Genomic DNA, 111,328 nt, shown 5'->3' with positions numbered 1-111,328 from the left:
CGCAAACCGTGACAGACAGGCCGGACGCCCGGTCGCTGGTCGTCAAGGATGGCGCGGTTCACTTCGACAATGTCAGTTTTCACTATGGCAAGGGCGAGGGCGTGATCGGCCATCTCGATCTCTCCATCCGGCCGGGTGAGAAGATCGGTCTTGTCGGCCGCTCCGGTGCCGGCAAATCCACCCTCGTCAACCTGCTGCTGCGCTTTCACGATGTGGAGGACGGTCGCATCACAATCGACGGCACGGACATCGCCTCGGTCAGTCAGGACAGTCTGCGCGCGCATATCGGCGTCGTGACGCAGGATACGGCGCTGCTGCATCGCTCCGTGCGGGACAATATTCAATATTCGCGCCCCGATGCCGGGATGCATGAAATCGAACGGGCAGCGCGCGAGGCCAAGGCGATCGACTTTATCGGCGATCTCAGCGATCCGACCGGACGGGTCGGATTCGACGCGCATGTCGGCGAGCGCGGCGTCAAGCTCTCCGGCGGCCAGCGGCAACGCATCGCCATTGCCCGCGTCATGTTGAAGGATGCTCCTATCCTCGTGCTGGACGAGGCTACATCGGCGCTCGACTCCGAAGTGGAGGCCGCCATTCAGGATAGTCTCGACCAGTTGATGAAGGGCAAGACCGTCATCGCCATTGCGCACCGCCTTTCCACCATCTCTCAGATGGACCGGCTTGTTGTGATGGATCGCGGCGCCATCGTCGAAGAAGGGACCCATGACGATCTGATCGCGCAAAATGGTCTCTATGCTAGGCTTTGGGCGCGGCAGTCGGGCGGCTTTTTGCGCGTGGACGAACCAGTCGATGGGCAGGAGGTCGCCGCGCAGTGAAGCAGGCTGGACAGTCACCCGATCTTCCGACGCAAGCCGACGATCTGCGCACCGACTATAACCGGCGCGAGACCGTTTCCGATCACGTGTTTGGATTGACCGAGGATGTCATCGACCCCTTCGAAAGGGACGATGACGATCTGCTTCCGGGCGATGCGATGGCCTTCATCCTGCATTTTGCAAGGCAGGCGAAAGGTCCGTTTGCCGCGATGCTGATCGTCGGCGGCCTGTCCGGCGCGGTGGATGCGGCGCTTTACTGGTCTGTCGGCTGGCTGGTCGATCTGATGGAGCGTGAAGGCCCGGCGGATTTTCTTGCGGAGAACTGGCTGCCGCTTGTCGGTCTGCTTGTTCTCATCCTTATTGTCCGCGCAGCGGTCATGATCGGGCAGACCATGCTGGAGCAGCAGGTCATCTCGCCGCGGTTCATCGCCATGATCCGCTGGCAGGCGTTTAGGCGGGTGATCGAGCAGCCGCTCTCCTTCTACCAGAACGATTTCGCGGGCCGGATCGCTCAGAAAATCATTCAGGCGGGGGAGAGCACCACCGATCTGATTACATCGGTCATCGGCACGTTCTGGTCTTTCGCAACCTTCGTCGTCCTGACCGGCTCGATCCTCGTCGCGATGGACCCGATTCTCGGTGTGGTGGTCGCGGTCTGGGTGGTCTGTTATCTCGCCGTGGCGCGATTCCTCTTGCCGCGCGTGCGGAAGACTTCGCGCCGCAGGGCCAATGCGCGCTCGATTTTAAGCGGTCGCCTCGTCGATGCTTTCACCAATATTCTCGCGGTCAAACTGTTCGACGATGGCCGTCGCGAACATGCTTTCGTGCGTGAGGGCGTCGAGCATCTGCTCTACGCAACGGCTCATGCGGCGCGCGCCATCACCACTGTCCGTGCTTCGGTTGCGATCCTTAACGGCTTCATGATGGCGGCAGTCGGCATCGTCGCAGTGCGAGGCTGGCTGGCCGGAGATGTCACGACGGGCGCGATCGCCGCTGCGATGGGACTGGTCTTCCGCCTTAATCAGATGAGCGGCTGGGTGATGTTCAACATCAACGGTATCGTTCGCAATTTCGCGACCGTGCAGGACGCCACCGCCACGATCTCAGTTCGCCCAGCCTTGCAGGATGCGCCGGACGCTGTCGATATCGACCGCGCCGAGGGCGCCATAGCGTTCGAGAATGTCTCGTTCAGCTATGGCCGGGAGGATATGCCCGTTATTTCAGGCCTGTCGTTCCGGATCGAGCCGGGCGAGCGGGTGGCCATTGTCGGACCGTCGGGCGGTGGCAAGACGACCATTCTTTCGCTTCTGCTGCGGCTGTTCGACGTGGATTCGGGTCGGATCACACTGGACGGCCGCGATATTCGCCATCTGACGCAAAGTTCCCTGCGCCGCCAGTTCGGTATGGTCAGCCAGGAGCCCATGCTGATGCACCGTTCGATTCGGGACAACATCGCCTATGGCCGTCCGGAAGCGAGCGACGCGAATATCAGGGATGCTGCGCGCCGAGCGGCAGCCGATGGCTTCATCCAGACCGTTTGCGACCACCGTGGTCGCAAAGGTTACGACGCCCATGTCGGCGAGCGGGGCGTCAAATTGTCCGGCGGTCAGCGTCAGCGCATTGCAGTGGCGCGCATGGTGCTGAAAGATGCGCCGATCCTGGTTCTCGATGAAGCGACGTCCGCGCTCGATTCGGAAATCGAGGCGGCTATTCAGGACTCACTGGAAACGCTGATGGAAGGCCGCACGGTCATCGCCGTCGCGCACCGCCTCTCGACCATCGCTCGCCTCGACAGGATAATCGTCGTCGATGACGGCCGGATCGTCGAGCAGGGCAGTCATGACGATCTTCTGGCGCAGGAGGGCCTTTATGCGCGGCTCTGGAAGCGGCAGACCGGCGGCTTTCTGCCGCGCAATCTCGCCGCCGAGTAGAACGAATGGCGCTTCGCCCTCCATCCCGCTATCGCGAGCGTCTTTCGGTCATCGAAGAAAGCTGCGACGCGCTTGGCTACGAAATCGCTGCTGAAAAGGCCAGCAGTCTGGGCCGCGCCGGTAAGGCGGTTGGGCAGGCCATCGCCGCGCTCGATGTCTTCGAAGAGCGATACGGGACCGATTCATCGCGTCTCGACGATCTGCGACAGCGCGAGCGTCGCGAACTTCTCAGGACAGCTGCCGTAGCGACACATGCCTATTTCATTCAGCGAGAATTATGCGGTCTTCGCCGGCACCACGATGTCATTGCGTTTTATCGCATTCCGCAGGCCGTGCTGGCCCGGCTCGGCGCGGGATAAACGATCTTCCTTCACTCCACCGGTTTTGGACGAAAGTAATGCCCGGGTCACTGGACAAGGGTGCGTCTGGACAATAGAAGGGCGCGAAAAGACCGGGCAGTGGGGTGTTCCGGCGGCTTTAGCAGTCTTTCGTTGCATGAAGGCCGTCTGGTCCAGCGGGGCTCTTCCGGAGGCCGGTCTTCCAGCAGAGGATGGTGAACGTGAGCGGAAACGACACGATCGTACATACCGGCGAGGATGAAGCGACCCGCCGTGATTTTCTCTACATAGCAACGGGTATGGCGGCCGTGGTCGGCGCTGCCGGCGCGGTCTGGCCGTTTATCGACCAGATGCGCCCGGACGCCTCTACTCTGGCGCTCGCATCGATTGACGTCGATGTCTCAGCGATCGAGCCCGGCATGAGCCTGACCGCCAAATGGCGCGGTAAGCCGGTCTTCATTCGCAACCGGACCGAACAGGAAGTCGAGGAGGCCAATCAGGTGCCCCTCGACGATCTGAAAGATCCTGTCGCCCGCAACGAAAACATCGCCGGCGAAGCCGAGGCGACCGACCTCAACCGCTCCGCGGGAGAGGGCAAGGAGAACTGGATCGTGATGATCGGTTCGTGCACCCATCTCGGCTGCGTGCCGCTGGGCCAGGCCGGTGACTTCGACGGCTGGTTCTGCCCCTGCCATGGCAGCCACTACGATACGGCTGGCCGCATTCGCAAAGGTCCGGCGCCGGAAAATCTCGCCATCCCGACCTTCGCCTTCACCTCCGATACGACCATTCGTATCGGCTGATAATCAGGAGAGGGGGTCAAAGAGATGAGCGGACATTCCACCTATAATCCCAATACCGGTGTCGAAAAATGGATCGACGCCCGCATGCCGTTGCCGCGGATGATGTATGACAGTTTCGTCTCCTATCCGGTGCCGCGCAATCTGAATTACGCTTACACGTTTGGCGGCATTCTGATGGTCATGCTGGTGGTGCAGATCCTGTCGGGCGTGGTGCTCGCTATGCACTACGCAGCCGAAACGGGTGTCGCCTTCGCTTCCGTCGAGAAGATCATGCGCGACGTCAATTCCGGCTGGCTGCTACGCTACATGCACGCCAACGGCGCGTCCTTTTTCTTCATCGCGGTCTATCTGCATATCGCTCGCGGCCTTTATTACGGCTCCTACAAGGCGCCGCGCGAACTGCTCTGGATTCTCGGCGTTCTGATCCTCTTCCTCATGATGGCGACGGGCTTTATGGGATACGTCCTGCCATGGGGGCAGATGTCCTTCTGGGGCGCGACGGTGATCACCGGCTTCTTCTCGGCCATCCCGGTTATCGGCGACTGGCTGCAGACGTTCCTTCTGGGCGGTTTCGCAGTCGATAACCCGACGCTCAACCGGTTCTTCTCGCTGCATTACCTTCTGCCGTTCATCATCGCCGCCGTCGTGATCCTCCACGTCTGGGCGCTGCATGTTGTCGGTCAGACGAACCCGACCGGTATCGAGGTCAAGAGCAATACCGACACGCTGGCCTTCACGCCTTATGCAACCGTCAAGGACGGTTTGGCCATGGTCGTGTTCCTGCTCGTCTTCGCCTATTTCATCTTCTATATGCCGAATTATCTCGGCCATCCGGACAACTACATTCCGGCCAACCCACTGGTCACGCCGGCGCATATCGTGCCGGAGTGGTATTACCTGCCGTTTTACGCGATCCTGCGCGCCATCACCTTCAATATCGGGCCGATCGACTCCAAGCTCGGTGGCGTCATCGCCATGTTCGCTTCGATCGCGATCCTGTTCGTGGTGCCATGGCTGGATACTTCGCGTGTGCGCTCGGCTGCCTATCGGCCTTGGTACAAGCTCTTCTTCTGGATCTTCGTGGCCGATTGCATATTCCTCGGCTGGCTTGGCTCGCGTCCGGCGGAAGGTTGGTATGTCATCGCATCGCAGCTCGCTACGCTGTTCTATTTCGCCTTCTTCTTGGTCGTCATGCCATTGCTCGGTCTTATCGAGACGCCGAGGCCGTTGCCGAATTCGATTACGGAAGCGGTTCTGAAGAAGAACGACGATGCAGTTGCCGCGCAACCTGCAGAATGAGTGGCTTGGACCAGCGACAGGGAATGAAACTATGAATATGCTTCTGAAAGGCCTGGTCGGCATCGGTCTCGGTCTCGGTTTGGCCACCGTCTCTCTCGCACAGGATCAGGCCCAGGACCCGGCTGCGACCGAACAGTCCGCGCCTGCTGCCCAATCGACTGAAGACGAGGCCGCGCCAGCCGATGATACGGCGGAAGAGCCTGCGTCCGAAGAGGGAGAGCCTGCCGCGGAAACTGACGAAGCGGAAGAAGTCTCGCCATCTGGTGACGAGGCCGCCGAAGCCGACGCTGAAGGCGAGGGCGCTGAAAGTGAGGAGGGCGATGAGGCCGCTCATGACGGCGAAGAGGGCCATGACGGTGAAGAAGCGTCTCACACCCCGCATTACCCCCTTAGAAAGCCGATGCATGTCGACTGGAGCTTCGCCGGACCGTTCGGCCATTACGATATCGGCCAGCTGCAGCGCGGCCTGAAGGTCTACAAGGAAGTCTGCTCGGCCTGTCACGGGATGACTCGCGTCGCTTTCCGCGACCTGGAAGAACTCGGTTATTCCGAAGAGCAGGTGAAGGCCTTCGCCGCCGATTATGAGGTGGAGGACGGACCCGACGCCGATGGCGAGATGTTCACCCGTACGGCCATCGGCTCTGACTATTTTCCCTCACCATTCCCGAACGAGGCTGCCGCCGCGGCTTCCAACAATGGTGCTGCACCGCCTGACTTCTCCCTGCTCGCCAAGGCGCGGGCCGTGGAACGAGGCTTTCCGTGGTTCATCTTCGATATCTTCACCGGCTATGCCGAGAATGGCCCGGATTACATTTACAGCCTGCTTCACGGTTACGATGAGGAGCAGCCCGAGCACATCGAGCTGCCGGACGGCGTGAACTATAATCCCTACTTCATCTCGGCCGCGGGTCTGGCGATGGCGAAGCCTATCGATGACGACATGGTCGAATATGATGACGGATCGCCCCAGACTCTGGAGCAGTATTCCCGCGATATCTCTGCGTTCATGATGTGGGCTGCTGAGCCGAAGCTTGAACAGCGCAAGAAGATCGGCCTTCGGGTCATGCTGTTCCTCGTGCTGTTCGGCGCGCTGCTGTGGCTGACAAAGCGCAAAGTCTGGCACGGCGTTAAGCATTAGGCCCGAGCCAGCATCGCTAATCACGGGGGCGTCACCTACCGGGTGACGCCCCTTTCCTTTGCCTGAGCGGCTTGTCAGCCATGGCCCGGCACGGCACAACGTACCGGTCAGCTTGTGAGGGACATTTCATATGCCATCGACGATTGCCGATCCGGCCCTGGCGGAGCGTTTGCGTGCCGCTATTCGAACCATTCCGGATTATCCCAAGCCGGGCATTCTGTTTCGCGATATCACGACGCTTCTGTCCAACGGCCCAGCCTTTCGCGATGCCGTAAACGCCATTGCCGAGCGCTTCGCCGATGAGCGCATCGACAGCGTTGCCGGTATCGAGGCGCGTGGGTTCGTTCTTGGTGGCGCCGTTGCCCATGCGATGGGCGTTGGTTTCGTGCCGATCCGCAAGAGCGGCAAACTGCCGCACCGGACGATCAGCCGCGAATATGCGTTGGAATATGGCACCGACCGGCTGGAAGTGCATGTCGACGCGCTGCCGGAAAACGCGCGCGTCCTTGTGATCGACGATCTGATCGCCACGGGTGGAACCGCCCTGGCGGGTGTCGAATTGGTGGAAGAGCTTGGCGGCCATGTCGTCGCGGCCGCCTTTATCATCGATTTGCCGGATCTCGGCGGCGCGGAGCGGCTTGCCGCGCGAGGCGTCCATGTCGAAATTCTACTCAGTTTCGATGGGCACTGAGCGCCCGATCAGTCGGTTCGGATAAACACCGTCGAAATGAAGCGCATGACGATTTCGCTATCCTGGTTCGTCGCTTCGATGTCCGATTGCAGCAGACCCCAGCCCGGACGCGATTGCGACTCTCGCGCTTCCTTCAAGGTCATTGAGTAAGACAGCGTATCGCCGGCGTAAGTCGGCCGCCGCCATTTGAGATCGCGAAGGCCGGGAGAGGGCCCGCGTTCGGGGAGTGGGCCACTCCATCCGGTTGCGTTGCGAAGCGCGGCGTCGCCGTTTGCGACATTGAGCTTCATAAAGATTGCGCAGCAGTGCCAACCCGAAGCGCAGAGCTTGCCGAAATGGCTTCGCTCGGCGGCGTCCTCATCGAGATGGAAGGGTTGCGGGTCGAACTTCCGGGCAAATTCTTTGATCGCTTCGGCCTCGAACGTATAGCTGCCGAGATCGAGGCGTAGACCGGGTTTCAGGCGCGAAAACAATGTCTCCATCATGATGCCGCGTCGTCACTGAAATTTTCAGGATTACGCAACCGCACCATGGCGGGATAGCGAAGCGACGCGATTGTTTCCCCGCTCTGATTGGTCAGGTTCGTTTCGAACTGGACGAAGCCTCGGCTCGGACGCGAACGCGACACACGCCGTTCACCGACCGTGACCACACCGGACAGCGTGTCTCGGGGCCGCAGCGGCTTCATCCACCGAACCTCCTCTACGCCGGGCGCGCCGTCCGAGAGGCTATTATTGATAAAGGCCTCACAGGCCATGGCCATGAAAAGCCCGCAAATGTGCCAGCCCGACGCGATAAGACCGCCGGTCTGCCGCGCCTGCTCGCTATCGCCATCGAGGTGAAACGGTTGCGGATCGAACTCTTCGGCAAAAGCAATGATTTCCTCGGTCGTTACCCTCCGAGGACCAAGCTGGAATTGCCGGCCCACCGTGAAATCCTCATAGGCCAGCATATGGCTCAAATTTTCCGCTCCCAATGTCCAGCCGCGGTGCTCATCAGGTGTTGAAGCGGAAGAGCAGCACGTCGCCGTCCTGAACGACGTATTCTTTGCCTTCGTCGCGGGCCTTGCCGGCTTCCTTGGCGCCCTGCTCGCCTTTCAATGCGACGTAATCCGGATAGGCAATGGTTTGGGCGCGGATAAAGCCCCGTTCGAAATCGGTATGGATGACGCCCGCCGCGCCCGGCGCCTTGGTGCCACGCGTAATGGTCCAGGCGCGCGTTTCTTTCGGCCCGGCGGTGAAATAGGTGATGAGATCGAGCAGCTCGTAGCCGGCGCGGATCAGCCGGTCGAGACCTGGTTCGTCCAGCCCCATCGTCTCCATATATTCGGCGGCCTCTTCGTCATCGAGTTGGGCGATCTCCGCTTCGATGGCAGCGGAGATGACCACCGTGGATGCGCCCTGTTCGTCGGCCATAGCCTTGACGGCGGCGCTGTGATCGTTGCCCTCGGCAGCGTCTTCTTCGGCGACGTTGCAAACATAGAGGACAGGCTTGCTGGTCAGGAGGTTCAGACCGCGCAGAATTTTCAGGTCTTCCGCCGCGATCCCGTCCAGCATCAGGCGGACGGGCTTGCCCTCCTGCAAAAGCGTCAGGGCCTTTTCCATCACCGGCAGAATGGTGATGGATTCCTTGTCCTTGCCAGTCGCCTTCTTGCGGGTGTTGAGAATACGCTTTTCCAGGCTCTCCAGATCGGCCAGCATCAATTCGGTCTCGACCGTGTTGGCGTCGGCGACGGGGTCGATCCGCCCTTCCACATGGGTGATGTCGCCATCTTCGAAGCAGCGCAGCACATGGACGATGGCGTCCACCTCACGGATATTGGCGAGGAACTGGTTGCCGAGTCCTTCGCCTTTGGACGCGCCGCGCACAAGGCCGGCAATATCGACGAAGGAAATGCGAGTCGGGATGACCTCCTTGCTGCCCGCAATGCCGGCGATCGCCTTCATCCGGCTATCGGGCACGGCCACCTCGCCGGTGTTCGGCTCAATGGTGCAGAAAGGGTAGTTGGCGGCCTGCGCCGCGGCGGTTTTGGTCAGGGCGTTGAAGAGGGTCGACTTGCCGACATTGGGCAGTCCGACGATGCCGCATTTGAAACCCATGGGCGGAATGGTCCTCGGATCGATGCATTGGAAATTTGCCGGCAGGCTATGGGCGAGGGGAGGGCAGGCGTCAAGCGCCGCCCTAATATCATTGCAAAGATGCGTTCGCTTGGAGCTCCGATGAGCGAGACCACAACCATGCTAGACGATGCGCCGGAGACCGAGCGCACCACCGCAACGAAGCCGAAAGTGGAGAAGCCGCGGCTTTATAAGGTGATCCTTCTCAATGACGATTATACGCCGCGCGATTTCGTCACCATGGTTCTGCGCGCGATCTTCCGAATTCCGACTGACACCGCGCATCGACTCATGATGACCGCGCACCGTATGGGAAGCTGCGTCATCACGGTCGCCACGCGCGAGATCGCCGAAGAGAAGGCGAAGGAGGGCACCGACCTCGCCAAGAGCGAAGGCTATCCACTGATGTTCACAGCAGAGCCGGAGGAGTGAGGCGTTATAGACGAAGGTCGTCCCGATAGAGTTGGAGCGCCCAGCGAGGCAAATGCGGACTGACGAAGCTGATGCGACCGGCACGGAAACTGATGATGCGCTGGGGTGGGGTGTTGAGAGCGGAGTTGTCGAAAACGTGGCCGGCATCGCAGGCGAGCATCGCTATGCGGATCAAAGGACTGTTTCGGTCGTATCGCTGGCGTATCTTTTCTTCCGGCACGGCATGTCCGCCTTCATCGACCCGGCTTCTGACGCGTCCGACGGCCAAGTCGGCTCTTTCCAGACCCACATGCATCAGCAGGATGGTGTATCCGGCAGCTCTGGCCTGTTCGATCAGATCAAGTTTCGCGATGTGCGAAAAGACTGTCTCCGTAGCGAAGCTGCACTGCATCGCAATCAGTTCGGCGCGACGTTTCGCCGCGATGCCTGCCGCCCTGTAAGCTGCTTCGGGTGAAGTATCCCTTAATTCATCACGCTGGATGATGTCGGCATTGACGAAGGGGCCGGCGAATTTTGGCCCGACGCGATAGCGATAAAGCGTCGATTTGCCGGCGCCGTTCGGCCCAACAATAAGGACCATGGCAGGCTTCACGCCGTGGGCTCAGCCTTCACGATCTCGCCGCCATCCGATAGTCCGACACCAAGCCCCAATCGCTGGCGTTCGCTGAAGAAAGACCGCTCTTCGTCTGTCGGCGCAGCCAGTTCGCTCATGAGAGTGTCCGCCCAGACATCGTGTTCTTCATCGCTGAGATCTTCGGCAGGTAGAGATGCGTCGAGCGCCGCCGCAATGCGCAGATAGTCGAAGTTGCCCGACCGCTCGATCGCACGGCCGATCCGTACCCAATGGGCGATCTGCCCGGCAAGGGAGCGGCTTTGCCGAGCGGATTCGGCTCGCACGAAGGCCATGGTTTCTTCCGGCAATTTGACCGACTGAGCCATCATGTTCTCCTTACCAGATTTGATATAGGTAGCATTTTGCTACTTATTGGTCTAGGCCAATGCCGCCTCATCCCTTCCCCAACAGCTTCTTCAGCATCTCGGCCATGGGGCCGGTGGTCGGCGGAGCGATGGAAGGGCCGTTCTGGCGGGCCTGATGGATATGGCTCTTGCCCTTTGCAGCGGGCTTCTTGGTCGGGGCTGCGCCGCCGGATTTGGAGGCTGCGGGTTTCGCCGAAGCCGGCTTTTCCTTCTGGGCCGGCACCTTGCCCTGCATTGTCAGCGAGACCTTGTTCATGAAGTCGCTGTCCTTTCCCTCCGCCAGCATCGGCATGGCGTTGGCAATGGCGTCCAGCAGCGGCTCCAGCCACTCACCATCCGCCTTGGCGAAGTCGCCGAGCACATGGCCGGTGACGCGGCTCTTGTCGCCTGGATGGCCGATGCCAATGCGCACCCGCCGGTAGTCCTTGCCGCAATGGGCGTCGATGGAGCGGATGCCGTTATGGCCGCCCGCGCCGCCGCCGGTCTTCACGCGCACCTTGCCAGGGACGAGGTCCAATTCGTCATAGAGAACGAGCAAATCGGCTGGAGTAAGCTTATAAAAGCGCATCGCTTCGCCAACGGCGCGGCCGCTTTCGTTCATATAAGTCTGCGGTTTCAGGATCAGGGCCTTATCGCCGCCAAGTCGGCCCTCCGCCACTTCGCCCTGAAACTTCTTTGAGAAGGGGCCGAAATTGTGCCGCCGGGCGATCGCATCGGCCGCCATGAAGCCGACATTGTGCCGGTTGTCGGCATATTTGCCGCCCGGATTGCCGAGACCGACGATCAAAAGCATGGCATCACCTTTCGTGTTTTCATTGTCGGACTTGGCAAAGGCTAGCCCAAAAGAAAAGGGGCGGATTGCTCCGCCCCTCGCATCTCGTCTGGAAAAAGCGTTCGCCTTATTCGGCGTCCGGCTTGTCCGTGCCTTCTTCCTCGGTGGCGGACTCTTCGCCCTCGACCGTCTCGGCATTCTGTTCGATGACTTCGGTCTCGACCACTTCCTCTTCTTCTTCGCTCTGCGAAGCGAGGGCGTCGGCCGCAGCGATGGTCGCGATGGTGAAGTCGCGGTCCGTGATGGACGGCTCCACGCCTTCCGGCAGCTTCACACCGGAGATATGCAGCGAAGCGCCCATCTCGGCGCCGGCCAGATCGACTTCGATGAAGTCGGGGATCGAGGTCGCGGCGCAGACGACTTCCACTTCGTGGCGAACGACGTTCAGCACGCCCGGCACGATCGGCTCGCCATCCTCATCGACCGTTTCGGTCGGGTGCAGACCCGGCGACTGCTCTTCATTGATGAAGTGAACCGGAATGGCGACCGTCACCTGGGTATTCTTGCCGACGCGCAGAAAGTCGACATGCATGGTGAAGTCCTTCACCACATCGACCTGAAAATCCTTCGGCAGGACCTGGATTTTCTCGCCATCCACATTGATCGTTGCAATCGTGGTCAGGAAGCCCGGGGCCGTCGCCTTCAGATGCACGTCCTTATAAGGCAGGGCGATAGACAGGGGATCTTTCTTGTCGCCGTAAATCACGGCAGGGATCTTGTTTTCACGGCGCAGTGCGCGGGCGGACCCCTTACCAACCCGTTCGCGACGCTCGGCCGCGAGCTCGTAGCTCTCGCTCATAGCGTAGTTCCTTTCAAATTATGGAGTGACGTTCCGCTTTGCAGAAACGCCAGAGGGCGAACCGACGGCCTGACCGTCCTTCGCCCCGACCACGTTGCCTCCAAGGGTGTCTGCGTGGCTGGCAGGGGCATTATCGCATCGCGGCAATAAGGGCAAGCGTCATGAAAATTCCCTCAAATCGCCACGGAACGGAGTTGGTAGGGGTCGCGTTGTTTAGCTGAACGACAATCGCGCAGAAGTTGCGCGGCTCGTTAAACTCCTTAGGAGGACTATTATGAATAAGTTCATTCTTTCTACTGCCGCAGTTATGGCCCTTGGTATTTCGGGCGCCTACGCACAGGAAGCATCCGATCAGCCGGCCGATATGGCCACCATGATCGGTGTCGACAACGCCAAGGTCGAAGACGGAAAAATCACCGGCATCAGTGTGGACGTCAATAAGGCTGGCTATCTTGTCGTTCATGATGACGCTGCCGGCGCGCCGCCTGCAAGCCTCGGCCACATCGCCGTCCAGCCGGGTAGCACGGAGAACGTCTCCATCGATCTCACCGGTGAGCCGGGCTCCGGTCTTTCGCTGATGCTCCATGAGGAGACCAATGGCAACACGACCTATGATTTCGGTCCGGGCTCGACGGATGTCGACACGCCGATGACCGTCAATGGTGAGCCGGTCGTGAAGGCTGTCGGCGGCATGTGATCCCAAGGATCATATATTTGGAAGAAAAGGGCGCCGAGAGGCGCCCTTTTTGCGTCTGCGATTTAAGAAACAGGTATCCTAGTCGAAAAGCGAGGACACAGATTCCTCGAGAGCGGTTCGATTGATGGCTTCGCCAATGAGCTGGTCGATCGAAAGAACACGAATTTTTTTGGCATTCTTGACCGCCTCGGTCGGCTGGATGGAATCGGTGATGACCAACTCCTTCAGCTTGGACGTCTCAATCCGCTCGACCGCCTTGCCCGACAGGACGCCATGGGTGATGTAAGCCGTAACGGATTTCGCACCGCGATCCATAATGGTCGCCGCAGCATTACAAAGCGTGCCGCCGGAATCGATAATATCGTCGATCAGAATACAGTCTTTGCCTTGTACCTCACCGATGACGTTCATGACCTCGGATTCGCCGGGGCGGTCACGACGCTTGTCGACAATGGCAAGCAGGGCGTCCAGGCGCTTGGCCAACGCCCGGGCGCGCACAACGCCGCCCACATCGGGAGAGACGACCATCGTGTTGGATAGGTCATATTTTGCTTTGACGTCACGAGAGATGACCGGCACAGCGTAGAGATTGTCGGTCGGAATGTCGAAAAAACCCTGGATCTGTCCAGCGTGGAGATCCAGGGTCAGAACACGGTCGGCGCCCGCTTCGGTAATGAGATTGGCGACGAGCTTGGCCGAGATGGGCGTGCGGGCAGCCGGTTTGCGATCCTGCCTTGCATAGCCGAAATAAGGAATGACCGCCGTGATGCGCCTTGCCGACGAGCGACGAAACGCGTCGATCATGATCAGCAGTTCCATGAGATGGTCGTTGGTCGGAAACGAGGTGGATTGCAGAACGAAGACATCTTCGCCGCGCACATTCTCGTTGATTTCGACGAATATTTCCTGGTCTGCGAAGCGGCGGACCGAGGCCTTGCCGAGCGGCATGTCTAGATAACTGGCGACCGCGTCGGCCAGATGCGAATTGCTGTTACCCGCGAAGAGCTTCATGGAAAGACGTTCCGGCCGATATCCTGCCGCTGCCATAAGGGGCAGGCCCGCGCAATGCAACCCGCGATAGGGTGGCGAAGTGTGGAGAAGTGTAGGGTCCTGGCCCTAATGGTCCAGCATGATCGCGCTGATCTGGCGTCCGTAATCCGGCTCACCGCGATGGGTTGTCCGGCGATATGAGAAGAAGCGCTGCTCGTCCTGATAGGTGCACAGACCGAGTGTATCGGCTTGAACGCCGAGCGCTTTCAGTCTCGCGAGCGTGTAGCCGGCGAGATCGAAGAGCGCATGACCTGACTTCTGTGAAGAGGCGAACCAGCGATGGTTCGCTTCGTCCGCCATGACGAACCGTTCGACGAATTCGGGGCCGACCTCGTAAGATGGCTGGCTGATCGAAGGGCCGAGCACGGCGACAATCCGCTTGCGCTTTGCACCGAGCGCTTCCATCGCGTGCACAGTGTTTTCCAGTATGCCGCTGAATGCGCCGCGCCAGCCGGCGTGTGCCGCTCCAATCACCCCAGCCTCTGCGTCGGCGAACAGGACCGGCCCGCAATCGGCCGTCACCACGCCGATCGCAACACCCGGCGTTCCGGTTACCAGCGCGTCGGACTTTGGACGCTCGCCCGATAGCGGCGCATCGATTGTAATGGCGTCCGGCGAATGGATTTGCCAAGGCGTCGAGACCAACGCTTCGCTGCCGAGACTATCGGCAACCCGCCGGCGGTTTTCCTCGATGCTGGCTGGGTCGTCTTCACTGCCCACACCGATATTGAGCGATTGATAGATGCCTTCCGATACGCCGCCCTGCCGGGTGAAGAAGCCATGCCGCACCCCGTTCAGCGTCTCTAGCGACTCGTGGCGAATGGAAAGAGGCGCTTCGGACTGCGCGGCGTTGTTGTTGGTGTCGTTCACGTGGTCCGATGCCTTTCAACGGTTTCGTGATCGTTTTGCCGACCTACATAAAGAAAGGAAAGCGCCAAAATACGGCGCGCGGAAACCATCTGGATCATGACAGCGCAATCCCCGACATTCCACAATAGCTATACGCAACTACCCGATCGCTTCTTCGCCCATGTGGCGCCAGCGCGACCTCACGCGCCAGCCCTTCTTGCGCTGAATGAAGAACTTGCGGAAGCGCTCGGACTGGATGTCGAATGGCTTCGCAGCAAAGAGGGCCTCGCCATGCTTTCAGGGGAGCGCTTGCCCAATGGGGCGGCCTCCATTGCCATGGCCTATGCCGGCCACCAGTTCGGAGGGTGGGTGCCTCAGCTCGGAGACGGGCGGGCGATCCTTGTCGGTGAAGTGACCGGACGCGATGGATTCCGCCGCGATTTGCAGTTGAAGGGCGCGGGGCCAACCCCATTCAGCCGCGGCGGCGACGGGCTTGCATGGCTCGGCCCTGTTCTTCGTGAATACGTCGTCTCCGAAGCGATGGCGAAGCTCGGTGTGGCGACGACACGTGCGCTGGCCGCCGTGTCGACCGGCGGCGATGTCATCCGCGAAACAGTCTTGCCGGGAGCCGTGCTCACACGCGTCGCCCGCTCACACATCCGGGTCGGCACATTCCAGTATTTCTCCGCGCGGCGCGATGTGGAGGGCCTCAAGGCGTTGGCCTATCATGTCATCGAGCGGCACTACCCGCAGGCGCGCCAAGCCGAAAATCCTTATCTCGCCTTGCTGGAAAACGTGATCGATGCACAGGTCGATCTCGTCAGCCACTGGCAGTCTATCGGCTTCATTCATGGCGTCATGAACACGGACAATATGACGTTGTCCGGCGAGACTATCGATTACGGTCCTTGCGCCTTTATGGACGACTATCATCCCGAAACCGTCTTTTCGTCGATCGACCGCGGCGGTCGCTACGCCTATTCCAATCAGCCGCCGGTTGCGCAGTGGAATCTCGCCATTCTGGCATCGGCCCTTTTGCCGATTCTGAACGATGACAAGGATCTGGCCGTGGCCGATGCGCAGGCGCTTATCGATAGCGTTTCACCACGTTTCGATGCGGCTATCGTCGAACGGTTTCGCCGGAAGATCGGGCTTGACGACGAGCGTGCCGAGGACGATTCGGCGCTGATTGCCGATCTTCTGTCGCGCATGGCGGCCAATATGGTGGACTTCACCAATCTGTTCCGCGCGCTCGGCAAGCTGCCGGACGAGGGTGGCCCGCATACGGATGCGCCCGCCCGTGACCTTTTTGTCGATCCAACGGCTTTCGACCAATGGGCGGAGAGCTGGCGACGGCGTCTCGGTCGTCAGGGCCGTGCTGAGGCGGATCGCAAGTCGGCGATGGATGCGGTCAACCCGGCCTTCATCCCCCGTAACCACCGTGTCGAGGCCATGATCGCAGCCGCCCTCAACAACGACCTTGAGCCGATGCAAGAACTCATGGATGTGCTGTCGCGGCCCTATCGCGACCAGCCAGACAAGGCGAACTATGCCGATCCGCCGACCGAGCAGGAACACGTTACGGCGACGTTCTGTGGAACCTAACTTTTCGGCTCTGATGGCGCACTCTCCGGCCAGAGGCAGCCAATATGCGGCCCACCAGCCAGCACCTTGAAGAGCCGACCCATATCGTTCGGCCCATCGCCCGCGAGACGCTGTACCGCCGTACGAATATGCTCCTGGGTAGCGACATCCTTGCCTGCGCCGAGCGCGCCAGCCCGCTCCAGCAGGCCCATCTGTTGAAGAAACCAGCCCTGTTCGCGCAGACCGTATCGCAAGCCGGCACTGCCGGCGATCTGGCCCAACTCGTGAAAGTCGACATGGGAGGTGAGGTCCGCGTTGCCGGGCTCGGCCAGCGGGTCGGCGAAGGCGTGTCGTGAAACCGCCTGCAGCGTATCGCCGAAACCCGGTTGAAGGTGGCCGTAATCGAAGAGCAGCAGCGAGCCGGCGCGAGGGCCGATCTTGCGCATGATCGATGCCATCATGGCGCGGCGTGCGTTCGACGTTTCGAAGATCGCCCCAACCGGCTGATCCATAGCGCCGTCTGGCAGGGCGTCGTCGGGAATGCTGGCAGCGCCTGCGCCAAAAATCAGCTCGCCGTCATCACCGAGGCCTACGACCCTCTCTCGCCAACCATCCGCCGTCTTTACAAACTGCCGGATCGGCAACGCATCCATGATTTCGTTGCCGATGACGATCAGCAGTCCGTCGCCGCGGTCGAGCGCATCGATAGTCGCGGCATGATCGATTCTCAGCGCTGCATTCGCCAGGGTTCGGCGCTGCATTCCGACGAGGCGCGGGCTGGTTTCGATCAGCCAACATTGCGCGAACTGGACCAGATCGGGCGCGATGCGCCGCAGCGTACGATCGATATCGGCGAAAAGTGTTCCGCGTCCGGGACCGATCTCGGCGATGACCAGACCCCTCGCGAGCGCTTCGGGGCAGGAATGGCACTGATGAATGATCCAGAGCGCCACCAGTTCGCCGAACATCTGGCTGACTTCCGGTGCGGTGGTGAAATCGCCGTCCACGCCGAAGGGTTCTTTCGTCGTGTAGTAACCGTCCGCCGGGTCGAACAGGCAGAGCGTCATATAATCGCTGATCCGCATCGGCCCGTCAGCGGCAATCTGCGCTTTGATGCGCGCCTTCAGACTCATGGGGCGGGTGCCGTCTCGCGCTCCGGCCGTTTCGCCGTCACCATCGCCCATGTGCCGGCGAGCACCATGGGTAGCGACAGCACCATTCCCATCGTCAGCCAGCCGCCGAGCAGATAGCCAAGCTGAGCGTCCGGCACGCGGACAAATTCCACCAGGATGCGGCAAACGCCATAGCCCGCGACAAATGCGCCGCCTACGAATTTGGGTCGTTTCAGCATCAGGCGGCTGTGCGTCAGCCAGCGGAGAACGAGAAACAGCACGACACCTTCCAGCATCGCTTCGTAGAGCTGGCTGGGGTGGCGCGGCAGTCCTTCCGGGTCGGTCGGGAAAATCATAGCCCAGGGCAGATCGGTCGGTGCGCCCCATAATTCGGCGTTGATGAAGTTTGCGATGCGCCCGAAGAACAAGCCGATCGGCACGGCGGCAGCGACGGTATCGAGCATCGACCAGGTCGGAATGCCATGTCGGCGGCTATAAAGGATCATGGCGAGGATGGTACCAAGCGCGCCGCCATGAAAGCTCATACCGCCAGACCAAATCTGCAGAATGGCGCTTGGGTCGGTAAGGTAGCGCATCGGCTCGTAGAAGAGGACATAGCCGAGCCGGCCGCCGAGCACCACGCCGATAACGGCCCAGAGCAGAAAGTCGTCTGCCTGCTGTGCGCTCATGGGCGGCTTGCCAAAGGCCCATAGCCTCTCATTGCTCAGCAGTCGCTTGACGTAGAACCATCCCAACAAAAGGCTGACGATGTAGGCCAGCCCATACCAGCGGACAGCGAGCGGTCCGACCGAAAAGATGATCGGCTCAATGTCGGGATAGGAGATCAGAGCAAAGGGGCGCAGGGCGTCCAGCACGAAAAGGATTCCTTCTAGCCGTCGAGCGGGAATGGCGCGGACCATGCGCGGGGCGTTGCTCGCGGGTCAAGATGTGTCTTGCAACGCCGCACAGTCACGTTACATCGACAGTCAGATGAATTTTGGAGCGCGCCATGCAGAACGACGACCGCAACCTTTTCGGCCAGGATGACTTCGCCGGCGCTGGGCGTAGCGACCCATATGGCGCAGATCCCTATGGTACAGACCCGTTTGGCCGGCCCCGTCAAAGCGGGCGGGGTGGAGCAGCCGGGCCGGGCCGGCTCCTCGATGAACTGGCCCGTCTTGTTACGGACGCGGCCGGTGTAGCGCAGGGCGCGCGCCGCGAGGTGGAAACGGCCGTCCGGTCGCAGGCCGAGCGGTTCACGGGATCGCTGGACCTCGTCAGCCGCGAAGAGTTCGAGGCCATGCGCGATGTCGCGTTACGCGCTCGCGCCGAGGCAAAGGCGCTAGGCGACCGCGTGGCCGCGCTCGAAGCGAAGCTGGGCGACGTCGATGACGAGGCTGCGACGGACGCTGAATAGGCCGGCCTTCATGCCGCGCCCATTATTTTCGTTCGTGCGTTTTCACAAAAAGTTTTCAACAAATGCGTCGGTTCGAAAAAGGCAGATGTAGGAGTCACTTATCGGTGATCTCTGAATCAATTGATTCAACCGGAAGTGTCGTTGTTCACTGTTCAAATCGCCTTGGGGCTTTCGCCAGGATTCCGGATCAATAGACTGAATCTACAAGATGATTCGAGCCCAAGCCTTTTCCGGCCAAGCGAGGATCGGGGCAGGGAGGCCTCATGCGCGGCGGCATGGGGTCTCGAAAAGGCGACGAGGAACAGCTTACATGGCGCTCCATTCCATTTTCGATCCGCGTGACGTTCATCCGGTGGATGTCATCGAATCGGTGGCCAACGACAATCGCTGGAGCTTCGAGCGTACGACCGATGATGAGATCGCAATCTCGGTGGCGGGGCAGTGGGCCGATTACCATGTCAGCTATTCATGGCTCGATGAGCACGAAGCCCTTCATTTGGCTTGCGCCTTTGACATGACGGTGACGCGCCAGCGCCAGAGCGAGATCACCCGGCTTCTCTCCATCATCAACGAACAGTTGCTCTTCGGGCACTTCGACCTCTGGGAAAGCGAAGGGGCGGTCATGTTTCGCCATTCGCTGATCCTTCCGGGCGGGCTGGAGCCGACGGCGCTGCAGGTCGAGCGCCTTCTCGCCGCATCGCTGGAAAGCTGCGAAGCCTATTTCCAGGCGTTTCATTTCGTTATCGAAGGCGCGCGTTCGGAAGACGCCATGGCGGCGGCGATCTTCGAAACATTCGGCACGGCTTGATTGTCATGGACAAGGGCGGGGCGCCGGCATCCGAAACCGATTTCGAGACCTTTCTAAAGATCGATATCAGGGTCGGGGTGATCGTTGCCGCTGAACCGTTTCCTGAAGCGCGCAAACCGGCCATCAAGCTGCGGATCGATTTTGGCGACCCAATTGGCGAAAAGAAAAGCAGCGCGCAGATCACCAAATATTATCAGCCCGACAAGCTGATAGGCCGACAGGTGTTGGCGGTGGTAAACTTTCCGAAACGCCAGATCGGCCCGTTCATGAGCGAGGTACTGACCCTCGGCGTGCCGGATGATGATGGCGAAGTCGTGCTGCTCGCTCCAGATCACAACGTGCCGATAGGCGGCCGGCTCTTCTGACCCGTTCCGCCGTCAGAGCGGTAGCCTGATCGTGACTTCGAGACCGCCCATTCGGGACTCGTCCAGATGGATGTCCCCGCCATGACTGCGGGCGATATCGCGAGCGATGGACAGACCGAGTCCGGTTCCCGACTGATCCAGATTGCGGGCGTCGTCCAACCGCGTGAAGGGTCGGAAGATCATCTCGTATTTGTCTGGCGAGACGCCGGGGCCGTCATCGTCGATGCGGATCGTAACGGTTTTGTCGGAATGGGTTGCCGATAGAGCGATACGTTCGCCGTGCCGCATCGCATTGGCGACGACATTGTGCAGCATTCGCCCGAATGCGATCGGTCTGACGATCAATTGCGGATCGCCTTCGATATGCCAGACGGCATCGCAGCCTTTCAGCTTGGCCTCGTTTGCCATGGTCTGGAAGAAGGCGGCCAAATCGAACGGCGCAACGGCTTCCTCGCTGTCGCCTCGTGCGAAGTCGAGATAGGCCTCCAGCATGGTCTGCATGTCCGCCACATCGCGTTCCAGAGCCTCGGTATCCGTATCCTCTGCGGCTAGCGCCAATTGCAGCTTGAAACGCGTCAGAATGGTGCGCAGATCGTGGCTGACGCCCGCCAGCATGGCCGTACGCTGTTCGATCTGGCGCTCGATACGATTGCGCATCTGGATGAAAGCCAGGCTTGCCCTGCGGACTTCCTCAGCCCCGCGCGGTCGAAATTCCGGTGGCATGGGCTGGCCCTTGCCGAAACTTTCCGCCGCGGCGGCGAGTTGCTGAATCGGTCGTATCTGCTGGCGTAGAAAGATGACGGCCACGGCGATCAAAACGATGGATGCGCCGACCATCCAGAAGATGAAAATCTCGCTATTATTGGCGTAGGCCTGGTTGCGGTTCGTGACCACTCGAAGCACTGCGTCATCGAGTGCGATGCGGATTTCGACGAAGCGGGACTGGCCGACCGTATCGATCCAGAACGGCAAACCGATATTGTCTTCGATACGCTCCGAGAGAACACTGTCGAGCAGCGAGAAAAAAGGCTTGCTGGTCGTGCTGGGTAGCGGTGTTGCCGGCAGCAACTCGACTTGCAGATTGAACCGCTCGCGGGCGATTTGCGAGATTCGCTCCATATCGGCGGTGTTCGGTTGCGCCTCGATCAGATCGATGATGGCGGCGATCTCCTGCGAGACGCTGTCGGAGAGCATCTCGGTGACGCGGCTCCAGTGACGCTCCATGAAGACAAGCGCCACAACCGACTGCAGGATCAGCATGGGCGCGATCACGATAATCAGCGACCGGGCATAGAGTCGTTTGGGCAGACGGTGAAAAATCGGCTGCCAGAACCTGCGCCAGCCCTCGCGTATCGCGATCAGCACGGACAGGATCAATCGACCCGGCGAACGTCCGATCGGCGGGTCTGATGTCTCTTGCCTTGTGCCGGGTTCGACGCTCATCCGATAGCGGGGTTCAGCCGATATCCGATGCCGCGAACGGTCTGCAGCCAAAGCGGATTGGCGGAGTCGGTTTCGAGCTTGCGCCGCAGGCGATTGATCTGGACATCGATGGTTCTCTCACCGACCTCCACGCCGTCGGCCACCAGTTCATGCCTGGGCACCGTCTCTCCCAATCGCGCGACGAAGATGCCCATCATGTCCTGCTCGCGATCCGTTAGATGGACTGGCTCGCCGGCATGCTTCAACTCGCGCGCTGCGGTTGCCCAGGTAAAGGGACCGAAGGTCACAATGGCCGGTTCGTCTTCACGAGGCGGCGAGACGCGACGAAGGATCGATTCGATCCGAAGGAGCAATTCGCGAGGATCAAACGGTTTGGGCAGATAATCGTCGACGCCGGCTTCCAGACCGTCGATCCGGCTGTCGGTCTCCGCCTTGGCTGTCAGCATCAGGATCGGAACGTTCAACGTCTCCCGGAGTGACTTGGTGAGCGACACACCGTCTTCGCCTGGCATCATCCAGTCCAGAATTATGAGATCGAACGTAAGGCCCTGCAATGCCCGCCGCGCTGTGGCGGCGTCTTCGGCCACAGTGACGCGAAATCCTCTTCGGATCAGAAAGGTCTGGAGCAGTTCGCGGATACGGCTGTCATCGTCGACGATGAGGAGATGCATCTTCTCGTCGTCGGGGTGCGGCATGCCTGCGGGCGATCGCATCTCTTCCAGTAGGGACATGGCACTCAATCTCCTTCGGAGCGTCTGCGATGATCTTCCAGCGCACCCATGGCGAGGCGGCCGTCCTCATCGATCATACGGCGTAAAAAGGCGACAATTGCGTCATAATGTTCTGTGCCGGCCGCGTGCAACGCCTGTTCGATCAGCCGCCATTGCGGCGCCGACAGCGCGGCTGCGAGATTTTCGCCCTCATCCGTCAGGTACAGTTCACGCTGGCGGCGGTCCCGCACATTGGTTTTCTGCTCGATATGGCCGGCATCGATCAGTTGTTTCAGCACCCGTGCGAGGGATTGTTTGGTGATACCGAGAATTTCCAGCAGATCGGCGACTGTCAGGCCGGGCCAGCGATGCACAAAATGCAGAACGCGATGATGCGCGCGCCCGAAACCGTACTCGCTGAGAATGGCGTCCGGTCCCGCCGTAAAATCCCGATAGGCGAAAAAAAGCAATTCCTGCATGTTGGCGTAACGCGCCGTCCGCACCGTCGCCACTCTCGTGCCGGCCGATCCGCTATCGGTTGCAGATGGTGCTTGTGCCATGCAGCAATCGGTCTCCGGGCCGAACAAGTCAGTCATGCTGACATATCATAGGCAAGCCGTGCTCCGCGCACAAGAACCGGCCATTGTTGCCTGTTCTTCGCCGGCGGGTCTGACTAAGGTCCGCAGCCGTCCACAACGGAGAATTTTATGGGTAAGCTATCATTCGGCGTCGTACCGGTTACGGCCTTCCAGCAGAACTGCACCCTTCTGTTCGATGAAGAGAGCCGCGCCGGCGTTGTCGTCGATCCCGGCGGGGATGTACCCACAATCATGCGTGTGATCGAAAGCAACGATCTGACGATCGAGGCGATCTGGCTGACGCATGGCCATATCGATCATGCCGGCGGCGCGATGGACCTGAAACAGAAACTGGGCGGTGTACCAATTGTCGGGCCGCATCTGGACGACAAGCCACTTCTCGAACAGCTTGAGCAACAGGCCAGAATGTTCGGCTCGCCGGACCCGGCAACAAATTGCACGCCCGATCAATGGCTCAGCGAGGGCGACACCGTTTCCTTTGGAGATCATCGGTTCGATGTCTATCACACGCCCGGCCACGCTCCCGGCCATGTGATCTTTCATAATTCTGCGAATAAATTCGCGCAGGTCGGTGACACGCTGTTTCGTGGCTCGGTCGGCCGCACCGATTTATGGGGTGGCGATACGCAGACGCTGATCGACTCGATCCGGACGAAGATCCTGCCGCTTGGTGATGATGTTTCGTTTATCTGTGGTCATGGTCCGGGCGGAACGCTTGGCGAGGAACGTCGGACCAATCCATTCATCGCGCCTGGCTCTTAAAATAAAAAGCCCGGCGGAAGCCGCCGGGCGATTGTTGTTTCTACCATCAACTGCCGTCAGGGCCGGCAGAAATAGGTTCTGCCGTCATAACCGCGCCAGAAACCGGTCGAGGGGTTGAAAGAGCGGTAGCGGTCGCTGCACCAACGGCGCCATTCCGGTGTCCACGGCTCCAGGCTGCCGATGCGGGTCGGGGCGGGCGCAGTCCGATAGACTGGCCGGGAGTCGTTTCGGGTCGCGCCGGAGATGATGGCTGCCGTTGCCAATCCGACAACCGCTCCGGCAATGAATTTCTTTGCATCGTCATCGTCCCGGTCGCGGCGGCGCTCTGCCCGACGTCGCTCGACCCGCCGTTCGGCGCGGCGCTGCTCGGCACGGCGTTCAGCCCGGCGCTCCGCACGGCGGCGTTCTTCTATTCTGATATGACGGCGATCCCAATCCCGGTCACGGTCCCAGCCATCGTCATAGCTCTCGTAATATTCGTAGTAGCTGTGGCGTGGGCCAGCCTGAGCCGCCGAGGGCAGGGCGATGCCGGCAATCATGGATGCGCAAAGTGTAGCGTGAAAAAAGCGACGGAACATGAGTTTACTCCGAATTAGGATCGGCGGTCCTCACCGCCTGTATTTCGAAGATTGCTCCTGTCTGCCTGAACGGCGCCTGAACGGCATATTCAGACTCATATGAATATAAAAAAAGAAAGGCCGCCCAAGGGCGACCTTTCGAATGTCACGATCGGCAAAGACCGTCAGAGCGTGGTGAGGTTGACCGCCTTCGGCCCCTTGCCACGGCGATCCGGCTCGGTTTCGAAGCTGACTTTCTGTCCCTCGGACAGCGTGTCCAGCCCCGAGGCCTGAACGGCGGAAATATGCACGAACACGTCCGTGCTGCCTTCCTCGGGAGTGATGAAGCCGAAGCCTTTTTCAGTATTGAAGAATTTGACGGTGCCGGTCTGGCTCATTCGAAGTCGTCCCTCCCCCTCTGCGAAAGTCTGTCGAGCCATGGCGGGGGAGGTCATGGCCCGACGGGAGTGGAAACGGCTGCTGCCAACCGTCATACGAGTGTGAGATCGGGGAACAGTCGTCGCGGCGCGAAGGGTCTATCCACCGAGCCCATCGCCCGTATCGACTTGATTATTGCCCGAACATTGCGGTCCGGCAAGTAAAACTTGGAATAAAACCCGTTGTCAGCCGCCTGTCGGCACCGCGGTCGGCCGGCCTTCCGCGTCCAGCGCCACCATGATGAATTCTGCACGTGTGACGCGCACGCTTTCGCGTGTGAGGTGGCGCTGGGCCCATGCTTCGACGCTCAACAGAATTGAGGTTCGGCCGACCGAGATGATATCGGTATAGACTGCCACCGTATCGCCGATCTTGACGGGAAGTTCGAAAGCCATCTCCCGCACGGCCTTGGTCACTACACGTCCGCCCGCCCGCTCGGCGGCGTGGATGCCCGCCGCCAAGTCCATCTGGGACATCACCCAACCGCCGAAAATATCGCCGGCTGAATTGGCATTTGCGGGCATGGCGGGAACGCGCATCGTCGAGCGGCCCGCTGGCAGTTCCGGGTTCATAAACGTCTCCCTGTCCATCATGCTGGACCTAATCTGCGGTTCCCGGCAGGCAGGGGTCAACGGCGCTGGGTCCTCCATCCAATGAAATCATCGGAGTTTCATTGCGTTTTGCAACTCGCTCTGTGCCGATTTTGTCACGGTCATTTTCAAACCGGCGGCCGCCACCGCCAGCCAGTCGCGGTTTTCGGATGTCCTCGACGTAAAGGCGCTTATTTAGCGGATCTGAAGATAACCTCGTTTGAAGGACGGGCATCATGAAAAAATATCTTATTGCCACTACAGCGACTCTTGCTCTTGTCGGGTCGATCCCGGTGGCAGTGGCCGCAGACGCTGTCGTTTATGAGCCGGTTCCCGAGACCGTGGCTTACGTGCCGACCCACAATTTTTATGCCTCCATTTTCGGTGGCGCGGCCTTTCCTCACGATATGGAATTCGATGCGACCACGGGTGATGTCGATCTGGATCTCGACACCGGTTTCGTCGTCGGCGCGACGGCAGGTTATCGGTTCGGCAGGGTCCGCGGCGAACTCGAAGTCAGCTATCAGCGCTTCGACGCCGATGACATTTCCGTCGGGCCGGTCGACGCGGACGTCGATGGCGACGTCAATGCGGTCTATATTCTCGGCAATGCCTGGGTCGATCTCTTTGCGTATCGCGGTGTGGGCGTCTATGCCGGCGGCGGCGTCGGCGCTGCCTATATCGACGTCGATTTCGACGTGCCGGGCTTCGGTGTGGGCACAGATGACAGCGACTGGACTGTAGCGGGTCAGCTTGGCGCCGGCCTTACTTATGATGTCAACGAGCGCGTCTCAATCGATCTCGGCTATCGCTTCAAGGCGACCGGTGACGTCGACTTTGTCGACTCCGATGGCGATACGGCGGAGAACGGCAATCTCTATACCCATAATGTCCAGCTCGGAATTGCCGTCAAATTCTGATCGCCAAAAAGTTTCAAGCGCTAACGGCCGGGCTTTTGCCCGGCCCTTGTTCGTTTCGTGGGTCGTTTAAGAGCCAATCAGGCGTCCTCTCGATCCCATTTGGTGGGCGACGAATGGACTGTCAGTAGTCCGCGGACTGGCTCTTCCCATCGCGCCTTGGCAGAACCATATTCCAGCAATGGGAAAACGATATCCGCCACACCGAAAAACCGAACCGTCCAATGGCTTCGGCGAAGCGCCGCAATCCACGTTCGAGGGTGCGCCCTATGAGGGCGGCTCGATAACGGACTGGGCGAAGGATCTCGCGCGCGAAGCCGAGGAGGCCGAGGCGAAGGCGGCTCGCAAGGAAGAGAACCGCCGACGGGCTTCCGAAGCCGGCAAACACCGCAAGAAGGTCGAACTTTCCGAGGCCGAGGATGTCCTTGCCGAGAAGAAGAAACGCGCCGCCGAGGCCAAGAAGAAGCGCGATGCCAAGAAGGCGGCCGCCAACACAGTCGGCGACAAGCGCACCGGCGGCGGTATTCTGATCGGCGGCACCTCCGATCCGAAGGAGCGCGCCGCGGCGGGCCTGAACCCGGTCGCCGGCCTCGATGTCAGCCTGGAAGACGCTTCCAAGCTCGCCGCAACCGGAGCGGTGACGGCCACGGTCGATGCGCTCTCCAAATTGATCGAGCATGGCCGGCCGGAAATGAAGGACGGCACCTGGACGCCTCACCGGCCCGCGCGGCCCGCCAAATCCGAAGGCGGCATCAAGCTGGACATGGTGACGGAGTTTGCGCCGTCCGGCGACCAGCCCACCGCCATTGCCGACCTTGTGGAGGCCGCCAACCAGAATGAGCGGACGCAGGTGCTGCTCGGCGTGACCGGTTCGGGCAAGACCTACACAATGGCCAAAGTGATCGAGGAAACGCAGCGCCCCGCCGTGATCCTCGCGCCGAACAAGACGCTCGCCGCGCAGCTCTATGGCGAGTTCAAGAAGTTCTTCCCGAACAATGCGGTGGAGTATTTCGTTTCCTATTACGATTACTACCAGCCGGAAGCCTACGTCCCGCGCACCGACACCTATATCGAGAAGGATTCGTCGATCAACGAGCAGATCGACCGGATGCGCCACAGCGCCACGCGCTCGCTGCTGGAGAAGGACGACGTCATCATCGTCGCCTCGGTCTCCTGCATCTACGGCATTGGCTCCGTCGAGACCTATACCGCGATGACGTTCCAGATCGCCATCGGCGACCGCATCGATCAGCGCCAGCTTCTCGCCGATCTCGTCGCGCAGCAATATAAGCGGCAGGACATCAATTTTGTGCGCGGCTCGTTCCGCGTGCGTGGCGACACGATCGAAATTTTCCCCGCTCACCTTGAGGATCAGGCCTGGCGCATCAGCCTGTTCGGCGACGAGGTCGAGACGATCACCGAGTTCGACCCGCTGACCGGCAAAAAGACCGCCGATCTGAAGAGCGTCAAGATCTACGCCAACAGCCACTACGTCACCCCGAAGCCGACGCTTAACCAGGCGATGGAGAGCATCAAGGCCGAGCTGAAATGGCGGCTGGAGGAGCTGGAAAAGGCCGGGCGTCTGCTCGAAGCGCAGCGCCTCGAACAGCGCACCCGTTTCGATCTGGAAATGATGGCCGCGACCGGCGCGTGCCCCGGCATCGAGAACTATTCGCGATATCTGACGGGCAGGAAACCCGGCGAGCCGCCGCCGACGCTCTTCGAATACATTCCCGACAATGCCCTCCTCTTCATCGATGAGAGCCACGTCACCGTGCCGCAGATCGGCGCCATGTATCGCGGCGACTTCCGGCGCAAGGCGACGCTCGCCGAATACGGCTTCCGCCTGCCGTCCTGCATGGACAACCGGCCGCTGCGCTTCGAGGAGTGGGATGCGATGCGCCCCGGCACCGTCGCCGTGTCGGCCACGCCCGGCGACTGGGAGATGAACGAGAGCGGCGGCGTCTTCGCCGAGCAGGTGATCCGCCCGACCGGCCTGATCGATCCGCCCGTCGAGGTGCGGCCCGCCAGCAGCCAGGTCGACGATGTGCTCGGCGAAATCCGCGCCACGGCGGAGGCCGGCTACCGCACGCTCTGCACCGTGCTGACCAAGCGCATGGCGGAGGACCTCACCGAATATCTGCACGAGCAGGGCGTCCGCGTCCGCTACATGCACAGCGACATCGACACGGTGGAGCGCATCGAGATCATCCGCGACCTGCGGCTCGGCGCGTTCGACGTGCTCGTCGGCATCAACCTGCTGCGCGAGGGGCTCGACATCCCCGAATGCGGCTTCGTCGCCATTCTCGACGCCGACAAGGAAGGTTTCCTGCGTTCCGAAACCTCGCTGATCCAGACCATCGGCCGCGCCGCGCGCAATGTGGACGGCAAGGTCATCCTCTATGCCGACAATGTCACCGGCTCCATGCGGCGCGCCATGGACGAGACCGCGCGCCGCCGCGAAAAGCAGAAGGCGTGGAACGAGGAGCAGGGCATCACGCCGGAAAGCGTCAAGAGCCAGATCGCCGACATTCTGGAAAGCGTCTATGAGGGCGACCATGTGCGCGCCGATATCGGCGGCGGCAAGGGCCGCAAGGGCGTGGCGAAAGACGAGGGCGCGCTCGTCGGCAACAATCTCAAGGCCCATCTCGACGCGCTGGAAAAGCAGATGCGCGACGCCGCCGCCGATCTGGACTTCGAGACCGCCGCGCGCCTGCGCGACGAGATCAGGCGCCTGCAGCAGACGGAACTGGAGGTTCTCGCCGACCCGCTGGAACGCGACACCGGCATCGAGAACACGCGCGACAGCCGCAAGCGCGCCGCCCAGGGCAAGCCGCCCAGGGAGAGTTATTTTCGGAAGCCGGACCTCGATGAGATGACAGTTGGCCGCACCGAGAAGATTGTGGGCACTGGCAAGAAACCGGAAAAGCCGAAGGCGAAATAGATCGCATCCCTCGCCCCGCACGGGAGAGGGGTAGGCAGGCAAGGCGAGGCACCGCCGAGCCGATGCCGCACTTGGGTGAGGGGGTGAGAACCGGCTGCTACGCGCCACCCCTCATCCAACTTCGCCATCGATCCGCTCGATAGACGAGCCGCCTCACCTCCCCCTCCGATGGGGGAGGTCGCGGCGTAGCCGCGGGTGGGGGTGACGATGCGGTCCTCTCCATCCCCCACCCCGGACCTATGGTCCGACCCTCCCCACAATGGGGGAGGGTGTGTGCCGCGCCACTCTCGCCCCTTGGGGAGAGATGTCGGTGCAGCCGACAGAGAGGGGCATGAGGGCGCCAAAACCCCTCTCTGCCCCTGACGGGGCATCTCTCCCCGAGGGGGAGAGAGTGACCGCCTATCGTATGGCCCCCTAATTCCGGCCCAGCATCAGCGTCTCATTGAAGCGCTCGTCCTGTCGCAGCGGGCGGGGCGAGCGTCCGGCGATCTCGCCATCCCGCCAGCGCAGATCGGCCAGAGCCGCCTCCAGCAGCTGCTCCCGTTCGGCATGGCGGTCGTCGCGTTCCATCGCATCGAGCCGTTCATGGCGGCGGGCGGCGCGGCGATGATGCAGCAGCACCATGAGCAAGCCGAGCGCAAAGGCCAGCGGCAGGATCAGCATCAGCGCCTTGATCCCATCCGGCGCGGACTGGAACGTGTCGAGCAGATCGGCGCGGAAATTGTAGTCGTCCATCGGCAACTCCCCGTTTCACGCTTGCCCAGATAAAGGCAAGCCAATGAAATCATTGGTGGAAAGCGGCCACCAGGCTTTGGGCTCTGGTGACCGGGGAGTTAGAAAACCGCGTACACGGCCACCCCGACCTTTAGGCTTGCGCCTTGGACATACGTCGAGGCCTCCCCGGCCATAGCTGTCCGAGAAGGATATCGGCCGGCGCGATACCGGCCAAGTACGCGGGGTTTCTAAGCCCCAGACCGGAATATTTTCCGGCCCGTGATGCTTATAGGGGAAGAGATGGAATGAGGGAAGGGGGAATGGCATTCTCGAAAAGCCTGTCCATACCAGTCCAGTCGTTCATCCCAAGCCGGAAAAGATGTCGGGTCTGTTAGGGCGGATCATGGTGAGGAACAGTCCGCGAAGCGGAGCAATAGATCCAGTGAATCGATTGCAGAGACGAACGCCCGAAGCTCAAGCGAAGGGCAAAGCGTGAAGCCGTTGAAACTCGGCAAGATCGGCCTCGGCTCCTAATAAGGATGCGGGGCGCGCGCGGCGAAAGACACGTCCTACGAAGAGTGGGAAGCCGGGGAGGTAGGGCTCCCCTCCAAGACGGTCGTTATCCTCGGTCGAGCCCGAGGATATTTGCAGGTCTGTAGGAGCTCAGGAATCATTGCGCACAGCTTATTTCAGAAGTTCCGTATTACTGTAATATTGAAGATTCACATCGATAATTATATTAAATAAAACCAATTTTTATAAATCATTCATTGGCTTCATCGGATTTTTTGTTTTGGCGAGGAACAACAGATTCTTTCAAAACTGGAAGGGGGGGGAGTTCGACATTTGCCGACCAGTTCAAATTCGCGAAAAGTGACCTGAAGTAAGGGTAGCAGGCGAAGGTTCCAACGCGAGACAAGAAATGCTTAACTTCCTTGGCATTGCACTGAGAAAATCCACCGTAGATAACCGCGTATCGAGCCTTGCAGACCAAATTCTGCTTTCGTCCTTCTCTTGATGAAACTTTAAATTCTACAAAAGAAACCCCAATGTCTTCGCCCTCCTCGTGCAGAGGTTCTGATTGTTCAATGTTGGATACCAATTTTTGCTTCTCCAAATCTTGAGAGAAGAAATCTGGCTTAACGTTGAACGATACGTCGGTAAGCATAATTGATTTAAGCTCGGAGCTTGCAACGGCTGCGTTGTATTTATCAACCGCGCGAGCGGCTTCCGTTTTATCGTTTGATTTGACGACCTCGCTTCTCGAGCTTTTGACTTTTTTCGCCATTATCTAGGCGGCCTCTCTAGTTTTAGTGCCAGCATAGTTATCGTTTTTAGAGTCCCACGAGAGGGAGCGCATTGAGGCAGCGGCTACCGCGTTCCACCCAATTCGAGAAGGGGGTGGAAAGCGTTCAACGTATTCACAGTCAAAGTGCCAATAATTTTTCGATTTCTTGCGTCTACATTCGAACGTGTTTTTAACGTCAAGAGCAGCGCAAACACGCGCAGCCAGTTTGAGCGTAGGGTTCGCCGTAGACGAAAAAAGCTGACTAACGCGAGATTTGGAAACTCCGATCAAGTCAGCGAGTTCCGTCTTCGTCATTCCACGCATCTCAAGTGCGTCCAAAAGCGCAAACTGAAAATCAATGAGCGCGTCTTCCTCCGCCCTGACGAAATCCGCGTTCGTTCTCTTTTCGCTCTCGCTCATTCTCTATCTCCACAAACTTCTCGGCGGCTCGTTTCAGCCGACGTGGGTCAGCTTTATCTTTCTTTTTTTTCGGATCACAACTCGTTCCGACGAAACAGCGATGTCCTGCTCTCGCAGTTTCGCAGCCGTAAATCCGAAACTGATAAGCTTTGAATTCATAGACCTGAACTTTCGCACCTGATGATGTCGAAATGCGGGTCTGCGGCTTGAACATTTTCTCATCAAGTGAGGTCCTTCCAAGTTCTGCGTAGCGATTGAAATATCTTCGCAACGCCCGTTCCTCGCGCACGCTCGTAGTGTCTGCATTAGAGGTGGCTCTTTCGACCAACTGTCTCCACTCCGTCGCAGCCTCGCCGAGTAGAATCACGCTCGCGTACTGGCCGCTCGCTACCGTTTCTTCATCGTTTTCTTCATCGCTGTCTTTGGCGTCTTTAGGCGTCATATTCCGCAGTCCGAGTTAAGGTTTAACTAAACACAGTTTGCGCGATTGCCAAGAGCCGCATGTCAAATTTTTATCCAATATAGGCGCGAGTGGTTCGGGGTGGATAGTGAGGCTTGCGCTTCTGAGACAGTCTACTGACGATGGACATTAGGTAAAAGAATACGAGAGTACCTGCCGACAGTTCGACCATAAATCAACGAACAGGGTAGGTTATGCGTTTCTATCCGTAGCACTAGAACCATCCCCGGCCCTCCTCATCAGCCGAATTCTTTAGGGTACACAGCACGGATCACGAACCAGAAATGTCGTGAGAGCGGTTTCCCCTTCTCTTTCGCTTCATGCGTTCGTAGTTTCCATCGACAAATCGTTGTCCATTGATTGGCCGTGCCGACCAGTCCCCACCAAACACGTGGGCGACAGACCCCTCATCCAACTGCGCCATCGCCGCGCCGCACGCGGCGTGGCTTCGTATCCTTCTCCCCAATGGGGCGAAGGAAGGCCGGCGCGAATTGCGATTGAGGCTTTCAAAATCTTCTTATCCACCCACTCCAAACCTCCCTTATCCTCCCGGCACTGCCTTCCTTGAGCGACGGGGTCGCGAACCGGAGATTTCGATGGGGGCGGGGGCGAGCGTAGCGCGCCGGTGACGATCCGTGGTCATCGGCGGTGGGTGGAGAGATCCCTTTGGCTACGGACTTTCGGTATGCCAAGACCGTTCGAGCCTGCGGGCGAGGTTGCGGAGGCGGTGGTATTCACGGGCGGGTCTCCGCCGGGAAGAATGCTGCCGTCGCAGAGACGTTCAGTCGATAATCGTCAGGCGGTGGCCGGAAGGTCGCACCCACACACCCAAGGACAAGCGCCTTTCCGGCCGCCGTCTTTGCTCATTTCCTTTCCCACCCGCCGGCTGCCTGACGCGCACGGCCCGCGGGCCTTTCGGCATGTCCGCCTCACGCGTTCGCCGCGCGGCCATTCCCCGGCCCTGTGCGAAACCGGACGGGCGTTTGGCCCGCTGCGCCCGGTCGGCTAATTTGCCGTCATCGCGCGGCGCTGGCCGCGCCTTTGCATCGGATTGGAGGATTTTCCATGCGCCGCGTTTTCGTGTCTTGCCTTTCCGCCTCTGTCTTCGCCGCCATGCTGGCGGGCGCGCCCTCCGCCGCCGATGCCCGTCCGCTCACCGCCGCCGAGATCGAGGCGCAGATGGCGGGCAAGACCATCAAGGCGCGGCGCTTCGGCATGAACATCACCCTCAATTACCGCCCGGACGGCACGGTGACGGCGCGCGCCTTTCTCGGCTCGGTGGACGGCACCTGGCGCGCCCGCGGCAATCAGGTCTGCACCACCTTTCCGCGCGGGCCGGCCAAGGGCACCGAATGCGTCACCTTCGAGAAGATCGGGCCGAACCGCTATCGCAATTCCAAAGGGGTCGAATTCACCGTGCAGTGATGCGGCGGGGTGACCGAAAGTCCAATAGGGCGAATTGACCTCGATCAAGCGCGGGGAGTGGTGGACGGCCTCTAATCGGTGCGGCGCCGGCCCTCCCGCCAACGGGATCTGAGGGCCGGCCAGTCGCACTATGGAGGGTTCGATGATCCAAACGTCTCATTTCGTCCGCTCGGCTGTGGCCGCCTGTCTTCTCGCCATCGGCCTGCCGGCCGGGCCTGCTTTCGCCGGGGAGCCGGACGCCGCGCTGATTGCCGAGGGCGAAGCGCTGTTCGACCGCATCTGCCGCCGCTGCCACGCCGGCGCTGCCGATGCCGAAGAGCGGGTCGGCTACGGGCCGTCGCTGATCGGGGTGGTCGGGCGCGAAGCCGGCTCGGTCGAGGGGTTCGCCTATTCGGAGGCGCTGTCGAATTCCGGCATCGTCTGGACCGAGGCGGCTTTGGCGGCGTGGATGGCCGACAACGATCACATGCTGCCCGGCACGCGGATGCGCCATGTCGGGGTGGAGGATATGGCGGAGCAGAAGGCGATCGTCGCCTATCTGAAATCGACCGAGTAGGCGGGCGCTTTCGCGGGTCGCCTATTTGCAGACGCGGTGGCCGCTCGCCCGGTGCATCAGGTCGAAGTGGAAATGGTCGGCATGGGCGCGGTTGTAGCCGGGGCCGAGCACGGTGTTGAAATAGGGGCAGGCGTCCTCGCGCACCGCGTTCAGCAGGCCCTTCTGGCGGAAGGAGAAGAAGCCGGGCTTCCTGACGTCGACGCTCTTGCCGTTCTTCAGGACGATCTCCATGATGTCGAGCGCGTTGCCCGACGCATGGGCGCTCCATTTGCCATTGCCGTTGATGCGGCGGCAGCTATAGCTCGATCCGTTGCGGATGCGGTCGACGCCTGAGAAGAAGCGCCAGCGTGCGGAGGGGTTCAGCTCCTCCTTGGCCCAGATTGCCGTGGCGAGCGCCATCTGGCACGTCACCGTCGCGGCGGGTTGGACCTCCACCTTGCCGGGAAGGCGGGTGAGCTTGACCGGCCATTCGATGCCGCAATTGGGCCCGTCATGGATGGGCGCGATGTCGGTGAATTGCACCTTCATGCGCTTCAGCCGTTTGCGGCACTCCGCTTCCTCGCGCGGGATATAGGCCGGGGCGCTCCGGCCATCGATGGTCCGTCCGAACCCTCCCGCAAAGCCGTATGTTCGGCTCTTGCCATATTGACCGCTATCGCCTCCGCAGGCGGAAAGGATCAATAGCGCGCCGGCAAGCGCCAGCGTGGATGGCAGGAAAGACGGACGGACCATGATACGCAACCCGTGATACAGAAACGCGAACGCGCCGGCCAATATGCAACCGGCCCGCGCATTTTAGCTACGACAAATGAATCCAAAGTTATCTTAGATTTTAAGAGTTCCGGCGCTTCTGCGGCCATTGCGCGATGAGAATGGCGGCGAGGATCAGGCCGCAGCCGATCAGAGCGATCGGGGCAAGGCGTTCGCCGAGGAGGATCGCGCCGAACAGGGCCGCGAACAGTGCTTCGGAAGACAGGAGGATCGCTGCCGGTCCCGGCTTGACGTAGCGCTGACCACGCGCCTGAAGCGAAAAGGCAAGACCGCCCGCGAACAGGCCCGTATAGAGAATCTCTGGTAGCGCAACTTTCAGTTGCCAAACCTCGGTGGTTTCGAAGACGAGCGTAATCGGCAGCGCGACAAGACAGGCCATCGCCATTTGCACTGCCGTCAGCGTGATTGGAAGGCCGGTTCGCTCGGCCAAGCGCCCGGTCAACGCGACCTGCAGACCCCAGAAGCCGGCGCAGGCAATGGTCCACCAATCGCCTTCGCTCAGTTGTCCGCCCATCCCGCCGGAGAGCAGGAAAATTCCTGTCAACGCCATAAAGCTCGCCGGTATGATGACGAGACGGGGCATTTCGCGGAAGAGAATGAAGGCGATGAAGGGCGTGAAGACAACATAGAGGCTGGTCAGGAAGCCGGAATTGCTGACCGATGTTGTCACCAGCCCGATCTGCTGTGTCGCCATGCCCGCGAAGAAGGCAAGGCCGGCAAGGGTGTAGCCGCCCCATTCCGGCACCAGCGTCGCTTCGGTGACTTCGCTGGTCAGATCGGTAATACGCGCGCGTCTTACTTCTATAAGGGCGAATGGAAGGAGGCCGAAGAAGGCGACGGCAAACCGGGCAGCGATAAAGGCGAACGGGCCGAGCGAATCCATCGCCGTGGATTGCGCCACGAAGCCGCCGCCCCAGATCGCGCCGGCGGCCAGCAGCGTCAGGCCGGCCAGGAACCGCCGTCGCACCGGAACCTGTTTGTGTGAGATCGACGCGTCGGTCATGAGGTCACGCCGAACCAACGCCGAAGACGCTTTTCATTGCCGCCGAAATCGCTTCGGCCGATCAGGGATCGGCTCATTGCGCGCCATCCTTCCGGCGACCAGCGTATATCGACCGTATCGGGAAATCGCATCAATTGGGTTCTTACGACATAACGGCGATAGAACGGATCGCTCTTGTCGTCGACCCGCTCTACCTTGTCACTGTCCGCGGCGATGTTACGCTCCAATGCGGCAAAGGCCTTTTCCGGACCGGCCGAGGGAACAGGCAGGACGATGTCGGTCTCGTCGCACAGCCCTTCCGAGCAAGCCAGCGCATCGTTATCGGTTGCGGACCGACGACCGGCCGCAAAATCGTAAATGTCCTGGTCGGCCTTGCGGGACTTCGTCTCCCAACCGGTTGTCCTGCCATAAAGGACGAGGAATAAGAACGCGGCCAGAACGAACGCAACCAAACTGGCGATGATGATGAGCGCAATTTTCACGAGGCCCCGCAGAAGGCTTAGAATAGTCAAAGTGCCCGTCGCGCGCCGGCGGCGATAAGTCAAGGCAAGCTGCGGTATATCGCCGGTTCTTGGCAGGCGTTCCGGCTTCCGTTAAGCTTCACACTGATTTGACGCCCGGTTGCCCGAAACGGCGACTGGGGGTCTTCTTTTTTGGCCAGACGACAATGAGTCTGTTGTCGGTCGACGCGGACGAGACAAAACGGGAAGACACAATGCAGAAAGTCCCCATGACCGTTTCCGGTCACGCCAAATTGAAGGAAGAGCTTCGCTGGCGCCAGCAGGAAGAGCGGCCGCGTATTATCGATGCTATTTCTGAGGCTCGTGCCCACGGAGATCTGTCCGAGAATGCCGAATATCACGCTGCCAAGGAGGCGCAAAGCCTGAATGAAGGGCGGATCAAGGAACTCGAAGATCTGACGACGCGAGCGGAAATCATCGATGTTTCGAAAATGAGTGGCGATACGATCAAGTTCGGCGCAACGGTCAAACTCGTCGACGAGGACACGGAAGAAGAGAAAACCTATCAGATCGTCGGCGACCAGGAGGCCGATCCGAAGCAGGGACGCATCTCGATCTCGTCCCCCATTTCCCGTGCTTTGATCGGCAAGACGGTCGGCGATTCTATCGAGGTCAAAGCGCCCGGCGGTAGCAAATATTACGAAATTCTCGATGTGAAGTGGAAGTGAAGCCTGTTGGCAAATTCCACCGAAAGCTGCGTCGACTTCTCGGTGATTTACAAAGGATATGCGGTATCAAGACGGTCCGGGTTGACGGCGTTAAGATCTGCGCCGCCAAAGGAGAGCTTCCTTTTGAAGTGCGTCGGCTACTTTTTCGCGGAATATATGAAAACAAAGAGCGCGAATTCGTACAAAAGGCTGTGAAAGCTGGCGACTGCGTTCTAGAGCTTGGGTGCGGTATCGGCGTTGTCAGTCTTGTCCTGACGCGTGTTGCAGGCGAAGGCCAAGTCTGGTCGCTGGAGGCCAACCCGACGCTGGAGCCAATCATACGACGTAACTATGCGATCAATGGCTGGCAGCCGAATCTACGTATCGGCGCCGTTTCGAAGACGTCGGGTCGAGTATCCTTCGAGGTTGACGAAAACATCATTTCCTCATCGCTAGCAGCGCGCGAAGGAAACAGGCGGACGATCGAAGTCGATGCGGTGCCGATTTCCGAATTGATTGCCGATATCCGCCCCAATGTTATCATTGCAGATATTGAGGGCGCCGAAATTGATATTTTCGACAATGATGCGCCATTAGAGAACATCAGAACGATCGTTCTCGAACTCCATCCAAAAATCATCGGCGCTGAATCGACGGACGATCTTATTGATAGCTTGTGCCTGCGTGGTTTCAATCTAATCGCCCGTCGCGGCAAGGTGGTATGGTTTGATCGTACAGTCGATGACGCTACACCCGCTTAATAATACCGCCGGGTTCATATCTCGCTGGCGATCGGTTGAGACCAAGTCCGAGACTTCCAGCCAGGCTAGAATGATCGAGATGGCTGAATAATGAAGCGATATTTCTCCTATCCATTCGACGAAACCAGACCCACGACGAACAATTCGCATCGCTCGGGCCTGCGTGATTACACATCAGCATTCTGGCGTCGCCGCAAAAATACTTTTCGCGCCAGATTATCGCTCGCGTCCGGCGCTGGACCTGGCGGTGTCAACAAAGACGATTTGATCTGCATGCTTGTCTGCCGCAACGAGCGCCGGTTCATGCCGTCTCTGCTCAAACACTATCGTGAACTGGGAGTCGATCGCTTCGTGATCGTCGACGATCAGTCCGATGACGGAACGGTGGAATTTCTGAAAAGCGAGAGCGATGTCGATCTCTGGTCATCGGAAAAACGCTTCGCCGAAAGCGCACGAGGAAAAATATGGCGAGAACGGTTGATGGCTCTCTACGGGTTCGATCGCTGGTACATCAATATCGATAGCGATGAATATCTGATCTTTCCCCTCGAAGGGGCCATGCCATTGAAGGACTATCTGGCTGCCCTAACGGAAAAAGCTATTCGACGCGTCGCAGCGCCAATGATCGATTTCTATCCGGATGGACCGCTTTCAGATGCTATATTTGATGGAAGCGATGCGCGTATGCCTTGGGATGTGGCGCCGTTGTTCGATGAAAGTGGCTATTCCGGTGTATTTGAAGATAGCGGCGCCATCCTGAGAGGCGGCGTGCGCCAGCGTGTCTTCGGCACCGATATGCATCTGATGAAATATCCGATCATCTATTGGGATCGAAGTTGTACGCTCGGCGCTTCGATCCACTGGCCGACGCCTACGGCTCGGAATGTGACCAGCGAATGGGGCGTCCTGTTACACTTTAAAATCTTTTCCGATGTGGACGAGCGAGCGGCGACGATCATTGAGAATGGGCAGCACATGAACGATGCGGCGGTCTACAAGACAATCCGCCAGCACCTTCAGAAGGAAGAAGAGCCCTCGCTTCGATATGAAGGCTCGGTCCACTTTTCCAGCGCGGCCGATCTTCGCCAACGTGGCTTTCTGCAAAGCGTTGTGACAAAGAACTGACGATGCATGACGATCCTACTCTACCGCTGTCAGCCTTTATCATTTGCAAGGATGAAGCCGACTATCTGGGCGGCTGTATCGAGAGCCTGGCCTGCTGCGCTGAGATCGTCATCGTGGATTCCGGATCGACCGACGGGACGCTCGATCTGATCGAAAGCTACACCGCGCAAGGCTACCCAATTCGTCTTCATGAGAGGGGGTGGCCGGGTTACGCCGCGCAGAAGCAATTCGCGCTTGAGCAATGCACCCAGCAATGGTGTCTCAATATCGACGCCGACGAGCGACTCGACCGCGCGCTCGTCGCGGCGCTTCCGGAATTGCTCAATGCACCGAAGCATGTCGTGGGATGGAAGATCGCTCGGCGGCCTTTCCTGATCGGATATGGTTATACGCCTGAACGCGCCCATGAGCGGCGCAATCTGCGTTTGATCCGAAGAGGGCAGGGAGCTTACGATCTTTCGCTGAAAGTGCATGAGGGCATCGTGCCGGAAGGCGATGTGAAACCGTCGCAAAAAGGCAGCCTTCTGCATTTTCGGCCACTTCCGCTCGACGAGCAGATTTTAAAGGAAAACACCTATTCGTCGCTAAAGGCTGACATGCAGATGGAGAAGGGTCGCCAGCCTAGCCTCATCAAGCTCCTCTTTAGCCCGGCAACCTATTTTCTTCGCCTTTATTTTCGCACCGGCTTATGGCGATGCGGCGTGCCTGGCCTGATACAGGCGATGACCGGCGCGGCCTATTCTTTCATGACGGAAGCGAAGAAGTTCGAGCGAAAGGCGCTTCGCGATGGGCCGCCCGTCGAACAGGGTGCAGAAGTCTGGTGGCGTCAGACGCAGACGGTCTCCGCAAGAGAAGTAGAGGAAGAGGCGTGAAGGTCTTTCATTTTCATTTCGGAAAAGATGGCGGAGCAGAGCGGTTCTTCACCCATCTTGTCGGTGGTCTGTCTGAGCGCGGCGTCGAGCAGACGGCGGTGATCCGGCCGAAGCGGCTGTGGAAACCTTCCATCGCGCCCCATGCGACAATTATCGAAAGCCATTTCCGCGATCTATCCATCGACAAAGTGCTGTTGCCGATCCGCATGAAATATCGTGTCGCGCGAGAGAAGCCGGACGCCGTGCTGGCATGGATGCCGAAGGGCGCCAAACTGATGCCGAACGATCTGAATACTCATAAGATCGCGCGTCTTGGCGACTATCCGTTGCGCCTGAAATATTTTGACCGGATCGACACGTTGGTTTGCAATGCGCCCGGCATCGCCGAGCGCGTTCGGGATCTTGGCTGGACGCGAAATGTCGAAGTCATTACGAACTTTACACCGGCAGAGCGGGTCGAGCCCGTTGATCGCTCGGCCTACGGCGCGGGGCCGGATGATTTCGTCGTCTCGACGATGGGGCGGTTCGTACCGCGAAAAGGGTTCGATGTATTGATCGATGCCGCGGCCATGACGCCATCTATGCATCTGTGGATCATGGGCGATGGCGAGTTGGCTGACGATCTGAAGGCGCAGGCGAGGGAACGCTGTGTAGAGGATCGGGTCCGGTTTCTCGGCTGGCAGGCCGATACACGTCCCTTCGTCGCCGCCAGTGACGTCTTCGCCATGGCCTCAAGTCACGAACCGCTCGGCAATGTGGCGCTCGAAGCCTGGGCGCAAGGCAAGCCGGTCGTCTCTACCCGCTCCGAGGGGCCATCGTGGTTCATGACTGACGAAAGCGATGCGCTTATGGTCGATATCGGCGATGCGGAAGGGTTTGCGAAGGCCTTTCAGCGGCTACAGGACGATCAGGAATTGTCCGCCTCCATAGCAGCGGGTGGCGTGGCGACGCTTGCAGAGCGGTTCTCGAAAGACGCGATTTGCGATCAGTATATCCGGCTGTTCCAAGAGAAGCCCTGATGGCGACTATCGTTCCGGAGACGGTCGTTCCAGACGAGCCACTGCTGGCGGTTGCACCCAATCTGAAGAAGCGCCTTTCAGGCGTCACTGCTACCATCGCCAGGCTCGTACCGCTCCAGGCAATTCGTGCACCGGTCGCGGCCTATGGGCCTGGTCTTCCGGCCGATGTCCCCATCATCGGTACGACGCGGCTATTGCTGGAGGGATATCGCCAACGGTCGGGGCAGCCGGTATTTCATGCGCGGCGAAATACGGAAATGCTGCTTGGCGTTATCCTTCGCGATTTGTTGCGTGGCCGTTGGAAGCTGCTGTTCACTTCCGCATCGCAGAGACAGCATACGGCCTATAGCCGATTTCTGATCAGTCGGATGGATCATATCATCGCGACGTCTGCTGCGGGCCAAGCCTATCTGAAGGTACCCTCCGAGGTCGTTCATCATGGTATCGATATCGGCGAATTTTCGCCGCCGGAAGCCCGCTCATCGATACGCGGTTCGCTTGGCCTTCCCGACCGCCCGACGATAGGCTGTTTCGGTCGTATTCGACGCCAAAAAGGCACCGATGTTTTTGTCGATGCGATGATCGCGCTTCTTGCCGACCGCCCGACATGGCAGGCGATCGTGCTTGGCCGCGCGACAGATGCTCACGAGAAATTCCTCAATGAGTTGAAAGAGAAAGTAGGAGCTGCCGGCCTCGCCGATCGTATTCTGTTTCCACCGGAGGTGCCGGTCGACCAGATCCCGCGATGGTACAAGGCTCTCGATATTTTCGTGGCCCCGCAGCGCTGGGAGGGTTTTGGACTAACCGTTCTTGAAGCGCTTGCTACCGGCGTTCCCACAGTCGCTACTCGCGTTGGCGCATTTCCTGAATTGATCGCAGAAGGCGAAACAGGATTTCTGATCGAACCGGCAGATGAGAACGCTATGATTGGCGCTCTCGCTCCGTTGATGGACAATGACGAGATGCGTGAAGCAATGGCGGCTTGCGCCCGGACCTATGCCAAACGGCATTTTTCTATTGAGAGTGAGGTTGAAACCCTGCTGGCCATCTACCGCAGGCTGAGCAATGAATCGGGGGTTTCTGCCGACTGACCTTGCGGCGAGGCCGGCCCATTGCTTATCTGCCAACAGCACACCGAACCGCAGATAATTTTGTGGGGCGGTCTCGTCGTATCAGGAGACAGAAATGTCAGCGTCCACCAAACATACCAGCGTTCTGGTTATCGGGTCAGGCCCCGCCGGTTACACCGCTGCCATCTATGCCGCACGCGCTCTGCTGAAGCCCGTACTGATCGCTGGGCTGGAGCAAGGTGGCCAATTGATGATCACGACCGATGTGGAGAACTATCCGGGATTTGCCGACCCGATCATGGGGCCTCAACTGATGGAACAGATGCGGGCGCAGGCGGAAAATGTCGGGGCTGATCTGGTGTCCGACATCGTGACCGACGTCAATCTCGATGTCCGCCCGTTTCGTATCACCTGCGATAGCGGCGCCATCTGGACGGCCGATTCGGTGATCGTCGCGACCGGTGCGCAGGCGAAATGGCTCGGCCTTCCGAGCGAGGAGACGTTCAAGGGATTCGGCATTTCGGCGTGCGCAACCTGTGACGGTTTCTTCTACCGCGGCAAGCATGTGATGGTCGTTGGCGGCGGCAACTCGGCTGTCGAGGAGGCGCTCTATCTCTCAAACATAGCCGACAAGGTGACGGTCGTTCACCGGCGCGACGAGTTTCGCGCGGAGCGAATCTTGCAGGATCGCCTGTTCAAGAAAGACAATGTCGAAATCCTTTGGGACATGGCTGTCGACGAGTTCCTCGGCACGCCGGCCAAACCGCCGCTTCCCGCATCGGTTAATAGCGTACGCCTTAAAAATACAAAATCCGGCGAAACGCGCGAAATGGCAATCGATGGCGTTTTCGTTGCTATCGGTCACGCCCCGGAAGCGTCGCTTTTCGAAGGCAAGCTGAAGCAGAAGCCGAACGGTTATCTTTGGACCGAGGCAGATTCGACCAGAACGTCCATACCGGGTGTCTTTGCTGCTGGCGATGTGGCCGACGATATCTATCGTCAGGCGGTCACCGCTGCGGGTCTCGGATGCATGGCTGCGTTGGAAGCTGAGCGTTATTTGGCGGGCATCGCATCTGAAACCGAAGTACAGGCTGCCGAATAGGCCGTCGCAGGGTCCAAGGACCGGCTAAGGAGGAGAAGAAATGCCGGTCGATTGGGACAAGTTACGGGTGTTTCACGCAGCGGCGCAGGCTGGCTCGTTCACTCATGCCGCCGATACCCTTAATCTGTCGCAATCTGCGATCAGCCGACAGGTCAGCGCTTTGGAGCACGAGATCGGCGTTTCGCTGTTCCACCGCCATGCGCGTGGCCTCGTCCTCACCGAAGCCGGCGAAATTCTTTTCAAGACGGCGCAAGAGGTCCTTCTGAAACTGGAGACCGTCCGTTCCAGCCTGACGGAATCGAAGGACAAGCCGAGCGGTACGCTTCGCGTTACCACCACGGTCGGACTCGGAACCGGTTGGCTTGCCAAACGGGTCGACGAGTTCATGAACCAATATCCCGATGTTCAGCTCCAACTCCTCTTTTCAAATGAGGAACTGGATCTAACGATGCGCGAGGCCGATTGCGCTATCCGTCTGCGCCAGCCGCAGCAACCCGATCTCATTCAGCGCAAGCTTTTCACTGTGCATTTCCACTTGTGGGCCAGTGAGGACTATATCCGGCGAAACGGCCAGCCGCAGACACTGGAGGCGCTTCAGGATCATACGCTGATCACGTTCGGCGAGCCGGTGATCGCTTACCTTCGAAATCTGAATTGGCTGGAAACGGTCGAACTGTCCAATGGCGAGCATCTGCAGGCCAGTCTTCAGATGAACGATCTGAACTCAATCCGCAGCGCCGTCAAACGCGGTCTCGGCATCGCCATGCTGCCCGACTACATTATCGACCGCGATTCCGGCTTCGTGCATATCCTCCCGGAGATCGAAGTTCCGACCTTCGACACGTTCTTCGTCTATGCCGAGGCCATGCGAAGCCAAGCCAAGCTGGAAGCGTTTCGTGATTTCATGTTCGCCAAGGCGCGCCGCTGGAACTTCTGAGCAGCCTCTTACCGTCTGCAGCCGATCTCGGCCATGATCCGTTCGACCTGCTCGCGACTTGAGCATACGTTTTCGCAAGGAATTCCATCGTTGTCGCCGTCAGCGCGCGGATGAAGACCGGCGCACCAGTTCTCTACCGCCTGACGGCAATTGGCATAATCCTTACAGCGGACCGCCATGGCGAGATCCGGTGCAACGGAGCCGGTTCCCGCCATAATCAGCATCAAATATATCGATAGTTTCATTCCCGCTCCTCTATCCAGACTGGCGAGGAGGAGAATGCCCGTTATCTGCAGTTGCCGCAAAAACGCTGGATGCGGATGCAGGCTTCTTTAAGCGCCGCCTCACTGGTCGCATAACTGATGCGAAAATTTGGACCGAGCCCGAATGCAGAGCCGTGCACCACGGCGACGCCTTCTTCCTGAAGCAGTTCGGTGACGAAATCCTCATCCGTTTCGATCACTTTTCCTGAAGGAGCCGTCTTGCCGATCAGACCGGCACAGGACGGATAGACATAAAACGCTCCTTCTGGTGCCGGGCAGGTCAGACCGTTCGCCTGGTTCAGCATGGAAACGACCAGATCGCGCCGATGCTGGAAGATTGCCTTGTTCTTTTCGATAAAGTCCTGCGGGCCGGTCAGCGCCTCCAATGCAGCCCACTGGCTGATCGAGGCCGTGCCCGATGTCTGTTGGCTCTGGATCGTCTCCATCGCCTTGATGAGATCTTTCGGGCCCGCTGCGTAGCCGATCCGCCAGCCGGTCATCGCGTAGGCCTTCGATACCCCATTCATGGTAAGCGTCCGGTCCTTCAGGCCCGGTTCTACCTGCACCGGCGTATGGTAGGTAAAATCGCCATAGACGAGATGCTCGTACATATCGTCGGTTAGCACCCAGATATTAGGATGGCGCATCAGGACATCGGTCAGAGCCTTGATCTCGTCTTTGGTGTAAGCCGCGCCGGAGGGATTGGACGGCGAGTTGAAAACCAGCCATTTCGTCCGCTCCGTAATCGCTGCCTCCAGAGCTTCGGGGCGGAGCTTGAAATTGTCTTCAAGATGGGTTTTGGGACAAACGGACTCGCCACCGCAAATAGCGACCATCTCCGGGTAAGACACCCAATAGGGCGCCGGAATGATTACCTCGTCGCCCGGATTCAGCGTCGCCATGAAGGCGTTGAACAGGATCTGCTTGCCACCCGTGCCGACGATCACCTGCTGCCAGTCGTAGTCCACGCCGTTTTCGCGGCTGAACTTTTCGGCAATTGCTTTGCGTAGCTCCGGAATACCAGCGACGGGCGTATATTTCGTTTCACCCCGATCAATCGCCGCCTTGGCCGCAGCTTTGATATTATCCGGCGTGTCGAAATCGGGCTCGCCTGCCCCGAGGCTGATTACGTCACGCCCTTGCGCTCTCAGCTCACGTGCTTTTTGCACGACTGCGATGGTCGCTGAGGGCTGCACGCGTGAAAGAATGTCGGCGAGAAATGCCATGGCGAAACAGGCTCCCTGAACTCTTGTCGGTTTGTAGACTGACCGCTAAGCGCAGGTCCCGGCACCCATAGCCCCGCTGGCATTTGCGAGCAAGACGGATGCGAAAGGTAGGCATGTATGGGTGACAGCAAAGGCGTTGACCCCAGTCGCCTATGCCGGTCGAATTATGTGCGACCATCAAAAAGGAAGATGTTTTCGTGCTCACGCTTTATTCGATGCCGAGTTCCGGCAATTCTCATAAGGTGCGGCTGCTGTTTCACAAGCTCGGCATCGAATACCGTCATATCGCCGCTGAATATGGGAGTGGGATCACACGCCACCCCGACTTTTTGAGCAAGAACCCGCACGGCCGCGTTCCTCTGGTCGAATGGGAAGACGGCCGCGTGCTCTCGGAGAGCAACGCTATTCTTTGTCATTTCGGCGAAAGGACACGGTTCGTGCCTCCAGACCCGTTTCAACGTTCTAAAGTGTTGGAATGGATGTTCTGGGAACAGAATTCACACGAGGCTACGGTCGCTGTCCGCGCCGCCATTCTCAATTATTCGCATCGCGAAGCGGAGCGTCGCTCCGAGGTGCTCGATCCGCTTTTCGATGCCGGGCAGCGCAATCTTCGGCGCATGAATTTACAGCTCGAGGCGACGCCATTTCTCGCCGGAGACCAGATCACGCTCGCCGATCTTTGCCTTTACCCCTACACGGCTACCGCGGAAAGTCGGGGCGGCTTCGATCTGTCGGAGATGCCAGCTTTAAGCGCATGGCTAAGCAGGGTCGAAAACGACCCGGACCATATCACGCTCGATTGGCTACCAAGTTAGCAGGATGGCAGACCTATCCCTCTAATATTTGTTGAGCGAGGGTTGATCGCCTCACGCACGACCCGAAATATCTTGGCGTGAAGAAGGGATGGCCCGGTTACCTTTTCGCCGGCGAGACTGGCAAAGGGTTCCAGAAGCTGAGGGAAAGCCTCATGAGAACGTTTTCGATCGCTATTCTGTCTTTCGTTTTATTTGCAGCAGGGTCGCAGGCCGCATTTGCGGCACCGCGCATTAACATCGATGGTGCAAGCTGTCGGGACGCGCGACGGATCGTGGCGCAGAACGGCGCTGCAATTCTTCGCTACTCATCCCGCCAATCCAATCGCCTCCTATACGACCGTTTCGTCGCAGACAGTTATTTCTGTCAGTCGGACGAGGTGGCGTTGCCGAAAACGATCTTTCGGCGGGAAGGCACCTGCCGGTTGCTGACATGCCAGATCCCCGATTACGAAGACCGTTTCCGCCGTCCCTGGATATTCCGCTAGGATATTCTCTAGTTGACGTAGTCCTGTAGCGGTCTCACCTCCAGATTGCCCGCACGCAACGCTGCAATGGCCAGTGAGGCCGCTTCGGCGCCGGCCAAGGTCGTATAATAGGGCGTTTTCTGGAGAAGCGCGGCCCGACGCAACGATTTTGAATCACTGACCGCCTTGGCGCCGTCGGTGGTGTTGATCACAAGCTGAACCTGCCGGTTTCGGATCGCGTCCTCGATATGGGGCCGCCCTTCAAGCACCTTGTTGATCTTGCTTGCCTCGACGCCGTTCTCGTTGAGAAAGCGTGCTGTCCCACCGGTGGCGATGACACTGAAACCGCTCTCACTGAGGCGGCGGATGGCAGAAAGAATCCGCTGCTTGTCTTCGTCCCGGACAGAAACGAAAACCGTGCCGCCACGCGGTAGATCGACGCCGGCCCCAAGCTGGCTTTTGGCGAAAGCCAAGGCATAATCGCGATCCAAGCCCATGACCTCGCCAGTCGAGCGCATTTCCGGCCCGAGCAGTGTGTCGACGCCGGGGAAGCGAGCGAAGGGGAAGACCGCTTCCTTAACGGCAATGTGATCCAGCGCTTTCAGATCCGGTTTGTCGCCGTAATCGGCGAAGGCTTCATCCAATTTTTCGCCTGCCATGATGCGCGCCGCGATCTTGGCGATGGGGCGGCCGATTGTCTTGGCGACGAACGGAACGGTGCGCGATGCACGCGGGTTCACTTCGAGAATGAAGACCGTGCCGTCTTTGATGGCGTATTGAACATTCATCAGCCCACCGACTTTCAGCGCGCGGGCAAGGGCTGTCGTCTGTTTTTCCATTTCCGCAACGATCTCGTCGCTAAGCGAATGGACGGGCAGGGAGCATGCGCTATCGCCGGAGTGAATGCCGGCCTCCTCGATATGCTCGAGAATGCCTGAAACATAGACATTTTCGCCATCGCAGAGGCAGTCGACATCGACCTCGATAGCGCCAGCGAGATAGGTGTCGAACAATAGCGGGTTCTTGCCGAGCAGTGTGTTGATCTGACCGGTCTTGTCGTTCGGATAGCGGGCCTTGATGTCTTCCGGCACAAGCTCGGGCACAGTATCCAGAAGATAATTTTGCAGACTGCCTTCATCGCGAATGATCTGCATGGCGCGTCCGCCGAGCACGTAGGAAGGCCGCACGACGAGCGGGTAGCCGAGATCGCTGGCGACGAGACGAGCCTGTTCAACCGAATAGGCGATACCGTTCTTCGGCTGGCTGAGGCCAAGCTTGACGAGCAGTTTCTGGAACCGGTCGCGGTCTTCCGCCAAATCGATCGCATCAGGGCTGGTGCCGAGGATGGGTATGCCAGCCCGCTCCAATGCGTCCGCCAGTTTCAGAGGCGTTTGACCGCCGAACTGCACGATTACACCGTGAAGGGTTCCCGCCTCCTGCTCCGTGCGTAGAATTTCAAGCACATCCTCAGCGGTGAGCGGTTCGAAATAGAGCCTGTCAGAGGTGTCGTAATCGGTCGATACCGTCTCGGGGTTGCAGTTGACCATGATGGTCTCATAGCCTGCATCCGCCAGAGCGAATGCCGCATGACAGCAGCAATAATCGAATTCGATTCCCTGGCCGATCCGGTTCGGTCCGCCGCCAAGAATGACGACTTTCTTGCGTTCGGAAACCTGCGCTTCATTTGCCGGCTGACCGGCAAACGGCTTCTCGTATGTCGAGTACATATAGGCGGTGGGTGAAGCAAACTCGGCTGCGCAGGTATCGATCCGCTTGAAGACCGGATGAACGTCGAGGCTTTCGCGAAGTTGCTTAACCGCGCCTTCATCCTGTTTGGTCAGGCTGGCGAGGCGCGCATCCGAGAAGCCCATCGCTTTCAGCATATGAAGGTTTTCGGCATCGTCCGGCAGGCCGTGCTCGCGAACCTTCGCCTCCATATCGATGATCGCCTTCATCTGGCGAAGGAACCAGGGGTCGATGCCCGACGCTTCATAAATGGCTTCGAGGGTCATACCATGACGCATGGCCTGGGCGACATGGCGCAAGCGGTCCGGCGTTGCTTTGCGGACAGCCGCGACAAGGGCATTTTTGTCGTCATCATCGCCGACCATGCCCGGTATCTCGATTTCATCGAGTCCGGTCAGACCGGTTTCAAGACCGCGCAGCGCCTTCTGTAGCGATTCCTGGAAGCTACGGCCGATGGCCATGACTTCGCCGACGCTTTTCATGGCCGTGGTCAGGTTTGGCTTGGCGCCGGGAAACTTCTCGAATGCGAAGCGCGGGATCTTCGTTACGACGTAATCGATGGATGGCTCGAAGCTCGCCGGCGTCGCGCCGTCCGTAATATCGTTTTCCAACTCATCCAGCGTGTAGCCGACGGCAAGGCGCGCCGCGACCTTGGCAATCGGGAAGCCGGTGGCTTTGGACGCCAGAGCCGAAGAGCGTGAAACGCGGGGGTTCATCTCGACCACGACAAGCCGACCATTTTGTGGGTTCACAGCGAACTGGACGTTCGATCCGCCTGTTTCCACCCCGATCTCGCGCAGAACCGCGATCGAGGCGTTGCGCATGATCTGGTATTCCTTGTCGGTCAACGTCAGAGCCGGTGCGACGGTGATCGAGTCGCCTGTATGCACACCCATTGGATCGACGTTTTCAATCGAGCAGATGATGATGCAGTTGTCCGCTTTGTCGCGGACGACCTCCATCTCGTATTCTTTCCAACCGAGGACGCTCTCGTCGATCAGCACCTCTGTGGTCGGGGAGGCGTCGAGCCCCTGAAACACGATCTGGTTGAACTCGTCTTCATTATAGGCAATGCCGCCGCCGGTGCCGCCAAGTGTAAAGGACGGGCGGATAATGGCGGGAAGACCGACATTCTCCAGCGCCAAGGCCGATTGCGCCATGGCGTGGCGGAGATAGCGCTGCTTGCGGTCGCCTTCGCCGCGGTTCCATTCCGCTTCCAGTTCGTCCAAGGCTTGATCGAGTTCGTCGCCGGACAGGGTGTTCCGCAACTCAGAGCGCCGCTGTTCATGCCGCTCACGGTCGGCATCCTTGACCTCAGTCGCGTTGACCAGCATGGAACGAGGTGTTTCCAAGCCGATCCGGTCCATCGCCTCGCGGAAGAGCTTGCGGTCCTCAGCCTTGTCGATTGCCTCGGCGTTTGCGCCGATCATCTCTACGCCATACCGCTCCAGAACGCCCATACGCTTGAGTGACAGCGCCGTGTTCAGAGCGGTCTGACCGCCCATGGTCGGCAGAACAGCATCTGGGCGCTCACGGGCGATGATCTTGGCGACGACTTCCGGCGTGATCGGCTCGATATAGGTCGCGTCGGCCAGTTCCGGATCGGTCATGATCGTCGCCGGGTTGGAGTTGACCAGAATGACCCGATAGCCCTCGTCCTTCAACGCCTTGCAAGCTTGCGTACCGGAATAGTCGAATTCACAAGCCTGGCCGATGATGATAGGCCCCGCGCCGATCACGAGAATGGACTTCAGGTCTGTACGTTTCGGCATAATCGGTTCCGTTTGTCTGCGCACGAAAGCGCGGGCGGGATGTCCCGTCCGGCAGCGAGGTCATATTGAAGGCTAGGTGGGGCTTATAGGCACAATGGATCGCTTCGAACACCCCCGAAATAGGGTTCCCGTACGGAATTCACATGCGTCAGTCATGTGCAGGGACAGATGACAAAGTGCCTCCGATCATTGGCTGTGAGGAGGCTGCCGATCAGCCGAAGTCGTAGCGGTAATGGAGATACTTGCCGGACGGCGGCGGCGATTGATCTCTAGAAGCCATTCACGATCCGCCTATAACCTTTCGGGAAGATCAAACGGATCATACCGGAGAACGGATTATGCGCTGGAGAGGCCGCCGAGGCAGTAGCAATATTGAGGACCGCCGCGGAAGCGGCGGCGGATTTGGCGGCGGCATCGGGCGAGGCGGCCGCATGCGCATTCCCGGCGGCATACCGATTGGCGGCCGCGGGGGACTGTCGATCGGCACGATCGTCATGCTTGTCGTAATCTTTTTTGTCCTACAGATGTGCGGCGTTCCGATTGGCGACATTCTGTCCGGCGGCTCTGGCGGTTCGGTCGGTGTGCCGCAAAACCAGACACAGAGCCAAACTGAGTCCGCGGATGACGGCGCCAGCGACGAGATGCGGCAGTTCGTCTCGGTTGTGCTTGCCGAAACCGAAGACGTCTGGAACGGCATTTTCGAACAGCAGGGAAACAACTATCGCGAGCCGACGCTTGTACTGTTCTCCGGTGCGACACGTGCCGCCTGCGGGTTCGCCAGTTCGGCCACCGGGCCTTTCTACTGCCCGGCGGATCAGAAGGTTTACCTCGACACGACCTTCTTCCAGACCCTGTCACAGCGGTTCAATGCAGCCGGAGACTTTGCTGCTGCTTACGTGATTGCTCATGAAGTCGGTCATCATGTGCAGAATCTCATTGGCGTGCTGCCGAAATTCAACGAAGCGCGTCAGAGAATGAATGAGCGGGAAGCCAATGCAATGAGTGTGCGTGTCGAACTCATGGCGGATTGTTTCGCAGGTGTTTGGGCTTACTACACGGAGCAGAAAGGTCTTCTGGAACAGGGCGATGTTCAGGAAGCGCTGAATGCGGCGGAACAGATCGGTGACGACACCCTCCAGAAGCGAACCCAGGGTTACGTCGTGCCAGAGAGCTTTAATCACGGCACCAGCGAACAGCGCCGAACCTGGTTTGCAAAAGGCTTCGAAAGCGGTCGCATGAATAGCTGCGATACGATGAACAATCCGATCTGAGCACCGTCTTGCACAAAGCGATGAACGGAGGGCGCATCGTTTCGTCCGGCGAGGGGCCTGTGACGTTACGGCTCTAGCCGCTAACCCTGTCGGCTTTACCCGATAGCAGCGATCTCTGCGCCGGTGGCTTTCTGAAGAGCCTTCGGTGCAATCGCGAAGACGTGATAAGGGGTGCCCGCCGCGGCCCATACTGTTTCGAAACGGAAGAGCGTTTCGTCCATCAGGCAGCGGATCGAGCTGCTGCTGCCGAATGGTGAAACGCCGCCGATGGCAAAGCCGGTGGCTTGGCGAACGAACTCCGCATCGGGCCGCCGGATCTTTTCGCCGATGAGCCTGGCGACCGCTTTTTCATCGACCCGCCTGTCACCGGCCGTCAGCACCATTAGCGGCTCGCCGCTCTGCTTTCCCTGAAACACGAGTGTCTTGACGATCTGGCCGACATCGGCGCCGACGGCCTCTGCGGCTTCCTCCGCCGAACGGGCCGATTTCTCAGTTCTAACGATTTCAATGGCGATGCCGCGCTTATCCGCGTCGTCCAAAACGATGCGTGCAGGCTTCGGTAGCGTCTGGGTTTCGTCCATCGTTTCTCATCCTGTTGTTTGCGCGCCAATTCGTCGCAACTCGTACTTTGAAAAGAAAGACTTTTTTCGGCGTGCGAAAGCGCTAAAGTCGGCGCGGTTCGCCAAAGGGAGGGGCCGATGCTCTACCGCAGTTTCTGGTTGGCGGCCGCGGTCGCTGCCGGTGTGACAGCCTCGCAGGCGCCGGAATACGCACAGCAATATCGGCAGCGTCTTGGAGGCGCGCTCGAAGAATTGCGCGCGGTGATCGCCGATTTCGACCGCGATGCGCAGGACAATGGTTTGTCCAGAGACGAGGCGCTCTCGTCATATGACCGTGCGGATGAGCGTTTTCTCAACGATCGCGGCAACTCCATGCGGGACAGCCTGGCCCGTCTGGAGCGGCTTCAAACCCAGTCGACCGCGTTTGCCGAGCAGCCGCCCATTGCCTGGCCCCTGATCGTCGCCCGCAATCCCGATCCTCGCTTGTCGGAGGGAGCGGCTCGAGACTTTCGACCAGCCGTGCCGGTCACGGCAGATGGGTTCGTCTATGCCGCTGCAGGTGGGTTGATCGTGGCGTTTCTGGTGTCGCTCCTGCACCGGCTCAGCCGGCCTTTAAGGGGCAAGCCCGTGTTCGGTAGCCGGAGAGCAGCGACGGCTCACCGCCGCCGCTGAAGAGATCCAGATCTAGTCGCTGTTCAGGCCGGGATGCGAGCCTTGTGTTCCCTGATCCGATCGGCAAAGCGCTGAAACAGGTAATAGCTGTCCTGCGGTCCCGGAGACGCCTCCGGGTGATGCTGGACCGAGAAGATCGGCCGATCCTTGAGCGCAAGGCCGCAATTGGTGCCATCGAACAGCGAGACATGTGTCGCTTCGACCGCGTCAGGCAGCGAATCGCTGTCGACCGCGAAGCCATGATTCATTGAAACGATCTCGACTTTGCCCGTCGTGTGGTCCTTGACCGGGTGGTTCGCACCATGATGGCCCTGATGCATCTTCACGGTCTTCGCTCCCAGAGCGAGCGCCAGCATCTGATGCCCGAGGCAGATCCCAAAGATCGGAAGGCCGCTATCGATCAGGGCGCGGATCATCGGAACGGAGTAGTTGCCAGTCGCGGCGGGGTCGCCCGGGCCATTGGAGAGGAAGACGCCATCGGGCCGTAGCGCCATGATATCGTCTGCGCTCATACTTGCCGGCACGACCGTAACCTTGGCGCCGAGACCAGCCAGAAGCCGCAGAATATTACGTTTGATGCCGAAATCGACCGCCACGATGTGCATGTCGCCCTCGTCAGCCCCGCCGAAGCCGTCACTCCAAACCCACGGGCCCTCGGACCATTCGCGGCTTTCCGTTGTGGTGGCGTCCTTTGCCATGTCGGCACCGACAATTCCGGACCAGTCGGCCGCTTGCTTCTTCAGGGCGTCAAGATCGAACCGACCGTCCGGATCATGCGCGATCACGGCGTTCGGCATGCCTTTTTCACGGATCATCGCTGTCAGCGCGCGGGTGTCGATGCCGGAAAGTCCGATAATGCCACGATCTTTCAACCAGACGTCAAAATGTTCGCTCGAGCGATAGTTGGACGGATCGGTAATGCCCGTGCGCAGAATTGCACCTACGGCACGCTGCGGTTTCTGCGGGTCGAGATCTTCTATGTCCTCATTATTTGCGCCGACATTGCCAATATGCGGGAAGGTGAATGTCACGATCTGTCCCGCATAGGATGGGTCGGTCAGAATCTCTTCGTAACCGGTCAGCGCGGTATTGAAGCAAACTTCTCCTTCGATAGCGCCGGTTGCTCCGCAACCCTGACCTTCAATCACGGTGCCATCCGCCAGAACAAGAATCGCGGTCGGCTTCGATGCTTTCCATGCGGCGGACATGACATTCTCCATTGATGCGTGGCAGCGATGCGGCTGCGACGGTCGGACGTGCATTCGCGGCAGTGCGTAACCATATATAGAGCACTGAAACAAGATCAGGCCGGCTCTACGGTGCGAGTATTCCGCCGATACTGCCATTCGATGCTTTGTCGGCTAGAAAATTGAAACCCGGTGCAGGTCTGAGGCGTTTTGAGAACGATTCAAACAATCGACACGCTTGCGTGTGGAGTAGAAAAAATGACACCATTGGTACGGACCGGCGGGACAATGGCTGCGAAGAACGGACAGGAATTGCCCGTCGAGCAGCCGCAGTCTAAAACGCGCCGAGGATCAACGGGGCATATCATATCCATGCGGGACCAGATCAGCGCAGCACTAAATGAAGCTGTGCAGTCGGACAAACGAAGCCGCGCTTGTATGTTGCGGCTTATTCAGACGGCGATCAACGATCGTGATGTCGCAAATCGCGCAGACGGCAAAGATCCTATCTCCGAAGCGGAGATCGGAGATATGCTGATGAAGATGATTCATCAGCGCGAGGCTTCCGCAGCCGAATACGAAGCGCGAGGCCGTCTCTCGGAAGCGGAGGAAGAGCGCGAAGAAATCCAGATCGTTCGCGATCTTCTTCCCCGGCAACTCGATGAAAGCGATACGCGACGCGCCTGTGCCCAGGTCATCGAGGAGGTCGATGCAGGCGGTTTGCGCGATGTGGGCCGATGTATGAACGCTCTGAAAGAAAAATTTCCCGGGCAGATGGATTTCGGCCAAGCATCTGGGATCGTGAAAGGCATGCTGCGTTAGCCGAGAGCTTTTCGATCAGCTTAGTAGCAGCCAGATCAATGGAACGAGCAACGTCGTCGCCAGCGCGTTGAGCCCCATGGCCAGGCCTGAAAACGCTCCCTGAATATCGCTACCCGCCATCGCCCGTGCCGTTCCAATGCCGTGTGATGCCGTACCCAGTGCAACACCCCGCGCAGCTTCGTCCGTCACTCGCATAAGTGAGAGGAGGGGTGGGCCGAGTGTCGCTCCCACAATGCCGGTGAGAATCACCATGACAGCCGTGAGGGACGGAAGTCCGCCGATTCCTTCGGCAATCGCCATTGCAACAGGTGTCGTCGCGGACTTGGGCGTGACGGTCGCGATGATTGGGAGGTCTGCGCCCGCTACCCACGTCAATACCAGGGCGCTTGCAATTGCCGTGGTCGAACCGGCGCAAATAGCGGCGACAAGCGGTAGAGCCGACTTTCTGACACGCTCTATCTGCCGATAGAGGGGAATGGCGAGCGCGACAGTGGCTGGCCCCAGCAGAAAATGAACGAACTGCGCTCCTTCGAAATAGGCTGCATAGCTCGTATCGGTCGCGATCAGCAGTCCCGCCAATGCTATGACCGCTAGCAGGACCGGATTTAAGATCGGCAATCGTCCCAATCGCTCATAAAGCGTTTCGCCAATGCTGTAGGCGACAAGCGTCAATGTCAGATGCAGGAGCGGGGTGGTGGCCAGATAGACCCAGATATCCTCAATCGGCTTCATCTGAGCCGCCAGTCATATCGGTCGCGGTAGGTTCCGCCTGTCCCGCTCGCCATCGTTCAAGCCAGAGCATTGTGAAGCCCGTTACAGCAATCGTGAGCAATGTCGGTACGACCAGTGCCATTCCGAGAGGCAGTGCATCGGCTTGCAGGGCCGCCAGATGGGTGACGACACCAACGCCTGCCGGGACGAACAGAAGCGATAGATGAGACAGAAGAGCGCCGCCGACCCGTTCGATTTGCGCATTCATCGACCCACGCACCAGAAATATGCCGAGAAGCAGAATCATCCCGATGACGGGGCCGGGAAAGGGCAGGCCTGTAAACGCCACCAAAATCTCGCCAGCGAGTTGGCATAGAAGTATGATCGTCAGCGCATGCAGCATTGGCTATCTCCGGTTCTGGCGGGACGCTTGCCATAATTCGATGCCTCCTGCACTTGGTTGCACGAATATTTGTGGATCATGGGTATGGTCTAACTCTGGCTTTGCCTTGGCCTTGGCAAGATTGTACGCCTTTGTGCCAAAGCTCGTCCGTCGCTCTCAGAAAACGGGATTTCCATGCGCTTTTCGCAAAGTTTTCTGGATGAGATTCGCGATCGTGTACCGATCTCTTCGGTTGTCGGCCAGCGTGTGAGTTTTGACAGGAAGAAGAGCAATCCTGCCAAGGGCGATCATTGGGCGTGCTGTCCCTTTCACGGGGAGAAAACGCCTAGTTTTCATTGTGAAGACCGTAAGGGTCGGTATCACTGTTTTGGTTGCGGTGTGTCGGGCGATCATTTCCGTTTTCTGACCGAGCTGGACGGGCTGCCCTTTCCAGAAGCGGTGGAGCGGATCGCCGAGATGGCTGGCGTGCCCATGCCGGCACCCGATCCGCAGGCGGCTGCCCGCGAAGAAAAACGCGCGACGCTTTCCGATGTCATGGCGTTGGCGGCAGCGTTTTTCCAGCAGCAGCTACAGGGCGCGCAAGGGGCTCACGCGCGGGCCTATCTGCGCGAGCGTGGCCTCGGTTCCGCGGTGCAGGCCCGATTCGGTATGGGTTATGCGCCCGACAGTCGAAATGCGCTGAAGTCCTATCTGGCGGATAAAGGGATCGACCAGAAAGCCATGGAGGCTTGCGGCGTTCTTGTTTCCGGAGAGGGTATCGCTGTCTCCTATGACCGGTTTCGTGACCGGATCATGTTCCCGATCGAGGACACCAGGGGGCGCGTCATCGCTTTTGGCGGACGCGCAATGAATCCCGAAGCGCCGGCGAAATATCTGAACTCGCCTGAAACGGAGCTGTTTCACAAAAGTCGTGTTCTCTTCAATCACGGCCCGGCTCGCAGAGCTGCCCAAAGTGCTGAGACGCTGGTCGCTGTGGAAGGGTATGTCGATGTGATCGCTCTCTCGCAGGCTGGCATTGAACATGCCGTAGCGCCGCTCGGCACAGCTCTTACCGAAGAGCAACTCGATATGATGTGGCGGATAACTGCGGAGCCGATACTCTGCTTCGATGGGGACGAGGCAGGACGGAAAGCGGCTTATCGCGCGGCCGATCTCGCTTTACCGAAGATCGCTGCGGGCCGCTCGCTGCGGTTTGCACTTTTACCCGACGGCAAAGACCCCGACGATCTGATCCGTAGCGATGGGGCCGATGCTCTGAAGTCGGAACTTACGCGCGCTCTTCCATTGGCAGATATTCTCTTCATGCGTGAGACAGCTGGAGGCGCGTTCAATACGCCAGAACGCCGCGCCGAATTGGAACGCGGGCTGTTTGCACAGGTCGGACGTATCGGCGATGAAACGGTCCGGCGGTTTTATGGTCAGGATATGCGCCGGCGGCTCAATAGCCTGTTCGGAGGCGCGAACCGTCAGTCAAATGCGGGGCAGGGCGGCGATCGCCGATTCGGCTCGCGCCGTGACGATGCTGTAAAGGGGACCGGCCGCCTGACCGTTTCCGATAGCCTTGCCCGCTCGCGGCTTCTTGCCCGCCAAGGCGCATCGATGGGTGTGCGGGAAGCTGCGCTCGTTATGATACTTGTGACACACCCGGCTCTAGTCGGCGAGCATTTCGAGGCTTTGGAGCGCCTGGATCTCGGCCATGGCGAATTGACGGATCTTCTTTCCGCCCTCATGGAAGGCCTCGCCATCGGCCGTTTCTCCGACGATGATGAAGCTGCCCGTCAGTTTCTCGTCGAACGCGGTCTAGGCGAAATCCTGGCGCAGACGGAGCAATTGGTGCGCCGCGCCCGGTTCTGGCCGGCAGAAGCGGAAGCTGCGCTCGACGATGCGCGCGAAGCGTTTCGGCAGGCACTCCACTTGCACCAGGTTTCGCGATCCCTAAATAGGGAGTTGCGCGACGCAGAGGCCGAACTCGGCCGAGACCCCACAGACGCCAATTACAGGCATTTTCTGGAAATTCAGCGCCGTTTTCGGGACGCCCGGGCGACCGAAGCTCTGCTGGATGGTTTCGGATTGCAGTCAGGCCGCGGAAAAACGCGCGTGGAAAGCTAGGTTTATCGTGTGCGAACGGGCTTGTCTTGTTCATCGAATGACCAACGTAACAATTTTGATTCGCGTTGTGTGACTTCGAATGATATGGCGCGAGCCTATCGATGTCCTGCCGCGACTGCCCGGGCGTTTTCACAACGTTCCCGTAGCGGTCTCTTTTGGCGGATAAGCAAGGTTAAGTACGCGTTAATCGTGGGTTGCTAGAGCCCGGGCCGGCTCTAGGTTCCGCGTGACGTGTTCGGGCGACGTGCCGATAAGACAGAGAATTGAACTGTTTCGTTAGCTGTTCGTTACGGAATGGTCAGAGGTCCGGAGAAGCATGTATGGCAACGAAGGCGAAGGAAGACGTCGAAGCCGAGCGGGATAGTGGCCCTGACGGCCCTCTGCTCGATCTTTCCGATGCCGCCGTCAAGAAAATGATCAAGGCCGCCAAGCAGCGCGGCTATGTGACCATGGATCAGTTGAATTCGGTCCTGCCGAGTGAAGAAGTCACTTCGGAGCAGATCGAAGACACGATGAGTATGCTGTCCGATATGGGCATCACGGTCGTGGAGGAAGGCGAAGAAGACGAGCAGGAAACGCCTGCCGAGGACGATAGCGAGCAAAACGACGAGCCCAAACCGAATGGCAGGGCGGTCGCAAAGCCCGCTGGCGGAGCCGTAAGCACAGGCAATACGCGCTCATCGTCTGATCGTACCGACGACCCTGTCCGCATGTATCTGCGCGAGATGGGCTCCGTCGAACTGCTGTCGCGCGAAGGCGAGATCGCCATTGCGAAGCGTATCGAGGCTGGGCGCGAGACAATGATCGCCGGTCTCTGCGAGAGCCCCCTGACTTTCCAGGCACTGATCATCTGGCGCGATGAATTGAACGAGGGCGATATTCTCCTTCGCGAGATCATCGATCTCGAAGCGACCTATGCCGGCCCTGAGGCGAAGAAAGTCAACGTTCCGACGCCGGAAGAGATTGAGCAGCAGAAAAAAGAGCGTGAAGCCAAGGAAAAGGCGGCGCGCCAGCCCAGGCGGCGCAGCGACGACATTACCGATGTTGGCGGAGAAGGCGTTGCCGAGGAGGAAGAAGAGGAAGAGGACGAACAGAATCTCTCCCTTGCCGCCATGGAGGCAGAACTCCGTCCGCAGGTGATGGACACGCTGAACGATATTGCGACCCGCTACGCCGAACTGCGTAAATTGCAAGACCAGCAGGTCGAAAACCGTCTGGCGGCATCCGGCGCGCTGACCGACAACGAAAAGAAAGAGGTCAAAGCGCTCAAGGACCGGGTGATCAAGTCGGTCAAGAGCCTTGCGCTCAACAATGCTCGTATCGAGGCGTTGGTCGAGCAACTCTATGACATCAACAAACGTCTGGTGCGGCAGGAGGGGCAGCTTCTGCGCCTTGGCGAAAGCCACGGCGTTTCCCGCGAGGATTTTCTGAAGAACTATTACGGCCACGAACTGGACCCCAACTGGCTCGAAGCCATGACGACGGCCGGTGGTAAAGGCTGGGACAAATTCGCAGCCGATAAGCGCAAGGCGGAGCGCCTGCGAACGGAAATCCAGGTTCTCGCGCAGGAAACCGGTATTTCGATTTCCGAATTTCGTCGGATCGTCAATCAGGTCCAGAAGGGTGAGCGCGAAGCCGCGATCGCCAAGAAGGAAATGGTCGAAGCCAATCTGCGCCTCGTCATCTCCATCGCCAAGAAATACACCAATCGTGGCCTTCAGTTCCTCGATCTCATTCAGGAAGGCAATATCGGCCTGATGAAGGCGGTCGACAAATTCGAATATCGCCGCGGCTATAAATTCTCCACCTACGCAACCTGGTGGATTCGTCAGGCGATCACCCGCTCCATTGCCGACCAGGCCCGCACAATCCGCATCCCGGTTCACATGATCGAGACGATCAACAAGATCGTCCGTACCAGTCGGCAGATGCTGCATGAGATCGGTCGGGAGCCGACGCCTGAAGAACTTGCCGAAAAGCTTGCCATGCCACTCGATAAGGTGCGCAAGGTGCTGAAAATCGCCAAGGAGCCGATCAGCCTCGAAACGCCTGTCGGCGATGAGGACGACTCACATCTTGGCGACTTCATCGAGGACAAGAACGCCGTGCTGCCGATCGAGGCGGCCATTCAGGCCAATCTTCGCGAGACGACTACCCGCGTGCTGGCGTCACTGACGCCGCGCGAGGAGCGTGTTCTGCGTATGCGCTTCGGTATCGGCATGAATACCGACCATACACTGGAAGAGGTCGGCCAGCAGTTTTCGGTAACGCGCGAACGTATTCGCCAGATCGAAGCGAAAGCGCTGCGGAAGCTCAAACATCCGAGCCGCAGCCGCAAGCTGCGCAGCTTCTTGGATCAGTGAGCACCGATCTGGATCGAACGAAGGGGCCGGCGGAAACGCCGGCCCTAGTTTTTATGCAGTCGTAGAATGCCGATAATCTCGTCGGACCCGCCATCCTTCGTGTGGTGCTGGCCATCATGGACAGGGACGGCCTCGAAATCGAATGGGCTGACCCCGTCGAGGCACGCAGCATTGATGCCGAACTCATCCGGGTTCGACCGGCGCTGGTGATGAGTGTAGATGCCGCAATGGCTGCAGAAATAATGTTGTGCCGACTTCGTGTTGAAAGCGTACAGCGTCAACTCATCCAGACCTTCCACTATGGTGAAATCGTTTAGTCTGGCGGTCAGCGCCACGGCGCCCCTCATGGCGCAATAAGAGCAATTGCAGCGCCTTGCCTCCTCCAGCCACCCTTCAGTCGAACCTGGAAACGCACACGGCCGCAATGGCAGCCACCCGCTAGCCGGTCGTCCGGATTTGGCTTGCTCATCGACCACCACCTTCTGCTTTATTGTTTCTTGAAGAGCGCTTTCTGCCCGCCATATGAATTGCGGCGAGTGTGTAGGAATTGAGCGACCGTGGAAACCGCAATCCAGGCCATCGATATCGAACCGGTAAATATTCTACAGGAACAATTGACGGGTATGGCTCGCGCGGCCGTGACCATGCTGCCTCAGATTCTGGTGGCCCTTCTCGTCATCGTCGTAACGGCGCTTCTTGCGCATGGCGCGCGCTGGCTCTTGAAACGGGGTCTGAAACGCACAGGTCTACGCCCAAGTCTGCAAGAACTTTTCGTCATGCTGCTAGGCATTGCGATCTGGGTGCTAGGCTTCATGATCGCCGCTGTCGTGATGTTTCCATCGCTTACGCCCGCTTCGATGCTCGCGGGTCTTGGCATCGGCACGGTCGCCATTGGCTTTGCATTCAAAGACATTTTCGAGAACTTCCTCGCCGGGATCATCATTCTTTTCAGAAAAGAAATGCGCACGGGCGATTTCATCGAATGCGAAGGCATCGAAGGGCGCGTGGAACGGATTTCCGTGCGAGAAACGCATATCCGTCGGACTGACGGCCAGCTCATCATCGTACCCAATGCGATGCTGTTCACCAATCCGCTTCGCATCGTCACCGATCTGGAGCTTCGGCGCATCACGATTATTGCCGGCGTTGCCTATGGCGAGGATGTGGATGAAGCGCGTTCGGTAATACGCAAGGCCGTCGAAGGTTGCGAAACTGTGGTGCGCAATGCCGCCCGGCCAATCCAGATTTTCGCGCAGGAATTTGCGGACTCCTCGATCAATTTCGAGGTCACATGGTGGACCGGGTCCAAGCCGGTGGATGAACGCAAAAGCCGTGATGAAGTGATTGCTTCGGTCAAGCGGGCGCTCGATACTGCGGGCATCGAGATCCCATTCCCCTACCGTACGCTCACCTTCAAGGAGCCGCTGCCTCTCATACGCGGCGCCAATGCCGAAAACGCCGAGGGCCAGGATGAGTGACTATGGCCGTTGCCACTAAAGTGTCTGGGCGCAACTACGGCAGAATGGCGTCCAGGGGATAAGCTCCAGGCGCTTCTTATCGATCGGGTTTTCGCAGTGGAGGCAGGTGCCGTAGATGCCGATCTCGATCCTGTGCAGCGCGGCGTCGATCGCTTTCAGCTCAGTCTCGCCGGTGACGCCCAGTTCGATCTGAACTTCATCGTCTTCCGCTTCTATTGCCGCTTCCTCACTATCGGCAGGCGCCGGCTGGCTAAATGCCGCATCAATGTCAGAAAGACGAGCCTCTAGTTCGCGCTTGCGATTGCGCAGGATCGTTTCGGCTGCTGCAGCTGCGGCTTGGTTTGGCATCGATATCCCTATTTAACGCTAGGCGAAGGGAGTCTCACCCTTCCGGAAAGTCTGAAAAGGACGCTAGGGACACTACGAAGTCGCCGTGTTGATCTCGATCAACAGACGGCAAATTGTGTCAGAGGAAAGAGGCCGTGAGATTATGTCGATCAGACAATTTAATGCGGAAACCAATGGTCAGGGACTGTACGAAATTACGGATGTCATCGCAGAAGCTCTGCAGGCGATGGACCCGACCGATGGGCTGCTTACCGTCTTCGTGCGGCATACTTCCTGCTCGTTGATTATTCAGGAGAATGCCGACCCTGACGTAGTGCGCGATTTGAAGGCGTTCTTCAGCCGGCTCGCGCCACCTTCGGACGATCCTCGAATGGGGTGGATCAAGCACCGTGCTGAAGGGCCTGATGATATGCCAGCGCATATCAAATCAGCGCTCACTGCAGTGTCGCTATCGATCCCCGTGGAAAACGGAAAGATGCTCTTAGGGACGTGGCAGGGGATTTATCTTTTTGAGCATCGTGACCGGCCCCATCGACGCAAGATCGTCTGCCATTTCCAGCCAGATCGCTAAACTGAGATCTGAAAACAGTGGGGCGTCAATCGGACGGGGTCGCCGATTCAATCTGTCTATCTATGGCAGTAGGCGCGGGCGCGACGTCGTATGACGAAGCCGCCATCCTCTGGCCTTCGAGGGCCGGGTTGACGACGCCGATAAACCATAGAGCTCCGAAAACGAGGACGACCGAGAGAACGCCTGCCAGAAACCAGAGCGATCCTCGATCCGAAACATTCGGGGAAATTTTATTTTCGGTCATATCAGCGGGGGGCTCGATTGCCGGGTCGATGTCCTGATGGTCCAGCATATGTTTCCCCTTCACCAATCTGCTCGTTGGAGAAGGAACGGCCAGCCGGAGATGTTGGTTCCGGCTGGCCGCTTTATCTTTTGTAGACCCGGTATTTTCCGGATCATTCCTTGCTATTGCGCGCTTGCGACGTTCTCGGGTGAGACAAGCGCGGTGATCCGGCGAACGGAAACACGGCGGTTTTCCCGGGCCGGTTCTTCGGTACGAATTTTCAGGTACCGTTCGCCATAGCCCTGTGTTTCCAGATTTTCCGGCGGAATGCCAAAGACATTCGATAGCGCCGATGCCACGCTTTCTGCACGCGCGTCCGAGAGAGCCAGATTGGCGGCATCGGACCCGACGGCATCGGTATGGCCTTCGATCAGGAATGTTTCCGCTGGATTGCGTTCGAGCAGGCGCTCCATTGCTTCGGCGAGCGACTGCAATTCATCGATTTCGGAATCGTTGATCGATGCCTTGCCGAACTCGAAGTTGACCGTCCCAAGATCGATGCGGCGAACCTTATCCCGGATACGGGCGCTGCGGCGAACTTCGTCGACCGAGTAAAGACGCTCGACCGTCTCAACCGGCGGCTGGGCCAGGAAGTCGTAATAACGATCCTCAGATACCGGTTCGACAACGTCGAATATGTACTCATCGCGGGGAATGCGGACAACCAGCGGCGGTAGATCGTCGCCCGGATCGTAATACGGGTCGCGCAAATCGTCCCAGCGATCACGCGGCACGTAAACAAGCGTCCGTTCATTGCCATCGGGTGTGACGCGTGTTCTGCGAAGAACCTCGCCATATTCATTATAGACGGTGACAAGAACAACGCCGTTCGGACGCTCCACAGTCTCGCGATAACGTCCGCCGCGCAGCTCCTCCACCGTTACACGCTCGGCGTTACGACGATAGCGCGGTACGTATTCGCGCCGGTCGCCATCGTCGTTATTGCTGGCGTTTGCAGCAAGAGCCGCCACCGTAGCGACGACAAGCGCCCCGGTCGCAAGCTGGACGATCTCACGATCTCCAAACCGTCCCACAACACGTGAGCCTTCGCGCTCCTGGGGACGCCGCGACACGACACGCGCCGCAGCGGCGCCGGTGATTTCCTGACCTTCTTCAGCCTTGACAGGCTCGATCTCCTGAGGAGCGACTGCCGCTTGCGCGGCTGCATCGCTTTCCGGCACCGATTCTTCTGTAACGATGACTGGCGCCGGCTTTTCGGAGGTTGCAGCCGCCGCGGCGGGTGCTTCACCCGTTGAAGCCGCTTCAGCTTCCTCTTCGGCGGTGACACCGTCCTCCTTGCCGCTATCTGTCAGCGAAGCCTCTTCGCCATCCATTGGGACGGGAGCTTGTTCCTCGGCAACGGGCGTTGTCGCCTGCTGAGCAGCAGGTTCTTCATCTGCAGCTTGCTGTTCGATTGCTTCGCCTTCAGCCGGCTGTTCCGGCTCAGACTGTTCGGCAGTGGCCGGTTCTTCAGCGGTCGTTGCCGCTTCAGCCTCGGTTTCTGCTGTGGCTTCCGTATTCGGTGTCTCAGCCTGAACTTCGGTCTCTGTCTGTGTCTCGACCTCAGCGGCCGGCTCTGCGGCAGCCGGTTCCTCGGCAGGTTCCTCTTCAGCCGTATTGTCCTGCTGTGCCGGGGCCTCTTCCGGGACGGGTATCTCGTCAGCCGGCGGCATTTCTTCCTCGGCGGCCTGCGTTTCTGCTGCCGGCTCTTCGACGGCAGGCGCTTCTTCTACTACTGCGGGTTCTTCAACTGCCGGGGGCTCTTCGGCGGCTGGTTCCTCGACAGCCGGTTCCTCCGCCGGCGTGTCCACTGGTTCTTCCGGCTGCTCTTCAACCGGAGCAGCGGGTTCCTCTACGACCTGTTCTTCTTCGGGTGCGGGCACAACCTCGACATCGACGCAGGCACCGCCTTCTCCGATTGGGGCCTGTCCTTCGGCGCATCCATCCGCTTGCGCCAGAATCAACGTTGCGGCCCGGTCAGCGGTGCTATCGGTTGGTGCGGTCGATGGTTTTGCAAAAGCGGTGTGGGCGACGACAAGGCTCAACGCCGTGCTCGCCACCAAGTTCAATCTATTATTCTTCAAGGAATTCTCCCCAACAAGCTACGGGCTGACGCCCATCGAACCCTTCAACCACAGCAAACGCGCCGATTATGGCGTTGTTCCATCTTCTTCATGGTTTTACCGTGTTCTTTCAGGACAAAGCCGGTCTTGACGCCAGCGCCATGCGCCACGACAAGGCGATACAACATGACCGATGAAAACTCCTCCCCCTTCTGGGTTGCCAAATCCCTTGAAGAACTGTCCGAAGATGAGTGGGAAAGTCTCTGCGACGGGTGCGGGAAATGCTGTCTTGCCAAGCTGGAAGACGAGGATAGCGGCGACATTTATTGGACAAGCGTGGGCTGCCGATTGTTCGACGCTGAGACCTGCCGCTGCGCCGACTATAAAAATCGTCTGTCACGTGTGCCAGATTGCGTCGATCTCACGCCTCAAAAAGTTCGGACACTGCCGTGGTTGCCGTCGAGCTGCGCTTATCGCCTCGTTGCCGAGGGAAAACCCTTGCCGTTTTGGCATCATCTGGTCTGTGGCGACCGGGAGCGGATACACGACAGGGGCGAGAGCATGCGCGGCCGGGTGAAAATCTCCGAAACGGAATTGGGTGAGCCGGAAGACTACTTTCCGTATGTGCTGGACGATGAGCCGTAAGCTCTTGAAACCCGGCCTAGCCGCCGCACCTTCTGGCGGGCACGACGATCATAGGGGAGAGTTAAGCGATGAGCGCCGAACAAACGCGTCAATTGATCGATAATTATCTGAACCGCTTCAATGCCTCCGACTGGGATGGCATGACGGCGCTCGTCGGAGAGGATGTGGCCCACGACATCAATCAGGGCGATCGGCAGATCGGTCGTGAGGCGTTCCACCGTTTTCTGGTGGAGAATAGCCGTTACTACGATGAGCAGCTTGGCGATGTGGTCGTGATGACCGATGAAAGTGGCCGCCGGGGCGCCGCGGAAGTGACGGTCCGCGGTCGGTACATCGCCACGGCGCCGGGGCAGCCGGATGCAAGCGATCAGTCCTATTCGCTTCGGGCTGGAATTTTCTTCGAACTCGATAGTGGCGCGATCAGCCGTGTGACGACTTATTATAATATGGCCGACTGGCAACGGCAGGTCGAAGGTGGCTGAGCCGACCGGCGGCACCGTTCGACTGGCAGCCTATCGAGGCGAGGAGGCCCGCTCCTTGCTAACCGGCCTTGCAAGGCTGCGCATTTCGGTTTTTGGGGACTGGCCCTATCTGTACGATGGTGACGAGGCTTACGAAGCGCGTTATCTCGGCAATTTCATTGATGGTGATGGCGCCTTTGTAGCCGCAGCCTTCGATGGCGATACACTGATCGGCGCGGCGACGGCGGCTCCGCTACTCCAACATATGGACGATGTGGCGGAGCCGATCCGCCAGCTTGGGCTCGACCCGAAGAGCATCTTTTATCTCAGCGAATCCGTCCTGCTGCCAAAATACAGAGGAGCGGGGATCGGCCACGGGTTTTTCGATATGCGCGAAGACGAAGCTCGCCGGCAGAATTTTTCTTCGGCAATGTTTTGCGCCGTCGATCGTGAGGCTGGCGATCACCGCCGACCCGTTAACGCCCGGTCGCTGGAACCGTTTTGGCGCGGGCGTGGATATCGCCGCGTCGATGGCCCGAAGGCGCATATTTCCTGGCGTGAAAAAGGGCAGAGCAATGAGACCGATCACTCCCTGACGCTCTGGATGCGCGACCTGAATGCGAAATGAACGTGGGGTTCCGAACCGGTTCAGCCGAACGTCGTCATAAGGGTTGGCAACAGGCGGCGATGATGTCGCCGCAAAACCGACCAAGGAGACGAACCATGTTCAAGTCCATTCGCACCGCCGTCCTGTCCGCCCTGATCGCACTCGGTACCGTCGCCGGCGTATCCGCCCCCGCCAATGCTGGTGACCTTCGTGTTTACGCTGGCTCCGGAGGTATCTATTTCGGCTTCGGCGATCACTACAACCGCCGCGACGTCCGCCGGAATCGTCACTACAATCGCGGCGTCTGCCGGAACGGTCGTGCGATCCGCAAGGCCGCGCGCCATGGCCTGCGCCGTGCGCATGTCGTTCGCCGCAACCATCGTGTCGTAAAAGTTTCAGGACGCCGTCATGGATACCGGACAGTTGTGACCTTCGCCAATGCACGGGGATGCCCGCGCATCCGCTAAGCGCGACTACTTATTGTCCCAAAAAAGCCCGGCCATTGCGCCGGGCTTTTCATTTGTCACTCGGACGGCTGATCGATTGCGATTTTGAGTGTCACATTGACCGTATACTGGTTCTCGCCGGCTTCGACTGGAACGGCCGCTCCTTGATCCGCCATCGCCATTTCCATCCGCGCCATCGGCATCGGCGGACGGGAATAGCCGCCCTCGGTCAGTGAAACGATAGGACCAAGCGAGACACCCGCGGCGTCAGCGAGTGTTTTGGCTTTCGCCATGGCCTGCTCCACGGCATCCCGTCGTGCTTCGTCGATGACGGTATCGGGTTCGGCGGTTGTCAGATTCAGATTTCCATCGGCGTTGACGCCGAGTTCGATGGCCCTTGTGAGAACCTCGCCCGTTTTCGTCAGATCGCGAATGCGCACCGTGAGCGAATTGGACACCGCATAGCCGGTAATGCGCGGCTGCTCCGGTTCGCCGTTGTCGGTTGGCTCACGCCGGCGATGATCGTAGATCGGGCGAACATTGAAACCGGCGGTTTGCAGATCCCGCTGCTCAATCCCGAAACTCTTCATGGCTTCGATCACATCGGCCATCGCCGTATTCGCCTCTTCGAGCGCCGTGACAGTGTCCGGTGCTTCCCGCAGAACGGTGAATTGCGTGACAGCCATATCCGGAACGACAGTGGCGGAGCCCTCCGCAGTTACAGCGATATGCGGCGGTTCGGATTCCTGCGCCACTGCAGAGCCGAGCGCTGCAACAGTCATCACGGTAGCAAAGCCCAGTGTAAGGCTCTGGCGCGATAGAGACGAGAGGGCGGGGCTTAAGCGTTTCATCGGCATATCCATCATCTTGACATCTGCCTGCGATCTTTCGCCTTCCAGCAAGGCGGTATTGCGGCGGTGGGCGACACAATTGGACGCTTGCGGCCCGCGTCTGAAATCTCTATGCGGATGGTCGGGTCGGGCCTGTAGCTCAATTGGTTAGAGCCGGCGGCTCATAACCGCTTGGTTGGGGGTTCGAGTCCCTCCGGGCCCACCATAGGCAGCCGCACGATCAATGGCGCCGCTCATGCGTTTTGGGCACTACGGCCGATTAAGCCGCATTTCATGTTTTCGTGATTGCATGGCTCTCAGGAAGATTTCCCCATTCCGGGTGATCGTCGAGGGATTATGTTGGCTCGCCTAAATAATCGTCATGCGCTGTCCGCCCGTCGTCTCCGACTTTGGATGAGATTTGTTCAGCCGGGTAAGATCGCGGCGCTGGCGGCCATCTTCATTACTCTCGGAATCGGTTTCTTCGCCGATTATCAAAACCGTATGGTTTCGCGTCAGCAAGCGCGCACGACTGTCAGCGAGCAACTGGGCGTCGTGCGGATGCGGTTGGAAGGAAACATCAACAGCAACATTCAATTGGTACGGGGCTTGGTTGCCGTCATCGCCGCCACTCCTAATCTGGACCAAGCTCGATTTGCTAAAATCGCCAGCCGGCTGATCGGAAAACACTCTCAATTGCGAAATATCGGCGCCGCGCCGGATTTGGTCATTCGATACATCTATCCGATCAAGGGAAACGAACAGGCGATCGGTCTCGACTATACCGAGAACGAAGAACAACGTGCGGCTGCCATGCGCGCCGTACAGTCAGGTGACATGATCCTCGCAGGACCGGTCGACCTTGTCCAAGGCGGTCGCGGGTTCATTGGCCGGTTTCCTGTCTTCGTCGATGGGCCGAACGAAGCCGATAACTTCTGGGGACTTGTATCTGCTGTCGTCGATGTCGAAGCGCTTTACGCCGATAGCGGCCTGTTCGATCCGTCGCTGCCCATCGACCTAGCCATCAGGGGGCAGGATACCAATGTCGATGATGACACGGTGTTCTTCGGCGATCCATCGATCTTCCAAAGCGACCCCGTCACCACCAATCTCTCTTTACCGAATGGCCAGTGGCGCATTGCTGCGATACCGAGGGACGGGTGGGAACAAGCCTTTGGCGATGTCTGGCTCTTCCGACTCTTCATTATCGCGGCGATCCTCCCGCTCGCAGCGCTCGTGGCGTTTGCCGGTCATCTTTACGATGAACGGCGCGCCTATGTCGGTGAACTGAAACGACAGCAGGTCGAATTACATAGACTGTCCCGGCGTTTGGGCCTTGCGCTCGATACGTCGCGGATCGGCGTATGGGAACTCGATCTGGATACGATGGGCCTTCGGTGGGATGGCCGAATGAAGGAACTCTATGGCTTGCCTCCCAATGCGCCGGTCGATGGACCGGATGTATGGAGAGCCGCGCTTCATCCCGAAGACCGAGAGCGAGCTGACCAGACATTCCAGCTCTCGATTGCGGTCGAGGCCCCTTACTCCGACGAATTCCGGCTTATGCTCCCTAATGGCGAAACGCGCTGGGTTAGAACGATGGGAGCCATTCATACCGAAGCCGACGGTCGGCGGTCTATTCTAGGCGTCAATTGGGATGTGACGGCAGACATTCAATTAAAGACGCGTTTGTTGGCCGCGAAGAAGACCGCCGAAGCCAAAAACAGGGAGTTGGAAGAGGCCCGCGCGCAGATGGAGTATAACTCCCTGCACGATAGCCTGACCGGACTGCCGAACCGGCGTTACCTTGATGATAAAGTTCTTTCGAACCGCGACCTACCCGTATCTGTGGCTCTTCTTCATGTCGATCTGGACCGTTTCAAACATATTAACGATACGCTAGGCCATGCTGCGGGCGATGCGATGCTCATGCACGCCGCCTCGGTGCTCAAAGCGAATGTCGGTGAGCATGATATCGTCGCGCGGGTCGGAGGCGATGAATTTATTATCGCAACGACGGCGACGATCGATGAGCAGCATCTATCAGCCATGGCGGGATCGATCATCGAGCAGATGCGCGAGCCAGTTCCCTATCGGCATCAGGAATGCCGGTTCGGCGCCAGCATCGGCATTGCGGCCGGGATCTGTCCATCGACTGAAAGCCTCGAACGTCTGCTGATCGACGCGGATATCGCGCTCTATCGCGCCAAGAAAGAGGGCAGGAACCGTTACGCTTTCTTTTCCGAGACGCTGAAGGCGGAAGCGATGCAGAACAAGCGGGTGGCTGACGATGTTCTAGGCAGTCTAGAACGCCGGGAATTCGTGCCGTACTTTCAACCCCAGTTCGATGCAAAAACGCTCGACGTTGTGGGCGTAGAGGCGCTCGCCCGCTGGGTTCATCCACAACATGGCATGCTGCCTCCTTCGGCCTTCCTCTCCGTTGCGGATGAGTTGAATGTTGTGCCGTTGATCGACCGCATGATTTTGGAGCAGACGCTTTGGCATTCGACAGAGTGGCAGGCACACGACATCTCGATACCAAGAATGTCGGTCAATGTTTCGACCGGGCAATTAAAGTCGGATCGTTTGATCGAGAATCTTTCCGATCTCGTGTTGCCGGCGACGAAATTGTCTTTCGAGCTGCTGGAGTCGACGTTTCTGGATGACGACGATGCGATGATCGCCAACAATATCGAGCAGTTGCGCGAGATGGGCATCGGAATTGAGATCGACGATTTCGGAACCGGTCATGCATCGATTGTCAGCCTCATTCAAATTCATCCGTCACGCCTGAAGATCGAACGGCGGCTGGTTGCGCCGATACCGCATTCCAGCAGCCAACGCCGACTTGTGGCCTCGATCATCGAGATCGGCCATTCGCTTGGCATCGAGGTTCTGGCCGAGGGTGTCGAAACGCTGGAACATGCTGCGATTCTTCGCGATCTCGGTTGTGACTCCTTACAAGGCTATGCGTTGGGAATGCCGATGAGCTCCAGAAAACTTATCGAATTCGTGCGTGAAGAACGCTGGCGAAAGGCAGCGTGAGCGGGCCTACGAGGCTGTCTTAGTCAGGCAGCACCTTACCGGGGTTCATGAGATTGTCTGGATCGAAGAGCTTTTTGATGCCTGCCATCAATTCTACGGCGTTATCTCCATGTTCTCGTCGCATATAGCCGCGTTTGCCAAGGCCGACGCCATGTTCGCCGGTTGCGGTGCCACCCGCGGCCAGGGCGCGTTCTACCAGGCTGCTGCTGACGGCGCGGGCTGCCGATAACTCGCTGGCATCGTCCGGATCGATCAGGAGAGCCATATGAAAATTCCCATCGCCGACATGGCCAAGGACCGGCGCGGTCAGACCTTTTTCCTCAGCATCGTGACGCGATTGCAGGATGCAGTCCGCCAGCGCGGAGCGTGGCACGCAAACATCGGTGGTCAGCATCTTCTTGGAAGGCCGATAAGCCATGCAAGCGTATGCGCAATCGTGACGCGCCCGCCATAGGCGGTTGCGGTCTTCCGCCCTGGTCGACCATTGAAAGGCGCTGCCGCCGTGGTCTTCGACGATTGAGGCAGCCAACTCGGCCTCGGCTTCGGTGCTCTCCGTTGTGCCATGAAATTCAAGAAACAGATGAGGGGCAAGCTCCAGATCAGTCTTGGAATAGAGGTTGACGGCGTCGATCATCATTTCATCCAGCAATTCGACCCGGGCAAGGCCCATGCCACTACCAATCAACGCAACGGCCGCATCGACGGCATTCTTCAGGTCCGGAAAAGCACAGGTGGCCGAAGCAATGACTTCAGGCTGCGGCGCCAAACGCACCGTAATCTCTGTAACAATGCCGAGTGTTCCCTCGGAGCCTGTAAACAGATGAGTCAGATCGTAGCCGGCTGAACTCTTTCGCGCGCGGCTTCCTGTCCTGACGACCCGCCCATCGGCCAAAACGACTTCGAGACCAAGGACCACATCGGCCATGGTGCCGTAGCGCACCGTGTTGGTGCCGCTGGCGCGGGTAGCGATCATTCCGCCTATCGATGCGTCCGCGCCAGGGTCGACAGTGAAAAAGAGGCCGGTATCGCGCAGCTCTTCGTTCAGCTTGCGTCTGCGAATGCCTGGCTGGACGGTACAGTTGAAGCTTATGGGATCGACATGCAGCAGCTTGTCCATTTCGATGGTGCTGATTGCAATTCCGCCTGTCACCGGGATTAGCGCCCCTTCGATCGAGGAGCCGGCCCCAAAGGCGATCATCGGAACTTTGTATCTCGAACAGATTTGGCAGATTGCCGAGATTTCCTCGGTTGTCCGAGGAAAAACCACCGCATCAGGGAGAGCCGGTGGATGCCAGGATTCATCACGTCCATGAAGTTCGCGAACCGATTGACCCGTGCTGATCCTTTCGTCGAATCTCGCACGCAGCTCCTCAATGGCGTCATTCAATTGCGGATCGATTACAGCGGTTCTTCTGACGATGGCTGACATGTCCGTTTCTCCCGTTCCTGCGCAAGATGGGATAAAATCATGGCGGGATTCAACGCCACATATTCCGCCGAAGATTATTCAGGCAGGCAAATCTGCGTGCCCCAATCGTCGCATAGCCGTGCAAGATCCGGATTGACTGGCCGGTCCGTGAAGAAGATGTCGATGTCCGAAAGGCTGCCGATACGCGCAGGCGCGCTTCTTTCGAATTTCGAATGATCGGCGACGAGAATGTTCGTTCGCGCCCGAGCAAGAGCCGTCTGGCTGACGCCCACCTCCTGAGTGTCGAAGTCAAGCATATCGCCGTCGACGTCGAGAGCCGAGCAGCCGAGGACTGCGTAGTCGAATTTGAACTGCTCAACGACACGGTTGGTCATACCGCCGACCAGACCGCCGTCGCTTCGCCGCAAAACGCCGCCAGCGACAATGATTTCGCAGCTTTCATTGGAGACCATTATATTGGCAATGTTCAGATTGTTGGTGACCACGAGTAGATTGCGATGAAGAAGCAGTTCGCGCGCCACTGCCTCGGTGCTTGTTCCGATGTTCAGAAAAACGGATGAACTTTCGGGGATCACCGCAGCACAGCGGCGCCCGATCTGGTGCTTTTCTTCCTCGTTCAGGTTGCGGCGTTCCTCGTAACCGAAATTGGTCACGCCGGAGACGGGCACGGCGCCCCCGTGAACACGCTTGAGTCGTCCGGTTTCCGCCAGTTCAGACAGATCGCGCCGAATAGTCTGTACCGTGACGCCGAAATGGCCGGCAAGGCTCTCTACTGTGACCTTGCCGTGCTGGCGGGCGAGCTCAAGAATCTCCGGGTGCCTTAGCGTTTCGCTCATGATCGATTTTTAGCTGAAACGCTCCCCGGTTCCCTTGCGACAATAGATCGCGTTTCCTTGGACCATGCAAGGCGGTCCATCCGACTATGTTCCTTTTCGCAATTGCGAATAATTTTCGCGCTGCAAACCTATAAAAAACGAAAATTTACGAACATAAATGTTGACCTGTAAGTGGGTCTGCGTTTAGTTGCCGATCAGGAACTGGACCACGCGATATCGGGAGGGCGCATGGCTGACGATCTGCAACATGACATGCCAATTTCCGATTTGCTCGTCATTGGCGGCGGCGTAAACGGGTGCGGCATTGCACGCGACGCGGTGGGACGAGGAATGTCTGTCGTGTTGGTCGAGATGGACGACCTGGCATCCGGCACGTCATCGGCCTCGACCAAACTGTTTCACGGCGGCCTGCGTTATCTGGAATATTTCGAGATCAAACTGGTTCGCGAGGCGTTGTCGGAGCGGGAAGTCCTTCTGCGCGCCATGCCGCATATCTCGTGGCCGATGCGTTTTGTCCTGCCCTACACCGACACCATGCGGTTCGAGAATGATACGCCGACGTCGAAGCTGCTTTCCACTGTCATGCCCTGGATGAAGGGACGCCGTCCGGCCTGGCTAATCCGTGCGGGTCTTTTCATGTATGACACGCTGGGCGGCCGCAAATTCCTGCCCGGCACCGAATCTGTCGATCTGTCATCGGACCCGGTCGGTGAACCTCTCAAGGATGAATTCAAGGAAGCGTTCGAATATTCGGATTGCTGGGTGGAGGATTCCCGGCTGGTGGCGCTAAACGCGCGCGATGCCGCAGAGCGCGGTGCAAGCGTTCTGACCCGAACCAAGCTGATCGACGCGGAACGACATGCCGGTGAATGGCGTGTCACACTCGAAAATGTCGAGACGGGCGAGCGATTTACCCGGCGTGCGCGGATGCTTGCGAACGCCGCGGGTCCATGGGTTCGTGATCTTATCAACCGAACGGCCAGTTCGGATTTGAATACCGATGTGAGGCTTGTAAAGGGCAGCCACATCGTAACGCGAAAACTCTACGATCACGACAAGGCTTACTTCCTCCAGGGCAAGGATGGCCGGATCATCTTCCTGATCCCTTATGAGAGTGATTACACACTGATCGGGACCACCGATGCTGGGCATGACGACCCGAACAAGCCGGTCGAAATATCGGACGAAGAGCGCGACTATCTTCTCAATTTCGCAAATGAATATCTGAAACAGAAAATCACCGTCGACGACATTGTCTGGACCTATTCGGGTGTCCGGCCGCTCTATGATGACGGCGCTTCATCCGCTACCGCAGCGACCCGCGAATATGTTCTGGTGATGGACGACGAAGACGGTGCGCCCGTACTGAACGTTTTTGGCGGAAAGATAACGACCTATCGCCGGCTCGCCGAACAGGCGATCGACCGTCTGACGGAAGACAATTCACACGTTGGCAAGTCTTGGACTGCCGGCGTGCCTCTGCCGGGTGGGGATTTTCCAGTCGACGGCGTCGATGAACTTATTGGGGCGTTGCAGGAAAAGTACGCTTTTCTCGGCGGGAAATGGGCCGCACGGCTTGTGCGCGCCTACGGTACGGACGCCGATCATGTGCTGAATGGGGCAACCTCCAAAGCCGATCTCGGCGAGATGTTCGGAGCGACATTGAGCGCCCGAGAAGTCGAATGGCTCATGGAAAAAGAATTCGCTCGCACTGCCCATGATGTGATCTGGCGGCGGTCGAAACTGGGATTGCGAATGTCGGACGAAGAGGTCCGGCGGCTCGACGCTTTTATGGTAGAAAAGGGCGGCATACCGAATGCGGCCACGTCCGTGAAAGCGGCCGAGTAGGAGGAGACGGATGACACTTCAACTGGAGAATATGTCAAAAGTGGTGAACGGACGGACGCATATCTATCCAACCGACCTGACGCTGCAGAACGGCACGATGAACGTGCTGCTCGGCCCGACGCTTGCCGGCAAGACGACCCTGATGCGGCTTATGGCCGGACTCGACAAGCCTTCGACCGGGCGCATCCTCTGGAACGGGGAAGATGTGACCGATGTGCGGGTGCAGGATCGCGGCGTCGCGATGGTCTACCAGCAGTTCATTAATTACCCGTCCATGACGGTCTACGACAACATCGCCAGTTCAATGCGGTTGTCCGGCCGTCCGGCAGACGAGATCGATCGGCAGGTCCGCAAAACCGCTGAATTGATGAAGCTGACGCCGATGCTGGATCGCAAGCCGCTGCAACTTTCCGGCGGCCAGCAGCAGCGCTGCGCACTGGCCCGTGCGCTGGTCAAGAATGCCGGTCTCGTGCTTCTGGACGAGCCGCTGGCCAATCTGGATTACAAGCTGCGCGAGGAATTGCGGATCGAAATTCCGAAAATCTTCGAGGAAAGCGGCTCGATCTTCGTTTACGCGACGACCGAGCCAGAGGAGGCGTTGCTTCTGGGCGGTTATACGGCGACGCTTTGGGAAGGCCGGATCACGCAGTTCGGCCCCACGCTCAGCGTCTATCGCCAGCCGGTGGACGCCACGACCGCGCGGGTTTTTTCCGATCCGCCGATGAATTTTTTGCCCTTCGAAAAGCGTGGCGGCAATATCGTCTTCGCCGACGGTCTCAGTGTGGAAGCCGTCGGGCAGTTCGGCGCACTTGGTGACGGCCAATATATGGCCGGTTTCCGGCCGAACCATCTGGCGCTCGAGCGGCCGGGACCGGATTCGTTTGCCTTCCAAACCAAGCTGAGCGTGTCGGAATTGACCGGTTCGGAGACCTTTATCCATCTGGATCATCACGGCCAGCGCTGGGTTGGGTTGATGCATGGCATTCATGAGTTCGAGCCGGGACGTTCGCTCGATGTCTATCTGTCGCCGGCTCATATCTACATTTTCGACGAGGACGGGCGGCTGGTCGCGCCGGCTTCCTACGCGGCGGCTGCTTGAGGTAGGGACGATGGCTCAGATCACACTCAAGAATATCGCCCACTCCTACATGGACGCACCATCGGATGAAGCCGATTATGCGCTGAAAGAGGTCGATCATGTTTGGCGCGATGGCGAAGCCTATGCGCTGCTTGGACCATCCGGCTGCGGCAAGACGACGCTTCTGAACATCGTATCCGGCCTTCTGCGGCCTTCGCATGGCCGCGTCCTGTTCGACGGCGAGGACGTAACAGACATGCCGACCGCCGAGCGCAACATCGCGCAGGTGTTCCAGTTCCCGGTTGTCTACGATACGATGACGGTTCGCGAGAATCTCGCATTTCCCCTGAAGAACCGTGGCATGGATGCCGGTATCATCACCGAGCGCGTTCAGCGCGTCGCGGCCATGATCGGCATGGAAAACGAGCTGAACCGCAAGGCGCGCGGTCTGACGGCGGATGCCAAGCAGAAAATCAGTCTTGGCCGCGGCATGGTGCGCGACGATGTCAATGCGCTGCTCTTCGATGAGCCGCTGACGGTGATCGACCCGCATATGAAGTGGGAACTACGAACGCAGCTGAAGCATCTGCACGACCAGTTCGGCCACACCATGATCTATGTGACGCACGACCAGACGGAAGCGCTCACCTTCGCCGATCATGTGGTCGTGATGCATGATGGGCGAGTGGTACAGATCGGCACGCCGGAAGAGCTGTTCGAGCGGCCGGCGCATACGTTTGTCGGCTATTTCATCGGTTCGCCAGGCATGAATCTCCTGCCGGCTGAGGTCAAAGGCGACAGAGCTGTCATAGACAGCCACGAAGTGCCGCTTGGGAGCGGATATGACGATCTGTCCGGCAAGGTCGAAATTGGCATCCGGCCGGAATTCGTACGTCTGACAGAGAGTGCGAACGGCCTGCCGGCGACCATCGAGCGCGTCGAAGATGTCGGTCGTCACCGGCTTGTCCGCACCAAAGTGCTGGGTCGGCCGGTCAATATCATTGCCGATGAGGGCGGCGCCCTGCCGTCGGAGAACGCCCGGATCGCCTTCGATCCCAGCCGCGTCAATGTTTATGCCAATGACTGGCGCGTCGAGGGGAGGGCGGCCTGATGGAAAAAACCGTCAATCACAAAGCCTGGTTCCTCGTCCTGCCTGTTCTGGTGCTGGTGGCATTCTCCGCCGTGATCCCGTTGATGACGGTGGTGAACTATTCAGTGCAGGATACGTTCGGCAACAATGTCTTCTTCTGGGCGGGACTCGAATGGTTCGAGCAGATGCTGCATTCGAATCGCATGTGGAATGCGCTCGGACGGCAGCTTGTCTTTTCGGCGATCATTCTGGCCATCGAGGTACCACTCGGCATTTTCGTCGCGCTTAATATGCCGAAGCGCGGTTTCTGGGCGTCGGTCTGTCTCGTGCTGATGAGCCTGCCGCTCCTCATACCGTGGAACGTTGTCGGCACGATCTGGCAGATCTTCGCGCGCGTCGATATCGGCCTTCTCGGCTACACGCTCCGCGCACTCGGCGTAAACTACAATTACACGCAGGATTTCTTCGCCGCCTGGACCACCGTCATCGTCATGGATGTCTGGCACTGGACGAGTCTCGTGGCGCTTCTCGCCTATGCTGGCCTCCAGTCGATCCCGGACGCGTATTATCAAGCGGCCAAGATCGACCAGGCAAGCCGCTGGGCGGTCTTCCGCTATATCGAGCTGCCGAAGATGGCGGGCGTGTTGATGATCGCGATCCTGCTGCGTTTCATGGACAGCTTCATGATCTACACCGAACCCTTCGTCGTGACCGGCGGCGGGCCTGGCAACGCCACCACCTTCCTGTCGATCGACCTCGTGAAGATGGCGCTCGGTCAGTTCGACCTCGGTCCGGCGGCAGCCTTCTCGATCATGTACTTCCTGGTGATCCTGGTGATTTCCTACGTCTTCTACACCGTGATGACCAACCTCGATAAAAGGGATGGCGCGGCATGAGCGGCACCACCATGAAATCGACCGTTTCCGCGCCCGGCGCCGCCTCGCTCCCCGGTGACGTCACATCTGAACGAACCAACGCGAACGCAAGGCTCCAGAGCCGTTTCCGTCCGACCGGCTCGGCTGTGGTGATGGGGCTCTACCTGCTGTTCCTGCTGCTACCGATCTACTGGCTGCTCAATATGAGCCTGAAGACCAATCAGGAAATCCTTTCGACCTTCAGCCTGATTCCGCTGCGACCCACACTCGACAACTACCTGACGATCCTGACCGATCCGTCCTGGTATATGGGTTACGTCAATTCGCTGATTTATGTGGTCCTGAACACGGTAATCTCCATCCTCGTGGCGTTACCGGCGGCCTATGCCTTCTCGCGCTATCAGTTCATGGGCGACAAGCATCTGTTCTTCTGGCTTCTGACCAACCGCATGGCGCCGCCGGCGGTTTTCGCGCTGCCCTTTTTCCAGCTCTATTCGTCGGTCGGTCTTTTCGACACGCATATCGCGGTAGCCTTGGCGCACTGTCTCTTCAACGTGCCGCTGGCGGTCTGGATTCTGGAAGGCTTCATGCGGGGTGTCCCGCGAGAGATCGACGAGACGGCCTATATCGATGGCTACTCCTTCCCGCGCTTCTTCGTAAAGATTTTCATGCCGTTGATTGCGAGCGGCATCGGCGTGGCAGCCTTCTTCTGCTTCATGTTCTCATGGGTGGAACTGCTGCTGAGCCGCACACTCACATCCGTCGATGCCAAGCCGATCGCCGCGACCATGACCCGGACGGTTTCCGCCTCCGGCCTCGACTGGGGCGTTCTGGCGGCCGCCGGCATTCTGACCATCGTGCCGGGCGCGCTCGTGATCTGGTTCGTCCGCAATTACATCGCCAAGGGCTTCGCCCTCGGGCGCGTCTAGGCAGAAGGAGAACAAGACCATGCAATGGATGGCCTGGACACTGCCGACGGCAATCTTCTTTGCCTCGATTGCGACGGTGCTCATCATTTTCACCGTGCTCGCGATCCGCTTTCCTGAAACGCCGCGCCATGGCGTTCTAGGAATGGAGACGACGCGCGGCGACCGCCTGTTCATCGCGCTTCTTGCTGCCGCTTTCTTGAACCTCGCCTGGCTCGGCCTGACCGATCTCAGCCAATGGTGGGGATTACTCATAAGCCTCGTCGTCGCCATTCCGATCTTTCGGTGGGTATAGCGGCGATGAGCTAACCGGATCGGCGCTCACCCCCACAAATCAGGGCGCCCGATGGACTTGAACTTCAACCTGGGAGGAAAGAATGAAGAACGCATTCAAAACGACCACGGCACTGGCCTTTTTGGCCGGCGCAATGGCTAGCCCGGCCTTTGCCGGCATGGAGGAAGCCACTCAGTTTCTCGATAGCGAAATCGGCGATGTCTCCACGCTTTCGCGTGAAGAGCAGGAAGCCGAGATGCAGTGGTTCGTCGATGCCGCTGCTCCAATGTCCGGCATGGAAATCAAGGTCGTTTCTGAAACGATCACGACGCATGAATATGAGAGCCAGGTGCTTGCTCCGGCTTTCACTGCCATCACCGGCATTCAGGTCACGCACGATCTGATCGGCGAAGGCGATGTGGTGGAAAAGCTGCAGACGCAGATGCAGTCCGGTCAGAACATCTATGACGGCTACGTCAACGATTCCGATCTGATCGGTACGCATTGGCGCTATCAGCAGGTTCGCAATTTAACGGACTGGATGGCCGGTGAAGGCAAGGACGTGACAAGCCCGACCCTCGATCTCGAGGATTTCATCGGCACCGAGTTCACCACCGGCCCGGACGACAAGCTTTATCAGTTGCCGGACCAGCAGTTCGCGAACCTTTACTGGTTCCGCTACGACTGGTTCAACGACGAAAAGACCAAGGCCGATTTCCAGGAAAAATACGGCTATGAGCTGGGCGTGCCGGTCAACTGGAGCGCTTACGAGGATATCGCCGAGTTCTTCACCGGGCGCGATATGAGCTATATCGAGGGCGAGCCGTCTTCGGGCGTTTATGGCAACATGGATTACGGTAAGAAGGACCCGTCGCTCGGCTGGCGCTACACCGATGCGTGGATGTCGATGGCCGGCATGGGCGACAAGGGCGAGCCGAACGGTCTACCCGTTGACGAATGGGGTATCCGCGTCAACGAAAACAGCCAGCCTGTCGGCTCGTGCACGGCGCGTGGCGGCGCTACAAACTCGCCAGCGGCCGTCTATGCGGTCAACAAGGCTGTCGAGTGGCTGCAGAAGTACTCGCCGCCTTCCGCTGCGGGCATGACCTTCTCGGAGGCTGGCCCGATCCCGGCGCAGGGCAATATCGCCCAGCAGATGTTCTGGTACACCGCATTCACCGCCGACATGGTCGGTGACGGTGCAGCCGCCGTGCTGAACGAGGATGGTACGCCGAAATGGCGCATGGCTCCGTCGCCACACGGCGCTTACTGGGAAGATGGCATGAAGATCGGCTATCAGGACGCCGGTTCCTGGACGCTGATGGAATCGACGCCTGTCGATCGGGCCAAGGCCGCATGGCTCTACGCCCAGTTCGTTACGTCGAAGACCGTCGATCTGAAGAAGTCGATGGTCGGCCTTACCTTCATCCGCGAGAGCACCATCCAGTCGGAGCAGTTCACCGAGCGCGCGCCGAAGCTGGGCGGTCTCGTCGAGTTCTACCGCTCGCCCGACCGTGTGCGCTGGAGCCCGACCGGTACCAACGTGCCGGACTACCCGAAGCTCGCTCAGCTCTGGTGGCAGAATATCGGCGATGCGATGAGCGGCGCGAAAAGCGCGCAGGAAGCGCTCGACAGCCTCTGCCAGCAGCAGGAGCAGGTGCTTGAGCGTCTGGAACGCGCCGGCGTTCAGGGCGACCTCGGTCCGAAGATGAACGAAGAGAAGGATCCGAGCGAGTGGCTGAACCAGGACGGCGCACCCAAGGCCAAGCTGGATAATGAGGATCCGGAGCCAGAGACCATCGCCTATGACGATCTGGTCAAGCGCTGGTCGTCCGATCAGTCGGCAACATCTTCCGATGCCGGTGCTTCCGACAGCGAAATGAGCTCGGATGCTGAAAAGCCGATGGACGATGCTTCCATGGAAAAGAAGGATGAAAGCCAGCCGGCGCAGTAAGCCAAATGGCTGAAACAAAACGAAGAAGGCGGCCCCAGCGGTCGCCTTTTTCATGAAAGACCCTATGCTGCCTATTCAGACGGGAGGAGTTTGCGGCCATGACCTATATTCTCGCCATCGATCAGGGAACCACGTCGAGCCGGGCGATCCTGTTCGATGAGAAGATGACGCCGGTGGCGACTGCGCAGGAGGAGTTTCCCCAGCACTTTCCGCAAAGCGGTTGGGTCGAACACGATCCGGACGATATCTGGACCACCGTGGCCGGAACGTGTCGGCAGGTTATGGAACGAGCCGGCGCACAGGCCAGTGACATTGCCGCGATCGGTATTACCAATCAGCGCGAGACCACGCTGGTCTGGGACAAAAATACCGGCAAGGCCATCCACAATGCCATCGTCTGGCAGGACCGGCGGACGGCGCAGACCTGTCGCAAATTGCGTGAGGCTGGCCACGAGGAGATTGTCACCGAGAAGACCGGCCTGCTTCTCGACCCCTATTTTTCTGGCACGAAGCTCGCCTGGATACTGGATCAGACAGACGGCGCTCGCGAACGTGCACGGGCCGGTGAGCTGCTTTTCGGCACTGTCGACAGTTTTCTGATCTGGAAGCTGACCGGTGGCCGTTCTCATGTGACGGACGCCACCAATGCGGCGCGTACGCTGCTTTACGACATTCGCAACGGGCGGTGGAGCAGTACGATTTGCGATCTGCTCGATATTCCCATGCAGATGCTACCGGAGGTACGCGATTGCGCAGGTGAGTTCGGCTCGGCGCGGAGCGATCTCTTCGGCGGCGACATACCCATTCTCGGTGTTGCCGGCGACCAACAGGCGGCGACCGTCGGACAGGCCTGTTTCTCGCCCGGTATGTTGAAATCTACCTATGGAACGGGCTGCTTCGCTCTCATGAATACCGGCGATACGCCGGTGACATCGCAGAACCGGCTTCTGACCACCATCGCCTATCAGCTCGACGGCAAGCCGACATATGCGTTAGAGGGCTCCATCTTCATCGCGGGTGCCGTCGTGCAATGGCTCCGCGACGGACTCAAGATGATCCGCGACGCCGAGGAGACGCAGCTGCTGGCGGAAGCCGCCGATGCGTCGCAGGGCGTGATTCTGGTGCCGGCCTTCACCGGTCTTGGCGCGCCCTATTGGGATGCCGAATGCCGCGGAGCCGTCTTCGGTCTGACGCGCAATACCGGGCCGAACGAACTGGCGCGCGCTGCGCTGGAGAGCGTGGGTTATCAAACCCGCGACCTTATGGAAGCGATGCGCGCCGACTGGCGGCAGTCGGTCGGCGGTCTCGATGCAGAGGACGAAGCGGTTCTTCGCGTCGATGGCGGAATGAGCGCATCGGATTGGACGATGCAGTTTCTGGCCGACATTCTGGGCGCGGCGGTCGACCGCCCGAAGGTGCTGGAGACAACGGCGCAGGGTGCGGCCTGGTTGGCTGGCATGGCGGCGGATTTTTATCCCTCGCAGGACGAGTTTGCCAAAAGCTGGTCGCTGGAACGCCGTTTCGAGCCGCAGATGGGCGAGGAAGAGCGCGAACGGCGCTATAAAAAATGGCAGAACGCGGTGGCCGGCACCATTCGCTTTACGGGCGGTTCGCCGGAGTCTTAGATTTTCGTGGCCGAACCAACTCGCTAGTCATCCGGAGGGCTTCTTCCACGTTCGAAGCCGCTGGCACATCGGGCAGGGCAGGACGCGTCAGCATATGAACAGGCAAGCCGAGTTTGCGCGCGGCTAAGAGTTTGGCATAGGCCGCCGTACCGCCACTGTTCTTGCACATGATCGCATCGATTCGCTCCTGTTCAAGCAGTTCGCGCTCGGCCACCAAAGTGAAGGGGCCGCGGTCAAGGATCGTCTTATGCTTCGGAGGCAGAAGCACCGGCTCGACCGGATCGACCGAACGGATCACGTAAATATGCTGTGGCGCTGTCGCTAACGGCGCGATCTCCTTGCGACCGAGTGCGACGAACAGTCGCTTGGGGTCGGGGCCGATGGCTTCGAGTGCTGCTTCCAGATTTCCCGCATAATGCCATAGATCAGCCGCCTCCGGCTGCCAGGCCGGTCGCCGAAGAGCAAGGAGCGGCGTTTGAGATTTCAGCGCCGCGGCCGCAGCGTTGCGAGAGATGTTCGCCGCGTAAGGATGCGTCGCGTCAATCAACAAATCGATCTTTTTCGCACGCAGATACTCCGCCAGCCCTTCCGCGCCGCCAAAGCCTCCAATGCGGGTCGGCACGCCCTGATCGCGCGGGGATAGCGTCACGCCGGCGAGGCTGAGAGTCACGTTTGCATCCTGTTCGGCGAGCACGCTCGCCAGCTTGCGCGCGTCTGCCGTGCCGCCAAGAATCAGGATGCTCCGACCCGCTAGCGAAATCATTGATCGGTCGCCAGTGGCGGAATGCGCCCACGAATGATCTGCCGGTAGCGCGAAGGCCGGCCATCCCACGGCAGGAGACCGTCGACGCTTTGGGAGAGGGATGAAGCGCCCCAGAGCAGTGTATCGATGTCCGTTTCTGCCAGATTGCCGAGAAGGTAGGTCCACGCGCCCGGCGCTGCGATTGCGCCGGACGGGCCGTGATCGCAAGCCGCCATGCAATCGACCATTTGAACCTGAACGCCGGATTCGGATGCGCACTCCGCCCATTGCTCGATGGTGGCGCCATTCTCTTGCCAGCAGAGACGGCAGAGCATCAGCGTGCCTTGAGCGTCGGACGTCTTGGAATGATCGTTCGGCATAAGGGTGCCCATCTGAGATTATGTTTGGCGCTGGCTGTGGAGGCTAGACGACAAGTGACAGTGTCAGAGCCGCGACGATGGCGATCAAGAGAATATCGGCATTCCGATAAAGCCGCAGGGCTCGGTCAATATCCTCTGCGGTGGCATTGCGACGTCCTTTTTTGTTCATTATCGCCGCATCGACAGTCTTGCCATCATAAACGCGCGGACCGGCCAGCGCGATGCCGAGTGCGCCGCCCATTGCCGCTTCCGGCCAACCGGCATTGGGCGAGGTATGATGGCGGGCATCAGCGATGATCGCCCGCCACGCGCCTCGTGTATCGGCACCCTTCGTGAATGCGGCAGCCACCAGGATCAGCAGCGCGGATAGGCGACTGGCGGGCAAATTCAGCAGGTCGTCGAGACGCGCCACAGCTTTCCCATACGCCTCATACCTTTTGTTGCGATGGCCGACCATACTGTCCGCCGTGTTGATGGCTTTATAGACGAGACCGCCGGGCAAGCCGCCTACGACCAGACAAAAGGCCGGCGCGACCACCCCGTCGGAGAAGTTCTCGGCGAGACTTTCCACTGCCGCACGGCTGATCTCGCTTTCGCTGAGTTGCGCCGTATCGCGCCCGACGATCTTCGAAAGGGCCAGGCGAGCACCGTCAAGATCGCTTCTATTGTCTTTGAGCGAGTCACGCACCGCCGCGACGTGGTCGTGAAGGCTGCGCTGCGCCAGAAGGCTTGAGGCGAAAAGGCCGAGTATGAGAACGGTCGGAAGAGGCGGCAGACCATCGCCGGCAAGCCGGTGAAGGATGACACCGGCAGCCAGTGAAGTCACGATCAGCGAGATGGTCAGGATACATCCGAAGCCAATGCGGGTCTCGCGCGACAGGCTCGGCCTGTTCCAACGGCGGTCCAACTTATCGATCAGCCGACCGATCCATGTCACCGGATGGCCGATGGCATTGAAAAGCCGGCTCGGATAGCCGAATGCGGCTTCGATCAGCAAAGCAGCGAGGGCGAGAGCGGCAAACAGGGTGTGGTGCCTCCTGCAGTTAGCCGCCGCTTTCGGAAACGCCGGCCTCGGCAAAGGTCGCCATGCCGTTATGCGTTTCGACTGCCGCTCTCAGGATCAGAATGGCGACAGCTGCGCCCGAGGCTTCGCCAAGTCGCATACCTAGATCGAGCAGGGGAGTCTGCCCGAACCGCGCCACCAATCGCCGATGGGCCTGTTCGGCGGATTGATGAGCGAAGACGGCGTGATCGAGACCATGCGGGTTCATGGCGAAAAGCGGAGCCACGGCCGCCGTCGAGACGTAGCCGTCAACAACGAGAGCGATACCTTTGATGCGGCAGGCCAGTGCCGCACCAAACATGGCCGCCAGTTCGCGACCACCGAAGGCGCGCAAAGCGCCAAGCGATGAATGAAGGAGATCGCGATTGGCTTCATAGCCCTCGTTCAGCACGTCGATCTTTCGCTGCAGCCCGGCATCGTCGACGCCCGTACCGCGTCCGGCCCAGTCCTCCGCGGAGCCTTCGAAAAGACCGTAGGCGACACCTGCCGCTGCGGTCGTGTTGCCGATGCCCATTTCACCGACACAAATCAGATCGGCATTCTGCGGCACTGCGTTATAGCCGGCGTTGACGGCCTCCAGGAACTGCTCTTCGGAAAGAGATGGGCCTTGCGTGAAATCCGTTGCAGGCTCGTCGAGTTTTAGCGCGATGACTTTCAATTCCGAGCCTGCAACACGGCAGAGCTGATTGATGGCCGCACCGCCGTGTTCGAAATTGGCGACCATTTGAGTGGTCACATCGGCCGGAAAAAGGGAGACGCCGCGTGCGGCGACGCCGTGATTGCCAGCAAAGACGAGGGTCACAACTTTGTCCAGCCGTGGCTTCGCATTGCCTTGCCAGCCAGACAGCCAGATAGCGAGTTCTTCCAGCCGCCCCAGGCTGCCAGCCGGTTTGGTCAGCTGAGCCTGACGTTCGGCAGCCTGAGACGCTGAAATCTTATCGGCCTCAGGGAGATTGCGCACCGCTTCGGCAATATCATCGAGATTTTCGAACATGGTTTTCCTGTGGGGCTAGGTGAGTAGAGTTGCACAGAGAACGAGGACCGCAATCTCGCCGATCTGTTCCAGCGTGCCGCAGACATCGCCGGTTTGGCCGCCGATCTGCCAGCGCGCCAGCGCGGTCATACCGCCATAGACAAAGGCAAGAGCTATCAGAGCAACGATGAGTGGAATGAGGCCAAGCGGCAGTAGCGCCAGGAAACCTATGGAAAGAGCAGTGATCACTGCCGCTTTCGAGGGATGGCCGATTTGACAGGCGACACCCTCTCCACGCGCATTTGGAAGACGATGCAGCATGGCGGGCATAAGGGCGCGCGCCGCGCCATGCGCTGCGACGAGAGACAGTGCGGCAACGGTCGGATCGGTCAGCGCGGCGATGAGGGTTGCGCGGAGCAGGAACGACGCGATCATCGCCAAAACGCCGTAAGCGCCTAGACGACTGTCCTTCATGATCGCCAACTTTCGCTCGCGGTCTGGCCCGCCCCCGAAGCCGTCGGCGACATCCGCAAGGCCGTCCTCGTGCAGCGCGCCCGTCAGCAATAGCCCGGCTACGATCACCAAAACCCCTCGGGGCAGATCGGCTATGTCTATGGCGTCAAACAGGGCGTTGCACATGCCAAGTAGCAGGCCGATGACGATACCGGCCAGCGGCGCGGCCCATTGCGTGTTCGAGAATTCTGTGGCGCGATCCGGCGAAACCAGTCGCCAACTTGGAATGCGTGTGTAGAATCCGATGGCCGCCAGCGCTTCATCGGTGGAGCGTTCAAGCTGCGTCGCCAGGCCTCCAGCCGTTTCCTTCCACGGTGTGCCGGTCATGCTGGCTCCCGCGCAATAGCGTGAAAGAAGGTGCCGGTTACATTGCCGCGCCGTCCGCCAGACGTGCCGCGATCATTGCCGACACCATCTTCAAGACGCGCAAGCGGTTCATCACGACCCGGATCGGTTACGCGCGCATAATGAAATTCGTGGCCGCGCACCACCGTCCCGGCGGAGCCGATCGGGCAGTCAGCGCTCAGCGTGGCACGGCGATAGCCAAGATTCATCTTTCGCTTCGCATAACTGGTTTGATGCGAAAGAAGGCCGAGCACTTCATGGGTGACGCCATCGGCATCCTCCAGCGCCTGACCCAGAACCATGAAGCCGCCGCATTCTCCATGAACCGGCTTCGATTTCGCGAAGGTGCGAATGCCGGTTAGAAAGTTGTGAGCTGAGGCCAGTCGACCGGCATGGAGTTCAGGATAACCGCCTGGCAGCCAGCAAAGATCGCAGTCACTCGACGGCGTTTCGTCGGCAAGCGGAGAAAAAAACGAGATTTCGGCTCCGGCATTTCGCCATTGGCGTAAGAGATGCGGGTAGATGAACGAGAAAGCGTCGTCCTGCGCCATGGCGATGCGTTGGGCCGGAGGCGGAAGGGCAAGAGCGCTCCCTTCGATAATCGCCCTGGTTTCAAGAGGCGCTGCGGCGCCCCATATCGCGTCAAGATCGAGAGCGACTTCCATTGTATCGGCCATCGCCTCGATAAAAGCTTCGAGCGCGGCATGTTCGCGTGCTTGCACCAGACCGAGATGTCGCTCTGGCATCGCGGCAACAGCGTCACGACGCACCGTACCGAAGACGGATAGGCTGGCTTTTGCCATCGCTGCCGATATCTGCTGTTCATGGCGGTCCGACGCGATCCGATTCAGTGCGACGCCTGCGACCCGGACCTCCGGATCGAAGGAGGCGAACCCGTGGGCGACAGCGGCGGCGCTTCGGGACTGACCGGAGCAGTCCAGCACAAGCAGCACTGGAATGCCGAACCGTCGTGCGAGATCGGAAGCCGCGCCGGAACGGCCTTCGCCGCCTTCAATCCCATCGAATAGCCCCATGGCGCTTTCGACGATCAGAAGATCGGTGTCATCGATATGGTCTGCCAGCATCGCCGCCAGAAGCGCCGGCTCCATGGCCCAGCTATCCAGATTGACGCCGGGCGCGCCGGTGGCCGCAGCGTGGAAGCCGGGATCGATGTAGTCAGGTCCGCTCTTGGCTCCGCGAACGCGTAGTCCTCTGCGCGCGAACGCCCTGAGCAACCCTGTCGTCACCGATGTCTTGCCGGAGCCCGAGCGTGGTGCGCCGACGATGATGGCGCGGGGCACACTCATGCGAACTCGGCTGCCATTTCACGCAATTTCTCGCCGACCGGTACGACACGGCCGATATAGACGAGCGCTGGTGAGCGGAGACCTTCGCTTTTCACCTTTTCGGCAACCTCTTCGAGTGTCGAGATAAGAATGCGCTCGTTCGGCCGAGTGGCGTTCTGCACGACTGCTACTGGCATGGCGCGGTCCATGCCGCCTTTTCGGAGGCGCGCGGCGATTTCGGCCAGATAGGTCAAGCCCATATAGATGACGATGGGCTGATCGAGCCGTGCGAGAGCCGCGTAGTCGAGTTCGGTGACGCCATCCTTGTCATGACCGGTCATCAAGACAAGAGCATTGTTCACCCCGCGCATGGTGATCGGCGTAACGGTTGATGCTGCTGCTCCGATAGCCGCTGTCACGCCTGAGAGAACACGAAACGGCACACCGGCCTTGTGCAGGGCAACCGCTTCTTCACCTCCGCGCGCGAAGATGAAGGGATCGCCGCCCTTCAGACGCAGAACGCGAAGGTTCCGGCGCGCCAATTCGACGATGCGGCGGTTGATCTCGTCCTGGCTGGCGGAAGGCTGGCCGCCGCGCTTTCCCATATAAACGCGTTCGGCGTCCGGTCTCGCATAGTCGAGAAGATCGGGGTCGACCAACGCGTCATAAACGATGATATCGGCCTCCATCACGGCCGCCAGAACCCCGATTGTGAGCATTTCCATGGAGCCGGGGCCAGCGCCAGCCAGCCAGACGTGACCCGGCTCAAAGGCCGGGCGCTTGTCGCGCAATCGGTTGAGGGCGTTGTCGATCATTGGCGGTCCAGTTCGGGGCGGCCGCGAAAACGTCGCTGATAGGCCGCATCATAAAGTGCGCTTTCGCGATGATTTTCGCTGCCAAGCGCGTGTCCGACAAGGATGATGGCCGTCCGTTCGACAGGATCTGCGGCAAAACGATGCTCAATATCGGCTAGAGTGCCGTTTATGATTTTCTCTTCCGGTCGGCTCGCGTGAGCGACGATCCGCACAGGGCAGTCCGCGCCATAGAAGGGCGCCAGGCGGGCGACGATCTCGGACAGGGCGTGAATGGCCAGATGAATGGCCAGCATCGCGCCACTTTCAGCGAAGTTCTCCAGCGTTTCACCGGATGGCATCGGCGAAGCGCGGCCATTTATGCGGGTGAGGATCAGGCTCTGCGATTCGCCCGGCACGGTCAGTTCCTGGCCGAGAGAAGCGGCAGCGGCGGCGATAGCCGGGACGCCCGGCACCATCTCGTAAGCGATGCCAAGCCGTCTCAGGCGGCGGATTTGTTCGTTCACTGCGCTCCACATGGCTAGATCGCCTGAGTGAAGACGGGCAACATCCTTTCCGGCTTTATAGGCTTCGACGAAAGCTGCCTCGATTTCATCGAGGCTCATCGGCGCGCTGTCGATGATCGTCGCGTTTTTTGGGCACCATTCGAGCATGTCTTTCGGCACGATGGAGCCGGCATAGAGACAGACAGGACAGCGTTCGATCAGCGTTTTTCCACGCAGCGTGATCAGATCGGGAGCGCCCGGGCCAGCGCCTATGAAATAGACTGTCATAGCGGGCTCATTTCGGTTTCCACGTGGTTTGACTGAGGTCGCTCAACCGGAGAAAAACAGGCGAGCGCACAGGTCGCGTGGCCATGAATAACTCGCGGGACAAGGAGCTTCCGGTAAGCGCTGGAGTCGTTGGACAGCACGGCCGATAAAGCCGTGCTTTCGGCGACGGATGACAGGCCGGTGTGCTTTTCGGACACGCTTGACGATGTCAGGCACAGTTTATCGAACATGGCCGCGCGGGATGGGCTGACAGGCACGACCGCAATTTTCATGCAGTCTGCAAACCGGCGGAAGGCCTCCGTCTCCGCCTTCGCCTCCAATGTGGCGATGGCTGATACATCGTTTCTTGCCAAGCCGGCCAAATGCAAGGCTTCTTCCAATGCACCCAGCAGATCGGTCATGGGGGCCTGTCTGTTGAACCCGAAACCCGCGGCGATCATTGAGAATCCGCCTTTCTATAGCGCCATTGCGTGACCGGCATGGCGCTCCGCCAACCCCGCATGGCGCCGATGGGCGCGACGTGCGAAATCTGAATGCGCGTCAGACTGCCGCCAAGCCTGTCCTGAAGGCCGACGAATAAAGCTTCTGTCTCGAGCGTCACGGCATTGGCAACGAGCCGTCCATGCGATGGAAGCAGGTCGAGGGCAGCATCCATAACGCCGTGATCGCTCGCGCCACCGCCGACAAATACCGCATCGGGCGCTGTCAGGCCGGAAAGCGCTTCCGGGGCTTTGCCCTGAACCACTTCGAGGTCCGGCACGCCGAGGCTAATTGCATTTTCTGTAATACGAGCGGCTCGGTCCTCATTTGCCTCAATGGCGATGGCGTGGTTGCGCGGGTGCGCGAGCATCCATTCGATGGCGATGGAGCCGCTTCCGGCGCCGATGTCGAGCAGGGTTTCTCCAGGGCGCGGCGCCAGAGCCGAAAGCGTGATTGCCCGAATGTCACATTTAGTGATCTGGCCATCATGATCGAAATAGTCGTCTGGCAATCCAGGAGCGAGCGGAATGAGAGGAGACGATGGTTCGGCGTCAATCGAAAGTGCCACGACGTTCAGCGGATCGAAGCGGTCGCCGCTTTGCGCAAGGGCACTCGCCGAATGCTCGCTGATTTTCTCCCGCTCGCCGCCAAGCGCTTCCATCACGACAATTCGGCTTTCCCCCATGCCGAGGTCCGTTACGAAGCGGGCAATTTGGGCTGGAGATTCGCCATTCGATGTCAGAAGAAGCAGCCGGGCCTTGTGCTGAAGGTGGCGGCGAAGTTTTGCAATGGGCTCACCATGCAGCGACAGCGTCTCGACTTCCTGCAATGCCCAACCCATTCGGGCGGCCGCCAATGAAAATGCTGACGGATGGGCGATGATCCGCATCGCCGCCGGCTCTATTACGCGCGCTAGCGTTACGCCGACACCGAAATGGAGTGGGTCGCCCGATGCGAGCACGCAGGTCGGTTCTCCAGCGCAGGCGCGAACGGCTTCCATTGTCGTATCGAACGGCGAAGGCCAAGGACGGCGGTCGCCCTCAATCAGCTCACTGGCGAGCGCCAGATGGCGGGTTCCGCCAAAAATGTACTTTGCGCATCTGATCGCTTCATGCGCAGCCGGGGATAGACCACTGACCCCGTCTTCGCCGATACCCACCACTGTCAGCCAGGGTCGTTCGCTCATGGCGCCGCATCCACATTTGGCAGACCGGTCTCCTCAGGCCAGTAGCGCGGAGTATAAACAAGAGGCTCGCGCCCGTGACGCTCCACGACTTTCGTCATGGCCGAACCAATGATCACGCAAGTGGCCATGTCGGCCTTTTCGCCATTCGCTTTCGACAGCGCTACTGTCTCGATACGCTGGTCTGGCCGCCCCGCTGCACGTCCGAAAATGACAGGGGTATCCTTGGGCAGATGAAGGCGTGCAATATCGAATGCTGCATCGAGCTGCCATGGCCGAGAGCGGCTGATTGGATTGTACAGCGCCATCGCCATGCCGGTTTGCGTGCACGCCACGATCCTCTTTTCAATAATCGAGAACGGCTTGAGATTGTCCGACAGATTGATGGCGCAGAAATCATGACCGAGCGGAGCGCCGACTGCGGCAGCGACAGCTAGCATGGCCGTGACACCGGGAATGACGACCAATTCAACCTTTCGGTAAGCGTCCGGCCCATTTTCGATTGCCTCACAAACCGCGGCGGCCATCGCGAAGACGCCCGGATCGCCACCCGAGACGATCGCGACGGTATCGCCATCCACCGCCAGATCGAGCGCCGCGCGCGCGCGCTCCAATTCCTGGCGATTATCGGAGCCGTGGACGATCTGGTCAGGACGTGGCGAGAGCCGTTCAATATAGGGAAAGTAGCCGAAGAGATGTGATGCCCGCGCGGCTTCCTCATGGGCCTGCCGCGTCATCATCGCGTCCGATCCGGGACCGAGGCCTATGACCGCTATACGACCGCTCACGGGATCAACTCATCAATATGGGTCGCTCGTGCCAGTGCCTCATGGCTGACCTGTCCGCTTCTTTCAGCCCAGCCGGGCACCAGAACCAGCGAAAAGTACGGCGCTTCATCATCTAGCTTTTGACTGAGTGGAATATAATGGCCTTCCGCCATGGTGCCGCGCTCGACATAGACAGCCTGATCAAGGCGTCCGGCTTTAATCAGAGCATTGCGGACTTTAGGTAGGTTGCGGCCAATTTTCATAATGATAGCCGCTTCCGTTTGGGACAGTCGGCTTGCCAGTTGTTCTTCATCCAGCGTACCTGGCAGGACCGTCAGCATGTCGTCGCCCTGGACGATGGGTAAGCCGGCAAGGCTCCAGCAGCCGCTCATTGCTGTTATGCCGGGCACCACCTCGGTTGGAAAATGCCGGGCGAGCCGCACATGAAGATGCATGTAAGAGCCATAAAAGAGCGGATCACCCTCCGATAACACCACCACCATCTTCCCCGCAGACAGATGCTCGGCGAGTTGCTCGGCCATCTTGTCGTAAAATGCGCTTATAGCCTTTCTGTAGGCGTCGCCATGGCGGTGGCTTTCGGTCGTCACCGGATAAAGAAGCGGGATTTCGATCATATCGGCACGGCGATAGGTTTCGACGATCCGCAATGCGTTGGATGTGTTTCCGGCCTTTGCGAAATAGGCGATGACATCCGCTTCGCCCAATAGACGAGCGGCCTTGATCGTCAGGAGATCGGGATCGCCTGGCCCTGTGCCGACACCATAGAGTTGTCCTATCCCCGCGCCGTTCCGATGATGAGGTTTCGCCATGGTCAGATTCCGCTCCGAGCCAGTGCATTGAGCGCGGCGGCCGTCATCGCGCTGCCCCCCATGCGGCCACGAATAATCGCGAATGGGACGCCTCTCGGATTTCGCGCTAGTTCCTCCTTCGATTCCGCGGCGCCGACAAAACCGACCGGCATCCCAAGGATCGCTGCCGGCTTTGGCGCACCCCCATCGATCATCTTCAAAAGATGGAAAAGTGCGGTCGGCGCATTGCCGATGGCGACGACGGCTCCGTCCAGCCGATCTCGCCAAAGTTCGATCGCGGCGGCCGAACGTGTGTTGCCGATCTTTTCCGCAAGATCAGGCACACGATCATCGCGCAAGGTGCAGATCACCTCATTGTCGGCAGGCAGCCGCGTACGGGTTACGCCCCTAGCCACCATCTCGGCATCGCAGAGGATCGGTGCGCCCCGTCTCAACGCATCGCTGGCCGCTTCGCAGACGCCGGGTCCGAAGACGAAATGCTGCGCCGCCTCGACCAGCCCGGAGGCGTGGATCATCCGCACCGCAACATCGGCCTCGGCCTCGGTGAAGCGCGAAAGATCGGCCTCGGCGCGGATGATGGCGAAGCTTTTCTCATAGATGGCCGTGCCATTGCGGATGTGATCGTCGAGTGTCGCGGGGGCGTTCATGATTGCCCTCTCTTGGAGTTTGTCAGGCTAGCGGCAAGCCGTATCGTGTCGCGGGCCGAGGTGTATCGGGCAATCGGATTTCCTGCGGGATCGAGGCAATCGACACCTTCGGCCATACCGACAATATGAAGGGCCGCACGGGCCGGCTTGGCGCATTGTTTCGAACAGCCGGAAAGGTGGATCGGGCGGTCACGGTCGGGCGAAATCCCCCGCGCAACTAACGTCTCGGCCAGCCCGTGGGTATCGAAATGCGCCGATGCGCAGGCGGGATGGCCCACGCAACAGGCGATTACGCGGCGCGGATCGTCAGGGCGAGTAATGAATGGTTTCGTAGCAAAATGGCGGAGCAGCTTTCCGGCCTCGTCTTTTGAAAGGCCCCCGATGATTATCAGGCGGCCCGGCGCGGTATGAAAGCGAAGGCGGTCTGATCGATCTGGCTTTGCGATAGTGAGTGCCGCGTCGGTCAACGATTGCAGATCGTCAGCGGCCATGAGACCAAAGGCGGGACTGACGATTGCGAAGCTCGATGCATCGACATCCACAGCGCCTACATCGAAAACCCGCTCGCGTCTGACGGGGAAGTGTGTTCCACTGGCACCCGCCGGCAGCAGAGATGGCGAAACGCATGAGAGCGCATTGCGCGCCCGCGCCACTGGTAAGTCGTGGCCGCGCTTCTTTGGCCCCATCGTTGCGATGAGCGCAGCCAGAGCGGCAACGGAAACCGCTGACTCTTCTTCCGTTACCTCGCCGAGAAACTTTCCGGTCGCCTCCGTACCGCCAAGCAGAACGGCCCATCGGTAAGGCGCGGTTCGGCGGAGGCGAATATCTGCTTTCAAACCAGAGTAATCAACCGGCCCGCCGGCATCGATGACAATGGAAAATTTCGGTGCGAGATGCGCTTTTAGTTTCGTTTTTTCGGCTTCGTGTTCGATACGTGCGGCGATTCGCATCGCGGCGCTGCCAGTTTCGTCATCCTCAGGTAGGGGACTGGCTTCGATGGTGAGGTCAAAGCGGAACTGATCGATAACGGGCGCGATCTCATCGGTAAAATGGCGGACGCTTTGTTTCGTCAGACCACGAATTTGCAGATTTCCGCGTCGGGAGACCTCCAGCCGTCCGTTGCCATGACGGCTTGCCAGTTCGCAGATCGTTTTAACAGTCGCCGCTTTCAGGCCGCTCCGGGCCGGCGCAAGTCGAATCAGCAGCCCGTCGCCGGTTTCCATCGGTCGGTCGAGCGATGGACAGGCGCCGCGCCGGCTAGGTGGTGCAGGCCGTTGATTGATGCGACCGTTCAGGTCAGATGTCTTTGTTGCAGGCAAGGCGCTCATTCGGCGGCCTCGCGGATATCTGATTTATCTAGCATATCGTTGGTCTGGGCGAGCAATTCTGCAAGCAGCGCCTGCGTGCTGTTGCGGCGCGGCTGCCAGAGCCGGCGACGGATTGCATCGTTCAGTCGGCGGACAATTGCGCGTGCCGCTGCTGGGTTTTCGCGCAGGAGGAAATCGCGAACCGTCTGGTCATGAAGATAGGCGTCGCACACTGCCTCGATCAGATCGGGGTCTATCGCTTCGGTCGTCTCGGCAAAAGCGATGAGCCGGTCGACAGTCTCGGCGAAGTCGGATGCGCCTCGCGGACCATGACGCATTTGACCGTCGATATAGTCTCTGTGAGTGGCGCGCGCCCGAACGATGCGAGCGACCGCGTGAGCAACATCGCGGGCCTTTGGACGGTCAGGGTCAGTGGTATCGAGGCAGATCAAATCGACTGCTTTACCGAGCGCGGCGGCGGCGGCGGCGAAACCGCCGATATGGGCCGCGTCTGCATTGCCTTCGAGAAGGTCGCGGCCTTTGTCATCGCCGGTATGGATGAGAAGATCGGCGCTCGCGACACGCTGGCGGAAGGCATCCGAGGCGGGACTGGCATCACCCGCAGCATCGAAGCTGAACGCGGTCGCCGCGAGATAGGCTTCGCCAACGGCCTCTCGCTCGTCCCAATCGCTCTTCTGCAGCATATCCTCGACGCCCGCGCCATAGGTGCCGGGCGCGGTGCCGAAAACGCGCGTTGGCGTCTGGTCAGCGGTGGCACTTGCGCGAAGCGGATTTTCCGTTTCGTCCTCATCGCGCTCGGCGACGGCGCGGATCGCTTCGTGCAGCAGTTCGATCTGTGCGGCAAACATATCACGAAAGAGGCCGGAGATCCGAAACGTCACATCGACACGCGGGCGACCGAGCAGCGCAATCGGCAAAACATCGATCGCCGTGATGCGGCCCGATGCATGGTCCCAGACAGGGCGGCAACCCATCAGCCAAAGGCCATGCGCCAGTTCTTCGCCCCCCGTGCGCAGCGATGCGGACGCCCATAAATCCATGACGAGGCTCCTCGGCCAGTCGCCATGTTTCTGAAGATGGAAACGCAGTACTTCTTCGGCGGCGACTCTGCCCATTTCGAAGGCGGTTGGTGTCGGCATGGTGCGCGGATCGATGACTGTCAGATTGCGCCCCGTCGGCAGAACGTCCAGCCGACCGCGATCCGGCGAACCGGAGGGGCCGGGCGGAACGAAGCGGCCGTCCAGTGCGTCGATGAGCCGCGCTTGTTCGGTGGCGGCGGCGTTTTGTCGCGCATCCGACGCATCGACTTCGGCGCGGCCATAGATGTGCTGGCCGTCCTTGACGGCCATCTCCTTCAGGTCGCAGAGCCAGGCGTCGATAGACAGAAGCCGTTCGTCGGGATCGTCATCGGAACCGATAGCGGCCACGCGGTCGAAGCCCGTGATTTCGGCTTTCTCCAAGACCAGATCGCGCAGGCGTTCGCGGCGGCGCGGGTCCATGCCGTCGGCCTGGACGAACTCATCGACAAGCCGCTCCAGTTCGGCCTGGTCGTCGGTCAGTCCAGCTGTTTTAAGCGGCGGGGGCAGATGGCCGAGCGTGACAGCGCCGATGCGGCGTTTCGCCTGCGCCGCTTCGCCGGGATTGGAAACTATGAAGGGATAGACAACCGGCACCTGACCGGTAACGATTTCCGGGAAGCATGTCTTGGACAGCGCGACTGCCTTGCCGGGCAACCACTCCAGCGTACCATGAGCGCCGAGATGAAGGATTGCATCGGCGGCGATTGTCTCGCGCATCCAGTGCCCGAAAGCGAGGAGATCGTGCGTCGGCGGCAGAGCCGGGTCATGATAGTCGGCGCGTCGTTCGGAAGCGCGGCCCCGGTCCGGTGCAAAGCACACGGTGATGTTGCCAAATTGGGTGTGACGCAGATGAAGGTCGGTTCCGTCCGGTTCGCCCCACGCGCCGATCACGGCCCGCCGCGCTTGCTCTGGCAGACCGCCGAAGGCCTCTTTCCAATCGCCGGCGTTCTGCGCGAAATGGACGTCTCGAAGCTGGCCCAAAAGGTCGCGGGGCTCGGCGGGGATGTCGCCGACCGTATAACCGGCCTCCGCCAGATCGTTCAGAATAGCGATGGTGGACGTGAAGACATCCAGGCCGACCGCATAGCCTTCACGTCCTTCGGCTCCCGGATAGTCTGGCAGTATCAAGACGATCCGCCGTTCGGCGCGCGGCTTTTTCTGAAGCGCGATCAGGCGTCGCGCCCGCTCGGTTAGGGCGGCAATGCGGCTTGGCTCGGACGTGTTCTGCTGCAGTGCCATCTGAACCGATGGATCGGGTTCGTTGAGCGCCTTGAAGGCGATGGCTTCGCCCATGATCCGGCCGTCCAGTTCCGGCAGAACGCAGTGCATCGCCATGTCGGTGGCGCCGAAACCGCGATCGCCTCCCGCCCAGGCCTCACGGCGGGTTGTGGCGATGGCGGCTTGTACGACGGGAACATTCAGCCGTTCGAACAGCGGCGTCGAGCGGTCGCCAACGTCTTCGGCGATACGGCTGTCGAACGAAGCGGCAAAGCCGGTCGTCGTGATCAGAAGCGCGGGCTGTGTGTTCGCCACCAATTCTTCCAGAAAGCGCGCCACTTCCTCATCTTTCAAAGATGGGACGAAGACCGGCAATGGTGCAACGCCATTATCGGCCAACGCCTTGGCGAGGTCGGTAACTGGATTTGCGTCGTCAGCAAGCAAAAGCGAGCGGTAGAAAAGGATCGGCACACATGGAGCGGCACTTTCAAATTCCGCCAAAACTTTACCGGCTGTCGCGGCGGTTCCGATCTGGGGTAACCAGAAGCCCATCCGGGGCAGGGGTTCGGCTTCGGCAAAGGAGGCGACGCCATTTTTCGTATCGGCGAATGCCGCCATCGCCCGTCGCAGCCGATCCATATTGTCCGGCCCGCCTTGTCGAAAAAAGGCGAGCAGGTTTTCGAGCTGATTTGCCGAAAGCGTCGAGAGGGCCGCCAGCTTGTCGTCGCGCTCGCTGCATTCGCCGGGCAGAAGCGCCAGCGCGATGTCGTTCTGCCTCGCGGTCTCCGCTAAACGATCGCAGCCATAGGGCCATGCCTCGTAACCGCCGAGAATGCGCACGACGATGACCGTTGCTTTTGCCGCGACGGCGTCGATCCATAGATCGACGCTCATCGGGTGTCGCAGATCGCGCAGGCTGGCGAGGCGAAGACCAAGGCCATCCGGCAGCGCCTCGCCCGCGCGGCGGTGGGCGGCGGCAATACCGCGCAGATCGGAATCGGAGAAGGATAGCAATACCATCTCGGCTGCATCCTGACCGAGATCGAGCGGTTCGATCGATCCGTCCAGAGAAGCGGTTGAGATAGATGGGATATGCATGGCGCGCGTTCGTCCTCAGGCCGCCAATGCGTTGCGAACGGCCGTTGCGTCAAGGTCGTGCAAACCGATCACGACGAGCCGTGTGCCGCGTTTTTCGTCCGCTTTCCAAGGGCGGTCGAAATGGCTCTGCACGCGGCTGCCGACCGCCTGAACGACCAGCCGCATCGGCTTGTCGCTCACAGCAGCAAAACCTTTCACGCGTAGCACATCGGGGATCGCGCAGGCTGCTTCGACCCGCGCCGTCAATTCTTCCGGCGAAGAGATCGGCGGCAGATCGACGATAAAGCTCTCGAACTCATCATGATCGTGATCGTGGCCGTTTTCGTGGTCGGCATCGTGATGGGTATGGATGGCGTCGATGCTGTCTTCGGTCGCGGCATCGAGACCGAGGAGAATGGCCGGATCGAGCGCGCCATTGCGCGATGGCACGATACGGATCGGGCGAGTGAGTTCGCCTTGCAGTCGCGCTTCGACGCGCTCGCGTTCTTTATCGGATAAAAGGTCGGTTTTCGACAGAATGACGAGGTCGGCACAGGCGATCTGATCGTCGAAAACCTCTTCAATCGGGTCGTCATGGTCGACGCTCTCGTCGGCAAGACGCTGTGCCGAAAGTGCGTCCATATCCGCCGCGACCTGCCCGCCCGCCAGCGCTGCACCGTCCGCAACGGTGATAACGCCGTCCACCGTGACCCGGCTGCGGATGGCTGGCCAATTAAAAGCCTGGACGAGGGGTTTCGGCAGGGCCAGACCGCTGGTTTCGATCAGAATGTGATCGACGGCTGGTTCGCGCTTCAGGATCGCGTCGAGCGCTGGCTCAAAGTCGTCGGCAACGGTGCAGCAAATGCAGCCATTGGCCAGTTCAACCACGTCATCCTCGCTGCAGTTCTCGACACCGCATCCACGCAGGATTTCGCCATCGATACCGATATCCCCGAACTCGTTGACGATGATGGCGAAGCGGCGGCCTTTTGCGTTTTCGATCAGGTTACGGACGATGGTCGTTTTACCGGAACCAAGAAATCCGGTGATGATGGTGCATGGAATGCGGGCGGTCGATTGCATCAGTGATGGCCTTTATGGGCGGATGAAAGGGCAGGCGCTTGCGGTGCCGAGAGTTCGACGCGGATCGGCTCGCCGTCGACGGACAGGTTGGCATGATCGTTGCTGTTCAGCGTGATGGCGATTTTGGCGTTTGGCGGCAAATCGGCGATATGCATCCACGGCGCGTAGAGCCGGGCGATCTTTTCGCCGTTCACATAGACGTGGGCATGGCCCTCGCCGGGTCGGTCGCCTTTGCCAGCGTTTTCGGGCGCGAAGCGGAAATTCTTCGTTGTCAAATGGAGGTTGAAGCCCGTTATCGGATCGGGCTCCAATGTGGCTTCCAGCATCGGCGCCTTCGGCCCGGAGACGTCGAGCATCCTGCTGTGATCGTGAGCGGCAGACGTATCGATCCCGGCGTGAGCGGCTGTCACGCCATGGTTGTGCCCGCCAAAGCTGACATTGTTTGCGGCGGCAAGCGTGAAGCCGATACCGCCACCGTATAGCAGGCCAAGCGCGAGCAGGGCCAGCGGCTGAATACGAATCGCCATGATCTAGGACCGATCGAAAGCGGGTCGTCGATACAGCGAAGGGATCACCGAAGGGGCGTGCAGAGACATTTATCGTCCTTCCTCGCCGTCCCACCGACAGCGCTAGCGGTTTCGTCGATCTGGCAGGTCTCCTGGCTTGCGGCCGATCGCTCGATCCACCTTCCCCGACAATAAAATGCCGAGTGGCTTATTGGATCTGCGCGGACCGCTTACAGTCGCGGGGGCGGCTACGGATTAGGCGACTTTCGCCGCACCGTATTCCCTCTTCGCTTCCTCTCGGAAGAACCAGACAGTCAAATCTCTAGCGGAGGCCGGCCAACTTCGCAACAGGCCGTCGGACCTTGCGCTTCCATCCCGAAATCGGGCAATTGGCATTTCTCTTTCGAACGAAAGGACGATGCCATGGAGAAGAATAACGACGCCGAGCGGCACCGCGCCAAGATGGAAAAGCGCAAGGCGGTTCAGGATGCCGAAGTCGCCTCCAAGACCATCGAGAGCAAGGGGCTCCTGATGCTTCATACCGGCCCGGGAAAGGGCAAAAGCACAGCGGCTTTCGGCCTCGTCCTGCGTATGCTCGGTTATAAAAAGCGGGTCGGTATCGTCCAGTTCGGCAAGGGTGCGTGGGAGACAGGCGAAGCTTCGGCCCTAAAGCGCTTCGGCGATCAGATCGCGCTACATATTCTGGGCGAAGGCTTCACTTGGGAAACGCAGGATCGCGAGCGTGACATCGCCGCCGCCGAAGCCGCCTGGGCCAAAGCAAAAGAGTTGATGGCCGACCCTTCCATCTCGATGCTGGTTCTGGACGAACTCAATATCGCATTGCGTTACGATCATCTCGATCTGTCCGAGGTGGTCGCAGCACTTCAGAGCCGCCGAGACGATCTGCACATCGTCGTGACCGGTCGCAATGCCAAGCCTGAACTGATCGAGGCTGCCGATCTCGTGACCGAAATGGGTGCGGTGAAACACCATTTCAAAGCCGGGGTGAAGGCGCAGGAAGGGATCGAATTCTAAGGCGATGAGCGAGCTTTCCACCTCCCTATCTAGAAGAGGCCGTGCCTTGATGTTTCAGGGGACGGGGTCGGATGTTGGAAAGAGCCTGATCGTCGCGGGTCTTTGCCGGGCGCTGACGCGTCGTGGCCTGACCGTTCGACCGTTCAAACCGCAGAATATGAGCAACAATGCCGCAGTCACCATCGATGGCGGCGAAATTGGGCGAGCGCAGGCGCTGCAGGCGCGGGCTTGCGGCGTCGCGGCCCATACCGATTTCAACCCTGTGCTGCTGAAGCCGCAGGGCGGTAACGGTTCACAGATCGTCGTTCACGGGCAGGTGAGGGGCGTTGCCAAGGCGGCGGACTATCAGGCGATGAAGCCGCGACTGATGGGAGCGGTGATTGACAGCTTTGAGCGATTGCGGTCCCAGGCCGATATCGTGCTGGTCGAAGGTGCAGGCTCGGCATCCGAGATCAATCTGAGGATCGGCGACATCGCCAATATGGGGTTTGCACGGCAGGCCGATGTTCCTGTCGTTCTCATCGGCGATATCGACCGGGGCGGAGTGATCGCAGCGCTGGTCGGTACGGAGGCGGTTGTCGATCCGCAAGACGGCGCGATGATTTGCGGGTTTCTGGTGAACCGTTTTCGAGGCGATCCGACCCTATTCGACACTGGCATGGCGGAGGTCGAAAAGCGTACCGGCTGGCCTTCCTTCGGGCTTGTACCTCATTTCGAGGACGCCGCCAGATTGCCTGCGGAAGACGCGCTGGCGCTGCGAACGAAGTTGGCTGAAAAGTCCGATGCGGCGGTGAAGGTGGCGATGATTGCGCTGCCTTCTGTTTCCAATTTCGACGATCTCGATCCTTTGATTGCCGAACCCGATGTAAGTGTGTTGCGGATCGGACGGCACGACGTGCTGCCGGTGGATGTCGATTGCGTGATCCTGCCGGGATCGAAAGCCACGCTTTCGGACCTATCAATCCTGCAGGAATGCGGGTTGGCGCAGGATATCGTTTCTCATTACCGGCGCGGCGGCCATGTCTTCGGTCTTTGTGGCGGCTACCAGATGCTCGGTCGGCAGCTTATCGATTCAAAATGCATCGAGGGTGGGCCGGATCGGATGAACGGCCTTGGACTTCTCGAAGTCGAGACCGTTCTTGCGGACCGCAAGCGGCTCGTCGAAGTTTCAGCGACGACATGTGATGGCGGGCATGAGATTACGGCCTACGAAATGCATATGGGCCGGACGGATGGGCCGGACCGGGCGCGACCTTTCTCGCGGCTGGTGGATGGCACAATGGATGGCGCGTATAGCGCAGACAGGCGAGTGATCGGAACCTACCTCCACGGCGTCTTCGCCAATGACGCTTTCCGCCGCGCCTTTGTTGAGAGGCTTGGCGGGCAAAGTGCAGCAACCCCATTTGAAGCGGGGATCGAAAGTGTGCTCGACGGTCTAGCCAACCATCTGGAGAAATATTGCGATATCGAGGCTCTGTTGCGTCATGCCCGATAGCCTGACCGATCTGCTAGCAAAAAACGGCGCACCTCCTGCGCTGCATGGCGGCGATCTGTCCGAAGCAGAAAACCTCTTTCCCGACGCCCCTCAGCCATGGGTCGATCTTTCGACGGGCATCAGCCCGTTCGCTTATCCGTTGCCTCCACTCTCGCCCGATTGCTGGGCCAGACTGCCGCAACCGGCAGAGACCGCGCGTTTATGCGCGGCGGCTGCATTGGCTTACGGCGCGAAGCCAACAGAGGTCGTTGCAGGAGCGGGAACTCAACCGCTGGTGGCGAATGTTCTCCGGCTGTTGCGCCGTAGCGAGATCGCCATTGTCGGCCCGACTTATGCCGAACATGGCCGAATTTGCCGTCAGATCGGCCATTCCGTTCGGGATATAGCGCAAGTGGGAGATGTGCCGGACAGCAGCCGGTGCGTTATCGTCGTCAATCCCGACAATCCGACCGGCACACTAACAAGTCGGTCCGATCTTCTCGATCTCGCCAGGCATTTGCAAAGGCGAGGTGGGCTGTTGATCGTCGATGAGGCTTTCATGGATAGCGCCGCCGACAGTCAGTCACTCTGCGACCGTGTGATAGGTCTGCCAATCGTCGTTCTGCGCTCGTTCGGGAAATTCTACGGTCTGGCAGGGCTGCGGCTCGGTTTTGCCATAGCAGGCGAGGCGATCGCAGGCCGGCTTCGGTCGGATCTCGGTCCCTGGCCAGTTTCCGGACCGGCTATCGGTATTGGCCAGGCTGCATTGCGTGACACGGCCTGGCAAGAGGCGCAGCGTCAGCGGCTTGTCGCCGCCAGTGAGCGATTGGATCAGGCGCTGATTGCATACGGCTTTAAAGCCGAGGGCGTCAGTCCGCTCTTTCGAACGCTACGCTGCGATGGCGTGCCGGATCTGTTCGACAGGCTTGGTCGGGCGGGAATCTGGACGCGACGTTTTGCGTTCGACCCCGACTTGCTGAGAATTGGCCTGCCGAGTGACGAGGCGGCGTGGCGCCGGCTGTGTGACGCTCTCCGTCACGGCTGAGCCTGCCACTCTGCCGTCCTTATTCAGCGCTTCTTTGTATGAGAGCAGTTCGCCAACCAGAAAAGCGATGGCCCGCCGTTCGGTCTCGATACGTTTTTCAAATATGTCGAGAGCCTTCAAAACGAAGAGAGCCGACCCGGCGCCAAGCGAAAGCGTAAAGAGAGCAAGCCAGAGGCTTTCGACAAGCGGCGCCGGTCCGACGGTGGCGTCGACCGTCAGGAGCCACAGAAAAGTTTCTACCATTGCGATGAGCGGGCCGAAGAGGCCGAGGATCGGCGCTACGCGAACAACCCGGTCGAGAATGCGCAAGCTTTTTCCATAACGTTGAACCCTCTCGCTGGCGAAGTGCGCTGCTTCGTCGGCAATCTGCTCGACAGGTGAACTTCCGCTTTCTATCCGGGATATCGCAAGCGATACGGCCTGTCCCGCACCGCTCCGGTCGCTGGCGAGACGGATCGTGGCTTGCTGATGCCTGCCTTTGAGATAGAGGTTGACCGCTTTTTGCGCCCGGGCGGTATCGCCGATACCTGCCTGTGCGAAATCGACCAATTTTATAACAACCGTTCCCAAAACGACGAGGGAGAGGACGGCCAAAATCGTTGCAACGGAGACGCTACCAAACATAAGGTTGCGGACCGGCTCCCAAAACGTAACGAATTCCATCCGGCTCTTCTCTCGATTGCGGTATCACACTTACCGAATGCCAGAGGATGGTTAATGTTGGGTTCGCGACTTGGGTTTCAGAAAAAGTTGTCTGAGCTGGATCAGGCCACTTTGAGACCGAACAATTCGGGAATTTCCGGTCGATCCTTCACGAGATCGGCGAGCGTATGGCGGCTGAGCACGGCAAGAAACGCATTGAGGGCTTCTCGCAGGGCTGCGTTGAGACTGCAATGATCGACCAGCGGACAATTTGTTTCGCCGTCCTCGAAGCAATCGGCCATGAAGAAGCCCTCCTCGGTCACGCGGACGATGTCGAACAGGGTAATTTCCTCAGCCGGGCGGGCAAGGCATACACCGCCCTTTCGGCCGCGCACGGTCTTCATTAGTCCTGAGTTCACCAGGGGTTTCAAAATCTTGAAAAGATAGAGCTCCGGCACCTCGGCGGATTTTGCGATATCCGGTATCCGGCTCAGCCCCTCGGGATTCGACGCGCAATACATCATCATCCGAATTGCGTAATTGGTCTGCCTTGTAAGCCGCATATCGCCTCCTGTCTCCGCCCTTCGCGACATATGTAATACATGCTATAGATTAGAGCAATTCCAAACTAGACATTTTGACACAGCTTTCCGTCGCGCTTATTTCTCAGGCTTCCAGGCCAAGGAAGAATGTCGTGCTTGTCTGCAGTTGCAATATGATAACGGCTCAGGAGATACGGGACGTCATCACGGAATTGCTTGATGCCGATCCCTGGCGTCTGATCGTGCCGGTTCAGATTTATCATGCCATGGAAAAACGGGGCCGCTGCTGCGGGTGTTTCCCTGGCGTTGTCGATATTATCGTGGAAACGACCGAGGCTTATCACCAGCGTCTTGCTACTCCTGCCGCCGACGTCGTAAACTTTATCGATCGGTTGCGTTGTGAGCATGACCGGCTGGAGCAGATGCGCAGGGAAGCGCGTGCCCGGCTAGCCGCTGTTCGCGCAGCCTGAAAAGGCCACGGCGTTAAAGGAATTTTCTATGAAGGGTCATGATCGTGTGATCGAGCGTCTCAACGAGGCGCTCTTTTTGGAACTGGGTGCGATTAATCAGTACTGGGTGCATTACCGCCTACTCAACGATTGGGGCTTCACCAAGCTTGCCAAGAAAGAGCGCGAAGAGAGCATCGAGGAGATGAATCACGCCGACAAGCTTATCGACCGGATTATATTTCTGGAGGGACATCCGAACCTGCAGTCGGTGGCGCCGCTACGGATCGGCCAGAATGTCAAAGAGGTGCTCGAGGCTGACCTCGCTGGGGAACTGGACGCTGTGAAGTCCTACAAGGAATCGCGCGAAATCTGCAACGAACTCGGCGATTACGTGACCATGAAGATCTTCGAGGAACTGTTGAAGGATGAGGAAGGCCATGTCGATTTCCTCGAAACGCAGTTGCACCTCTACGAGAAGATCGGTCCTGAGCAGTTCGGCGGGCTGAACGCCGATTCCTCGGACCACGCCGAGTAATTTATCGGTCAGCTTGGCTGGGATCGATCCCGGCCAAGCAGCCGCTTCATCATCTCCGCTGCTGTCATGGCGGCGATGATTTCGGGGCGCTTGTCGTCGACATCGCCACCGCCGATAGGGCAGATCAATCGATCCATCGCTTCCGCGGCGCCGCCATCGCGGCGCCACTGACGTTCGAATGTCGCACGTTTCGTCTTCGAACCAATCAAACCAATATAGGCAAGATCGGTACGCTTCAGCGCTTCAGAGACGATGAGATAGTCGAGCGCGTGGTCATGCGTCATCACGACAATGGCCGCGCCCGGCGGGGCGCTGCGGGCCGCCTGTTCCGGCAACGGAGTGATTTCGTGAGTAACAGGCAGATCGGCAGGCAGTATATCTTGCCGGGTTTCAACAATTGACGTTTGAAAGGGCAGGAGAGCAAATGCTCGCGCCAGCGCAATGCCCACATGGCCTCCACCGAAGATCAAAACGGTCGGTTCTTTCTCGTGCTGCCGTTTGAGCCGCCGGCGTTCGTTCTCAAGCATCATCCGGCCGCCTGGCCCGAGTGACAGAACAACGCGGCCACCGCAGCATTGGCCGATCTCCGGACCGAGAGGCAGCTCCATCGTTTCGGCTGCGGCTGCGCCATTCTCAAGCATCCGTTGCGCTTGTTCGGTGGCTCGAAACTCCAATGCCCCGCCACCGATGGTGCCGAAGGTATTATCGCTGGAAACGATCATGATCGCGCCGATCTCGCGCGGTGTGGAGCCACTCGTCTCTATGATTTCCACGCGTACGGCCGATTTGCCCGCTGCGATCAGCCTGTCCAGATCGGCGATGCGCATCAGTCTGCTGCAGCCGCTTCCGCGCGCAGCCGTTCGATGGTCATGAGCACCCGTTCAGGTGTCGCGGGCGGGTCCAGCCGAGGACAGATCTTATAATCAGCGACCGATGCGACAGCATCGGAAAGGGCGTGCAGAACGGACATGGCCAGCATGAAAGGTGGTTCGCCCACTGCCTTGCTGCGGAATACCGTCGGTTCGTGCGCCCGCGACCATTCGGCCAATCTTACATTGAACTCACGCGGTATGTCGGAGGCGAGTGGGATTTTATAGGTGGATGGCGCATGGGTGCGGAGGCGCCCCGTTTGATCCCAGACAAGTTCCTCCGTCGTAAGCCAGCCCATGCCCTGAATGAAGCCGCCCTCAATCTGCCCTATATCGATTGCCGGGTTCAAACTGTTTCCGGTCTCGTGGAGAATATCGACCTGCTCGACGGTATATTCGCCGGTTAGCGTATCGATCTCAACCTCTGCAACCGCTGCTCCGTAGGCAAAATAATAGAACGGATGACCCCGGCCTGACGTCCGGTCCCAATGAATTTTCGGCGTTCGGTAATAGCCGGTCGCGGAGAGTTGAATGCGTGCGGTATAAGCTTCTTCGACCAGTTCCTGAAAGCCTATTTCGCGATTGCCGATTTGCACCCGTCCGTCCCGGAAAACGACTTGCTCGGCGGGCACACCATGTTCGGAGACCGCGTAGTCCACAAGCCGCTGTCGAATGGTCTCTGCCGCCAGCTTGGCTGCCATGCCATTGAGGTCAGCCCCGGAGGAGGCAGCGGTTGCGGAGGTGTTCGGCACCTTTCCAGTCGAGGTGGCGGTTATTCGTATCTGATCGAGAGCGACCCCGAACACGGCGGCAACGACCTGCGCGACCTTCGTGTTCAAGCCTTGACCCATTTCCGTCCCGCCATGGTTCAGATGGATCGAGCCATCCGTATAGACATGCACGAGAGCGCCGGCCTGATTAAGATGGGTTGCGGTGAAGGAGATGCCGAATTTCACGGGTGTCAGCGCGATACCGCGCCGCATGAATCCTTTAGCCTCACGATTGTTTTGCCGGATGGTCTCGCGCCGCGCTTCGTAGCCGCTGCTCTGGAGCAATTCTTCCCAGATGCGCGGTAAAACGAAGTCCTCGATCTCCTGATAATAGGGGGTCAGGGAGCGTTCATCTTCGCCATAAAAATTTCGGCGGCGGACTTCTATCGGATCGAGGCCGGTCGCATAGGTGACTTCGTCGATAACACGCTCCGCGCCAACCATGCCCTGCGGACCGCCAAAACCACGAAAGGCGGTATTACTGACCGTATTCGTGAAAAGAGGTTCGGACACGGCTTGGACCGCTGGCCAGTAGTAGGCATTGTCGCAATGGAAAAGCGCGCGGTCGGTGACTGGCCCGGACAGATCGGCGGAGAATCCGCAGCGCGCAGCATATTTGAACTTCACGCCGTGAATACGGCCGTCATCATCGAAGCCGACTTCGTAATCGGCGCGGAAATCGTGGCGTTTGCCCGTGGCGACCATATCGTCATCGCGGTCGGGACGGATCTTGACCGGCGTGCCCAGGCGATCTGCTGCAAATGCCGCTAACGCGGCAAACAGGTTGGCCTGCGACTCCTTGCCGCCAAATGCGCCGCCCATGCGACGGACTTCCACGGTCACCATCGCGGCGGGGCGGTGCAAGGTATGCGCAACCAGCATCTGCGTTTCGGAAGGATGCTGCGTAGAGGAATGGACGGTCATGGTTCCGTCTTCGCCGGGAATGGCGAAGGCGACTTGCCCTTCGAGATAGAAATGGTCTTGGCCGCCGATCAGCATCGAGCCTGATAGCTGGCGCGGCGCGTCCGCAATCGCCCGATCGGCGTCGCCGCGTGAAAGCGTCATGCCATCGATGACAGTGCGACCGCCAGCCTTGCGAGCCTGATCGACATCGAGGATGGGTGTTTCCTCTACATATTCGATGTTCGCATGTTGGCAGGCGCGCCGCGCGGCGTTTCGGCTGGTGGCGACGACTAAAAAGACGGGTTGTCCAAGAAATTCGACCTTTTCCGTGGTCAGAAACGGCTCGTCGCCAATCTGCCAGGCGCTGGCATCGTTATGGGTGAGGTCATGGCCGGTGATGACCGCCACGACGCCGGATTGTTTGCCGACCTCAGCCAAATCCATCGTCGCGATACGGCCATGCGCGATGCTGGATAGGCCGAGATAGGCATGAAGAGTGCCGGGCGGCTCGGGCAGGTCGTCGGTGTAAGGCGCTCTGCCAGCGACGTGCAAATGAGCGGAATCATGACGCTTCGACTGATGGGCCGGCGCGTTTTCATGGGCATCCGCGTAGGCGGCGCCGGCTTCCGATCTGGCATCGTCATCGTGCTTGCGGTCGGCGCCACGGGCCAGAACTTCGTTCATTGCGCGGCCTCCGCCCCGACAAGTTGCCTGTCCTGGGTCTCGGCAAAGAAACGGCGCAGCAGGTTCTTCGCCACCATCATGCGATATTCCGCGGAAGCGCGCATATCGGAGAGTGGCTCAAAATCTTCTTCAAAGGCAGCCAGGGCCGCATCGACGGATGCGCTGCTCCACGGCTTGCCGGTCAACGCTTTCTCGACAGTTTTGGCGCGCTTCGGAACCCCCGCCATGCCGCCATAGGCGATCCTCAATGTTTCGATGGTTCCGTTTTCGGCCAGCTTGAGATGGAAGGCGCCGAGGCAAGCCGTAATGTCTTCGTCGCGCCGTTTGCTGACCTTGTGAAACGCGATATGCGCCTCCGGCGAGGGGAGCGGTACTGAGACGGCCTCGACGAATTCGCCCTCGCGACGGTCCTGTTTGCCGTAGTCGATGAAAAACTCCGCCAGTGGCAATTTGCGCTGCTCACTTCCCTTGCGCAGATGCAGTATCGCGCCGAGTGCGATCAAGGGCGGCGGCATGTCGCCGATTGGCGAGCCATTTGCGATGTTGCCGCCAATCGTGCCCATATTTCGGATCTGATTGCCGCCGATCCGCCAGAGGAGCGGCGCGAAAGCAGGAATGCGTCCTGCCAGTTCCGTGAGCGCATCGGTGTAGGATGCCCCAGCGCCGATGCGCAGCGTGCCGTCGACTTCCTCGATTTTCTTCAGTTGCGTCAGATGGCCTACAGGGATCAGCGGACCGATCTCACGCATGAATTTTGTGACCCATAGCCCGACATCGGTCGCACCGGCGACGATCCGGGCGTCTGGATTTTCCTCGAGTAGCTGCGCAAGATCATCGACAGAAGCGGGACGCAGAATGCGGTTGTTGAGCGCATTATCGGTATTCGACACGTCGCCTTCATAGGGAACGTCGGACGGTTCGACGGCGGCGCTTCCCAGCTCTTCCGAACCGTTGTCTCTCGGTGGCGCCGTCAGTTCCAAACGGCTGCCGTCGTTCCAACTTTGCAAGATGCCCGTTATACGCTCGCGTTCGGAAAGGACGGGATCGTCTTCCGCTGGCAGGGCGGTGACGGCCATGGCGGCTCGGATGATCGGCGCGTAGCCTGTGCAGCGGCAGAGATTGCCCTGAAGGGCTCGCTCGATCTCGAGCCGGTCCGGATCGGGCTTCCGCATCCAGAGTGCATAGAGGCTCATGACGAATCCTGGCGTACAGAAGCCGCATTGGCTGCCATGTTCATCGACCATCGCCTGTTGGATGGGATGAAGCGGGCCGCCGCGCGGACTTAGATGCTCGACCGTCACCACATGGCACCCGTCGATCATACCCATCAGGACGATGCACGCATTGGCGGATTCGTAGCGAAGTTCGTCGTCTGCATCGGGGCGGCCGAGCAGAACAGTGCAGGCTCCGCAATCGCCCTCGGCGCAGCCTTCTTTGGTGCCGGTAAGGCGCTTATCGATCCGTAGGAAGTCGAGCAGTGTATCGCTTGCCGCAGTACGATCGAGGTGGATGGGCCGATCGTTGAGGATAAAACGGAGCGCTCGCCGGATAGATGGCGCAGCCGATCTTTCTAGAGAAGTGTTTTCTGTCGTCATCGGGGCAGGGTGCGTCGGGTCTTATGATTGCGCAAGGTCTGATCCTCCGCAAAGATGGATAGGTCTTTCACGGATTTCGATGATTACTCTTTTCTCTCGAAAGGTTATCGATCCCGCTGTATCGAATTGAGGAACGCTTATGGCTGACGCCAAGGCCAGGCTTCTTGAACGGCTACTGGATGTTATCACCGATGATATCGTCCCGCTGACGGAAGTCGGCGTCGCTGCCGGAAACAAGATTTTCGGCGCGGCGATACTGCGCAAGAGCGATCTTTCGCTTGTCCTCGCCGAGACGAATAATGAGATGGAGAATCCAATCTGGCACGGGGAAGTCCATTGCCTGAAGCGATTCTACGAGATGCCGGACGCCGAGCGACCGGCGACGTCCGATCTCATCTTTCTCACAACGCATGAGCCATGTTCGCTTTGTCTTTCGGCAATCACCTGGGCAGGTTTCGACAACTTCTTCTATTTCTTCAGCCACGAGGATAGCCGGGACAGCTTCTCCATTCCGCACGATCTGAACATTCTGCAGGAAGTGTTCCGGCTTCAGCCGGGTGGCTACGCTCGGCAAAATGCCTATTGGACAGCGCAGGCAATGCGTTCAGCTATAGGTGAACTACCGGATGACGAGCGCGAATTGCTGCAACGCAAGGCAGCCGAAGTCGTGCAACTTTATGAAGACCTCTCTGAGAGGTATCAGGCCGATAAGAACCACAACGCCATTCCGCTCAATTGACCGGCCATTTTCTGTGGGACGGTTTGCGATTGACACCTGCGCTGCCGTAAATCATTCTTTTCCCATGGGGTATGCGAACGCCCCGTGAGGCTCCGGCCTAAGCTTCGCGTCATATTGGCTTTGTTTCGTTTGAAG

The 111,328-nt window shown here is 59.4% G+C and carries 111 protein-coding genes, 1 tRNA gene, 3 pseudogenes and 1 riboswitch (1 of these 116 only partly in view); of the genes and pseudogenes, 55 read left to right on the top strand and 60 right to left on the bottom strand.

What is annotated here, in order from left to right; all coding sequences use genetic code 11:
• From NIM86_RS10725 to NIM86_RS10695, 7 genes are all read left to right on the top strand, one after another.
• Positions 1 to 839, top strand: the 3' end of a protein-coding gene (locus NIM86_RS10725) for an ABC transporter ATP-binding protein (protein WP_253381884.1). Its footprint begins 1,036 nt before the window's first position; only the last 839 of its 1,875 coding nucleotides appear in the window; its start codon lies beyond the left edge, outside the window; the stop codon is at positions 837 to 839.
• On the top strand, positions 836 to 2,770 hold the full coding sequence (locus tag NIM86_RS10720; protein ID WP_253381883.1) for an ATP-binding cassette domain-containing protein: 1,935 nt from the start codon (positions 836 to 838) through the stop codon (positions 2,768 to 2,770). The genes NIM86_RS10725 and NIM86_RS10720 overlap by 4 nt, the downstream gene beginning before the upstream one ends.
• A 5-nt stretch (positions 2,771 to 2,775) precedes the next feature.
• The gene (locus tag NIM86_RS10715; protein WP_253381882.1) at positions 2,776 to 3,129 is read left to right on the top strand and encodes a DUF6665 family protein; all 354 of its coding nucleotides are present in this window, start codon (positions 2,776 to 2,778) and stop codon (positions 3,127 to 3,129) included.
• Positions 3,130 to 3,329: 200 nt separating this feature from the next.
• On the top strand, positions 3,330 to 3,911 hold the full coding sequence (petA, locus tag NIM86_RS10710; RefSeq protein WP_371872879.1) for a ubiquinol-cytochrome c reductase iron-sulfur subunit: 582 nt from the start codon (positions 3,330 to 3,332) through the stop codon (positions 3,909 to 3,911).
• 24 nt (positions 3,912 to 3,935) lie between these two features.
• Positions 3,936 to 5,210: a cytochrome b/b6 gene (locus tag NIM86_RS10705; protein WP_253381879.1), complete on the top strand. Its 1,275-nt coding sequence runs from the start codon at positions 3,936 to 3,938 to the stop codon at positions 5,208 to 5,210.
• 31 nt (positions 5,211 to 5,241) lie between these two features.
• On the top strand, positions 5,242 to 6,348 hold the full coding sequence (locus tag NIM86_RS10700) for a cytochrome c1 (RefSeq protein WP_253381877.1): 1,107 nt from the start codon (positions 5,242 to 5,244) through the stop codon (positions 6,346 to 6,348).
• A gap of 130 nt (positions 6,349 to 6,478) precedes the next feature.
• Entirely contained in the window at positions 6,479 to 7,039 is a 561-nt protein-coding gene (locus tag NIM86_RS10695) for an adenine phosphoribosyltransferase (protein WP_253381875.1), read from the top strand.
• 8 nt (positions 7,040 to 7,047) lie between these two features.
• Here the strand turns inward: NIM86_RS10695 and NIM86_RS10690 are convergent, their stop codons facing one another.
• From NIM86_RS10690 to ychF, 3 genes are read right to left on the bottom strand one after another with little or no spacing between them, the layout of a single operon-like run.
• A complete protein-coding gene (locus NIM86_RS10690; protein WP_253381873.1) occupies positions 7,048 to 7,524 on the bottom strand; it encodes a MaoC family dehydratase in 477 nt (158 codons plus the stop codon).
• Positions 7,521 to 7,991, bottom strand: coding sequence for a MaoC/PaaZ C-terminal domain-containing protein (locus tag NIM86_RS10685; RefSeq protein ID WP_253382037.1), 471 nt, complete (start codon positions 7,989 to 7,991; stop codon positions 7,521 to 7,523). The genes NIM86_RS10690 and NIM86_RS10685 overlap by 4 nt, the downstream gene beginning before the upstream one ends.
• 43 nt (positions 7,992 to 8,034) lie before the next feature.
• Entirely contained in the window at positions 8,035 to 9,138 is a 1,104-nt protein-coding gene (ychF, locus tag NIM86_RS10680; protein ID WP_253381871.1) for a redox-regulated ATPase YchF, read from the bottom strand.
• A gap of 138 nt (positions 9,139 to 9,276) precedes the next feature.
• Between ychF and NIM86_RS10675 the strand changes: the two genes are divergently transcribed.
• Entirely contained in the window at positions 9,277 to 9,588 is a 312-nt protein-coding gene (locus NIM86_RS10675; protein WP_371872883.1) for an ATP-dependent Clp protease adaptor ClpS, read from the top strand.
• Positions 9,589 to 9,592: 4 nt separating this feature from the next.
• Here the strand turns inward: NIM86_RS10675 and NIM86_RS10670 are convergent, their stop codons facing one another.
• The 4 genes from NIM86_RS10670 to NIM86_RS10655 form a co-directional block, all read right to left on the bottom strand.
• Positions 9,593 to 10,168, bottom strand: a complete 576-nt coding sequence (locus NIM86_RS10670; protein ID WP_253381867.1) for a zeta toxin family protein — start codon at positions 10,166 to 10,168, stop codon at positions 9,593 to 9,595.
• Between the two features lie 8 nt (positions 10,169 to 10,176).
• Positions 10,177 to 10,530 carry a ParD-like family protein gene (locus tag NIM86_RS10665; protein ID WP_253381864.1) on the bottom strand — a complete coding sequence of 118 codons (354 nt, stop codon included), beginning with the start codon at positions 10,528 to 10,530 and terminating at the stop codon, positions 10,177 to 10,179.
• A 64-nt stretch (positions 10,531 to 10,594) separates the two neighbouring features.
• Entirely contained in the window at positions 10,595 to 11,359 is a 765-nt protein-coding gene (gene pth / locus NIM86_RS10660) for an aminoacyl-tRNA hydrolase (RefSeq protein WP_253381862.1), read from the bottom strand.
• A 106-nt stretch (positions 11,360 to 11,465) separates the two neighbouring features.
• Positions 11,466 to 12,197: a 50S ribosomal protein L25/general stress protein Ctc gene (locus tag NIM86_RS10655; protein WP_253381860.1), complete on the bottom strand. Its 732-nt coding sequence runs from the start codon at positions 12,195 to 12,197 to the stop codon at positions 11,466 to 11,468.
• Between the two features lie 274 nt (positions 12,198 to 12,471).
• Between NIM86_RS10655 and NIM86_RS10650 the strand changes: the two genes are divergently transcribed.
• Complete coding sequence (locus NIM86_RS10650) at positions 12,472 to 12,894, top strand: hypothetical protein (RefSeq protein WP_253381858.1); 423 nt, start codon at positions 12,472 to 12,474, stop codon at positions 12,892 to 12,894.
• Between the two features lie 78 nt (positions 12,895 to 12,972).
• Here the strand turns inward: NIM86_RS10650 and NIM86_RS10645 are convergent, their stop codons facing one another.
• Entirely contained in the window at positions 12,973 to 13,905 is a 933-nt protein-coding gene (locus NIM86_RS10645; RefSeq protein ID WP_253381857.1) for a ribose-phosphate pyrophosphokinase, read from the bottom strand.
• A gap of 105 nt (positions 13,906 to 14,010) precedes the next feature.
• Entirely contained in the window at positions 14,011 to 14,766 is a 756-nt protein-coding gene (gene pgeF / locus NIM86_RS10640; protein WP_253382035.1) for a peptidoglycan editing factor PgeF, read from the bottom strand.
• 144 nt (positions 14,767 to 14,910) lie between these two features.
• Between pgeF and NIM86_RS10635 the strand changes: the two genes are divergently transcribed.
• Positions 14,911 to 16,398, top strand: a complete 1,488-nt coding sequence (locus NIM86_RS10635; protein ID WP_253381855.1) for a YdiU family protein — start codon at positions 14,911 to 14,913, stop codon at positions 16,396 to 16,398.
• Here NIM86_RS10635 and NIM86_RS10630 read toward each other — a convergent pair.
• Both NIM86_RS10630 and lgt read right to left on the bottom strand, forming a co-directional pair.
• Entirely contained in the window at positions 16,395 to 17,510 is a 1,116-nt protein-coding gene (locus NIM86_RS10630) for a class I SAM-dependent methyltransferase (protein WP_253381853.1), read from the bottom strand. The two genes, NIM86_RS10635 and NIM86_RS10630, sit on opposite strands and share 4 nt — an antisense overlap.
• On the bottom strand, positions 17,507 to 18,409 hold the full coding sequence (gene lgt, locus NIM86_RS10625) for a prolipoprotein diacylglyceryl transferase (RefSeq protein ID WP_371872878.1): 903 nt from the start codon (positions 18,407 to 18,409) through the stop codon (positions 17,507 to 17,509). The genes NIM86_RS10630 and lgt overlap by 4 nt, the downstream gene beginning before the upstream one ends.
• A 221-nt stretch (positions 18,410 to 18,630) precedes the next feature.
• Here lgt and NIM86_RS10620 point away from each other — a divergent pair.
• The 3 genes and pseudogenes from NIM86_RS10620 to NIM86_RS10610 all read left to right on the top strand — a co-directional run.
• Positions 18,631 to 18,906: pseudogene (locus NIM86_RS10620) on the top strand (accessory factor UbiK family protein); the annotation flags it as partial.
• A 310-nt stretch (positions 18,907 to 19,216) separates the two neighbouring features.
• The gene (locus NIM86_RS10615) at positions 19,217 to 19,714 is read left to right on the top strand and encodes a YbjN domain-containing protein (RefSeq protein WP_253381849.1); all 498 of its coding nucleotides are present in this window, start codon (positions 19,217 to 19,219) and stop codon (positions 19,712 to 19,714) included.
• Between the two features lie 5 nt (positions 19,715 to 19,719).
• Complete coding sequence (locus tag NIM86_RS10610) at positions 19,720 to 20,079, top strand: tRNA-binding protein (protein WP_253381846.1); 360 nt, start codon at positions 19,720 to 19,722, stop codon at positions 20,077 to 20,079.
• A 12-nt stretch (positions 20,080 to 20,091) separates the two neighbouring features.
• Here the strand turns inward: NIM86_RS10610 and NIM86_RS10605 are convergent, their stop codons facing one another.
• Genes NIM86_RS10605 through NIM86_RS10595 form a run of 3 tightly spaced genes read right to left on the bottom strand, consistent with a single transcriptional unit; the run spans position 20,092 to position 22,828 of the window.
• Entirely contained in the window at positions 20,092 to 21,522 is a 1,431-nt protein-coding gene (locus NIM86_RS10605) for an ATP-binding protein (RefSeq protein ID WP_256478430.1), read from the bottom strand.
• Positions 21,519 to 22,253 (bottom strand): response regulator, encoded by a 735-nt coding sequence (locus tag NIM86_RS10600; RefSeq protein ID WP_253381843.1) that lies wholly within the window; start codon positions 22,251 to 22,253, stop codon positions 21,519 to 21,521. Before NIM86_RS10600 ends, NIM86_RS10605 begins: the two co-directional genes overlap by 4 nt.
• Before the next feature lie 5 nt (positions 22,254 to 22,258).
• Positions 22,259 to 22,828: a MarR family winged helix-turn-helix transcriptional regulator gene (locus tag NIM86_RS10595; protein ID WP_253381841.1), complete on the bottom strand. Its 570-nt coding sequence runs from the start codon at positions 22,826 to 22,828 to the stop codon at positions 22,259 to 22,261.
• A 111-nt stretch (positions 22,829 to 22,939) separates the two neighbouring features.
• On the opposite strand from NIM86_RS10595, the gene NIM86_RS10590 reads away from it, so the two are divergent.
• Complete coding sequence (locus NIM86_RS10590; RefSeq protein WP_253381839.1) at positions 22,940 to 23,593, top strand: MBL fold metallo-hydrolase; 654 nt, start codon at positions 22,940 to 22,942, stop codon at positions 23,591 to 23,593.
• A gap of 56 nt (positions 23,594 to 23,649) precedes the next feature.
• Here the strand turns inward: NIM86_RS10590 and NIM86_RS10585 are convergent, their stop codons facing one another.
• The 3 genes from NIM86_RS10585 to NIM86_RS10575 all read right to left on the bottom strand — a co-directional run bounded on the left by NIM86_RS10585 (position 23,650) and on the right by NIM86_RS10575 (position 25,160).
• A complete protein-coding gene (locus NIM86_RS10585; protein ID WP_253381838.1) occupies positions 23,650 to 24,171 on the bottom strand; it encodes a BA14K family protein in 522 nt (173 codons plus the stop codon).
• Positions 24,172 to 24,335: 164 nt separating this feature from the next.
• Positions 24,336 to 24,548: a cold-shock protein gene (locus tag NIM86_RS10580; RefSeq protein WP_253381835.1), complete on the bottom strand. Its 213-nt coding sequence runs from the start codon at positions 24,546 to 24,548 to the stop codon at positions 24,336 to 24,338.
• A 225-nt stretch (positions 24,549 to 24,773) separates the two neighbouring features.
• Positions 24,774 to 25,160: an acyl-CoA thioesterase gene (locus NIM86_RS10575; protein WP_253381833.1), complete on the bottom strand. Its 387-nt coding sequence runs from the start codon at positions 25,158 to 25,160 to the stop codon at positions 24,774 to 24,776.
• A 254-nt stretch (positions 25,161 to 25,414) separates the two neighbouring features.
• Here NIM86_RS10575 and NIM86_RS10570 point away from each other — a divergent pair, with 254 nt between their 5' ends.
• Positions 25,415 to 26,098, top strand: coding sequence for an outer membrane protein (locus NIM86_RS10570; RefSeq protein WP_253381832.1), 684 nt, complete (start codon positions 25,415 to 25,417; stop codon positions 26,096 to 26,098).
• Between the two features lie 178 nt (positions 26,099 to 26,276).
• Entirely contained in the window at positions 26,277 to 29,039 is a 2,763-nt protein-coding gene (gene uvrB / locus NIM86_RS10560) for an excinuclease ABC subunit UvrB (protein ID WP_371872877.1), read from the top strand.
• Between the two features lie 414 nt (positions 29,040 to 29,453).
• Here the strand turns inward: uvrB and NIM86_RS10555 are convergent, their stop codons facing one another.
• The 4 genes from NIM86_RS10555 to NIM86_RS10545 all read right to left on the bottom strand — a co-directional run bounded on the left by NIM86_RS10555 (position 29,454) and on the right by NIM86_RS10545 (position 31,903).
• On the bottom strand, positions 29,454 to 29,774 hold the full coding sequence (locus NIM86_RS10555) for a hypothetical protein (protein WP_253381826.1): 321 nt from the start codon (positions 29,772 to 29,774) through the stop codon (positions 29,454 to 29,456).
• Positions 29,775 to 30,516: 742 nt separating this feature from the next.
• Positions 30,517 to 31,041, bottom strand: coding sequence for a hypothetical protein (locus tag NIM86_RS10550; RefSeq protein ID WP_253381824.1), 525 nt, complete (start codon positions 31,039 to 31,041; stop codon positions 30,517 to 30,519).
• 3 nt (positions 31,042 to 31,044) lie between these two features.
• Positions 31,045 to 31,365 (bottom strand): helix-turn-helix domain-containing protein, encoded by a 321-nt coding sequence (locus NIM86_RS17255; protein WP_371872882.1) that lies wholly within the window; start codon positions 31,363 to 31,365, stop codon positions 31,045 to 31,047.
• A gap of 31 nt (positions 31,366 to 31,396) precedes the next feature.
• The gene (locus NIM86_RS10545; RefSeq protein ID WP_253381822.1) at positions 31,397 to 31,903 is read right to left on the bottom strand and encodes a hypothetical protein; all 507 of its coding nucleotides are present in this window, start codon (positions 31,901 to 31,903) and stop codon (positions 31,397 to 31,399) included.
• A gap of 1,083 nt (positions 31,904 to 32,986) precedes the next feature.
• Between NIM86_RS10545 and NIM86_RS10540 the strand changes: the two genes are divergently transcribed.
• Together NIM86_RS10540 and NIM86_RS10535 are read left to right on the top strand one after the other, a co-directional pair.
• Complete coding sequence (locus tag NIM86_RS10540) at positions 32,987 to 33,346, top strand: hypothetical protein (RefSeq protein ID WP_253381820.1); 360 nt, start codon at positions 32,987 to 32,989, stop codon at positions 33,344 to 33,346.
• 142 nt (positions 33,347 to 33,488) lie between these two features.
• Positions 33,489 to 33,902, top strand: a complete 414-nt coding sequence (locus tag NIM86_RS10535; RefSeq protein WP_253381818.1) for a cytochrome c family protein — start codon at positions 33,489 to 33,491, stop codon at positions 33,900 to 33,902.
• Between the two features lie 21 nt (positions 33,903 to 33,923).
• Here the strand turns inward: NIM86_RS10535 and NIM86_RS10530 are convergent, their stop codons facing one another.
• The 3 genes from NIM86_RS10530 to NIM86_RS10520 all read right to left on the bottom strand — a co-directional run bounded on the left by NIM86_RS10530 (position 33,924) and on the right by NIM86_RS10520 (position 36,188).
• Positions 33,924 to 34,634 (bottom strand): extensin family protein, encoded by a 711-nt coding sequence (locus tag NIM86_RS10530; protein WP_253381816.1) that lies wholly within the window; start codon positions 34,632 to 34,634, stop codon positions 33,924 to 33,926.
• 100 nt (positions 34,635 to 34,734) lie between these two features.
• A complete protein-coding gene (locus NIM86_RS10525; RefSeq protein ID WP_253381814.1) occupies positions 34,735 to 35,676 on the bottom strand; it encodes a DMT family transporter in 942 nt (313 codons plus the stop codon).
• On the bottom strand, positions 35,673 to 36,188 hold the full coding sequence (locus NIM86_RS10520) for a DUF1499 domain-containing protein (protein ID WP_253381812.1): 516 nt from the start codon (positions 36,186 to 36,188) through the stop codon (positions 35,673 to 35,675). Before NIM86_RS10520 ends, NIM86_RS10525 begins: the two co-directional genes overlap by 4 nt.
• Before the next feature lie 203 nt (positions 36,189 to 36,391).
• On the opposite strand from NIM86_RS10520, the gene greA reads away from it, so the two are divergent.
• The 8 genes from greA (at position 36,392) to NIM86_RS10480 (ending at position 43,730) form a co-directional block, all read left to right on the top strand.
• Positions 36,392 to 36,865, top strand: coding sequence for a transcription elongation factor GreA (gene greA, locus NIM86_RS10515; RefSeq protein ID WP_253381810.1), 474 nt, complete (start codon positions 36,392 to 36,394; stop codon positions 36,863 to 36,865).
• Positions 36,862 to 37,605 (top strand): FkbM family methyltransferase, encoded by a 744-nt coding sequence (locus NIM86_RS10510; protein WP_253381808.1) that lies wholly within the window; start codon positions 36,862 to 36,864, stop codon positions 37,603 to 37,605. Before greA ends, NIM86_RS10510 begins: the two co-directional genes overlap by 4 nt.
• Before the next feature lie 273 nt (positions 37,606 to 37,878).
• On the top strand, positions 37,879 to 38,730 hold the full coding sequence (locus NIM86_RS10505) for a glycosyltransferase family 2 protein (RefSeq protein ID WP_253381806.1): 852 nt from the start codon (positions 37,879 to 37,881) through the stop codon (positions 38,728 to 38,730).
• 2 nt (positions 38,731 to 38,732) lie between these two features.
• Positions 38,733 to 39,602 (top strand): glycosyltransferase family 2 protein, encoded by an 870-nt coding sequence (locus NIM86_RS10500; protein ID WP_253381804.1) that lies wholly within the window; start codon positions 38,733 to 38,735, stop codon positions 39,600 to 39,602.
• The gene (locus tag NIM86_RS10495) at positions 39,599 to 40,621 is read left to right on the top strand and encodes a glycosyltransferase (protein WP_253381802.1); all 1,023 of its coding nucleotides are present in this window, start codon (positions 39,599 to 39,601) and stop codon (positions 40,619 to 40,621) included. Before NIM86_RS10500 ends, NIM86_RS10495 begins: the two co-directional genes overlap by 4 nt.
• Positions 40,621 to 41,712, top strand: coding sequence for a glycosyltransferase family 4 protein (locus NIM86_RS10490; protein ID WP_253381800.1), 1,092 nt, complete (start codon positions 40,621 to 40,623; stop codon positions 41,710 to 41,712). Before NIM86_RS10495 ends, NIM86_RS10490 begins: the two co-directional genes overlap by 1 nt.
• Before the next feature lie 94 nt (positions 41,713 to 41,806).
• Positions 41,807 to 42,793 (top strand): thioredoxin-disulfide reductase, encoded by a 987-nt coding sequence (gene trxB, locus NIM86_RS10485; RefSeq protein WP_253381798.1) that lies wholly within the window; start codon positions 41,807 to 41,809, stop codon positions 42,791 to 42,793.
• Between the two features lie 40 nt (positions 42,794 to 42,833).
• Positions 42,834 to 43,730, top strand: coding sequence for a LysR family transcriptional regulator (locus tag NIM86_RS10480; RefSeq protein ID WP_253381796.1), 897 nt, complete (start codon positions 42,834 to 42,836; stop codon positions 43,728 to 43,730).
• Between the two features lie 8 nt (positions 43,731 to 43,738).
• Here the strand turns inward: NIM86_RS10480 and NIM86_RS10475 are convergent, their stop codons facing one another.
• Both NIM86_RS10475 and NIM86_RS10470 read right to left on the bottom strand, forming a co-directional pair.
• Positions 43,739 to 43,975 (bottom strand): hypothetical protein, encoded by a 237-nt coding sequence (locus tag NIM86_RS10475; protein WP_253381793.1) that lies wholly within the window; start codon positions 43,973 to 43,975, stop codon positions 43,739 to 43,741.
• Between the two features lie 41 nt (positions 43,976 to 44,016).
• Complete coding sequence (locus NIM86_RS10470; protein ID WP_253381791.1) at positions 44,017 to 45,219, bottom strand: pyridoxal phosphate-dependent aminotransferase; 1,203 nt, start codon at positions 45,217 to 45,219, stop codon at positions 44,017 to 44,019.
• 197 nt (positions 45,220 to 45,416) lie between these two features.
• On the opposite strand from NIM86_RS10470, the gene NIM86_RS10465 reads away from it, so the two are divergent.
• Together NIM86_RS10465 and NIM86_RS10460 are read left to right on the top strand one after the other, a co-directional pair.
• Positions 45,417 to 46,034 carry a glutathione S-transferase N-terminal domain-containing protein gene (locus tag NIM86_RS10465; protein WP_253381790.1) on the top strand — a complete coding sequence of 206 codons (618 nt, stop codon included), beginning with the start codon at positions 45,417 to 45,419 and terminating at the stop codon, positions 46,032 to 46,034.
• 152 nt (positions 46,035 to 46,186) lie between these two features.
• Positions 46,187 to 46,519 carry a hypothetical protein gene (locus NIM86_RS10460; protein ID WP_253381788.1) on the top strand — a complete coding sequence of 111 codons (333 nt, stop codon included), beginning with the start codon at positions 46,187 to 46,189 and terminating at the stop codon, positions 46,517 to 46,519.
• An 8-nt stretch (positions 46,520 to 46,527) separates the two neighbouring features.
• Here the strand turns inward: NIM86_RS10460 and carB are convergent, their stop codons facing one another.
• Positions 46,528 to 50,016 (bottom strand): carbamoyl-phosphate synthase large subunit, encoded by a 3,489-nt coding sequence (gene carB, locus NIM86_RS10455; RefSeq protein ID WP_253381786.1) that lies wholly within the window; start codon positions 50,014 to 50,016, stop codon positions 46,528 to 46,530.
• Between the two features lie 338 nt (positions 50,017 to 50,354).
• On the opposite strand from carB, the gene NIM86_RS10450 reads away from it, so the two are divergent.
• Positions 50,355 to 51,287 carry a neutral zinc metallopeptidase gene (locus NIM86_RS10450; RefSeq protein ID WP_253381784.1) on the top strand — a complete coding sequence of 311 codons (933 nt, stop codon included), beginning with the start codon at positions 50,355 to 50,357 and terminating at the stop codon, positions 51,285 to 51,287.
• A 95-nt stretch (positions 51,288 to 51,382) separates the two neighbouring features.
• Here the strand turns inward: NIM86_RS10450 and NIM86_RS10445 are convergent, their stop codons facing one another.
• A complete protein-coding gene (locus tag NIM86_RS10445) occupies positions 51,383 to 51,868 on the bottom strand; it encodes a YbaK/EbsC family protein (RefSeq protein WP_253381782.1) in 486 nt (161 codons plus the stop codon).
• Positions 51,869 to 51,985: 117 nt separating this feature from the next.
• On the opposite strand from NIM86_RS10445, the gene NIM86_RS10440 reads away from it, so the two are divergent.
• On the top strand, positions 51,986 to 52,519 hold the full coding sequence (locus NIM86_RS10440; RefSeq protein WP_253381780.1) for a DUF2937 family protein: 534 nt from the start codon (positions 51,986 to 51,988) through the stop codon (positions 52,517 to 52,519).
• A gap of 23 nt (positions 52,520 to 52,542) precedes the next feature.
• On the opposite strand, the gene carA is transcribed toward NIM86_RS10440, so the two are convergent.
• A complete protein-coding gene (gene carA / locus NIM86_RS10435) occupies positions 52,543 to 53,727 on the bottom strand; it encodes a glutamine-hydrolyzing carbamoyl-phosphate synthase small subunit (protein ID WP_253381778.1) in 1,185 nt (394 codons plus the stop codon).
• A gap of 351 nt (positions 53,728 to 54,078) precedes the next feature.
• On the opposite strand from carA, the gene NIM86_RS10430 reads away from it, so the two are divergent.
• Positions 54,079 to 54,528, top strand: coding sequence for a GatB/YqeY domain-containing protein (locus tag NIM86_RS10430; protein WP_253382029.1), 450 nt, complete (start codon positions 54,079 to 54,081; stop codon positions 54,526 to 54,528).
• Positions 54,529 to 54,543: 15 nt separating this feature from the next.
• Here NIM86_RS10430 and NIM86_RS10425 read toward each other — a convergent pair whose 3' ends face one another.
• Both NIM86_RS10425 and NIM86_RS10420 read right to left on the bottom strand, forming a co-directional pair.
• Positions 54,544 to 55,260 (bottom strand): LrgB family protein, encoded by a 717-nt coding sequence (locus NIM86_RS10425; RefSeq protein WP_253381776.1) that lies wholly within the window; start codon positions 55,258 to 55,260, stop codon positions 54,544 to 54,546.
• On the bottom strand, positions 55,247 to 55,642 hold the full coding sequence (locus tag NIM86_RS10420; RefSeq protein WP_253381774.1) for a CidA/LrgA family protein: 396 nt from the start codon (positions 55,640 to 55,642) through the stop codon (positions 55,247 to 55,249). The genes NIM86_RS10425 and NIM86_RS10420 overlap by 14 nt, the downstream gene beginning before the upstream one ends.
• Positions 55,643 to 55,816: 174 nt before the next feature.
• Between NIM86_RS10420 and dnaG the strand changes: the two genes are divergently transcribed.
• Together dnaG and rpoD are read left to right on the top strand one after the other, a co-directional pair.
• A complete protein-coding gene (gene dnaG, locus NIM86_RS10415; protein WP_253381772.1) occupies positions 55,817 to 57,751 on the top strand; it encodes a DNA primase in 1,935 nt (644 codons plus the stop codon).
• 320 nt (positions 57,752 to 58,071) lie between these two features.
• Complete coding sequence (rpoD, locus tag NIM86_RS10410) at positions 58,072 to 60,114, top strand: RNA polymerase sigma factor RpoD (RefSeq protein ID WP_253381759.1); 2,043 nt, start codon at positions 58,072 to 58,074, stop codon at positions 60,112 to 60,114.
• Positions 60,115 to 60,158: 44 nt separating this feature from the next.
• On the opposite strand, the pseudogene NIM86_RS10405 reads toward rpoD, so the two are convergent.
• Positions 60,159 to 60,583: pseudogene (locus NIM86_RS10405) on the bottom strand (GFA family protein).
• 88 nt (positions 60,584 to 60,671) lie between these two features.
• Between NIM86_RS10405 and NIM86_RS10400 the strand changes: the two are divergent.
• Positions 60,672 to 61,592, top strand: coding sequence for a mechanosensitive ion channel domain-containing protein (locus NIM86_RS10400; protein WP_253381757.1), 921 nt, complete (start codon positions 60,672 to 60,674; stop codon positions 61,590 to 61,592).
• 15 nt (positions 61,593 to 61,607) lie between these two features.
• Here the strand turns inward: NIM86_RS10400 and NIM86_RS10395 are convergent, their stop codons facing one another.
• A complete protein-coding gene (locus tag NIM86_RS10395; RefSeq protein ID WP_253381755.1) occupies positions 61,608 to 61,940 on the bottom strand; it encodes a TraR/DksA C4-type zinc finger protein in 333 nt (110 codons plus the stop codon).
• A gap of 142 nt (positions 61,941 to 62,082) precedes the next feature.
• Here NIM86_RS10395 and NIM86_RS10390 point away from each other — a divergent pair, with 142 nt between their 5' ends.
• The gene (locus NIM86_RS10390) at positions 62,083 to 62,511 is read left to right on the top strand and encodes a secondary thiamine-phosphate synthase enzyme YjbQ (RefSeq protein ID WP_253381753.1); all 429 of its coding nucleotides are present in this window, start codon (positions 62,083 to 62,085) and stop codon (positions 62,509 to 62,511) included.
• A gap of 405 nt (positions 62,512 to 62,916) precedes the next feature.
• On the opposite strand, the gene NIM86_RS10385 is transcribed toward NIM86_RS10390, so the two are convergent.
• Both NIM86_RS10385 and NIM86_RS17195 read right to left on the bottom strand, forming a co-directional pair.
• Positions 62,917 to 64,854 carry an OmpA family protein gene (locus NIM86_RS10385; RefSeq protein ID WP_253382027.1) on the bottom strand — a complete coding sequence of 646 codons (1,938 nt, stop codon included), beginning with the start codon at positions 64,852 to 64,854 and terminating at the stop codon, positions 62,917 to 62,919.
• A 68-nt stretch (positions 64,855 to 64,922) separates the two neighbouring features.
• A complete protein-coding gene (locus tag NIM86_RS17195; protein WP_256478426.1) occupies positions 64,923 to 65,045 on the bottom strand; it encodes a hypothetical protein in 123 nt (40 codons plus the stop codon).
• On the opposite strand from NIM86_RS17195, the gene NIM86_RS10380 reads away from it, so the two are divergent.
• The 4 genes from NIM86_RS10380 (at position 65,044) to NIM86_RS10365 (ending at position 67,037) form a co-directional block, all read left to right on the top strand.
• Positions 65,044 to 65,502 (top strand): YcgN family cysteine cluster protein, encoded by a 459-nt coding sequence (locus NIM86_RS10380; RefSeq protein ID WP_253381751.1) that lies wholly within the window; start codon positions 65,044 to 65,046, stop codon positions 65,500 to 65,502. The genes NIM86_RS17195 and NIM86_RS10380 overlap by 2 nt on opposite strands.
• A 68-nt stretch (positions 65,503 to 65,570) precedes the next feature.
• On the top strand, positions 65,571 to 65,984 hold the full coding sequence (locus NIM86_RS10375; RefSeq protein WP_253381749.1) for a ketosteroid isomerase-related protein: 414 nt from the start codon (positions 65,571 to 65,573) through the stop codon (positions 65,982 to 65,984).
• Positions 65,977 to 66,591 carry a GNAT family N-acetyltransferase gene (locus NIM86_RS10370; protein ID WP_253381748.1) on the top strand — a complete coding sequence of 205 codons (615 nt, stop codon included), beginning with the start codon at positions 65,977 to 65,979 and terminating at the stop codon, positions 66,589 to 66,591. The genes NIM86_RS10375 and NIM86_RS10370 overlap by 8 nt, the downstream gene beginning before the upstream one ends.
• Positions 66,592 to 66,686: 95 nt before the next feature.
• Positions 66,687 to 67,037 carry a hypothetical protein gene (locus NIM86_RS10365; RefSeq protein ID WP_253381746.1) on the top strand — a complete coding sequence of 117 codons (351 nt, stop codon included), beginning with the start codon at positions 66,687 to 66,689 and terminating at the stop codon, positions 67,035 to 67,037.
• Between the two features lie 56 nt (positions 67,038 to 67,093).
• Here NIM86_RS10365 and NIM86_RS10360 read toward each other — a convergent pair whose 3' ends face one another.
• Positions 67,094 to 67,867 (bottom strand): SIMPL domain-containing protein, encoded by a 774-nt coding sequence (locus NIM86_RS10360; RefSeq protein ID WP_253381744.1) that lies wholly within the window; start codon positions 67,865 to 67,867, stop codon positions 67,094 to 67,096.
• 128 nt (positions 67,868 to 67,995) lie between these two features.
• On the opposite strand from NIM86_RS10360, the gene NIM86_RS10355 reads away from it, so the two are divergent.
• Both NIM86_RS10355 and NIM86_RS10350 read left to right on the top strand, forming a co-directional pair.
• Positions 67,996 to 68,072 (top strand) — tRNA-Ile (locus tag NIM86_RS10355).
• Between the two features lie 188 nt (positions 68,073 to 68,260).
• On the top strand, positions 68,261 to 70,891 hold the full coding sequence (locus NIM86_RS10350) for an EAL domain-containing protein (protein WP_253381741.1): 2,631 nt from the start codon (positions 68,261 to 68,263) through the stop codon (positions 70,889 to 70,891).
• 19 nt (positions 70,892 to 70,910) lie between these two features.
• Here the strand turns inward: NIM86_RS10350 and NIM86_RS10345 are convergent, their stop codons facing one another.
• Both NIM86_RS10345 and NIM86_RS10340 read right to left on the bottom strand, forming a co-directional pair.
• Positions 70,911 to 72,320, bottom strand: a complete 1,410-nt coding sequence (locus NIM86_RS10345) for an FAD-binding oxidoreductase (RefSeq protein ID WP_253381739.1) — start codon at positions 72,318 to 72,320, stop codon at positions 70,911 to 70,913.
• 74 nt (positions 72,321 to 72,394) lie between these two features.
• Positions 72,395 to 73,156, bottom strand: coding sequence for a DeoR/GlpR family DNA-binding transcription regulator (locus NIM86_RS10340; RefSeq protein ID WP_253381736.1), 762 nt, complete (start codon positions 73,154 to 73,156; stop codon positions 72,395 to 72,397).
• 228 nt (positions 73,157 to 73,384) lie between these two features.
• On the opposite strand from NIM86_RS10340, the gene glpD reads away from it, so the two are divergent.
• From glpD to glpK, 8 genes are all read left to right on the top strand, one after another.
• Positions 73,385 to 75,004: a glycerol-3-phosphate dehydrogenase gene (glpD, locus tag NIM86_RS10335; protein WP_253381734.1), complete on the top strand. Its 1,620-nt coding sequence runs from the start codon at positions 73,385 to 73,387 to the stop codon at positions 75,002 to 75,004.
• A gap of 10 nt (positions 75,005 to 75,014) precedes the next feature.
• Positions 75,015 to 76,103 carry an ABC transporter ATP-binding protein gene (locus tag NIM86_RS10330; protein WP_253381732.1) on the top strand — a complete coding sequence of 363 codons (1,089 nt, stop codon included), beginning with the start codon at positions 75,015 to 75,017 and terminating at the stop codon, positions 76,101 to 76,103.
• A 10-nt stretch (positions 76,104 to 76,113) separates the two neighbouring features.
• Positions 76,114 to 77,193 carry an ABC transporter ATP-binding protein gene (locus NIM86_RS10325; RefSeq protein WP_253381730.1) on the top strand — a complete coding sequence of 360 codons (1,080 nt, stop codon included), beginning with the start codon at positions 76,114 to 76,116 and terminating at the stop codon, positions 77,191 to 77,193.
• The gene (locus tag NIM86_RS10320) at positions 77,193 to 78,068 is read left to right on the top strand and encodes a carbohydrate ABC transporter permease (protein ID WP_253381728.1); all 876 of its coding nucleotides are present in this window, start codon (positions 77,193 to 77,195) and stop codon (positions 78,066 to 78,068) included. Before NIM86_RS10325 ends, NIM86_RS10320 begins: the two co-directional genes overlap by 1 nt.
• Positions 78,065 to 78,976 carry a carbohydrate ABC transporter permease gene (locus tag NIM86_RS10315; RefSeq protein WP_371872876.1) on the top strand — a complete coding sequence of 304 codons (912 nt, stop codon included), beginning with the start codon at positions 78,065 to 78,067 and terminating at the stop codon, positions 78,974 to 78,976. Before NIM86_RS10320 ends, NIM86_RS10315 begins: the two co-directional genes overlap by 4 nt.
• A gap of 19 nt (positions 78,977 to 78,995) precedes the next feature.
• Complete coding sequence (locus tag NIM86_RS10310; RefSeq protein ID WP_253381726.1) at positions 78,996 to 79,268, top strand: DUF2160 domain-containing protein; 273 nt, start codon at positions 78,996 to 78,998, stop codon at positions 79,266 to 79,268.
• Between the two features lie 82 nt (positions 79,269 to 79,350).
• Positions 79,351 to 81,201 (top strand): ABC transporter substrate-binding protein, encoded by a 1,851-nt coding sequence (locus NIM86_RS10305; RefSeq protein ID WP_253381723.1) that lies wholly within the window; start codon positions 79,351 to 79,353, stop codon positions 81,199 to 81,201.
• 98 nt (positions 81,202 to 81,299) lie between these two features.
• Positions 81,300 to 82,826, top strand: a complete 1,527-nt coding sequence (gene glpK / locus NIM86_RS10300; protein ID WP_253381721.1) for a glycerol kinase GlpK — start codon at positions 81,300 to 81,302, stop codon at positions 82,824 to 82,826.
• Here the strand turns inward: glpK and NIM86_RS10295 are convergent.
• Genes NIM86_RS10295 through NIM86_RS10215 form a run of 17 tightly spaced genes read right to left on the bottom strand, consistent with a single transcriptional unit; the run spans position 82,801 to position 99,932 of the window.
• Positions 82,801 to 83,589 carry a cobalt-precorrin-6A reductase gene (locus NIM86_RS10295; protein WP_253381719.1) on the bottom strand — a complete coding sequence of 263 codons (789 nt, stop codon included), beginning with the start codon at positions 83,587 to 83,589 and terminating at the stop codon, positions 82,801 to 82,803. The two genes, glpK and NIM86_RS10295, sit on opposite strands and share 26 nt — an antisense overlap.
• Positions 83,586 to 83,948, bottom strand: coding sequence for a DUF1636 family protein (locus NIM86_RS10290; protein WP_253381717.1), 363 nt, complete (start codon positions 83,946 to 83,948; stop codon positions 83,586 to 83,588). The genes NIM86_RS10295 and NIM86_RS10290 overlap by 4 nt, the downstream gene beginning before the upstream one ends.
• Positions 83,949 to 83,991: 43 nt before the next feature.
• The gene (gene cbiB, locus NIM86_RS10285; RefSeq protein WP_253382022.1) at positions 83,992 to 84,972 is read right to left on the bottom strand and encodes an adenosylcobinamide-phosphate synthase CbiB; all 981 of its coding nucleotides are present in this window, start codon (positions 84,970 to 84,972) and stop codon (positions 83,992 to 83,994) included.
• Positions 84,973 to 84,991: 19 nt separating this feature from the next.
• Positions 84,992 to 86,005: a nicotinate-nucleotide--dimethylbenzimidazole phosphoribosyltransferase gene (cobT, locus tag NIM86_RS10280; protein ID WP_253381715.1), complete on the bottom strand. Its 1,014-nt coding sequence runs from the start codon at positions 86,003 to 86,005 to the stop codon at positions 84,992 to 84,994.
• 15 nt (positions 86,006 to 86,020) lie between these two features.
• A complete protein-coding gene (gene cobS / locus NIM86_RS10275) occupies positions 86,021 to 86,824 on the bottom strand; it encodes an adenosylcobinamide-GDP ribazoletransferase (RefSeq protein ID WP_253381713.1) in 804 nt (267 codons plus the stop codon).
• Positions 86,821 to 88,149 (bottom strand): cobyrinate a,c-diamide synthase, encoded by a 1,329-nt coding sequence (locus NIM86_RS10270; protein WP_253381711.1) that lies wholly within the window; start codon positions 88,147 to 88,149, stop codon positions 86,821 to 86,823. The genes cobS and NIM86_RS10270 overlap by 4 nt, the downstream gene beginning before the upstream one ends.
• Entirely contained in the window at positions 88,146 to 88,943 is a 798-nt protein-coding gene (gene cobA, locus NIM86_RS10265; RefSeq protein WP_253381709.1) for a uroporphyrinogen-III C-methyltransferase, read from the bottom strand. The genes NIM86_RS10270 and cobA overlap by 4 nt, the downstream gene beginning before the upstream one ends.
• A complete protein-coding gene (gene cobM, locus NIM86_RS10260; protein WP_253381707.1) occupies positions 88,940 to 89,713 on the bottom strand; it encodes a precorrin-4 C(11)-methyltransferase in 774 nt (257 codons plus the stop codon). The genes cobA and cobM overlap by 4 nt, the downstream gene beginning before the upstream one ends.
• Entirely contained in the window at positions 89,710 to 90,153 is a 444-nt protein-coding gene (locus NIM86_RS10255; RefSeq protein ID WP_256478425.1) for a cobalamin biosynthesis protein, read from the bottom strand. Before NIM86_RS10255 ends, cobM begins: the two co-directional genes overlap by 4 nt.
• Positions 90,150 to 91,379, bottom strand: coding sequence for a precorrin-6y C5,15-methyltransferase (decarboxylating) subunit CbiE (gene cbiE, locus NIM86_RS10250; RefSeq protein WP_253381703.1), 1,230 nt, complete (start codon positions 91,377 to 91,379; stop codon positions 90,150 to 90,152). Before cbiE ends, NIM86_RS10255 begins: the two co-directional genes overlap by 4 nt.
• Positions 91,376 to 92,164 carry a precorrin-3B C(17)-methyltransferase gene (locus NIM86_RS10245; RefSeq protein WP_253381701.1) on the bottom strand — a complete coding sequence of 263 codons (789 nt, stop codon included), beginning with the start codon at positions 92,162 to 92,164 and terminating at the stop codon, positions 91,376 to 91,378. The genes cbiE and NIM86_RS10245 overlap by 4 nt, the downstream gene beginning before the upstream one ends.
• Entirely contained in the window at positions 92,161 to 92,973 is an 813-nt protein-coding gene (locus tag NIM86_RS10240) for a precorrin-2 C(20)-methyltransferase (RefSeq protein ID WP_253381699.1), read from the bottom strand. Before NIM86_RS10240 ends, NIM86_RS10245 begins: the two co-directional genes overlap by 4 nt.
• A 2-nt stretch (positions 92,974 to 92,975) precedes the next feature.
• On the bottom strand, positions 92,976 to 93,620 hold the full coding sequence (locus NIM86_RS10235) for a precorrin-8X methylmutase (RefSeq protein WP_253381697.1): 645 nt from the start codon (positions 93,618 to 93,620) through the stop codon (positions 92,976 to 92,978).
• Positions 93,617 to 94,948 (bottom strand): hypothetical protein, encoded by a 1,332-nt coding sequence (locus tag NIM86_RS10230; protein ID WP_253381695.1) that lies wholly within the window; start codon positions 94,946 to 94,948, stop codon positions 93,617 to 93,619. Before NIM86_RS10230 ends, NIM86_RS10235 begins: the two co-directional genes overlap by 4 nt.
• Entirely contained in the window at positions 94,945 to 98,343 is a 3,399-nt protein-coding gene (cobN, locus tag NIM86_RS10225; RefSeq protein ID WP_253381694.1) for a cobaltochelatase subunit CobN, read from the bottom strand. Before cobN ends, NIM86_RS10230 begins: the two co-directional genes overlap by 4 nt.
• Before the next feature lie 15 nt (positions 98,344 to 98,358).
• A complete protein-coding gene (cobW, locus tag NIM86_RS10220) occupies positions 98,359 to 99,405 on the bottom strand; it encodes a cobalamin biosynthesis protein CobW (protein WP_253381691.1) in 1,047 nt (348 codons plus the stop codon).
• Positions 99,405 to 99,932 carry a hypothetical protein gene (locus NIM86_RS10215; protein WP_253381689.1) on the bottom strand — a complete coding sequence of 176 codons (528 nt, stop codon included), beginning with the start codon at positions 99,930 to 99,932 and terminating at the stop codon, positions 99,405 to 99,407. Before NIM86_RS10215 ends, cobW begins: the two co-directional genes overlap by 1 nt.
• A 103-nt stretch (positions 99,933 to 100,035) precedes the next feature.
• A riboswitch (cobalamin riboswitch) is annotated at positions 100,036 to 100,237 on the bottom strand.
• Between the two features lie 97 nt (positions 100,238 to 100,334).
• On the opposite strand from NIM86_RS10215, the gene cobO reads away from it, so the two are divergent.
• Genes cobO through cobD form a run of 3 tightly spaced genes read left to right on the top strand, consistent with a single transcriptional unit; the run spans position 100,335 to position 103,465 of the window.
• Complete coding sequence (gene cobO / locus NIM86_RS10210) at positions 100,335 to 100,946, top strand: cob(I)yrinic acid a,c-diamide adenosyltransferase (RefSeq protein WP_253381687.1); 612 nt, start codon at positions 100,335 to 100,337, stop codon at positions 100,944 to 100,946.
• A gap of 49 nt (positions 100,947 to 100,995) precedes the next feature.
• Positions 100,996 to 102,441 (top strand): cobyric acid synthase, encoded by a 1,446-nt coding sequence (locus NIM86_RS10205; RefSeq protein WP_253381685.1) that lies wholly within the window; start codon positions 100,996 to 100,998, stop codon positions 102,439 to 102,441.
• Positions 102,431 to 103,465: a threonine-phosphate decarboxylase CobD gene (cobD, locus tag NIM86_RS10200; protein ID WP_253381683.1), complete on the top strand. Its 1,035-nt coding sequence runs from the start codon at positions 102,431 to 102,433 to the stop codon at positions 103,463 to 103,465. The genes NIM86_RS10205 and cobD overlap by 11 nt, the downstream gene beginning before the upstream one ends.
• Positions 103,466 to 103,549: 84 nt before the next feature.
• On the opposite strand, the pseudogene NIM86_RS10195 reads toward cobD, so the two are convergent.
• Both NIM86_RS10195 and rirA read right to left on the bottom strand, forming a co-directional pair.
• Positions 103,550 to 104,089 (bottom strand): annotated as a pseudogene (locus tag NIM86_RS10195) (MotA/TolQ/ExbB proton channel family protein); the annotation flags it as partial.
• Between the two features lie 140 nt (positions 104,090 to 104,229).
• Positions 104,230 to 104,670, bottom strand: a complete 441-nt coding sequence (gene rirA / locus NIM86_RS10190; RefSeq protein ID WP_253381681.1) for an iron-responsive transcriptional regulator RirA — start codon at positions 104,668 to 104,670, stop codon at positions 104,230 to 104,232.
• Between the two features lie 131 nt (positions 104,671 to 104,801).
• Here rirA and NIM86_RS10185 point away from each other — a divergent pair, with 131 nt between their 5' ends.
• Both NIM86_RS10185 and bfr read left to right on the top strand, forming a co-directional pair.
• Positions 104,802 to 105,119 carry a (2Fe-2S)-binding protein gene (locus NIM86_RS10185; RefSeq protein ID WP_371872875.1) on the top strand — a complete coding sequence of 106 codons (318 nt, stop codon included), beginning with the start codon at positions 104,802 to 104,804 and terminating at the stop codon, positions 105,117 to 105,119.
• A gap of 28 nt (positions 105,120 to 105,147) precedes the next feature.
• On the top strand, positions 105,148 to 105,633 hold the full coding sequence (gene bfr, locus NIM86_RS10180) for a bacterioferritin (protein ID WP_253381679.1): 486 nt from the start codon (positions 105,148 to 105,150) through the stop codon (positions 105,631 to 105,633).
• An 8-nt stretch (positions 105,634 to 105,641) separates the two neighbouring features.
• Here bfr and xdhC read toward each other — a convergent pair whose 3' ends face one another.
• The 3 genes from xdhC to xdhA are packed head-to-tail and all read right to left on the bottom strand — an operon-like array spanning position 105,642 to position 110,454.
• Positions 105,642 to 106,460 carry a xanthine dehydrogenase accessory protein XdhC gene (xdhC, locus tag NIM86_RS10175; protein WP_253381677.1) on the bottom strand — a complete coding sequence of 273 codons (819 nt, stop codon included), beginning with the start codon at positions 106,458 to 106,460 and terminating at the stop codon, positions 105,642 to 105,644.
• On the bottom strand, positions 106,460 to 108,859 hold the full coding sequence (gene xdhB, locus NIM86_RS10170; protein ID WP_253381675.1) for a xanthine dehydrogenase molybdopterin binding subunit: 2,400 nt from the start codon (positions 108,857 to 108,859) through the stop codon (positions 106,460 to 106,462). The genes xdhC and xdhB overlap by 1 nt, the downstream gene beginning before the upstream one ends.
• Positions 108,856 to 110,454 (bottom strand): xanthine dehydrogenase small subunit, encoded by a 1,599-nt coding sequence (gene xdhA / locus NIM86_RS10165; RefSeq protein WP_253381673.1) that lies wholly within the window; start codon positions 110,452 to 110,454, stop codon positions 108,856 to 108,858. Before xdhA ends, xdhB begins: the two co-directional genes overlap by 4 nt.
• Before the next feature lie 139 nt (positions 110,455 to 110,593).
• Between xdhA and NIM86_RS10160 the strand changes: the two genes are divergently transcribed.
• A complete protein-coding gene (locus NIM86_RS10160) occupies positions 110,594 to 111,193 on the top strand; it encodes a nucleoside deaminase (RefSeq protein ID WP_253381671.1) in 600 nt (199 codons plus the stop codon).
• The last annotated feature ends 135 nt before the right edge of the window (positions 111,194 to 111,328 follow it).

The sequence above is a fragment of the Notoacmeibacter sp. MSK16QG-6 genome (assembly GCF_024158145.1).
GTDB lineage: Bacteria > Pseudomonadota > Alphaproteobacteria > Rhizobiales > Rhizobiaceae > Notoacmeibacter.
The sequence above is the reverse complement of the archived record's forward strand: the minus strand, read 5'-3'. Positions and strand labels throughout refer to the sequence as shown.

Bases quoted from the DNA above. Each gene is read 5' to 3' on its own strand.
- NIM86_RS17195 (WP_256478426.1), bottom strand. From the start codon at position 65,045: ATGTTGTATCGCCTTGTCGTGGCGCATGGCGCTGGCGTCAAGACCGGC.
- NIM86_RS10535 (WP_253381818.1), top strand. From the start codon at position 33,489: ATGATCCAAACGTCTCATTTCGTCCGCTCGGCTGTGGCCGCCTGTCTT.
- carA (WP_253381778.1), bottom strand. From the start codon at position 53,727: ATGTCCGCCGCATGGAAAGCATCGAAGCCGACCGCGATTCTTGTTCTG.
- NIM86_RS10350 (WP_253381741.1), top strand. From the start codon at position 68,261: ATGAGATTTGTTCAGCCGGGTAAGATCGCGGCGCTGGCGGCCATCTTC.
- NIM86_RS10330 (WP_253381732.1), top strand. From the start codon at position 75,015: ATGACACTTCAACTGGAGAATATGTCAAAAGTGGTGAACGGACGGACG.
- NIM86_RS10675 (WP_371872883.1), top strand. From the start codon at position 9,277: ATGCTAGACGATGCGCCGGAGACCGAGCGCACCACCGCAACGAAGCCG.
- NIM86_RS10630 (WP_253381853.1), bottom strand. From the start codon at position 17,510: ATGAGTCTGAAGGCGCGCATCAAAGCGCAGATTGCCGCTGACGGGCCG.
- NIM86_RS10445 (WP_253381782.1), bottom strand. From the start codon at position 51,868: ATGGACGAAACCCAGACGCTACCGAAGCCTGCACGCATCGTTTTGGAC.
- NIM86_RS10390 (WP_253381753.1), top strand. From the start codon at position 62,083: ATGTCGATCAGACAATTTAATGCGGAAACCAATGGTCAGGGACTGTAC.
- NIM86_RS10705 (WP_253381879.1), top strand. From the start codon at position 3,936: ATGAGCGGACATTCCACCTATAATCCCAATACCGGTGTCGAAAAATGG.
- NIM86_RS10320 (WP_253381728.1), top strand. From the start codon at position 77,193: ATGGAAAAAACCGTCAATCACAAAGCCTGGTTCCTCGTCCTGCCTGTT.
- NIM86_RS10340 (WP_253381736.1), bottom strand. From the start codon at position 73,156: ATGAGCGAAACGCTAAGGCACCCGGAGATTCTTGAGCTCGCCCGCCAG.
- rirA (WP_253381681.1), bottom strand. From the start codon at position 104,670: ATGCGGCTTACAAGGCAGACCAATTACGCAATTCGGATGATGATGTAT.
- carB (WP_253381786.1), bottom strand. From the start codon at position 50,016: ATGCCGAAACGTACAGACCTGAAGTCCATTCTCGTGATCGGCGCGGGG.
- NIM86_RS10440 (WP_253381780.1), top strand. From the start codon at position 51,986: ATGCTCTACCGCAGTTTCTGGTTGGCGGCCGCGGTCGCTGCCGGTGTG.
- NIM86_RS10655 (WP_253381860.1), bottom strand. From the start codon at position 12,197: ATGAGCGAGAGCTACGAGCTCGCGGCCGAGCGTCGCGAACGGGTTGGT.
- uvrB (WP_371872877.1), top strand. From the start codon at position 26,277: ATGGGAAAACGATATCCGCCACACCGAAAAACCGAACCGTCCAATGGC.
- NIM86_RS10610 (WP_253381846.1), top strand. From the start codon at position 19,720: ATGGACAAGGGCGGGGCGCCGGCATCCGAAACCGATTTCGAGACCTTT.
- NIM86_RS10325 (WP_253381730.1), top strand. From the start codon at position 76,114: ATGGCTCAGATCACACTCAAGAATATCGCCCACTCCTACATGGACGCA.
- NIM86_RS10645 (WP_253381857.1), bottom strand. From the start codon at position 13,905: ATGAAGCTCTTCGCGGGTAACAGCAATTCGCATCTGGCCGACGCGGTC.
- NIM86_RS10240 (WP_253381699.1), bottom strand. From the start codon at position 92,973: ATGGCGAAACCTCATCATCGGAACGGCGCGGGGATAGGACAACTCTAT.
- NIM86_RS10315 (WP_371872876.1), top strand. From the start codon at position 78,065: ATGAGCGGCACCACCATGAAATCGACCGTTTCCGCGCCCGGCGCCGCC.
- NIM86_RS10290 (WP_253381717.1), bottom strand. From the start codon at position 83,948: ATGCCGAACGATCATTCCAAGACGTCCGACGCTCAAGGCACGCTGATG.
- NIM86_RS10695 (WP_253381875.1), top strand. From the start codon at position 6,479: ATGCCATCGACGATTGCCGATCCGGCCCTGGCGGAGCGTTTGCGTGCC.
- NIM86_RS10500 (WP_253381804.1), top strand. From the start codon at position 38,733: ATGCATGACGATCCTACTCTACCGCTGTCAGCCTTTATCATTTGCAAG.
- pth (WP_253381862.1), bottom strand. From the start codon at position 11,359: ATGCTTTTGATCGTCGGTCTCGGCAATCCGGGCGGCAAATATGCCGAC.
- NIM86_RS10605 (WP_256478430.1), bottom strand. From the start codon at position 21,522: ATGAGCGTCGAACCCGGCACAAGGCAAGAGACATCAGACCCGCCGATC.
- NIM86_RS10665 (WP_253381864.1), bottom strand. From the start codon at position 10,530: ATGATGGCTCAGTCGGTCAAATTGCCGGAAGAAACCATGGCCTTCGTG.
- cbiE (WP_253381703.1), bottom strand. From the start codon at position 91,379: ATGAGCGAACGACCCTGGCTGACAGTGGTGGGTATCGGCGAAGACGGG.
- trxB (WP_253381798.1), top strand. From the start codon at position 41,807: ATGTCAGCGTCCACCAAACATACCAGCGTTCTGGTTATCGGGTCAGGC.
- NIM86_RS10690 (WP_253381873.1), bottom strand. From the start codon at position 7,524: ATGATGGAGACATTGTTTTCGCGCCTGAAACCCGGTCTACGCCTCGAT.
- NIM86_RS10230 (WP_253381695.1), bottom strand. From the start codon at position 94,948: ATGAGCGCCTTGCCTGCAACAAAGACATCTGACCTGAACGGTCGCATC.
- NIM86_RS10505 (WP_253381806.1), top strand. From the start codon at position 37,879: ATGCTTGTCTGCCGCAACGAGCGCCGGTTCATGCCGTCTCTGCTCAAA.
- NIM86_RS10670 (WP_253381867.1), bottom strand. From the start codon at position 10,168: ATGGTCCTTATTGTTGGGCCGAACGGCGCCGGCAAATCGACGCTTTAT.
- NIM86_RS10575 (WP_253381833.1), bottom strand. From the start codon at position 25,160: ATGAACCCGGAACTGCCAGCGGGCCGCTCGACGATGCGCGTTCCCGCC.
- NIM86_RS10475 (WP_253381793.1), bottom strand. From the start codon at position 43,975: ATGAAACTATCGATATATTTGATGCTGATTATGGCGGGAACCGGCTCC.
- greA (WP_253381810.1), top strand. From the start codon at position 36,392: ATGCAGAAAGTCCCCATGACCGTTTCCGGTCACGCCAAATTGAAGGAA.
- xdhC (WP_253381677.1), bottom strand. From the start codon at position 106,460: ATGCGCATCGCCGATCTGGACAGGCTGATCGCAGCGGGCAAATCGGCC.
- NIM86_RS10480 (WP_253381796.1), top strand. From the start codon at position 42,834: ATGCCGGTCGATTGGGACAAGTTACGGGTGTTTCACGCAGCGGCGCAG.
- NIM86_RS10205 (WP_253381685.1), top strand. From the start codon at position 100,996: ATGTTTCAGGGGACGGGGTCGGATGTTGGAAAGAGCCTGATCGTCGCG.
- NIM86_RS17255 (WP_371872882.1), bottom strand. From the start codon at position 31,365: ATGCGTGGAATGACGAAGACGGAACTCGCTGACTTGATCGGAGTTTCC.
- cobW (WP_253381691.1), bottom strand. From the start codon at position 99,405: ATGCAATCGACCGCCCGCATTCCATGCACCATCATCACCGGATTTCTT.
- NIM86_RS10365 (WP_253381746.1), top strand. From the start codon at position 66,687: ATGTTCAAGTCCATTCGCACCGCCGTCCTGTCCGCCCTGATCGCACTC.
- cobD (WP_253381683.1), top strand. From the start codon at position 102,431: ATGCCCGATAGCCTGACCGATCTGCTAGCAAAAAACGGCGCACCTCCT.
- cobO (WP_253381687.1), top strand. From the start codon at position 100,335: ATGGAGAAGAATAACGACGCCGAGCGGCACCGCGCCAAGATGGAAAAG.
- NIM86_RS10585 (WP_253381838.1), bottom strand. From the start codon at position 24,171: ATGTTCCGTCGCTTTTTTCACGCTACACTTTGCGCATCCATGATTGCC.
- NIM86_RS10160 (WP_253381671.1), top strand. From the start codon at position 110,594: ATGGCTGACGCCAAGGCCAGGCTTCTTGAACGGCTACTGGATGTTATC.
- rpoD (WP_253381759.1), top strand. From the start codon at position 58,072: ATGGCAACGAAGGCGAAGGAAGACGTCGAAGCCGAGCGGGATAGTGGC.
- NIM86_RS10380 (WP_253381751.1), top strand. From the start codon at position 65,044: ATGACCGATGAAAACTCCTCCCCCTTCTGGGTTGCCAAATCCCTTGAA.
- NIM86_RS10545 (WP_253381822.1), bottom strand. From the start codon at position 31,903: ATGACGCCTAAAGACGCCAAAGACAGCGATGAAGAAAACGATGAAGAA.
- NIM86_RS10555 (WP_253381826.1), bottom strand. From the start codon at position 29,774: ATGGACGACTACAATTTCCGCGCCGATCTGCTCGACACGTTCCAGTCC.
- NIM86_RS10715 (WP_253381882.1), top strand. From the start codon at position 2,776: ATGGCGCTTCGCCCTCCATCCCGCTATCGCGAGCGTCTTTCGGTCATC.
- NIM86_RS10375 (WP_253381749.1), top strand. From the start codon at position 65,571: ATGAGCGCCGAACAAACGCGTCAATTGATCGATAATTATCTGAACCGC.
- NIM86_RS10270 (WP_253381711.1), bottom strand. From the start codon at position 88,149: ATGAGTGTGCCCCGCGCCATCATCGTCGGCGCACCACGCTCGGGCTCC.
- bfr (WP_253381679.1), top strand. From the start codon at position 105,148: ATGAAGGGTCATGATCGTGTGATCGAGCGTCTCAACGAGGCGCTCTTT.
- NIM86_RS10570 (WP_253381832.1), top strand. From the start codon at position 25,415: ATGAAAAAATATCTTATTGCCACTACAGCGACTCTTGCTCTTGTCGGG.
- cobT (WP_253381715.1), bottom strand. From the start codon at position 86,005: ATGTTCGAAAATCTCGATGATATTGCCGAAGCGGTGCGCAATCTCCCT.
- NIM86_RS10470 (WP_253381791.1), bottom strand. From the start codon at position 45,219: ATGGCATTTCTCGCCGACATTCTTTCACGCGTGCAGCCCTCAGCGACC.
- NIM86_RS10525 (WP_253381814.1), bottom strand. From the start codon at position 35,676: ATGACCGACGCGTCGATCTCACACAAACAGGTTCCGGTGCGACGGCGG.
- NIM86_RS10580 (WP_253381835.1), bottom strand. From the start codon at position 24,548: ATGAGCCAGACCGGCACCGTCAAATTCTTCAATACTGAAAAAGGCTTC.
- NIM86_RS10295 (WP_253381719.1), bottom strand. From the start codon at position 83,589: ATGATTTCGCTAGCGGGTCGGAGCATCCTGATTCTTGGCGGCACGGCA.
- lgt (WP_371872878.1), bottom strand. From the start codon at position 18,409: ATGGTCCGCGCCATTCCCGCTCGACGGCTAGAAGGAATCCTTTTCGTG.
- NIM86_RS10650 (WP_253381858.1), top strand. From the start codon at position 12,472: ATGAATAAGTTCATTCTTTCTACTGCCGCAGTTATGGCCCTTGGTATT.
- NIM86_RS10395 (WP_253381755.1), bottom strand. From the start codon at position 61,940: ATGCCAAACCAAGCCGCAGCTGCAGCAGCCGAAACGATCCTGCGCAAT.
- NIM86_RS10530 (WP_253381816.1), bottom strand. From the start codon at position 34,634: ATGGTCCGTCCGTCTTTCCTGCCATCCACGCTGGCGCTTGCCGGCGCG.
- glpD (WP_253381734.1), top strand. From the start codon at position 73,385: ATGGCTGACGATCTGCAACATGACATGCCAATTTCCGATTTGCTCGTC.
- NIM86_RS10345 (WP_253381739.1), bottom strand. From the start codon at position 72,320: ATGTCAGCCATCGTCAGAAGAACCGCTGTAATCGATCCGCAATTGAAT.
- NIM86_RS10590 (WP_253381839.1), top strand. From the start codon at position 22,940: ATGGGTAAGCTATCATTCGGCGTCGTACCGGTTACGGCCTTCCAGCAG.
- NIM86_RS10360 (WP_253381744.1), bottom strand. From the start codon at position 67,867: ATGAAACGCTTAAGCCCCGCCCTCTCGTCTCTATCGCGCCAGAGCCTT.
- NIM86_RS10600 (WP_253381843.1), bottom strand. From the start codon at position 22,253: ATGTCCCTACTGGAAGAGATGCGATCGCCCGCAGGCATGCCGCACCCC.
- NIM86_RS10255 (WP_256478425.1), bottom strand. From the start codon at position 90,153: ATGATCGCCGCGGGTTTCGGGTTCAACAGACAGGCCCCCATGACCGAT.
- NIM86_RS10235 (WP_253381697.1), bottom strand. From the start codon at position 93,620: ATGAACGCCCCCGCGACACTCGACGATCACATCCGCAATGGCACGGCC.
- NIM86_RS10430 (WP_253382029.1), top strand. From the start codon at position 54,079: ATGCGGGACCAGATCAGCGCAGCACTAAATGAAGCTGTGCAGTCGGAC.
- xdhA (WP_253381673.1), bottom strand. From the start codon at position 110,454: ATGACGACAGAAAACACTTCTCTAGAAAGATCGGCTGCGCCATCTATC.
- dnaG (WP_253381772.1), top strand. From the start codon at position 55,817: ATGCGCTTTTCGCAAAGTTTTCTGGATGAGATTCGCGATCGTGTACCG.
- NIM86_RS10635 (WP_253381855.1), top strand. From the start codon at position 14,911: ATGACAGCGCAATCCCCGACATTCCACAATAGCTATACGCAACTACCC.
- NIM86_RS10615 (WP_253381849.1), top strand. From the start codon at position 19,217: ATGGCGCTCCATTCCATTTTCGATCCGCGTGACGTTCATCCGGTGGAT.
- NIM86_RS10305 (WP_253381723.1), top strand. From the start codon at position 79,351: ATGAAGAACGCATTCAAAACGACCACGGCACTGGCCTTTTTGGCCGGC.
- NIM86_RS10685 (WP_253382037.1), bottom strand. From the start codon at position 7,991: ATGCTGGCCTATGAGGATTTCACGGTGGGCCGGCAATTCCAGCTTGGT.
- cobS (WP_253381713.1), bottom strand. From the start codon at position 86,824: ATGACCGGCACACCGTGGAAGGAAACGGCTGGAGGCCTGGCGACGCAG.
- NIM86_RS10310 (WP_253381726.1), top strand. From the start codon at position 78,996: ATGCAATGGATGGCCTGGACACTGCCGACGGCAATCTTCTTTGCCTCG.
- NIM86_RS10550 (WP_253381824.1), bottom strand. From the start codon at position 31,041: ATGGCGAAAAAAGTCAAAAGCTCGAGAAGCGAGGTCGTCAAATCAAAC.
- NIM86_RS10700 (WP_253381877.1), top strand. From the start codon at position 5,242: ATGAATATGCTTCTGAAAGGCCTGGTCGGCATCGGTCTCGGTCTCGGT.
- NIM86_RS10460 (WP_253381788.1), top strand. From the start codon at position 46,187: ATGAGAACGTTTTCGATCGCTATTCTGTCTTTCGTTTTATTTGCAGCA.
- NIM86_RS10595 (WP_253381841.1), bottom strand. From the start codon at position 22,828: ATGACTGACTTGTTCGGCCCGGAGACCGATTGCTGCATGGCACAAGCA.
- NIM86_RS10420 (WP_253381774.1), bottom strand. From the start codon at position 55,642: ATGCTGCATGCGCTGACGATCATACTTCTATGCCAACTCGCTGGCGAG.
- glpK (WP_253381721.1), top strand. From the start codon at position 81,300: ATGACCTATATTCTCGCCATCGATCAGGGAACCACGTCGAGCCGGGCG.
- NIM86_RS10425 (WP_253381776.1), bottom strand. From the start codon at position 55,260: ATGAAGCCGATTGAGGATATCTGGGTCTATCTGGCCACCACCCCGCTC.
- NIM86_RS10540 (WP_253381820.1), top strand. From the start codon at position 32,987: ATGCGCCGCGTTTTCGTGTCTTGCCTTTCCGCCTCTGTCTTCGCCGCC.
- NIM86_RS10450 (WP_253381784.1), top strand. From the start codon at position 50,355: ATGCGCTGGAGAGGCCGCCGAGGCAGTAGCAATATTGAGGACCGCCGC.
- xdhB (WP_253381675.1), bottom strand. From the start codon at position 108,859: ATGAACGAAGTTCTGGCCCGTGGCGCCGACCGCAAGCACGATGACGAT.
- cobM (WP_253381707.1), bottom strand. From the start codon at position 89,713: ATGACAGTCTATTTCATAGGCGCTGGCCCGGGCGCTCCCGATCTGATC.
- ychF (WP_253381871.1), bottom strand. From the start codon at position 9,138: ATGGGTTTCAAATGCGGCATCGTCGGACTGCCCAATGTCGGCAAGTCG.
- cobN (WP_253381694.1), bottom strand. From the start codon at position 98,343: ATGCATATCCCATCTATCTCAACCGCTTCTCTGGACGGATCGATCGAA.
- NIM86_RS10490 (WP_253381800.1), top strand. From the start codon at position 40,621: ATGGCGACTATCGTTCCGGAGACGGTCGTTCCAGACGAGCCACTGCTG.
- NIM86_RS10215 (WP_253381689.1), bottom strand. From the start codon at position 99,932: ATGGCGATTCGTATTCAGCCGCTGGCCCTGCTCGCGCTTGGCCTGCTA.
- cobA (WP_253381709.1), bottom strand. From the start codon at position 88,943: ATGATCGACAACGCCCTCAACCGATTGCGCGACAAGCGCCCGGCCTTT.